The organism is Streptomyces sp. NPDC033174 (assembly GCF_055577795.1).
The window spans coordinates 643842-757061 of the sequence record NZ_JBVIPQ010000002.1 but is presented as its reverse complement, the minus strand read 5'-3'; the positions used below and the strand labels follow the sequence as shown (position 1 = coordinate 757061).

106 protein-coding genes and 5 tRNA genes (2 of these 111 running past the window's edge) are annotated in these 113220 nt (G+C 70.6%); 35 read left to right on the top strand and 76 right to left on the bottom strand.

The window, feature by feature from the left end; translation table 11 throughout:
* A protein-coding gene (locus tag ACZ5VC_RS09735; RefSeq protein ID WP_469119515.1) for a gamma-aminobutyraldehyde dehydrogenase crosses the window boundary here: on the bottom strand, positions 1–1438 show its 5' portion. The gene continues 77 nt to the left of window position 1, outside the view; 1438 of the gene's 1515 nt are visible here — the first part of the coding sequence; it begins with the start codon at positions 1436–1438; its stop codon lies off the left edge, out of view.
* A 175-nt stretch (positions 1439–1613) separates the two neighbouring features.
* Here ACZ5VC_RS09735 and ACZ5VC_RS09730 point away from each other — a divergent pair, with 175 nt between their 5' ends.
* The gene (locus tag ACZ5VC_RS09730) at positions 1614–2156 is read left to right on the top strand and encodes an NADAR family protein (protein WP_469119514.1); all 543 of its coding nucleotides are present in this window, start codon (positions 1614–1616) and stop codon (positions 2154–2156) included.
* Between the two features lie 62 nt (positions 2157–2218).
* Here ACZ5VC_RS09730 and ACZ5VC_RS09725 read toward each other — a convergent pair whose 3' ends face one another.
* Positions 2219–2911 (bottom strand): DUF4190 domain-containing protein, encoded by a 693-nt coding sequence (locus ACZ5VC_RS09725; protein ID WP_469119513.1) that lies wholly within the window; start codon positions 2909–2911, stop codon positions 2219–2221.
* An 84-nt stretch (positions 2912–2995) separates the two neighbouring features.
* Here ACZ5VC_RS09725 and ACZ5VC_RS09720 point away from each other — a divergent pair, with 84 nt between their 5' ends.
* The 3 genes from ACZ5VC_RS09720 to ACZ5VC_RS09710 are packed head-to-tail and all read left to right on the top strand — an operon-like array spanning position 2996 to position 5541.
* The gene (locus ACZ5VC_RS09720; protein ID WP_469119512.1) at positions 2996–4021 is read left to right on the top strand and encodes an adenosine deaminase; all 1026 of its coding nucleotides are present in this window, start codon (positions 2996–2998) and stop codon (positions 4019–4021) included.
* Between the two features lie 39 nt (positions 4022–4060).
* Entirely contained in the window at positions 4061–4753 is a 693-nt protein-coding gene (locus ACZ5VC_RS09715; RefSeq protein ID WP_469119511.1) for a glycerophosphodiester phosphodiesterase, read from the top strand.
* Positions 4750–5541 carry an SAM-dependent methyltransferase gene (locus tag ACZ5VC_RS09710; RefSeq protein ID WP_469119510.1) on the top strand — a complete coding sequence of 264 codons (792 nt, stop codon included), beginning with the start codon at positions 4750–4752 and terminating at the stop codon, positions 5539–5541. The genes ACZ5VC_RS09715 and ACZ5VC_RS09710 overlap by 4 nt, the downstream gene beginning before the upstream one ends.
* 165 nt (positions 5542–5706) lie before the next feature.
* Here ACZ5VC_RS09710 and ACZ5VC_RS09705 read toward each other — a convergent pair whose 3' ends face one another.
* Genes ACZ5VC_RS09705 through ACZ5VC_RS09695 form a run of 3 tightly spaced genes read right to left on the bottom strand, consistent with a single transcriptional unit; the run spans position 5707 to position 7979 of the window.
* On the bottom strand, positions 5707–6252 hold the full coding sequence (locus ACZ5VC_RS09705; protein WP_469119509.1) for a hypothetical protein: 546 nt from the start codon (positions 6250–6252) through the stop codon (positions 5707–5709).
* A gap of 30 nt (positions 6253–6282) precedes the next feature.
* On the bottom strand, positions 6283–6804 hold the full coding sequence (locus ACZ5VC_RS09700; RefSeq protein ID WP_469119508.1) for an HXXEE domain-containing protein: 522 nt from the start codon (positions 6802–6804) through the stop codon (positions 6283–6285).
* A gap of 11 nt (positions 6805–6815) precedes the next feature.
* On the bottom strand, positions 6816–7979 hold the full coding sequence (locus tag ACZ5VC_RS09695) for a polyamine ABC transporter substrate-binding protein (RefSeq protein WP_469119600.1): 1164 nt from the start codon (positions 7977–7979) through the stop codon (positions 6816–6818).
* A 207-nt stretch (positions 7980–8186) separates the two neighbouring features.
* On the opposite strand from ACZ5VC_RS09695, the gene ACZ5VC_RS09690 reads away from it, so the two are divergent.
* Together ACZ5VC_RS09690 and ACZ5VC_RS09685 are read left to right on the top strand one after the other, a co-directional pair.
* Complete coding sequence (locus tag ACZ5VC_RS09690) at positions 8187–8549, top strand: DUF1304 domain-containing protein (RefSeq protein WP_469119507.1); 363 nt, start codon at positions 8187–8189, stop codon at positions 8547–8549.
* The gene (locus ACZ5VC_RS09685; RefSeq protein WP_469119506.1) at positions 8546–9121 is read left to right on the top strand and encodes a TetR/AcrR family transcriptional regulator; all 576 of its coding nucleotides are present in this window, start codon (positions 8546–8548) and stop codon (positions 9119–9121) included. The genes ACZ5VC_RS09690 and ACZ5VC_RS09685 overlap by 4 nt, the downstream gene beginning before the upstream one ends.
* 155 nt (positions 9122–9276) lie before the next feature.
* On the opposite strand, the gene ACZ5VC_RS09680 is transcribed toward ACZ5VC_RS09685, so the two are convergent.
* Entirely contained in the window at positions 9277–10713 is a 1437-nt protein-coding gene (locus tag ACZ5VC_RS09680) for a gamma-aminobutyraldehyde dehydrogenase (RefSeq protein WP_469119505.1), read from the bottom strand.
* 205 nt (positions 10714–10918) lie between these two features.
* Here ACZ5VC_RS09680 and ACZ5VC_RS09675 point away from each other — a divergent pair, with 205 nt between their 5' ends.
* The 6 genes from ACZ5VC_RS09675 (at position 10919) to ACZ5VC_RS09650 (ending at position 17794) form a co-directional block, all read left to right on the top strand.
* On the top strand, positions 10919–11410 hold the full coding sequence (locus ACZ5VC_RS09675) for an Lrp/AsnC family transcriptional regulator (protein WP_468706440.1): 492 nt from the start codon (positions 10919–10921) through the stop codon (positions 11408–11410).
* The gene (locus ACZ5VC_RS09670; protein WP_469119504.1) at positions 11395–12774 is read left to right on the top strand and encodes an aspartate aminotransferase family protein; all 1380 of its coding nucleotides are present in this window, start codon (positions 11395–11397) and stop codon (positions 12772–12774) included. Before ACZ5VC_RS09675 ends, ACZ5VC_RS09670 begins: the two co-directional genes overlap by 16 nt.
* Positions 12775–12970: 196 nt before the next feature.
* Positions 12971–13705, top strand: a complete 735-nt coding sequence (locus tag ACZ5VC_RS09665) for an ABC transporter ATP-binding protein (protein WP_469119503.1) — start codon at positions 12971–12973, stop codon at positions 13703–13705.
* The gene (locus ACZ5VC_RS09660; RefSeq protein WP_469119502.1) at positions 13687–14814 is read left to right on the top strand and encodes a hypothetical protein; all 1128 of its coding nucleotides are present in this window, start codon (positions 13687–13689) and stop codon (positions 14812–14814) included. The genes ACZ5VC_RS09665 and ACZ5VC_RS09660 overlap by 19 nt, the downstream gene beginning before the upstream one ends.
* Positions 14815–15557: 743 nt before the next feature.
* On the top strand, positions 15558–16733 hold the full coding sequence (locus tag ACZ5VC_RS09655; protein ID WP_469119501.1) for an LOG family protein: 1176 nt from the start codon (positions 15558–15560) through the stop codon (positions 16731–16733).
* A 122-nt stretch (positions 16734–16855) separates the two neighbouring features.
* Positions 16856–17794, top strand: coding sequence for a DMT family protein (locus ACZ5VC_RS09650; protein ID WP_469119500.1), 939 nt, complete (start codon positions 16856–16858; stop codon positions 17792–17794).
* 86 nt (positions 17795–17880) lie between these two features.
* Here the strand turns inward: ACZ5VC_RS09650 and ACZ5VC_RS09645 are convergent, their stop codons facing one another.
* From ACZ5VC_RS09645 to rpsB, 10 genes are all read right to left on the bottom strand, one after another.
* The gene (locus tag ACZ5VC_RS09645; protein ID WP_469119499.1) at positions 17881–18906 is read right to left on the bottom strand and encodes an ABC transporter ATP-binding protein; all 1026 of its coding nucleotides are present in this window, start codon (positions 18904–18906) and stop codon (positions 17881–17883) included.
* Positions 18906–20522, bottom strand: coding sequence for an ABC transporter permease (locus tag ACZ5VC_RS09640; protein WP_469119599.1), 1617 nt, complete (start codon positions 20520–20522; stop codon positions 18906–18908). Before ACZ5VC_RS09640 ends, ACZ5VC_RS09645 begins: the two co-directional genes overlap by 1 nt.
* Positions 20523–20578: 56 nt before the next feature.
* Positions 20579–21676 (bottom strand): thiamine ABC transporter substrate-binding protein, encoded by a 1098-nt coding sequence (locus tag ACZ5VC_RS09635; RefSeq protein ID WP_469119498.1) that lies wholly within the window; start codon positions 21674–21676, stop codon positions 20579–20581.
* A 229-nt stretch (positions 21677–21905) separates the two neighbouring features.
* Positions 21906–23012: a dual-specificity RNA methyltransferase RlmN gene (gene rlmN / locus ACZ5VC_RS09630; protein ID WP_469119497.1), complete on the bottom strand. Its 1107-nt coding sequence runs from the start codon at positions 23010–23012 to the stop codon at positions 21906–21908.
* A gap of 204 nt (positions 23013–23216) precedes the next feature.
* Positions 23217–25412: a catalase/peroxidase HPI gene (gene katG / locus ACZ5VC_RS09625; RefSeq protein ID WP_469119496.1), complete on the bottom strand. Its 2196-nt coding sequence runs from the start codon at positions 25410–25412 to the stop codon at positions 23217–23219.
* Positions 25413–25766: 354 nt separating this feature from the next.
* The gene (locus tag ACZ5VC_RS09620; protein WP_469119495.1) at positions 25767–26882 is read right to left on the bottom strand and encodes a phosphatidate cytidylyltransferase; all 1116 of its coding nucleotides are present in this window, start codon (positions 26880–26882) and stop codon (positions 25767–25769) included.
* A complete protein-coding gene (gene frr, locus ACZ5VC_RS09615) occupies positions 26882–27439 on the bottom strand; it encodes a ribosome recycling factor (protein WP_468706511.1) in 558 nt (185 codons plus the stop codon). Before frr ends, ACZ5VC_RS09620 begins: the two co-directional genes overlap by 1 nt.
* Before the next feature lie 157 nt (positions 27440–27596).
* On the bottom strand, positions 27597–28361 hold the full coding sequence (gene pyrH, locus ACZ5VC_RS09610) for a UMP kinase (RefSeq protein WP_469119494.1): 765 nt from the start codon (positions 28359–28361) through the stop codon (positions 27597–27599).
* Between the two features lie 160 nt (positions 28362–28521).
* Entirely contained in the window at positions 28522–29358 is an 837-nt protein-coding gene (tsf, locus tag ACZ5VC_RS09605) for a translation elongation factor Ts (RefSeq protein ID WP_469119493.1), read from the bottom strand.
* A gap of 102 nt (positions 29359–29460) precedes the next feature.
* Positions 29461–30363, bottom strand: a complete 903-nt coding sequence (gene rpsB / locus ACZ5VC_RS09600) for a 30S ribosomal protein S2 (protein WP_469119492.1) — start codon at positions 30361–30363, stop codon at positions 29461–29463.
* Between the two features lie 254 nt (positions 30364–30617).
* Here rpsB and ACZ5VC_RS09595 point away from each other — a divergent pair, with 254 nt between their 5' ends.
* Complete coding sequence (locus ACZ5VC_RS09595; RefSeq protein ID WP_469119491.1) at positions 30618–31190, top strand: murein hydrolase activator EnvC family protein; 573 nt, start codon at positions 30618–30620, stop codon at positions 31188–31190.
* 97 nt (positions 31191–31287) lie between these two features.
* On the opposite strand, the gene ACZ5VC_RS09590 is transcribed toward ACZ5VC_RS09595, so the two are convergent.
* The 17 genes from ACZ5VC_RS09590 to ACZ5VC_RS09510 form a co-directional block, all read right to left on the bottom strand.
* On the bottom strand, positions 31288–31848 hold the full coding sequence (locus tag ACZ5VC_RS09590; protein WP_469119598.1) for a TetR/AcrR family transcriptional regulator: 561 nt from the start codon (positions 31846–31848) through the stop codon (positions 31288–31290).
* A 53-nt stretch (positions 31849–31901) separates the two neighbouring features.
* The gene (gene whiG / locus ACZ5VC_RS09585) at positions 31902–32738 is read right to left on the bottom strand and encodes an RNA polymerase sigma factor WhiG (RefSeq protein ID WP_468706523.1); all 837 of its coding nucleotides are present in this window, start codon (positions 32736–32738) and stop codon (positions 31902–31904) included.
* Between the two features lie 242 nt (positions 32739–32980).
* Positions 32981–34147 carry a DNA-processing protein DprA gene (dprA, locus tag ACZ5VC_RS09580; protein ID WP_469119490.1) on the bottom strand — a complete coding sequence of 389 codons (1167 nt, stop codon included), beginning with the start codon at positions 34145–34147 and terminating at the stop codon, positions 32981–32983.
* Positions 34144–35757: a YifB family Mg chelatase-like AAA ATPase gene (locus tag ACZ5VC_RS09575; RefSeq protein WP_469119489.1), complete on the bottom strand. Its 1614-nt coding sequence runs from the start codon at positions 35755–35757 to the stop codon at positions 34144–34146. Before ACZ5VC_RS09575 ends, dprA begins: the two co-directional genes overlap by 4 nt.
* Positions 35757–36119, bottom strand: a complete 363-nt coding sequence (locus ACZ5VC_RS09570) for a YraN family protein (RefSeq protein ID WP_469119488.1) — start codon at positions 36117–36119, stop codon at positions 35757–35759. Before ACZ5VC_RS09570 ends, ACZ5VC_RS09575 begins: the two co-directional genes overlap by 1 nt.
* 136 nt (positions 36120–36255) lie before the next feature.
* A complete protein-coding gene (locus ACZ5VC_RS09565) occupies positions 36256–36564 on the bottom strand; it encodes a DUF2469 domain-containing protein (RefSeq protein ID WP_005311352.1) in 309 nt (102 codons plus the stop codon).
* Between the two features lie 55 nt (positions 36565–36619).
* Positions 36620–37138: an NUDIX hydrolase gene (locus tag ACZ5VC_RS09560; RefSeq protein ID WP_469119487.1), complete on the bottom strand. Its 519-nt coding sequence runs from the start codon at positions 37136–37138 to the stop codon at positions 36620–36622.
* Positions 37135–37875, bottom strand: a complete 741-nt coding sequence (lepB, locus tag ACZ5VC_RS09555) for a signal peptidase I (protein ID WP_469119486.1) — start codon at positions 37873–37875, stop codon at positions 37135–37137. Before lepB (ACZ5VC_RS09555) ends, ACZ5VC_RS09560 begins: the two co-directional genes overlap by 4 nt.
* Positions 37876–37991: 116 nt before the next feature.
* Positions 37992–38855 carry a signal peptidase I gene (gene lepB, locus ACZ5VC_RS09550; protein ID WP_469119485.1) on the bottom strand — a complete coding sequence of 288 codons (864 nt, stop codon included), beginning with the start codon at positions 38853–38855 and terminating at the stop codon, positions 37992–37994.
* Positions 38836–39909, bottom strand: coding sequence for a signal peptidase I (lepB, locus tag ACZ5VC_RS09545; protein ID WP_469119484.1), 1074 nt, complete (start codon positions 39907–39909; stop codon positions 38836–38838). The genes lepB (ACZ5VC_RS09550) and lepB (ACZ5VC_RS09545) overlap by 20 nt, the downstream gene beginning before the upstream one ends.
* Positions 39902–40708, bottom strand: a complete 807-nt coding sequence (gene lepB, locus ACZ5VC_RS09540) for a signal peptidase I (RefSeq protein ID WP_469119483.1) — start codon at positions 40706–40708, stop codon at positions 39902–39904. The genes lepB (ACZ5VC_RS09545) and lepB (ACZ5VC_RS09540) overlap by 8 nt, the downstream gene beginning before the upstream one ends.
* A 71-nt stretch (positions 40709–40779) precedes the next feature.
* Positions 40780–41130 carry a 50S ribosomal protein L19 gene (gene rplS / locus ACZ5VC_RS09535; RefSeq protein ID WP_468706540.1) on the bottom strand — a complete coding sequence of 117 codons (351 nt, stop codon included), beginning with the start codon at positions 41128–41130 and terminating at the stop codon, positions 40780–40782.
* Positions 41131–41263: 133 nt separating this feature from the next.
* Positions 41264–42085 carry a tRNA (guanosine(37)-N1)-methyltransferase TrmD gene (trmD, locus tag ACZ5VC_RS09530; RefSeq protein WP_469119482.1) on the bottom strand — a complete coding sequence of 274 codons (822 nt, stop codon included), beginning with the start codon at positions 42083–42085 and terminating at the stop codon, positions 41264–41266.
* On the bottom strand, positions 42085–42639 hold the full coding sequence (rimM, locus tag ACZ5VC_RS09525; protein WP_469119481.1) for a ribosome maturation factor RimM: 555 nt from the start codon (positions 42637–42639) through the stop codon (positions 42085–42087). The genes trmD and rimM overlap by 1 nt, the downstream gene beginning before the upstream one ends.
* 79 nt (positions 42640–42718) lie before the next feature.
* Entirely contained in the window at positions 42719–42958 is a 240-nt protein-coding gene (locus ACZ5VC_RS09520; protein ID WP_005311361.1) for an RNA-binding protein, read from the bottom strand.
* 2 nt (positions 42959–42960) lie between these two features.
* On the bottom strand, positions 42961–43401 hold the full coding sequence (rpsP, locus tag ACZ5VC_RS09515; RefSeq protein WP_469119480.1) for a 30S ribosomal protein S16: 441 nt from the start codon (positions 43399–43401) through the stop codon (positions 42961–42963).
* A 154-nt stretch (positions 43402–43555) separates the two neighbouring features.
* Positions 43556–44149: a hypothetical protein gene (locus ACZ5VC_RS09510; RefSeq protein ID WP_468706552.1), complete on the bottom strand. Its 594-nt coding sequence runs from the start codon at positions 44147–44149 to the stop codon at positions 43556–43558.
* A 505-nt stretch (positions 44150–44654) separates the two neighbouring features.
* On the opposite strand from ACZ5VC_RS09510, the gene ACZ5VC_RS09505 reads away from it, so the two are divergent.
* On the top strand, positions 44655–45536 hold the full coding sequence (locus ACZ5VC_RS09505) for a methyltransferase domain-containing protein (RefSeq protein WP_469119479.1): 882 nt from the start codon (positions 44655–44657) through the stop codon (positions 45534–45536).
* A gap of 128 nt (positions 45537–45664) precedes the next feature.
* On the opposite strand, the gene ffh is transcribed toward ACZ5VC_RS09505, so the two are convergent.
* The 5 genes from ffh to nsdA all read right to left on the bottom strand — a co-directional run bounded on the left by ffh (position 45665) and on the right by nsdA (position 53322).
* Positions 45665–47215 (bottom strand): signal recognition particle protein, encoded by a 1551-nt coding sequence (ffh, locus tag ACZ5VC_RS09500; RefSeq protein WP_469119478.1) that lies wholly within the window; start codon positions 47213–47215, stop codon positions 45665–45667.
* 139 nt (positions 47216–47354) lie between these two features.
* A complete protein-coding gene (locus tag ACZ5VC_RS09495) occupies positions 47355–49814 on the bottom strand; it encodes a [protein-PII] uridylyltransferase (protein ID WP_469119477.1) in 2460 nt (819 codons plus the stop codon).
* Between the two features lie 34 nt (positions 49815–49848).
* On the bottom strand, positions 49849–50187 hold the full coding sequence (locus ACZ5VC_RS09490) for a P-II family nitrogen regulator (RefSeq protein WP_397770036.1): 339 nt from the start codon (positions 50185–50187) through the stop codon (positions 49849–49851).
* A complete protein-coding gene (locus ACZ5VC_RS09485; protein WP_469119476.1) occupies positions 50184–51530 on the bottom strand; it encodes an ammonium transporter in 1347 nt (448 codons plus the stop codon). The genes ACZ5VC_RS09490 and ACZ5VC_RS09485 overlap by 4 nt, the downstream gene beginning before the upstream one ends.
* A 316-nt stretch (positions 51531–51846) precedes the next feature.
* The gene (nsdA, locus tag ACZ5VC_RS09480; protein ID WP_469119475.1) at positions 51847–53322 is read right to left on the bottom strand and encodes a transcriptional repressor NsdA; all 1476 of its coding nucleotides are present in this window, start codon (positions 53320–53322) and stop codon (positions 51847–51849) included.
* A 419-nt stretch (positions 53323–53741) separates the two neighbouring features.
* On the opposite strand from nsdA, the gene ACZ5VC_RS09475 reads away from it, so the two are divergent.
* Positions 53742–54404, top strand: a complete 663-nt coding sequence (locus ACZ5VC_RS09475; protein ID WP_469119474.1) for a bifunctional DNA primase/polymerase — start codon at positions 53742–53744, stop codon at positions 54402–54404.
* 64 nt (positions 54405–54468) lie between these two features.
* Here ACZ5VC_RS09475 and ftsY read toward each other — a convergent pair whose 3' ends face one another.
* Positions 54469–55698: a signal recognition particle-docking protein FtsY gene (gene ftsY, locus ACZ5VC_RS09470; RefSeq protein ID WP_469119473.1), complete on the bottom strand. Its 1230-nt coding sequence runs from the start codon at positions 55696–55698 to the stop codon at positions 54469–54471.
* A 170-nt stretch (positions 55699–55868) separates the two neighbouring features.
* On the opposite strand from ftsY, the gene ACZ5VC_RS09465 reads away from it, so the two are divergent.
* Both ACZ5VC_RS09465 and ACZ5VC_RS09460 read left to right on the top strand, forming a co-directional pair.
* Positions 55869–57329 (top strand): cytosine permease, encoded by a 1461-nt coding sequence (locus ACZ5VC_RS09465; RefSeq protein ID WP_469119472.1) that lies wholly within the window; start codon positions 55869–55871, stop codon positions 57327–57329.
* 58 nt (positions 57330–57387) lie between these two features.
* Complete coding sequence (locus ACZ5VC_RS09460; protein ID WP_469119471.1) at positions 57388–58359, top strand: LLM class flavin-dependent oxidoreductase; 972 nt, start codon at positions 57388–57390, stop codon at positions 58357–58359.
* Positions 58360–58399: 40 nt separating this feature from the next.
* Here ACZ5VC_RS09460 and ACZ5VC_RS09455 read toward each other — a convergent pair whose 3' ends face one another.
* From ACZ5VC_RS09455 to ACZ5VC_RS09440, 4 genes are all read right to left on the bottom strand, one after another.
* The gene (locus ACZ5VC_RS09455) at positions 58400–59821 is read right to left on the bottom strand and encodes a sugar porter family MFS transporter (protein WP_469119470.1); all 1422 of its coding nucleotides are present in this window, start codon (positions 59819–59821) and stop codon (positions 58400–58402) included.
* 212 nt (positions 59822–60033) lie between these two features.
* On the bottom strand, positions 60034–64008 hold the full coding sequence (locus ACZ5VC_RS09450; protein ID WP_469119469.1) for an AAA family ATPase: 3975 nt from the start codon (positions 64006–64008) through the stop codon (positions 60034–60036).
* A gap of 216 nt (positions 64009–64224) precedes the next feature.
* Positions 64225–64440, bottom strand: a complete 216-nt coding sequence (locus ACZ5VC_RS09445; RefSeq protein WP_468706580.1) for a hypothetical protein — start codon at positions 64438–64440, stop codon at positions 64225–64227.
* A gap of 438 nt (positions 64441–64878) precedes the next feature.
* Positions 64879–65160 (bottom strand): acylphosphatase, encoded by a 282-nt coding sequence (locus ACZ5VC_RS09440; protein WP_469119468.1) that lies wholly within the window; start codon positions 65158–65160, stop codon positions 64879–64881.
* 145 nt (positions 65161–65305) lie between these two features.
* Between ACZ5VC_RS09440 and ACZ5VC_RS09435 the strand changes: the two genes are divergently transcribed.
* Positions 65306–66205, top strand: coding sequence for a CAP domain-containing protein (locus ACZ5VC_RS09435; protein WP_469119467.1), 900 nt, complete (start codon positions 65306–65308; stop codon positions 66203–66205).
* 109 nt (positions 66206–66314) lie between these two features.
* On the opposite strand, the gene ACZ5VC_RS09430 is transcribed toward ACZ5VC_RS09435, so the two are convergent.
* Both ACZ5VC_RS09430 and ACZ5VC_RS09425 read right to left on the bottom strand, forming a co-directional pair.
* A complete protein-coding gene (locus tag ACZ5VC_RS09430) occupies positions 66315–66629 on the bottom strand; it encodes a hypothetical protein (RefSeq protein WP_469119466.1) in 315 nt (104 codons plus the stop codon).
* A 147-nt stretch (positions 66630–66776) separates the two neighbouring features.
* The gene (locus tag ACZ5VC_RS09425; protein WP_469119465.1) at positions 66777–67367 is read right to left on the bottom strand and encodes a flavodoxin family protein; all 591 of its coding nucleotides are present in this window, start codon (positions 67365–67367) and stop codon (positions 66777–66779) included.
* Positions 67368–67492: 125 nt separating this feature from the next.
* On the opposite strand from ACZ5VC_RS09425, the gene ACZ5VC_RS09420 reads away from it, so the two are divergent.
* Complete coding sequence (locus ACZ5VC_RS09420) at positions 67493–67888, top strand: winged helix-turn-helix transcriptional regulator (RefSeq protein WP_468706591.1); 396 nt, start codon at positions 67493–67495, stop codon at positions 67886–67888.
* Here ACZ5VC_RS09420 and mutM read toward each other — a convergent pair.
* The 9 genes from mutM to ACZ5VC_RS09375 all read right to left on the bottom strand — a co-directional run bounded on the left by mutM (position 67861) and on the right by ACZ5VC_RS09375 (position 77052).
* Positions 67861–68721, bottom strand: a complete 861-nt coding sequence (mutM, locus tag ACZ5VC_RS09415) for a bifunctional DNA-formamidopyrimidine glycosylase/DNA-(apurinic or apyrimidinic site) lyase (RefSeq protein ID WP_469119464.1) — start codon at positions 68719–68721, stop codon at positions 67861–67863. The genes ACZ5VC_RS09420 and mutM overlap by 28 nt on opposite strands.
* A gap of 155 nt (positions 68722–68876) precedes the next feature.
* Complete coding sequence (gene rnc, locus ACZ5VC_RS09410; RefSeq protein WP_469119463.1) at positions 68877–69773, bottom strand: ribonuclease III; 897 nt, start codon at positions 69771–69773, stop codon at positions 68877–68879.
* Positions 69774–69780: 7 nt separating this feature from the next.
* Positions 69781–69954: a 50S ribosomal protein L32 gene (gene rpmF / locus ACZ5VC_RS09405; protein ID WP_003965982.1), complete on the bottom strand. Its 174-nt coding sequence runs from the start codon at positions 69952–69954 to the stop codon at positions 69781–69783.
* A 2-nt stretch (positions 69955–69956) separates the two neighbouring features.
* Entirely contained in the window at positions 69957–70595 is a 639-nt protein-coding gene (locus tag ACZ5VC_RS09400) for a YceD family protein (RefSeq protein WP_469119597.1), read from the bottom strand.
* A gap of 141 nt (positions 70596–70736) precedes the next feature.
* The gene (locus ACZ5VC_RS09395) at positions 70737–71789 is read right to left on the bottom strand and encodes an ATP synthase F0 subunit B (protein WP_469119462.1); all 1053 of its coding nucleotides are present in this window, start codon (positions 71787–71789) and stop codon (positions 70737–70739) included.
* A gap of 98 nt (positions 71790–71887) precedes the next feature.
* Complete coding sequence (gene coaD, locus ACZ5VC_RS09390; RefSeq protein WP_468707377.1) at positions 71888–72367, bottom strand: pantetheine-phosphate adenylyltransferase; 480 nt, start codon at positions 72365–72367, stop codon at positions 71888–71890.
* Between the two features lie 26 nt (positions 72368–72393).
* The gene (gene rsmD, locus ACZ5VC_RS09385) at positions 72394–72978 is read right to left on the bottom strand and encodes a 16S rRNA (guanine(966)-N(2))-methyltransferase RsmD (RefSeq protein WP_469119461.1); all 585 of its coding nucleotides are present in this window, start codon (positions 72976–72978) and stop codon (positions 72394–72396) included.
* Positions 72979–73049: 71 nt separating this feature from the next.
* Complete coding sequence (gene recG, locus ACZ5VC_RS09380; RefSeq protein WP_469119460.1) at positions 73050–75260, bottom strand: ATP-dependent DNA helicase RecG; 2211 nt, start codon at positions 75258–75260, stop codon at positions 73050–73052.
* 73 nt (positions 75261–75333) lie between these two features.
* Complete coding sequence (locus tag ACZ5VC_RS09375; protein ID WP_469119459.1) at positions 75334–77052, bottom strand: DAK2 domain-containing protein; 1719 nt, start codon at positions 77050–77052, stop codon at positions 75334–75336.
* 260 nt (positions 77053–77312) lie between these two features.
* On the opposite strand from ACZ5VC_RS09375, the gene rpmB reads away from it, so the two are divergent.
* Complete coding sequence (gene rpmB, locus ACZ5VC_RS09370) at positions 77313–77498, top strand: 50S ribosomal protein L28 (protein WP_003957616.1); 186 nt, start codon at positions 77313–77315, stop codon at positions 77496–77498.
* A gap of 81 nt (positions 77499–77579) precedes the next feature.
* Here rpmB and thiD read toward each other — a convergent pair whose 3' ends face one another.
* Together thiD and ACZ5VC_RS09360 are read right to left on the bottom strand one after the other, a co-directional pair.
* Positions 77580–78395 carry a bifunctional hydroxymethylpyrimidine kinase/phosphomethylpyrimidine kinase gene (thiD, locus tag ACZ5VC_RS09365; RefSeq protein WP_469119458.1) on the bottom strand — a complete coding sequence of 272 codons (816 nt, stop codon included), beginning with the start codon at positions 78393–78395 and terminating at the stop codon, positions 77580–77582.
* A complete protein-coding gene (locus tag ACZ5VC_RS09360) occupies positions 78392–79354 on the bottom strand; it encodes a thiamine-phosphate kinase (protein ID WP_469119457.1) in 963 nt (320 codons plus the stop codon). The genes thiD and ACZ5VC_RS09360 overlap by 4 nt, the downstream gene beginning before the upstream one ends.
* Before the next feature lie 293 nt (positions 79355–79647).
* Between ACZ5VC_RS09360 and ACZ5VC_RS09355 the strand changes: the two genes are divergently transcribed.
* Positions 79648–79881: an Lrp/AsnC family transcriptional regulator gene (locus ACZ5VC_RS09355; protein ID WP_017947604.1), complete on the top strand. Its 234-nt coding sequence runs from the start codon at positions 79648–79650 to the stop codon at positions 79879–79881.
* Between the two features lie 20 nt (positions 79882–79901).
* Positions 79902–80393 carry a DUF3515 domain-containing protein gene (locus ACZ5VC_RS09350; protein ID WP_469119456.1) on the top strand — a complete coding sequence of 164 codons (492 nt, stop codon included), beginning with the start codon at positions 79902–79904 and terminating at the stop codon, positions 80391–80393.
* Positions 80394–80414: 21 nt separating this feature from the next.
* On the opposite strand, the gene ACZ5VC_RS09345 is transcribed toward ACZ5VC_RS09350, so the two are convergent.
* The 3 genes from ACZ5VC_RS09345 to ACZ5VC_RS09335 all read right to left on the bottom strand — a co-directional run bounded on the left by ACZ5VC_RS09345 (position 80415) and on the right by ACZ5VC_RS09335 (position 83478).
* On the bottom strand, positions 80415–81563 hold the full coding sequence (locus ACZ5VC_RS09345; RefSeq protein WP_469119455.1) for a D-alanine--D-alanine ligase family protein: 1149 nt from the start codon (positions 81561–81563) through the stop codon (positions 80415–80417).
* Positions 81564–81718: 155 nt separating this feature from the next.
* Positions 81719–82729 (bottom strand): NAD(P)H-dependent glycerol-3-phosphate dehydrogenase, encoded by a 1011-nt coding sequence (locus ACZ5VC_RS09340; protein WP_469119454.1) that lies wholly within the window; start codon positions 82727–82729, stop codon positions 81719–81721.
* Positions 82726–83478: a lysophospholipid acyltransferase family protein gene (locus ACZ5VC_RS09335; RefSeq protein ID WP_468706616.1), complete on the bottom strand. Its 753-nt coding sequence runs from the start codon at positions 83476–83478 to the stop codon at positions 82726–82728. Before ACZ5VC_RS09335 ends, ACZ5VC_RS09340 begins: the two co-directional genes overlap by 4 nt.
* 137 nt (positions 83479–83615) lie before the next feature.
* On the opposite strand from ACZ5VC_RS09335, the gene cofC reads away from it, so the two are divergent.
* Both cofC and ACZ5VC_RS09325 read left to right on the top strand, forming a co-directional pair.
* Positions 83616–84263 (top strand): 2-phospho-L-lactate guanylyltransferase, encoded by a 648-nt coding sequence (gene cofC / locus ACZ5VC_RS09330; RefSeq protein ID WP_469119453.1) that lies wholly within the window; start codon positions 83616–83618, stop codon positions 84261–84263.
* A gap of 10 nt (positions 84264–84273) precedes the next feature.
* The gene (locus ACZ5VC_RS09325; RefSeq protein WP_468706621.1) at positions 84274–84477 is read left to right on the top strand and encodes a hypothetical protein; all 204 of its coding nucleotides are present in this window, start codon (positions 84274–84276) and stop codon (positions 84475–84477) included.
* Between the two features lie 78 nt (positions 84478–84555).
* On the opposite strand, the gene ACZ5VC_RS09320 is transcribed toward ACZ5VC_RS09325, so the two are convergent.
* From ACZ5VC_RS09320 to leuC, 4 genes are all read right to left on the bottom strand, one after another.
* Positions 84556–85230 (bottom strand): HU family DNA-binding protein, encoded by a 675-nt coding sequence (locus ACZ5VC_RS09320; RefSeq protein ID WP_469119452.1) that lies wholly within the window; start codon positions 85228–85230, stop codon positions 84556–84558.
* 143 nt (positions 85231–85373) lie between these two features.
* Complete coding sequence (locus tag ACZ5VC_RS09315) at positions 85374–85601, bottom strand: SCO5555 family protein (RefSeq protein ID WP_468706625.1); 228 nt, start codon at positions 85599–85601, stop codon at positions 85374–85376.
* 104 nt (positions 85602–85705) lie between these two features.
* Positions 85706–86299: a 3-isopropylmalate dehydratase small subunit gene (gene leuD / locus ACZ5VC_RS09310; RefSeq protein WP_469119451.1), complete on the bottom strand. Its 594-nt coding sequence runs from the start codon at positions 86297–86299 to the stop codon at positions 85706–85708.
* Between the two features lie 6 nt (positions 86300–86305).
* The gene (leuC, locus tag ACZ5VC_RS09305; RefSeq protein WP_469119450.1) at positions 86306–87730 is read right to left on the bottom strand and encodes a 3-isopropylmalate dehydratase large subunit; all 1425 of its coding nucleotides are present in this window, start codon (positions 87728–87730) and stop codon (positions 86306–86308) included.
* A gap of 140 nt (positions 87731–87870) precedes the next feature.
* Here leuC and ndgR point away from each other — a divergent pair, with 140 nt between their 5' ends.
* Positions 87871–88587 carry an IclR family transcriptional regulator NdgR gene (gene ndgR / locus ACZ5VC_RS09300; RefSeq protein ID WP_005311436.1) on the top strand — a complete coding sequence of 239 codons (717 nt, stop codon included), beginning with the start codon at positions 87871–87873 and terminating at the stop codon, positions 88585–88587.
* Positions 88588–88717: 130 nt separating this feature from the next.
* Here the strand turns inward: ndgR and ACZ5VC_RS09295 are convergent.
* From ACZ5VC_RS09295 to ACZ5VC_RS09270, 6 genes are all read right to left on the bottom strand, one after another.
* A tRNA-Glu gene (locus tag ACZ5VC_RS09295) sits at positions 88718–88790 on the bottom strand.
* Between the two features lie 21 nt (positions 88791–88811).
* A tRNA-Gln gene (locus tag ACZ5VC_RS09290) sits at positions 88812–88883 on the bottom strand.
* Positions 88884–88915: 32 nt separating this feature from the next.
* Positions 88916–88988, bottom strand: a tRNA-Glu gene (locus ACZ5VC_RS09285).
* Between the two features lie 89 nt (positions 88989–89077).
* Positions 89078–89150 (bottom strand) — tRNA-Glu (locus ACZ5VC_RS09280).
* Positions 89151–89171: 21 nt separating this feature from the next.
* Positions 89172–89243: transfer RNA gene (locus ACZ5VC_RS09275), tRNA-Gln, on the bottom strand.
* Positions 89244–89334: 91 nt separating this feature from the next.
* Positions 89335–90054, bottom strand: a complete 720-nt coding sequence (locus ACZ5VC_RS09270; protein WP_469119449.1) for an HAD family hydrolase — start codon at positions 90052–90054, stop codon at positions 89335–89337.
* 152 nt (positions 90055–90206) lie between these two features.
* On the opposite strand from ACZ5VC_RS09270, the gene ACZ5VC_RS09265 reads away from it, so the two are divergent.
* Both ACZ5VC_RS09265 and ACZ5VC_RS09260 read left to right on the top strand, forming a co-directional pair.
* Positions 90207–90647, top strand: a complete 441-nt coding sequence (locus ACZ5VC_RS09265; protein ID WP_469119448.1) for a peptidase inhibitor family I36 protein — start codon at positions 90207–90209, stop codon at positions 90645–90647.
* 92 nt (positions 90648–90739) lie between these two features.
* A complete protein-coding gene (locus ACZ5VC_RS09260; protein WP_469119447.1) occupies positions 90740–91618 on the top strand; it encodes a hypothetical protein in 879 nt (292 codons plus the stop codon).
* 74 nt (positions 91619–91692) lie between these two features.
* Here ACZ5VC_RS09260 and gltX read toward each other — a convergent pair whose 3' ends face one another.
* From gltX to ACZ5VC_RS09245, 3 genes are all read right to left on the bottom strand, one after another.
* Positions 91693–93168 (bottom strand): glutamate--tRNA ligase, encoded by a 1476-nt coding sequence (gltX, locus tag ACZ5VC_RS09255; RefSeq protein WP_469119446.1) that lies wholly within the window; start codon positions 93166–93168, stop codon positions 91693–91695.
* Positions 93161–93937 carry a fumarylacetoacetate hydrolase family protein gene (locus tag ACZ5VC_RS09250; RefSeq protein WP_469119445.1) on the bottom strand — a complete coding sequence of 259 codons (777 nt, stop codon included), beginning with the start codon at positions 93935–93937 and terminating at the stop codon, positions 93161–93163. The genes gltX and ACZ5VC_RS09250 overlap by 8 nt, the downstream gene beginning before the upstream one ends.
* A gap of 81 nt (positions 93938–94018) precedes the next feature.
* On the bottom strand, positions 94019–94195 hold the full coding sequence (locus ACZ5VC_RS09245) for a hypothetical protein (RefSeq protein WP_469119444.1): 177 nt from the start codon (positions 94193–94195) through the stop codon (positions 94019–94021).
* Positions 94196–94744: 549 nt separating this feature from the next.
* On the opposite strand from ACZ5VC_RS09245, the gene ACZ5VC_RS09240 reads away from it, so the two are divergent.
* From ACZ5VC_RS09240 to ACZ5VC_RS09205, 8 genes are all read left to right on the top strand, one after another.
* Complete coding sequence (locus ACZ5VC_RS09240; RefSeq protein ID WP_469119443.1) at positions 94745–98422, top strand: sensor histidine kinase; 3678 nt, start codon at positions 94745–94747, stop codon at positions 98420–98422.
* A gap of 9 nt (positions 98423–98431) precedes the next feature.
* A complete protein-coding gene (locus ACZ5VC_RS09235) occupies positions 98432–98845 on the top strand; it encodes a roadblock/LC7 domain-containing protein (RefSeq protein WP_468707380.1) in 414 nt (137 codons plus the stop codon).
* A 141-nt stretch (positions 98846–98986) separates the two neighbouring features.
* Positions 98987–99394, top strand: a complete 408-nt coding sequence (locus tag ACZ5VC_RS09230; RefSeq protein ID WP_469119442.1) for a DUF742 domain-containing protein — start codon at positions 98987–98989, stop codon at positions 99392–99394.
* A complete protein-coding gene (locus ACZ5VC_RS09225) occupies positions 99375–99956 on the top strand; it encodes a GTP-binding protein (protein ID WP_468706657.1) in 582 nt (193 codons plus the stop codon). Before ACZ5VC_RS09230 ends, ACZ5VC_RS09225 begins: the two co-directional genes overlap by 20 nt.
* Before the next feature lie 348 nt (positions 99957–100304).
* The gene (locus ACZ5VC_RS09220; RefSeq protein WP_469119441.1) at positions 100305–103559 is read left to right on the top strand and encodes a sensor histidine kinase; all 3255 of its coding nucleotides are present in this window, start codon (positions 100305–100307) and stop codon (positions 103557–103559) included.
* A 10-nt stretch (positions 103560–103569) separates the two neighbouring features.
* The gene (locus ACZ5VC_RS09215; RefSeq protein WP_468707382.1) at positions 103570–103983 is read left to right on the top strand and encodes a roadblock/LC7 domain-containing protein; all 414 of its coding nucleotides are present in this window, start codon (positions 103570–103572) and stop codon (positions 103981–103983) included.
* A gap of 111 nt (positions 103984–104094) precedes the next feature.
* Positions 104095–104679 (top strand): DUF742 domain-containing protein, encoded by a 585-nt coding sequence (locus ACZ5VC_RS09210; protein ID WP_469119440.1) that lies wholly within the window; start codon positions 104095–104097, stop codon positions 104677–104679.
* Positions 104660–105241, top strand: coding sequence for a GTP-binding protein (locus ACZ5VC_RS09205; RefSeq protein WP_050791473.1), 582 nt, complete (start codon positions 104660–104662; stop codon positions 105239–105241). Before ACZ5VC_RS09210 ends, ACZ5VC_RS09205 begins: the two co-directional genes overlap by 20 nt.
* A 187-nt stretch (positions 105242–105428) precedes the next feature.
* Here ACZ5VC_RS09205 and ACZ5VC_RS09200 read toward each other — a convergent pair whose 3' ends face one another.
* The 4 genes from ACZ5VC_RS09200 to ACZ5VC_RS09185 all read right to left on the bottom strand — a co-directional run.
* Positions 105429–105638 (bottom strand): acyl-CoA carboxylase subunit epsilon, encoded by a 210-nt coding sequence (locus ACZ5VC_RS09200; protein WP_468706663.1) that lies wholly within the window; start codon positions 105636–105638, stop codon positions 105429–105431.
* A 12-nt stretch (positions 105639–105650) separates the two neighbouring features.
* The gene (locus tag ACZ5VC_RS09195; RefSeq protein ID WP_469119439.1) at positions 105651–107234 is read right to left on the bottom strand and encodes an acyl-CoA carboxylase subunit beta; all 1584 of its coding nucleotides are present in this window, start codon (positions 107232–107234) and stop codon (positions 105651–105653) included.
* Positions 107235–107386: 152 nt separating this feature from the next.
* On the bottom strand, positions 107387–109735 hold the full coding sequence (locus ACZ5VC_RS09190) for a polysaccharide lyase 8 family protein (RefSeq protein ID WP_469119438.1): 2349 nt from the start codon (positions 109733–109735) through the stop codon (positions 107387–107389).
* Positions 109736–109860: 125 nt separating this feature from the next.
* Positions 109861–113220, bottom strand: partial view of an endo-alpha-N-acetylgalactosaminidase family protein gene (locus ACZ5VC_RS09185; RefSeq protein WP_469119437.1) — the 3' portion only. The gene runs 519 nt beyond the window's last position; 3360 of the gene's 3879 nt are visible here — the last part of the coding sequence; the start codon falls outside the window, past its right edge; the stop codon is at positions 109861–109863.

The window sequence follows — 113220 nt, the reverse complement described above, 5'->3', positions numbered from 1 at the left end:
GCGTGTACTCCTCGAAGGAATACGCCGACATGTCCTTTCCGAAGCCGGAGGCCTTGTAGCCGCCGTGAGGCATCTCGCTGATGATCGGAATGTGGTCGTTGATCCACACACAGCCCGCCTTGATCTCTCGGGTGGCGCGGTTGGCGCGGTAGACGTCGCGGCTCCAGGCGGAGGCGGCGAGGCCGTACGGGGTGTCGTTGGCCAGCCGGATCCCCTCCTCGTCGCTGTCGAAGGGCAGCACGACCAGGACCGGCCCGAAGATCTCGGACTGGACGATCTCGCTGTCCTGCGCGGCGCCGGCGACCAGGGTCGGCCGGTAATAGGCGCCGTTCTTGAGCTCCCCGCCGGGGGCTTCGCCGCCGGTGACGACGGTGGCGTAGGAGCGGGCCCGGTCGACGAAGCCGGCGACCCGGTCGCGCTGGGCGTGGCTGATCAGCGGCCCCAGGTCGGTGGCCGGGTCGAACGGGTCGCCCAGCCGGACGGTCTCCATGAGCGCCGCCACCCGCTCGACGAAGGCGTCGTAGAGCGGGCGCTGGACGTAGGCGCGCGTGGCGGCGGTGCAGTCCTGGCCGGTGTTGATGAGCGAGCCGGCGACGGCGCCGTTCACGGCGGCGTCCAGGTCGGCGTCGTCGAAGACGACGAAGGGTGCCTTGCCGCCCAGCTCCAGGTGGAGGCGCTTGACGGTCGAGGTGGCGATCTCGGCGACGCGCTTGCCGACCGGCGTGGAGCCGGTGAAGGAGGTCATCGCCACGTCCGGGTGCCCGACCAGGTGCTCACCGGCGGTGCGTCCGGCGCCCGTGACGATGTTGACGACGCCGTCGGGGATTCCCGCCTCGCTCGCCGCCTGGGCGAACATCAGCGAGGTGAGCGGGGTCAGTTCGGCGGGCTTGAGCACGATGGTGTTGCCCGCGGCGATCGCCGGGAGGACCTTCCAGGCCGCCATCTGGAGGGGGTAGTTCCAGGGCGCGATGGAGCCGACGACGCCGATGGGCTCGCGGCGGACGTACGAGGTGTGGTCGCCGCTGTACTCGGCCGCCGACTGGCCCTGGAGGTGCCGGGCGGCCCCCGCGAAGAAGGCGGTGTTGTCGACGGTGCCCGGCACGTCGAACTCGGTGGTCAGCTTGATGGGCTTGCCGCACTGGAGCGACTCGGCCCCGGCGAATTCGTCCGCCCGCTCGGCGAGGACCCCCGCGAAGCGGTGCATCGCGTCGGAGCGCTCGGCCGGGGTGGCGCCCGCCCAGTCGGGGAAGGCGTCGCGCGCGGCGGCGACGGCGGCGTCCACGTCGGCGGTCCCGGCGAGCTCGTAGGTGTGGACGCTCTCCCCGGTCGCCGGGTCGACGACGCTGTGCTCCTGGCCCGAGGTGCCGGGCCGCAGCCGTCCCGCGATGTACTGCGCGCCGTCCGCGAAGCGGTCCTGCACCTGGAAGCGGTTGCCCATGACGCTCTCCGTTGTTCCGGCTCGAATTGAGTGCCGATCCTGACAGAGCTGCCCGAGTCGAACAAGGGATTCCGTTGTTGCCTTTTGGTTACGCGACGGAATCGGTGGACCATGTGTCGAGACCGTCCGAATATCTCCGTACGGAGTGACCGTGGCAGATGCCAGACTCGCGTGCATGGGGACAAGAGACGAGCTGATCGAGCAGGTCAGCAGGGGTAAGACGGTCAAGTATCTGCACTTCTGGGGGCACACGCCACGCAGGGACGGGACGCTCGGGTCGAGCTGTCTGAGCCAGTGGTGGCCGTCGCCGTTCACCGTGGACGGCGTCGTCTACCCGACGGCGGAGCACTGGATGATGGCGGCCAAGGCGCGGCTCTTCGGGGACGCGGACGCCGAGCGGGAGGCCGTCGGGGCGGCGGGCCCGGCGCAGGCCAAGAAGGCGGGGCGCCTGGTGCGGGGCTTCGACGAGGCGGTGTGGAAGTGGGAGCGGTTCGCCGTCGTCGTCGAGGGCAGCGTGCACAAGTTCGGGTCCCGGCCCGAGCTGCGGGACTTCCTGGTGGGGACGGGCGAGCGGGTCCTGGTGGAGGCGAGCCCGATGGACCGGATCTGGGGCATCGGCCTGGCCGCAGACGACCCGCGCGCACAGGATCCGAGCCGGTGGCGGGGGATGAATCTGCTCGGGTTCGCGCTGATGGAGGCGCGGGAGAGGCTGCGGTAGTCGGACGGGCGGCCCACCCGGACCGGCCGGCCGTGCGGGGGCCGCGCCGCCCCCGCACCTCGTCAGCCGCGGGGGCTGCCGGCCAGTGACGCCGGGTACGCGTCGTTCACGACGCGTGACGTCGAGTACGAGTCGTAGTCGTAGTCGTCGTCGAAGCTGTCGTGCTCCTGATCCTGGACGATCGCCCAGACGATGAACGCGAGGAACGCCGCGCTGAGCACGAAGCCGATCGCGCCCAGGATGATGCCCGCGATGGCCATCCCGCCGTTCGTCGCCTCACCGCGCTGGACCCGCTTGCGGCCGATGATGCCGAAGATCAGCGCGAGGACGCCGAGGATGACGCCGAGGCCGTACATGCAGAAACCGGCCGTGGCGATGATCCCGAGGACCATCGCGGTGACGCCCATGCCGTTGGCGGGGCTCTGCTGCCAGCCGGGCTGGCCGTATCCCGGATACCCCGGATACCCCGGGTATCCGTAACCCGGGCCGGGCTGGGCGGCGGCGGCGGCGGCCGGGGGGTAGCCGTACGGGCCGGGGCCCGGGCCGCCCGGTGCGATCGGCGGCGGCGGGACCGCGCCGGGGTCCGGCGCGCCGAAGCCGCCCGCCATCGTCGGCTGGTCGTGGACCGTCGGCTGCGCCGGCGGCGTCGAGGGCTTGCCCAGGTCGACCCTGTCCTGCTGTGTCCGGCTCTCCGGCGGCGCCCACGGGTCAACGGGCCGATGCCCGCCCGGCGGCTGGTCGCTCTGCTCAGACATGTGCCTCCCCCATCGTGTTCCGCCATGCTACGACGTGGTCCCGGGCCCCGTTCTTCCCGCCCCCGCCCGGCCTACGATGATCGGATGACCGATCTCCACTCCTTCATCGCAGGGCTTCCCAAGGCCGAGCTGCATGTCCACCACGTCGGCTCCGCCTCGCCCCGGATCGTCGCCGAGCTGGCCGCCCGTCACCCCGACTCGAAGGTCCCCACCGACCCCGAGGCGCTTCGTGACTACTTCACGTTCACCGACTTCGCCCACTTCGTCGAGGTCTATCTCTCGGTCGTCGATCTGGTCCGCACCCCGGAGGACGTCCGGCTGCTGACCTTCGAGGTCGCCCGTGACATGGCCCGGCAGAACATCCGGTACGCGGAGCTGACGATCACCCCGTTCAGCTCGACCCGCCGCGGCATCGACGAGCGGGCCTTCATGGAGGCGATCGAGGACGCCCGCAAGGCGGCCGAGGCCGAGCTCGGGGTGGTTCTCCGCTGGTGCTTCGACATCCCCGGCGAGGCGGGCCTGGAGGCCGCCGAGGAGACCGCGCGGCTCGCCGTCGACCTGCGCCCCGAGGGGCTGGTCTCCTTCGGGCTCGGCGGTCCGGAGATCGGCGTCCCGCGTCCCCAGTTCAAGCCGTACTTCGACCGGGCCATCGCCGCGGGGCTGCACAGCGTCCCGCACGCCGGTGAGACGACGGGCCCGCAGACCATCTGGGACGCGCTGACCGACCTGCGGGCCGAGCGCATCGGCCACGGCACCAGCGCCACCCAGGACCCCGAGCTCCTCGCGCATCTGGCCGAGCACCGGATCCCGCTGGAGGTCTGCCCCACCTCCAACATCGCCACCCGAGCCGTCACCGACATCGACCGGCACCCCATCAAGGAGATGGTGCGCGCCGGCGTCCTGGTGACCATCAACAGCGACGACCCGCCGATGTTCGGCACCGACCTCAACAACGAGTACGCGGTGGCGGCCCGGCTGCTCGACCTCGACGAGCGCGGCCTCGCCGCGCTCGCGAAGAACGCCGTCGAGGCGTCGTTCCTGGACCCGGCGGGCAAGGCGCGGATCGCCGCGGAGATCGACAGCTACACCGAGGCCCGGGCGGCGCGGTAAGCACGGCGGCGCGCGCCCCCGGCGGCGACAATGGGGGCCATGCGCACCGTCACCGTCGTAGCCCACCGCGGCGACCCCTACCGGGCCCGCGAGAACACGCTCTTCTCGATCGCCTCCGCGATCGGGAAGGGCGCGGACATCGTCGAGGTCGACGTCCGGCTCACCCGCGACGGCGTGCCCGTGCTGCTGCACGACGACACGCTCAAGCGGCTGTGGGGCCACGACCGTCCGCTCGGCGCCCTGACCCACGCCGAGGTGACGGGGCTGACCGGGGGCGGTGTCCCGACGCTGCGCGAGGCGCTGCTCGCCGCCGGCCCGTCTCCCCTGATGCTCGATCTGCCGGGCGCGACGGAGGCCGCCGTCCGCCGAATCGTCGGCACGGTCCGCGAGTGCGGCGCCGGCGAGCGTACGTCCTACACGGGCGGCCCGACCGCGATGCTCCAGGTGCGGGCCGCCGATCCCGGCGCCGTGCTGGCGCTCACCTGGGACACCCTGGCGCCGGCGCGTCCCGCGCTGCTCGACGCGGTGAAGCCGCGCTGGCTCAACTACCGCTTCGGGCTGGTGAGTCGGGAGCTGGCCGAGCGGGTGCACCGGGACGGGCTGCTGGTCTCGGCGTGGACCGCGGACACCAGACGCACCATGCGCAGGCTGATCGCGCACGGGGTGGACGCGATCACCACCAACCGTGTGGACGCACTGACCGCCGTACTGCGGAAGGGATCGCCGACGTGACGGATCCGACGAACGGCCGCATCCGTACCGACATCGCGCACAACGCCAGGGTCTGGAACTACTGGTTGGGCGGCAAGGACAACTACCCGGTGGACCGGGCGGTCGGCGACCGGGTCACCGGGATGTACCCGAGCATCGGCGAAGTCGCGCGCGCGGACAGGGCCTTCCTGGGCCGTGCGGTGACGCATCTCGCGGGCGAGGCGGGGATCCGGCAGTTCCTGGACATCGGTACGGGGCTTCCCACCGTCGACAACACCCATGAGGTCGCGCAGCGCATCGCCCCGCAGGCGCGCGTCGTCTACGTGGACAACGACCCGATCGTCCTGACGCACGCGCGCGCCCTGCTGACCAGCTCCCCGGAGGGTGTCACCGAGTACCTCGACGCGGACGCCCACCAGCCGCGGAAGATCCTCGAAGGGGCCGCGGCGACGCTGGACCTGGAGCAGCCGGTCGCGGTGATGATGCTGGGCATCCTCAACTTCGTCCTGGACACCGGCGAGGCGCGGGCCATCGTGCGGACGCTGATGGACGCGATGCCCTCGGGCAGCCATCTCGTCCTCACCCATCCGACGCTGGAGCCGGAACTCGGCGGCGAGGGGAACGTGGCGGCGATGGCGTTCTGGAACGAGAACGCGACCCCGCCGATCACGGCCCGTACCCGGGCGGAGTTCACCTCGTTCCTCGACGGCCTGGAGATCCTGGAGCCGGGCGTCGTCTCCTGCGCGCGCTGGCGGTTCGCGTCGACGTCCGAGGTGGCGCAGTTCGGCGCGGTGGGCCGCAAGCCGTAGCGGACGTCCACGGGGGGATACGAGGGCGGTGGCGGTCCGTCCAGGCCCTGCCCGGGGCGCATCCGCGGGTCATGGACAAGGGCCATGGACATGGGCCATGGACATGGGCCATGGAAACGGGTCGCATCCAGGGGTCGTGGACACCGGGTTCGCGCCGCCGGCGGCTCAGCCGGCCGCGGGCGCGGGCTGCCCCCCGGCAGCCCGCGTCCGCGTCTCCAGCCGCTTGATCATGCGACGCACGACGAGCAGCGGGATCACCCCGAAGACCCCGAAGGACATGTCGATGACCGACCACCAGAAGGGGATGCCGCGGATCGGCCCGCAGATCAGGGCGAGCGGGATGATCCCGGCGCAGGCGATCATGCCGAATTCGATCACCCAGATGTTGCGGACAGGGTCGCGGTAGGGGCCGTAGAAGGCCACGGCGATGACGAGGTGCGCGAAGGCCAGCCAGTCGGTGCCGTACAGCAGGAAGGGGTGCTCTGCGTCGGTGACGTCGAGGCCGGCCCGGACTCGCTCGATCCACTGAAGGAGTCCGGGGAAGGCGTCGGCGGCCGGCGCCGCCCAGGACTTCAACGCGTCTTCCACCAGCCGCAGTTCGGTGACGAGGGGGAAGGCCGTCAGCCCGCTCAGCACCAGGCAGACGATGAAGACGGCCAACCACACGCGGATGTGCCGCAGGAGGGCTCTCGGCCCGTCGGTCTCGCTCATGTCCGCAGCGTACGCCTCGTATGAACGCGTTCAAAAACGGGGGTGTCCGCCGACCTTGCGGGCGACCGCGTGCGAGAACACGGTGGCACCCGCGGCCACGGCCAGACCCGTGACGACATCGCGCGCCCGCGCCGGTTTCAGGACGCCCGCGCGCCGCAGGCGGCCCCGCGCCCAGAGGGTGAAGGGAACGACGAGCAGCGGCGAGGTCACCGATCCCGGGGTGTAGCCGCGGACGGCGGCGGCCTGGGCGAGATGCACCAGACCGTGCAGACCGAAGCCGTTGAGGGCGCCCTGGTAGAAGGCGGACCGGCCGCCGGAGCGGTGGCCGGCGACGGCGGCGGAGGCCACGACCGCCCCCATGACGCCGACCGCGACGGCGAACTCCCGCTCGTCCACGGCCTCCATGGTCTTCCACACCTTCTCGGGGACGGCCGGGAAGCGTTCGCGCAGGACGGGGAGGTTCTCCCGGACCCAGCGCGGGGCGAAGACGAGTTCCTCTGCGTCGTGCAGCGCCCAGGCGGCCAACAGGCCATAGCTGACAGTCGAGTTCATGGCGGAAGAACTCACAGGCCGACGATCGAGTTCCATCGCTTCGCGAACGCGGCTCGCTCCTCGGAGGTGATGTCCCTGGCGATCGCGAGACGTTGGCGCATCGCGTCGTCGGGAAAGATCAGCGGATCCTCGGCGAGCGCCGCGAGCTCCTTGTCCTTGGAGCCGGCGAGGACGTCGCGGGCGGCCGGGACGGGACACACGTAATTGACCCACGCGGCCAGTTCGGCGGCGACCTCGGGCTCGTAGTAGTAGTCGACGAGCTGCTCGGCATTGGCCTTGTGGCGCGCGAGGTTGGGGATCATCAGGCTCTCCGCCCAGAGCTCGGCGCCCTCCTCCGGGACCACGAACTCGATCTCCGGGTTGTCGGCCTGGAGCTGGATGACATCGCCCGAGTACGCCTGGCAGGCAAGGACATCGCCGGTCGAGAGGTCCTTGATGTAGTCGTTGCCGGTGAAGCGGCGGATGTGCTTGTCACGCACCAGCCCCTCGATCCGCTCGCACATGTCGTGGAAGTCGTCGGCGGTCCACCGGGTCACGTCGACACCCTGACCCTGCATCAACAGCGCGAAGGACTCGTCGAGCCCGGACAGCAGGGTGACCTTGCCGCGCAGGTCCCGGACCCACAGGTCCTGGGTGGACTTGATCTCCCGGCCGAGCTTCTCGCGGTTGTAGGCGATTCCGGTGATCCCGGACTGCCAGGGCACGCTGTACGTACGCCCCCGGTCGAACGCGGGTGAGGCGAGCTGCGGGTCGAGGTACCGCGTGATGTTCGGCTGCCGGGAGCGGTCCATCTCCTGCACCCAGCCGAGGCGTACGAACCGGGCCGCCATCCAGTCGCTGATGACCACGAGATCGCGGCCGGTCTCCTGATGGTTCATCAGAGCCGGGCTGATCTTCCCGAAGAACTCGTCGTTGTCGTTGATCTCCTCGGTGTAGCGGACGGAGATCCCGGTCCGCCCGGTGAAGGCGGCGAGCGTGGGGCGCGCGGAGGTGTCGTCGTCATCGGTGTCGATGTAGAGCGGCCAGTTGGCGAAGTCGAGCGTTCTGTCGTGCGCGGAAAGGTCCCGCCCGCCCCGGTCGCCCGGCTCGACGTAGGCGGCCGGCACCCCGCATCCGGCGAGAGCCGCTCCGGCCGCCGAGGCGCCGAGGCCGCGCAGGAGGGACCGCCGGGACACGAGTTCATTCGGGAGCGCTCGCACCTGGGAAGGATGCCGGGGGCCGCGGGGGAGCGGCAATGGACGCAGCGTCCCGGCGGGGTGCCGCTCGGACGACACCCTGTCGCCCCCTCGCCTCGCCCCCTCGCTTCGCCTCCACTCCTGGACGTGTGTCTCCTGGACGTGTGTCTATACTTGATGGACACCTGTCCAGAAAGGACGTCCCCGATGAACGTGGCCGCGCATGTGCTGGTCGGTCTGGTCGCCGCCCTGCACCTCTACATCCTGGTGCTGGAGATGTTCCTGTGGGAGCGGGCGCCCGGGCGCGGGCTCTCGGGCTTCGACGCGGAGATGGCCCGCGCCACCGCTCCCCTCGCCGCCAACCAGGGCCTGTACAACGGCTTTCTCGCCGCCGGTCTGGTCTGGGGCCTGATCGCCGCCGACCCGACCGGGTACCGCGTGCAGATCTTCTTCCTCGGCTGCGTGGTGGTCGCCGGGATCTACGGCGGCGCGACCGCCAACCGGCGCATCCTCGTCGCCCAGGCCCTGCCCGGGGCGCTCGCCCTGGCCGCCGTCCTGGCGGCCGGATGAGCGCGGCGGCCGATCCGAGGGCCGCCCGCACCCGCGAGAAGCTGCGGCTCGCCCTGCTGGAGGAGTGCGCCGAACGCCCGCTCGACGAGGTCGGGGTGGCCGCCCTGGTGCGCCGCGCCGGCGTCGGCCGGGCCACCTTCTATCTCCACTACCCGGACCTGCGGGCCCTGGCCGTGGACGCCTGCGCCGAGGTGGTCCGGGACGCGGTGGAGGCGCTGCACGCCTGGCGCGGAACGCCCGGCCCGGACGCGCCACCGCCGGCGCTGCTCGCCTTCTTCGCCGGCGTCGCGCCACGCGCGGCCCTCTACCGGGCGCTGCTGCGGCCGGGCGGCGGGGGCCCGCTCGGCGAGCTGCTCCACCGCGAGTTGCGTGAACGCAGCCTGCTCGAACGGCGGTTGGCGGGCTCCCCGAACGCCGAGCTGATGGCCTCGGCAGTGGCCGCCACCTTCACTGGGCTGCTGGCGGACTGGATCAACGGCCTGCTCGGCGAGCCGGACGGGAGTCCGGACGACCATGCGCGGGACATGGCCGGCCAGGTCTGGCGCGTACTGCTTGCCCTGCACCGCGCCTGAGGCGGCCGCGCGGGGAATCCCCGGCAGGAATCGGCGGGACGTCCTCGGCGGGACTCGGCTCGGCGGCACACCCTCGGCGGGACCCGACGGGCGCGTACGGGAGCGGCCCCGGCGATGGATCGCCGGGGCCGCTTCGTCGTGCGGGTGAGGAACCGTCAGCCGAGCGACGTCATCACGTGCTTGATGCGCGTGTAGTCCTCGAAGCCGTACGCGGACAGGTCCTTGCCGTAGCCGGACTTCTTGTATCCGCCGTGCGGCATCTCGGCGACCAGCGGGATGTGGGTGTTGATCCACACACAGCCGAAGTCCAGCGACTTCGACATCCGCATCGCCCGGGCGTGGTCCTTGGTCCACACCGAGGACGCGAGGGCGAACTCGACGCCGTTCGCGTACTCCAGCGCCTGCTCCTCGTCACGGAAGGGCTGGACGGTGATGACCGGGCCGAAGACCTCGTTCTGGATGATCTCGTCGTCCTGCTTGAGGCCGGAGACGACGGTCGGGGCGTAGAAGTAGCCCTTGTCGCCGACCCGGTGGCCGCCCGCCTCGACCTTGGCGTGCGCGGGGAGCCGCTCGATGAAGCCGGTGACCTGCTTGAGCTGGTTGGCGTTGTTGAGCGGACCGTAGAGCACGTCCTCGTCGTCCGGCTGGCCGGTCTTGGTGTCGGCCGCGGCCTTGGCCAGGGCGGACACGAACTCGTCGTGGATGGACTCGTGGACGAGCACGCGGGTCGCGGCCGTACAGTCCTGGCCCGCGTTGAAGAAGCCCGCCACCGAGATGTCCTCGACGGCCTTGGCGATGTCGGTGTCCTCGAAGACGACGACCGGCGCCTTGCCGCCCAGCTCCAGGTGGACGCGCTTGACGTCCTTGGCCGCCGATTCGGCGACCTGCATGCCCGCCCGTACGGAACCGGTGATGGAGGCCATCGCCGGGGTCGGGTGCTCGACCATTGCGCGGCCCGTCTCGCGGTCGCCGCACAGGACGTTGAAGACGCCCTTGGGGACGATCTGCCCGATGATCTCGGCCATCAGGACGGTCGACGCGGGGGTCGTGTCGGACGGCTTGAGGACGACCGTGTTGCCCGCGGCGAGCGCCGGGGCGAACTTCCACACGGCCATCATCATCGGGTAGTTCCACGGCGCCACCTGGGCGCAGACGCCGATGGGCTCGCGGCGGATGATGGAGGTCATCCCCTCCATGTACTCGCCGGCCGAACGGCCTTCGAGCATCCGGGCGGCGCCGGCGAAGAAGCGGATCTGGTCCACCATCGGCGGCAGTTCCTCGCTGGCGGTGAGGCCGGCCGGCTTGCCGGTGTTCTGGACCTCGGCGGCGACGAGTTCGTCGGCCCGCTCCTCGAAGGCGTCCGCGATCTTCAGCAGTACCTTCTGGCGCTCGGCCGGGGTGCTGTCCCGCCATGCGGGGAACGCGGCCGCGGCGGCGTCCATCGCGGCGTCGACGTCGGCCTGACCGGACAGCGGCGACGTGGCGTACACCTCGCCCGTGGCCGGGTTGACGACGTCGATCGTCCTCCCGTCGGCGGCGTCCCGGAATTCCCCGTTGATGTAGTTACGCAGCCGGCGCAGCTCGGTGGTCACGTGCCAGCCCTCCTGTCGTTCTGTCCTAGCTCGGATGCCCTCGGAGTGTCCGAGGGATGAGACATCCCACCCTAGTCGCTCAGGGGACGCTTTCGACAGTCCCGACGCCCCACAACTTCGGATTCAGTAAGATCACGATCCTTCAACAACGAATTTCATCGGTTTGGGGTTGCGTGACAGACGAGTCTCGGTGCAGAGTGAAGGTGTGGCCAGTCGAAGCGCAGAATCCAGGACCGGAAACGGTTCGTCCCCGACGATCGATGCCGTCTCCCTGGCGATCATCGAACAGCTCCAGGAGGACGGTCGCCGTCCGTACGCCGCCATCGGCAAGGCCGTGGGCCTCTCCGAAGCGGCCGTGCGGCAGCGCGTCCAGAAGCTGCTCGACCAGGGAGTCATGCAGATCGTCGCCGTCACCGACCCGCTCACCGTGGGATTCCGGCGGCAGGCGATGGTCGGCATCAACGTCGAGGGTGATCTGGATCCGGTCGCCGACGCACTGACCGAGATGGCCGAGTGCGAGTACGTGGTGATGACCGCGGGCTCGTTCGACCTGATGGTGGAAATCGTCTGCGAGGACGACGACCACCTGCTGGATGTGATCAACAGGCGCATCCGCACCCTCCCCGGCGTGCGCTCCACCGAGAGCTTCGTCTACCTCAAGCTCAAGAAGCAGACCTATATGTGGGGAACCCGATAGCCGTGAGCAAGGACCTCTCCAAGACCGCCTACGACCACCTGTGGATGCACTTCACCCGCATGTCGTCGTACGAGAACTCGCCTGTACCCACCATCGTGCGTGGTGAGGGCACCTACATCTTCGACGACAAGGGCAAGCGCTACCTCGACGGTCTCGCCGGCCTGTTCGTGGTCAACGCCGGACACGGCCGCCAGGAACTTGCCGAGGTCGCGTACAAGCAGGCCCAGGAGCTCGCGTTCTTCCCCGTGTGGTCGTACGCGCACCCCAAGGCCGTCGAGCTCGCCGAGCGTCTGGCGCAGTACGCCCCCGGTGACCTGAACAAGGTCTTCTTCACCACCGGTGGCGGCGAGGCCGTCGAGACCGCCTGGAAGCTCGCCAAGCAGTACTTCAAGCTGCAGGGCAAGCACACCAAGTACAAGGTCATCTCGCGCGCGGTCGCCTACCACGGCACCCCGCAGGGCGCCCTGTCCATCACCGGCCTGCCGGCCCTGAAGGCCCCCTTCGAGCCGCTGGTCCCCGGCGCGCACAAGGTGCCGAACACCAACATCTACCGCGCCCCGATCCACGGCGACGACCCCGAGGCCTTCGGCCGCTGGGCCGCCGACCAGATCGAGCAGCAGATCCTCTTCGAGGGTGCCGAGACCGTCGCGGCCGTCTTCCTGGAGCCGGTGCAGAACGCCGGTGGCTGCTTCCCGCCGCCGCCCGGGTACTTCCAGCGCGTCCGTGAGATCTGCGATCAGTACGACGTGCTGCTCGTCTCGGACGAGACGATCTGCGCCTTCGGCCGTCTGGGCACGATGTTCGCCTGTGACAAGTTCGGCTACGTGCCGGACATGATCACCTGCGCCAAGGGCATGACCTCGGGCTACTCCCCGATCGGTGCCTGCATCGTCTCGGACCGTCTCGCCGAGCCGTTCTACAAGGGCGACAACACCTTCCTGCACGGCTACACCTTCGGTGGCCACCCGGTCTCGTCCGCCGTGGCGATCGCCAACCTCGACATCTTCGACAAGGAGGGCCTGAACCAGCACGTGCTGGACCAGGAGGGCAACTTCTTCTCGACGCTGCAGAAGCTGCACGACCTGCCGATCGTCGGAGACGTCCGCGGCAACGGCTTCTTCTACGGCATCGAGCTCGTCAAGGACAAGGTCACCAAGGAGTCCTTCACGGACGAGGAGACCGAGCGCGTGCTCTACGGCTTCCTCTCCAAGGCGCTGTACGAGAACGGTCTGTACTGCCGTGCCGACGACCGTGGCGACCCGGTCATCCAGCTGGCTCCGCCGCTGATCGCGGACCAGTCCACCTTCGACGAGATCGAGCAGATCCTCCGGGCCACCCTCACCGAGGCCTGGACCAAGCTCTGATCTTCACGCCGACCCTCGCGGCGTGACGGCCCGGGTATGCCTCCATCCGAGTGGATGGGGCGTACCCGGGCCGCGTGCTGTCCGTACACCCGGATCTGAATCCTTACGGTGCCCAGTGACCGATCGGCCCGCCCTTCGTTCCCCCGGACGGGGGAAGACAGATCAGATCTGATACCGAGATACCGAGGTGTACGCCATGGTGGCCCCGCCTGACAACGACGTACTCTGGGCGCGTTCCCTGCACTGCTCGCTGAGCGGCTCACCCGCGCTGAGCGGTGTCTCCCTCGGCATCCGCGAGGGAGAGATCCTCGCGGTGACCGGCCCGCGCGGCTCGGGCAAGACCACACTCCTGAAGTGCCTGTCCGGCCGGCTCGTGGCCGAACAGGGCGAAGTCTGGTTCAACAGCAGCCCCGTGCACACGATGAGCCCCCTCCAGCGCGAACGGCTGCGCCGCGAGCGCTTCGGCTGGATCGGCCCGGAGCCCGAGCTCGTCCCCGAACTGAACGCCTGGGAGAACGCCGCCCTGCCGCTGCTGCTGCGCGGCTCCTCCCGGCGCGCCGCCAAGGCGACGGCCATGGAGTGGCTGGAGCGGCTGGACATCGGCGGGTGCGCGGCCAAGCGGCCGCACGCCCTGCTCCAGGCCGAGCGCCAGCGGATCTCCCTGGCCCGGGCACTGGTCACCACTCCGTCCGTGCTGTACGCGGACGAGCCGACGGCGACGCTCCACCGGGCGGACGGGGCGCAGATCCTGCGCACCCTCACCACCGCCGCGCGCTCGCACCGCATCACCGTGGTCCTCGCCACGCACGACGCGGAGATCGCCACGCTCGGCGACCGGACGGTGGCGCTGCTCGACGGGCGGCGCGTGAACTCCTCAGGCGGTCGGCCGACCGGGGCGGAGGGCATCGCCGAGTGCTCGCTCTCCGTCTAGCCCGTGGCAGCCACCCCCTCGTCCTGCTGCGGCGGCTCCTGGTCGCCGCCGCCAGCGCGGGGGTCGGATTCCTGCTGCTGTGCACCCTCGGATACGCCATGGGCCACCCCACCGACCCGGCGATGTCCTGGGCGCGGCTGCTGTGGTGCATGGTCCCGCTCGCCACGGCCGTGTACTTCGCCGTCGCCGTGGCCCGGACCGATCCCACCACCCAGCCACGGCCCGGCTATTCGGCCGTCGGGCTCGGCCCCGGCCGGCTGACGGCCGTCGCGGCCGCGTCGACCGCCGTCTCCTGCACCCTCGGCTCCGCGGTCGCGCTGATGTTCTACCTGCATCTGCGGGGGGACATCACCGGCTTCCCCTTCGACGGCGCGGGGGCCGAACTGCTGGCCGCGGACCAGCCCCTGCCGCTGGGCGCGGCGCTGACCCTGCTGGCGCTGGTGCCGGTCCTCTCGTCGGCCGCGGCGGCGGTGGCACTGCGGCCCCGCAGGCCCCTGCCGGACGACCGCCCGCCGGCCGCGCCCGCGGGCCTGCCGTGGGGCGTGGCGCTGCTGGCGGTGGGCCTGGCGGTGGAGACCTACGCGGGCCGCAACGCCGGTAACGCCTCGACGCCGCTGCCCGGCGACTACGACGGCAGCCCGGCCGGCGTCCTCGCGGGGTGGGCCCTCACGGCGCTGGGCCTGGCGGTCGCGGGCCCCGGCGTCACCCATCTGTGCGGCCGTCTCCTCCAGACGATGCGCCCGGGCGCCACCCGCCTCCTCGCGGGCCGCGTCCTGATGACCGAGGCCCGCCGCATCGGCCGCCCGCTGGGCGTGGTGTGCGCGGTCGTCTCCGGCGGCCTCGCCGCGACGACGCTCCACTCCCCCTTCGGCCCGCTGACGGGCCTGGGCGGCACGCTCGTACTGGCGTGCACGACGGCGACCCTCCTGACCGCGGCCCTGGAATCCAAGCAGGCCCGCTCGGAGGCCACCGCCTCCCTCCTCCGCATGGGCGCCCCACCCACGGCCCTGCGCACAGCGGCAACGATGCGCGCCTGCACCCTCCTGCTGGTCTTCGCCCCCTTGACGTGGGCGGTATCGGCCCTGGCGGCGGTCCCGCTGAAGGGGTGAACCGGGCGGTCGGGGCGCCCCGGCGGCGCGGGTCCGGCCCGCGATGACGGGAGGCTTCGCGCGGCCACCCGGACGGCGCCCAGCAGGCCGGGCCGGCGTGCGGGGGGGAGGTCCACGCCGCCGGGCGACCGCGCACAATCGGCCGGGGGCCGGCCGCGCCGCCACCACGACCGCGACCGCGACCGCGCCCAGTCGGCCCGGTCGGCGCCCGAGGGTAGTCCCGCCCTCGCCGGGGCAATCGCGCCCAGCCTGCCGGGGGTAGCCCGCGCCCCCCGGGGGTCCGCGCCGCCACCGCGACCCCGCCCAGTCGGCCGGGCCGGCACCCGCGGGGTGGTCCCGCCCGGCCGGAGCGACCGCACCGAGTCGGCCGGGCCGCCACGCGGGGCAGTACGCGACCCCGGGCCGACGGACGGGCCGCCCGGGGACAGGCCCGCCCCGCGGGCGACCGCGCACAATCGGCCGGGGGTCGGCCCGCGCCGCCACCACGACCGCGCCTAGCCGCCCGGGCCGCCGTGCGGCAACCCCGCCACTGGTCCTGCCCGCGCCCGGCAACCCGGCGCCGCAACGGCGGCCGGGCCGCACGGTCGCCCCCCGCCGACAAGCCCTCGCCAATACCGCGCCTCAGCGGCAGGCAGCCGACCCACGCGGGTCCGGCCGCCGCACGTCCACGGCCAGCACCGGCACCGCACCGTCCCGCGCCGACCCCGCCGAAGGCGGGCCCGGTCAGGGCCTATCGTGGCCGCATGGCGCACCCCTACGAACCCACCGAGCCCGCCTCCCCTCACGGCCACGACCGGGAGGTGGAGACGCTGGAAGAGTTCGACGCCGTCGTCCACCGCGGCTCGCTCGTCGGGTACCGGCTGCAGTCGATCGATCTCACCGACCGCACCTTCGCGCTGCTCTCCCGCGACACCACCGGCGCCGTCTTCCTCGGCTGCCCCATGCAGCCCGAGGCCGCCGCGAAGGTACGCGCCGACGGCGCGCTCGTCTTTCCGCCCGTGCCGCATGTGCCGTTCGATCCGTACCGCGGACTGCTCTACTCCCCCGACGAGCTCTTCGCCGGTCTCGACCCCGAGGGCTACGACGCCACGCCCGACGCCCTCGCCTACGCCTGGTTCCAGCGGACCAAGGCGGACGGCGACATCTTCGCGTCGATGCTCCGCTCGATCCACGACGACGCGATCTCCGACGCCCTCGACGAACTCCTCGTCGGCGCGCGGGTCGTGGGCGTCATGGGCGGCCATGCCATGGCCCGCGGCACCGACGCGTACACCGGGGCCGCCCGGCTCGGCCGGTCGCTCGCCCGGAGCGGGCTGACCGTCGCCACCGGCGGCGGCCCGGGCGCGATGGAGGCCGCGAACCTCGGCGCGTACACCGCCCCGTACCCCGACGACGTCCTGGACGAGGCCCTCGAACTCCTCGCCAAGGCGCCCTCGTTCGCGCCCTCCGTCACCGAGTGGGCCCGCGCCGCCTTCGAGGTGCGCGCCCGCTGGCCCAAGGGCGGTGACTCGGTCGGCATCCCCACCTGGTTCTACGGCCACGAGCCGCCGAACGCCTTCGCCGGCCACATCGCCAAGTACTTCGCCAACGCCACCCGCGAGGACGGCCTGCTCGCCCGCTGCAACGCCGGCGTGATCTTCCTTCCGGGCGCGGCCGGCACGGTCCAGGAGATCTTCGACAACAGCACTCCCAACTACTACGAGTCCCGGGGCGAGCCGACCCCGATGGTCCTGGTGAACCGCGCCCACTGGACCGAGCGGCTCCCCGCCTGGCCCCTGCTGCAAGCACTGGCCGCCGAACGCCCGATGGCCGCCCGGATCGCCCTGGTCGACTCGGTGGACGAGGCACCGCACGCCCTGCGGTCCCTGACGCCCGCCACGCCCGCCACACCGGACACGCCGAGCACGCCGGACCGCTGACCCGGTGCCCCGCTGACCACGTATTTCCGTCACGGAGGCAACGCGCACGCCGAATCCCGCGTCTGCCAGTCGGAACGAACAGGGCGAACCCCTGACCGACCCCGACGTGAACGGAGCTATCGGTGCTCATTGGACTCCTGACGGCTGTCGCGGCCTCGATCTGCTACGGCACGGGATCGGTCCTGCAGGCCGTCGGCTCCCGCAGGTCCGCCCGCCGTGAGGCGGCCTCCTCAGGCGTCACCCAGCACGGCGGGCCGAATCTGTCCTCCACCGCCAAAGCCGCTATGACCTGGGAATTCATCGTCGGTACCATCCTCGACTTCATCGGATTCGGGCTCGGCGCGCTGGCCGCCCGGCTGCTCCCGCTGTTCCTGTCGCAGACGGTGATCAGCGCCAACCTGGTGATCACCGCGATGCTGAGCGTCAAGCTGCTGGGGATCCGGCTGACCCGCCGGGAGTGGGCGTCGATCGCCGTCGTCTGCTCGGCCCTGGTCCTGCTCGCGAGCGCGGCGGGTACCGAGGGAAGCGGCCACACCCCGGTCGCCACCCACTGGTGGCTGCTGGCGATCTCGCTGCTGCTGATGGCCGGCGGCACCCTCGCCGTGCGGCTGCTCGGCGCTCGCGCGGCGATCCTCGCCGGCCTTCTGTCGGGTCTCGGCTTCGGCGCGCTGGGCGTCGGCGTGCGCGTACTGAACGGCGTCGAGCCCTTCGACCCCGGCACCCTGCTGTCGGACCCGGCCCTCTACGCGATCCTCGTCGCCGGCATCGGTGGCATGTATCTGCACACGGTCGCCCTGCAAATCGGCTCGGTGAACGGCGCGACGGCGGCGCTGGTGGTCGGCGAGACCGTCCTTCCGGGCATGATCGGCGTGTGGTGGCTGGGCGACGCGTCCCGTCCCGGCTTCGCCTGGCCGGCCGTCGCCGGCTTCGTCCTGGCGGTGGCGGGAGCGGTCGCGGTGGCCTGGTTCGGAGCGGAGGAGACCGGTCCGGAAGCAGCACCCGTTCCCGAAGCCCCCGGCGCACCCGAGCCCGCGCTCACCGCCCCCGTACGCGACAGGTAGTCCTCGCGCGAGCGCCCCCGTACGCCACCGGTAGCCCCCGCGCGGCCGGCGGCGCCCCCGCGATGAAGCCTCCCGCCCCGCCCTCCTCACGCGTCGAGCGCCACGACCTCCTCGGCCTCGAACGTCACGCCCACCACCACCCCTTCCCGGGGCGCGTCCCACAGCGCGCACTCCGCCTCCAGCGGCGGCCCGTCGAGGGGGCGCAGGAGCACGGCGACGTGGCTGCCCCGGAAGGTGCGGGACTCGACCGTGCAGGCCAGCCCCTCCTCCCGGTCCCCCATCCGCACCCCGGCGGGGCGGACGAGGACCTTCCGCTCGCCCTGGGGGGATCCGGGCGGCACGGGGATCTTCCCCCAGACCGTGTCGGCGACCTCACCGCTCACCGTCGCCTCGACGACATTGTCGAACCCGAGGAAACGGGCCACGAACTCGCAGGCGGGCCGCTGCCAGACCTCCAGCGGCGTCCCGGTCTGCGCGATCCGCCCGTCGCGCATCACCACGACCCGGTCCGCGAGCGCGAACGCCTCGCCCTGGTCGTGGGTGACGGCGAGCACGGTCGTGCCGAGCCGTCCGAAGAGCTGCCGCAGTTCGACGACGAGCCGTTCGCGCAGGGTGCGGTCGAGCTGGCCGAGCGGCTCGTCGAGCATCAGCAGGGTGGGCCGGGGCGCCAGCGCCCGCGCGAGGGCGACGCGCTGCTGCTCGCCCCCGGACAGCTCGGCGACGGCCCGCCGTCCGACGCCGGGCAGCCCGACGAGGTCCAGCAACTCCCGTACGCGCTCAGCCTGTTCGGCCCTACCCAAACCGCGCATCCGCAGCCCGAAGGCGACATTGCCGGCGACGTCCCGCTGCGGGAACAGCTGATGGTCCTGGAACATCAGCCCGAGCCCGCGCCGGTGGACCGGCACGCCTCGCTGGTCGGTGCCGCCCAGCAGCACCTGTCCGCCGTCCAGCGGCTGGAGCCCGGCGACAGCACGCAGCAGCGTCGACTTGCCGCTGCCACTCGGCCCGAGCACGCACACGATCTCGTGCTCGGCGACCTCCAGGTCGACGGCGTCGAGCACGGCCCGGTCCCCGAACCGTACGGTCACGTCCGACACATGAAGCAACGCCATCAGAACTCCCCGGACGTGCGGTCCGTACGCAGGCGCTCCAGAACCAGCAGAGCCACCGCGCACACCAGCATCAGAATCGTCGAAAGGGCCATCGCCTGCCCGTAGTTGAGCTCCCCGGGCCGCCCGATGAGCCGCGCCACGGCCACCGGAAGCGTCGGCCGGTCCGGCCGTGCGATGAAGACCGTGGCGCCGAACTCGCCCAGTGACACGGCGAACGCGAACCCTGCAGCGATCAGCACGGCCCTTCGCACCATGGGCAGGTCCACCTCGCGCCATGCCCGCAGCGGCGACGCGCCGAGCACCGCGGCGGCCTCGCGCAGCCGCCCGTCCACGGCCCGGAGCACCGGCAGCATGGTCCGTACGACGAAGGGGACGCCGACCAGCGCCTGGGCGAGCGGCACCAGGATCCAGGTGGCGCGCAGATCGAGCGGCGGCTCGTCGAGCGTGATCAGGAACCCGAAGCCGACGGTGACGGCCGACACCCCGAGCGGAAGCATCAGCAGCGCGTCGAAGCCCCGCACCAGCCGCCCGGCCCTGCTGGTGAGCGCGGTCGCGGCGAGCCCTCCGACGAACACGGCGATGACGGTGGCGACCAGGGCGTACTGGAGCGAGTTCCAGATCGCCTCCAACGGCGGCACCAGGAAGGTGCCCCCGCTCTCGTCGACGGACTGCAGAGCCCGGTAGTAGGCGAAGCCGTACCCGTCGGGACCGGCCAGGGACCGCTCGACCAGGACGCCCAGCGGCAGCAGGATCAGCAGGCCGACGGAGACGAGGACGCCTCCGAGGAGTGCCCACTGGCCCGCTCCGCGCGGGCGCCGCGCGGTGCGCTCCGGGTCGACGAGCCTCAACGCGGCCTCCCGCCGCCGCACGGTCCAGGCGTGCACGCCGAGGATCGCGCCGACCGCGGCGAACTGGACCAGCGTCAGCACGGCCGCCGTGGGCAGGTCGAGCAGCTGCGCGGTCTGCCGGTAGATCTCCGCCTCCAGCGTGGAGTACGCGGGTCCGCCGAGGATCTGTACGACGCCGAAGGAGGTGAAGGTGAAGAGGAAGACCATCAGCGAGGCGGCGGCGACGGCCGGGCCGAGCGCCGGCAGCGTCACCTGCCGCCAGGCGGCGAACCGGGAGGCGCCGAGGACCCGCGCGGCCTCCTCCTGGCGGGGATCGAGCTGGGACCACAGGCCGCCGACGGTCCGGACGACCACCGCGTAGTTGAAGAACACATGGGCGAGCAGGATCGCCCACACCCCGGAGTCGAGCCGCACGCCCCACAGCTCGTCGAGGAGCCCGCCGCGCCCGGCCAGCGCCAGGAACGCGGTGCCGACCATCACGGTGGGCAGCACGAACGGCACGGTGACCACGGCGCGCAGCAGCCGCTTGCCCGGGAAGTCGAAGCGGGCGAAGACGTACGCGCCGGGCAGCGCGACCAGCAGGGTCAACGCGGTGGAGGCGAAGGCCTGCCAGGTGGTGAACCAGAGCACGTCCACGATGTCCGGGCGGCCGAGCGTCTCGCCGGCCCGCCCGAACTGCCAGACCCCGTCGCTCTTCAGGCCGCGCCCGACGATCGCGGCGACGGGCCAGGCGAAGAACACCGCGAAGAACGCGACGGGCACGGCCATCAGGCCGAGCCGCGTCGCGCTTCCCTTCAGGGACGCGGCCGAGGCCGGTGCCTTGCCTACTTCAGGACGAGAGAGGACCACGACTGGATCCACTGGTCACGGTTCTTGGCGATCTTCTCGGGGGCCATGGTCTGCGGCTTGTCGATCACCACACCGTGCTTGGTGAACAGCTCGGGCAGCTTCGCGTCCTTGACCACGGGGTTCACGAACATCTGCAGCGGCATGTCCTCCTGGAACTTCTTGCTGATCAGGAAGTCGATGAGCGCCTTGCCGCCGGCCTCGTTCTTCGCGCCGTCCAGCAGACCGGCGAACTCGGTCTGCCGGAAGCAGGTGCCGGTGGAGACACCGGTCGGGGCGACCGTGGGCTGCGGCTCGGAGTACAGCACCTCGACGGGCGGGCTCGAGGCGTACGAGACGACCAGCGGCCGGTCGCCCTTCGCCTTCTTTCCGCCCGCGGAACCGGAGAACTCCTGGTTGTAGGCGAGCTCCCAGCTGTCGACGGTCTTGACGCCGTTGTCCTTCAGCTTCTTCCAGTAGTCCTGCCAGCCGGAGTCGCCGTACTGGGCGGCCGTGCCGAGCAGGAACCCGAGACCCGGGGAGGACCGCTCCGGGTTCTCGACGACGAGAAGGTTCTTGTACGCGGGCTTCGCGAGATCGTCGAAGCTCTGCGGCGGGCTGAGCTTCTTGTCGGCGAAGTACTTCTTGTCGTAGTTGACGCAGATGTCGCCGGAGTCGATCGGCGTGACCCGGTGCTTGTCCTTGTCGAGCTGGAGGTCCGCCGGGACCCGCTCCAGGCCCTTGGCCTCGTACGGGACGAAGAGGCCGTTGTCGAGGGCGCGGGACAGCAGGGTGTTGTCGACGCCGAAGAAGACGTCGCCCTGCGGGGAGCCCTTGGTCAGGATCTCCTTGTTGACGGCCTCGCCGGCGTCGCCGCTCTTGAGGACCTTGACCGTGTAGCCGGTCTCCTTGGTGAACTGCGCCAGCACGTCCTTGGACGCGTTGAAGGAGTCGTGGCTGACGAGCGTGACCGTCTTGGACTTCGTACCGCCGGACGCGGCGTCCTCGTCCTTGGACGTGCCGCCGCACGCGGCGAGCGTCGTGACGCCCAGCGCCGTGGCCAGCGCGCCGACCGCGATCTTCTTGGTGGTGCTCACTGATTCCTCCTGGGTTGACCAGGAAGAGACGCGGCCCTGCCCGCCGGGGGCTCCCGGCGGGCAGGGCGCAACAGCTCGAGTTACGACCGAACTTCCTACCCAGAATGACCTGGGCGAGGTTCAGAGGGTCTGCGGCCACGGTGCTGGTTCAAAAGCGTGTGCCGCACTCTCAGCGCTGTGGCGCTCCCCTGTCGGAATATGCAGATGTGTTCGAGCCCAGACTACAAGGTCACCGCTCAGAGGCGGCCAGCTGTCCACATGCTCCGTCGATCTCCTGACCACGGGTGTCACGCACGGTGACCGGCACGCCATGGGCGGCGATGGCCTCGACGAAGGCCTTCTCGTCCTCGGGACGGGACGCCGTCCACTTGGAGCCGGGCGTCGGGTTCAGCGGGATCAGGTTCACATGGACCCGCTTGCCCTTCAGCAGCCGGCCGAGCAGGTCACCCCGCCACGCCTGGTCGTTGATGTCGCGGATCAGCGCGTACTCGATGGAGATCCGGCGCCCGGACTTCTCCGCGTACTCCCAGGCGGCGTCCAGCACCTCCCGGACCTTCCAGCGGGTGTTCACGGGGACCAGGGTGTCGCGAAGCTCGTCGTCGGGGGCGTGCAGCGAGACGGCGAGACGGCACTTGAAGCCCTCGTCGGCGAAGCGCAGCATCGCCGGGACCAGACCGACGGTGGAGACGGTGATCCCGCGCTGGGAGAGCCCCAGCCCGTCCGGCTCCGGGTCGGTCAGACGCCGGATCGCGCCGACCACCCGCTTGTAGTTGGCGAGTGGCTCACCCATGCCCATGAAGACGATGTTCGACAGCCGCGCCGGGCCTCCGGGCACCTCGCCGTCACGCAGCGCGCGCATTCCGTCGACGATCTGGTGCACGATCTCGGCGGTGGACAGATTGCGGTCGAGTCCGGCCTGGCCGGTGGCGCAGAACGGACAGTTCATTCCGCAGCCGGCCTGCGAGGAGATGCACATGGTGACCCGGTCCGGGTAGCGCATGAGCACCGACTCGACGAGCGTGCCGTCGTGCAGCCGCCACAGGGTCTTACGGGTGGTGTCGTCGTCGCACGAGACGTGCCGGACCACGGACATCAGGTCGGGCAGCAGCTCCCCGGCGAGCTTCTCGCGGGCCGCGGCGGGAATGTCGGTCCACTCGGCGGGGTCGTGGGCGTACCGCGCGAAGTAGTGCGTCGACAGCTGCTTGGCGCGGAACGGCTTCTCGCCGATGGCGGCGACGGCTTCCTTGCGCTCGGCGGGCGTGAGGTCGGCGAGATGCCGCGGCGGCTTCTTGGCTCCGCGGGGCGCGACGAAAGTGAGTTCTCCGGGCTTGGGCATGGTCCTACCAGTGTCGCAGATCGATTTCGCCCGGCCCGCGGCTGCTGCGAGCGCCGGGGGCGGGCGGCGTCGGCGCCGGGCGTGAGGGAGCCCTCCCCGGTGTCCCGGGGAGGGCTCCGTCACACGGCCGTCACTTCCGGCCTCTCGGCCTGGGCCTGGGGCTCGGGCTCGGGCTCGGGCTCGGCCACCGGCTCAGGCTCGGGCTCAGGCTCGGGCGAGATCGAACCGGTCGAGGTTCATGACCTTGTCCCACGCCGCCACGAAGTCACGCACGAACTTCTCTCCCGCGTCCTGCGAGGCGTAGACCTCCGAGACCGCCCGGAGCTGGGCGTGCGAACCGAAGACGAGGTCGACGGCGGTGGCCGTCCACTTGATCTCGCCCGTGGTGCGATCCCGGCCTTCGAAGACGTTCTCGGCGGACTCGGACGCCTTCCACTCGATGCCCATGTCGAGCAGATTGACGAAGAAGTCGTTCGTCAGCGTCTCCGGCCGGTGGGTGAAGACGCCGTGCGTGTTCCCGCCGAAGCCGGTGTTCAGGGCCCGCATGCCGCCGATCAGAGCCGTCATCTCGGGCGCGGTCAGGGTGAGCAGGTTGGCCCGGTCCAGCAGCAGGGTCTCCGGCGACAGCTTCTCCCCCGCCCGGAGGTAGTTGCGGAACCCGTCCGCCCTCGGTTCGAGGACGGCGAACGTGTCGGCGTCGGTCTGCTCCTGCGACGCGTCCGTGCGTCCCGGGGCGAACGGGACCGTGATGTCGTACCCGGCGTTCCTCGCGGCCTGCTCGACGGCCGCGCAGCCGCCCAGGACGATCAGGTCGGCCAGCGACACCTTCTTGTCCCCGGACTGCGAGAGGTTGAAGTCCTGGCGGATCTGTTCGAGGGCCTGGAGCACCTTGGCCACCTCGGGCTGGTCGTTGACCTCCCAGTCCCGCTGCGGCGCGAGGCGGATCCGCGCCCCGTTGGCCCCGCCGCGCTTGTCGGTGCCGCGGAAGCTCGCCGCCGACGCCCATGCGGTGGTGACCAGCTCGGAGAGGGAAAGGCCCGCGGCCAGGATCCTGCCCTTGAGAGCGGCGACGTCCTCGTCGGTGACCAGTTCGTGGTCGACCGCGGGGACGGGGTCCTGCCACAGCTGCGGCTCGGGAACCCACGGGCCGAGGTAGCGCGAGAGGGGCCCCATGTCACGGTGCAACAGCTTGTACCAGGCCCTGGCGAAGGCGTCCGCGAGCCTGTCCGGGTTCTCGTGGAAGCTCTTCGAGATCGGCCCGTAGACCGGGTCGAGCTTCAGCGCGAGGTCCGTCGTCAGCATCATCGGAGCGTGCCGCTTCGACGGGTCGTGCGCGTCGGGCACGGTGTCCCTGGCCGAGGGGTCCGTGGGAGTCCACTGCTTCGCGCCGGCGGGGCTCGTCGTCAGCTCCCACTCGTACCGGAACAGGTTCTCCAGGTACCCGTTGTCCCACTTCGTCGGCTCGGTGGTCCACGCGCCCTCGAGCCCGCTGGTGAGCGCGTGGGGGCCCTTACCGGTGCCGTACGTGTTCCTCCAGCCGAGGCCCTGCTGCTCCATGGGGCAGGCCTCGGGCTCCGGTCCGATGTACTGGGGGTCGACCGCGCCATGGCACTTGCCGAACGTATGGCCGCCGACGATGAGCGCGACCGTCTCCTCGTCGTTCATCGCCATGCGCCCGAACGTCTCGCGAATGTCCCGGGCGGCAGCCAAGGGATCCGGGTTGCCGTTGGGGCCCTCCGGATTGACGTAGATGAGTCCCATCTGCACGGCGCCGAAAGGACCGGTGAGTTCCCTGTCGCCGCTGTAGCGCTCATCTCCGAGCCATGTGTCCTCGGGCCCCCAGAAGATCTCCTCGGGTTCCCAGATGTCCTCTCGCCCGAATCCGAACCCGAATGTCTTGAAGCCCATCGATTCCATGGCGCAGTTGCCGGCGAAGACCAGCAGGTCGGCCCAGGAGATTTTCCGGCCGTACTTCTGCTTGACCGGCCAGAGCAGCCGGCGCGCCTTGTCGAGGCTCGCGTTGTCCGGCCAGCTGTTGAGGGGGGCGAAGCGCTGAGCGCCGCTGCCGCCGCCGCCCCGGCCGTCGGCGATGCGGTACGTCCCCGCGGCATGCCAGCTCATCCGGATGAAGAGCGGCCCATAGTGGCCGTAGTCAGCGGGCCACCAGTCCTGGGACGCCGTCATCACCTCGAAGACGTCCCGCTTCAGCGCGTCGAGATCGAGGGACCTGAACTCTTCCGCGTAGTCGAAGTCCTCGCCCATCGGATTTGCCTGCGGCGAGTGCTGGTGGAGGACCTGCAGATCCAGCTGATTCGGCCACCAGTCCCGGTTCGTCCGTGGCCGAGTCGCCGCGGGCTCCGGGGAGGGGATTACTGGGTTCTCGCTTTCGCTGCCGGACACGTCGGCCCCTTCTTCCTGTCTCGGTGTTCCTTCTGCTGGCTGCTTGCTCTGGACGTCGGCTGCTTTGCTGGTGTCGAACACTGCGACCCGCGGCAGTCAAAGCAGAGCTCGAGATATCCATACTCACGCAGGACACGGATAATCTCGCCAGTGTCGGCGTTCTGATGGTCGCGCACCGCCGACCGCGCCGCTACGAGAACACGCAGAGCAACCCGGCGCAACAAGCGATCAAAGCCCCAAGTCGCTTTTGAGACAGATCCTTCGCGGACGGCGGGAACGCCGAAGGGCTCGCCGTCCGGTGGACGACGAGCCCTTCGGCTCACAACGCGCGGGCGGACCGCGCCGACCTCTTGGTCAGCCGGTTCCCACGAAAACCACCAGCAGCAGCCACACCACAGGGGCGGTCGGCAGCAGCGAGTCCAGACGGTCCATGATGCCGCCGTGGCCGGGGAGCAGCGTGCCCATGTCCTTGATCCCCAGGTCCCGCTTGATCATCGACTCGCCGAGGTCACCGAGGGTCGCACTGGCCGCGACCGCCAGGCCCAGCAGCAGACCCTGCCACCACGTCCCGTCGTCGATCATGAATTCCATGCACAGCGCACCCGCCGCCATCGCGAACGTCACCGCTCCGACCAGACCCTCACGGGTCTTCCCGGGGCTGATGCGCGGCGCCAGCTTGTGCTTTCCGAAACGCCAGCCGATCGCGTACGCGCCCGTGTCGCTGACCACCGTCAGCACCAGGAAGGTGAGCACCCGCTGCGGGCCGTCGTCGGCGGTGAGCATCAGCGCCACGAACGTCGCCAGGAACGGCACGTAGAACGCCGCGAACACCCCGGCCGTGACGTCCTTCAGGTAACCCTCGGGCGGCTCGGTCATCCGCCACACCAGCACCGCGAGCGCGGTGAGCGCCATCGCCACCCAGGCGCCCTCGGCACCTCGCACATAACCCGCCACGACCATCGCGGCGCCACCCACCGCGAGCGGTACGAGAGGCGCCTTGATGCCCTTGCGCTCCTGCAGCCGGGAGGTGAGCTCCCACAGACCGACGACCACGGCGACCGCTATGACGCCGACGAACGCCGCCTTCCAGATGAACAGCGACGCGACGATCACCGCACCCAGTCCGGCACCCACCCCTATGGCCGCGCCCAGGTCGCGCCCCGCGCTCTTCTTCTGCGGACGCTCGGGGGGCTGAGGGGACTCCGCAGGCTGCGGGGCCGCCTGCGGCGGGCTTGGCATGGGCTCCTGCGGCTTCTCGTCACGGAACAGGGGACCGCTCAGCCGAGCGGCCCCCCGGTCGTCATCCTGGTCTCCGGCGGCCGGAACGTCGGGCGCGATGGGCATGGGCCGAGTCTGCTGTGCGTCATGCCCATCGTATGCGGGACCCGCCGGGGCGGGCCCCTGGTCGGGCGGTCGCCATTCCCCGACGTAGTCGGCTCTCGGCTGGACCCCCCAGGAAGAGTCGTTCATCAGACCTCGAGCAGCTCGGTTTCCTTGTGCTTGAGCAGCTCGTCGACCTGACCGACGTACTTCGCGGTGGTGTCGTCGAGCTCCTTCTCCGCGCGCCGGCCCTCGTCCTCGCCGACCTCGCCGTCCTTGACCAGCTTGTCGATGGTCTCCTTCGCCTTGCGGCGCACGGAACGGATCGAGATCTTGGCGTCCTCGCCCTTGGTCTTCGCGACCTTGATGTACTCGCGGCGGCGCTCCTCGGTCAGCTCCGGGAACACCACACGGATGATGTTGCCGTCGTTGCTCGGGTTCACACCGAGGTCGGAGTCACGGATCGCCTGCTCGATGTTGCGCAGCGCGCTCTTGTCGAACGGGGTCACCACGGCCATCCGCGGCTCGGGCACCGAGAAGGACGCCAACTGGTTGATCGGCGTAATGGCACCGTAGTAGTCGGCCACGATCTTGTTGAACATCGCCGGGTGCGCACGCCCGGTGCGGATCGCGGCGAAGTCATCCTTGGCGACCAGGACGGCCTTCTCCATCTTCTCCTCGGCCTCGAGGAGGGTCTCTTCGATCACCACTTGCTCCTGCGTGTCTTGAGTAGGCCCGTGCAACAGGGCCGCGGAACCTGCGTCGCGTCTTGTCCTGCACGGTGTCCGACCGGCAGGGCTTTGTCCATCCCCTCGCGGGGCGGTCCCCTCGCGGGGCAGTCCCCTTACGGGGCAAGTCCCCGGGTCAGACCCGGGTGCCCTGGTCGCTCACGAGAGTGCCGATCTTCTCACCCTTCACCGCGCGGGCGATATTGCCCTCGGCGAGCAGTTCGAAGACGAGGATCGGAAGGTTGTTGTCACGGCAGAGGGTGATGGCGGTGGCGTCGGCGACCTTGAGATCGCGGGAGATCACCTCGCCGTACTCCAGCGCGTCGAACTTCACCGCGTCCGGGTTGGCCTTCGGGTCGGAGTCGTAGACCCCGTCCACGCCGTTCTTGCCCATGAGCAGGGCCTCGGCGTCGATCTCGAGGGCACGCTGGGCGGCGGTGGTGTCGGTGGAGAAGTACGGCATGCCCATGCCCGCGCCGAAGATGACGACGCGGCCCTTCTCCAGGTGGCGCACCGCACGGAGCGGGATGTACGGCTCCGCGACCTGACCCATGGTGATGGCGGTCTGGACCCGGGAGTCGATGCCCTCCTTCTCCAGGAAGTCCTGAAGAGCGAGGCAGTTCATGACCGTACCGAGCATGCCCATGTAGTCCGAGCGCGCCCGGTCCATGCCCCGCTGCTGGAGCTCGGCGCCGCGGAAGAAGTTGCCGCCGCCGATCACGACCGCGATCTCCGCCCCGTCGCGTACGACCGCGGCGATCTCGCGAGCGATGGCATGGACGACGTCGGGGTCGACGCCGAGAGCGCCTCCGCCGGCGAACGCCTCGCCCGACAGCTTCAGCATGAAGCGGCCGGCCTTTTTGCCGTGGTTGTCTTCGCCGTGTGCGGCGCCCTGATTCATGGAGATCTCCTCGTGCACATACGAAGAAGGCCATTGCCGATGGGTGCTGGTGTCCCTCGCGGCAATGGCCTCCTCGTCAGATCTGCGGCTGTCCGGCACGTGCGCGCCCGACGTCCGCTGGGGAAACCCTAGCGGGCTCCCGTGTCGATCGCGTACCGGCTCAGATGCCGACCTTGATGCGCGAGAAGCGCTTCAGGGTGACACCGGCCTCGTCCAGGATCTGCTGGACGGACTTCTTGTTGTCGAGCGCGTACGGCTGGCCGAGAAGCGTGGCCTCCTTGAAGAAGCCGTTGACGCGACCCTCGACGATCTTCGGGAGCGCGGCCTCGGGCTTGCCCTCGGCGCGCGTGGTCTCCTCGGCGACACGACGCTCGGCCTCGACGACCTCGGCCGGAACGTCCTCGCGGGAGAGGTACTTCGGCGCGAAGGCGGCGATGTGCTGCGCGACGCCCTTGGCGACCTCGGCGTTCTCCTTGTCGAGCTCGACGAGGACACCGATCTGCGGGGGCAGGTCCGGCATGGTGCGGTGCATGTACGCCGTGACGAAACCGTCGGAGAACTGCGCGAAGCGGTCCAGGACGATCTTCTCGCCCAGGTTGGCGTTGGCCTCGTCGACGAACGCCTGGACGGTCTTGCCGGCCTCGATCTCGGAGGCGAGCAGCGCCTGGATGTCGGCCGGGGAGGTCGCGGCGACGTGCGCGGCGAGCTGGTTGGCGACGGTCTGGAACTTCTCGCCCTTGGCGACGAAGTCCGTCTCGCACTTCAGCTCGACGATGACACCGGAGGTGTTGTCGTCGGCGATCAGGGAAACGACGGCACCGTTCTCGGCAGAGCGGCCCTCGCGCTTGGCGACGCCCTTCTGGCCCTTGATGCGCAGGGCCTCGACGGCCTTGTCGACGTTGCCGTCGGCCTCGTCGAGCGCCTTCTTGCAGTCCATCATGCCGGCGCCGGTGAGCTCACGGAGCTTCTTGACGTCAGCGGCGGTGTAGTTCGCCATGAGTCTGTATTTCTCTCTCGAAGTCTGAAAGATCTACGAAGATCTACGGGTGAACGGCGGGAGCCTTGTGAGCCCCCGCCGTCAACAACCGAAGTGTGAAGGTCAGGCCTGCTCGGCGTCCGCAGCCGGAGCCTCGTCCGCCGGAGCCTCGGCGGCGGGCGCCTCGGCAGCAGCCTCGGCCTCGGCCGGCTTCTCGGCGTCGGCGGCCGGAGCCTCGTCAGCCTTCTTCTCGCCCTCGAGCAGGTCGCGCTCCCACTCGGCGAGCGGCTCGCCCGCGGCCTTCTCGCCCGGCTTCGAGTCACCGGTGGCGACGCCGGAACGGGCGATGAGGCCCTCGGCGACGGCGTCGGCGATCACGCGGGTGAGCAGGGTGACGGAGCGGATCGCGTCGTCGTTGCCCGGGATCTTGTAGTCGACCTCGTCGGGGTCACAGTTGGTGTCGAGGATCGCGACGACCGGGATGTGGAGCTTGCGCGCCTCACCGACGGCGATGTGCTCCTTCTTGGTGTCGACGATCCAGACAGCGCTCGGCACCTTCTGCATCTCGCGGATACCACCGAGGGTCTTCTCCAGCTTGGCCTTCTCGCGGGAGAGGACCAGGAGCTCCTTCTTGGTGAGACCGGAGGCGGCCACATCCTCGAAGTCGATCGCCTCAAGCTCCTTCAGACGCTGAAGGCGCTTGTAGACGGTGGAGAAGTTGGTGAGCATGCCGCCCAGCCAACGCTGGTTGACGTACGGCATACCAACGCGCGTCGCCTGCTCGGCGATGGCCTCCTGGGCCTGCTTCTTGGTGCCGACGAACATGATGGAGCCGCCGTGGGCGACGGTCTCCTTGACGAACTCGTAGGCGCGGTCGATGTACGACAGCGACTGGAGCAGGTCGATGATGTAGATGCCGTTGCGCTCGGTGAAGATGAAGCGCTTCATCTTCGGGTTCCAGCGACGGGTCTGGTGACCGAAGTGGACGCCGCTTTCCAGCAGCTCCCGCATCGTGACGACGGCCATGGCCGTATCTCCTTGGTTTTCTCGGTTATGTCCTGACGCCCCGGCGCGCCGTGCCACAAGGGACCGAAAGGCGCTGCCATGACCGATGAGGGTGCTGGCGGGGCGTGCGAAGTCGACCCGGTGACCCGGATCGCCAGAAGAAGTGTACGGGACCCGGACAGTCCCGGGTGACGGCGCTGTCCACAACCGGTGAGTTGTCCACAGATCCGGACCATGATCAGCGAGGTCGGCCCATGTGCGGCAGCGTGACAGCCATGAACCGCTACGCACTGTTCGCACTGGCCCTGACGCTGTTGCCGTGGACCACACCGGCCCCCGCACCGGCGGCCGGGCCCATCGCGACGCCGGGCCCCGAGGCCCCGGGGCCCACCGGCCCCCGGGACCGGGCCTGGCCCGTGGGACCACCACGGCCCACGGTCGTACGCGGCTGGGAACCACCCTCCACGCCCTACGGCCCCGGCCACCGCGGCATCGACCTCGCCGCCCCGCCGGGCACACCCGTACGGGCCGCCGCCCCTGGCCGGGTCTCCTACGCCGGACAGGTCGCCGGACGCGGAGTCCTCAGCATCACCCTCACGGGCACCGGCGACCCGCCCCTGCGCACCACCTACGAACCGGTGACCCCCACCGCCACCGAAGGCGACACCGTCACCGCCGGGCAAGTAGTCGCCGTCACCGCCACCGCTCCGCCTGCCCACTGCCCCACGAGCTGCCTGCACTGGGGCCTGCGACGAGCCGACACCTACCTCGACCCACTCACCCTGCTGCCCCCGCACCTGCTCCGCCGCCCACCGTCCCGGCTCCTGCCGGTCCTGGGCGTGCCATGAAGGGGGGTGGGGCGGGGCTGAGCGGCTGGGAGGAGGGACCGGGGGCGGGGGGAGGGAGGGGGGCGGGAGGGGGGCGGGGGGGGGAGGCCCCCCAGGGTCAGGAAGGCCGGACGCCGTGGAGCGCCATCGAGACCGCCGCCTCCGCGATCACCGCCGGGTCCTCGGCCGCGCCGAGTTCGATACGGCGGACCGCCGCGTCCACGACGCCCTGCAGGAGCATGGCGCCGAGCCGGGGCTCGGCCTGGCCCAGGTCATGGAGCGCTTCGACGATCATGGCGACGAGGCCGCCGTGCGCGGCGCGGATCTTCTCGCGGGCGCCGTCGTCCAGTTCGCTCGCGGAGATGGCGACGACGGCCCGGTGCCGGCGGTCCCCCACGAGCTCCAGCTGCGCCCGTACATAGGCCTCGACCTTCCCGGCGGGCGAGTCGGCGCGCCCCATGGCGGCCTCGACCTCGGCGGCCCAGACGGGGAAGTCGACGGCACAGAGTTCCTCGACGACCGCGGCGCGGGAGCGGAAGTACTCGTAGACGGAGGACCGGGCGAGGCCGGTTCGCTCGGCGAGGGCGGGGAAGGTCAGTGCTTCCGTTCCGCCTTCGGACAGCAGGGAACGCGCGGCATCCAGGAGGGCGCCGCGCTGCATGGTCCGGTGCTCGGCCACGGAGGCCGCTCGAATCCTGGGCACGGGTCCACTGTACGACCGACGTTCGGGCGTCAGCGTCCTACGTCGGCGAGCTTCGCCCGCAGCTGCAGGACGGATTTGGTGTGGATCTGGCTGACGCGGCTCTCGGTGACGCCGAGGACGTGGCCGATCTCGGCGAGGGTGAGACCTTCGTAGTAGTAGAGGGTGACGACGGTCTTCTCGCGCTCGGGGAGGGTGTTGATCGCGCGGGCCAGGAGTCTTCGCAGTTCACGGTCCTCGGCGACCTCGACGGGGTTGTCGGCGGCGGTGTCCTCGAGGGTGTCCATGAGGCTGAGCCGGTCGCCGTTCTCGCCGCCGACGTGCAGCAGCTCTTCGAGGGCGACCACGTTGGCGAGCGACAACTGGCTGAAGACGCCGTGCAGTTCTTCGAGGGTGATGTCCATCTCGGCGGCGACTTCGCTCTCCGAGGGGGAGCGGCGCAGCTGGGCTTCGAGGGTGGCGTAGGCACGCTCGACGGCGCGTGCCTTCTGGCGTACGGAGCGGGGGATCCAGTCCAGGGCCCGCAGTTCGTCGATCATGGCGCCGCGGATGCGGGTGATGGCGTAGGTCTCGAACTTGATCGACCGCTCGACGTCGAATTTCTCGATGGCGTCGATGAGTCCGAAGACGCCGGAGGAGACGAAGTCGGCCTGTTCCACGTTGGAGGGCAGTCCCACGCTGACGCGCCCCGCGACGTACTTGACCAGCGGTGAGTAGTGCAGGATCAGCTGCTCTCGCAGGCGCTCGTCGCCCGTTGCCTTGTACGACCGCCACAGCTCGTCGAGTGACGTGGGCGCGGACGGCCGCGCGGTGCCCCGGGCTGCGGGGGGCACCGCGGTGCGGTCAGACCCGGAGGTGTGCTGGGGCATGCGTTGCCTTGAGCCGTTCTGCTGTGGGGTGCGGGGAGGCGGGAGCCTGAGTGGGGGTGCTGGCGAGCGTAGCGTGACTGGACGGTCGCGGTGAGCGAACGTGCGGGGATCGCTCCTGGGTGGGGGGCCTGGGTCGGCCACACGCTCGAACCGTGGCCGTCGCGGTGTGCGTCGGTCGTTCGGGCGGGTCCGGGGGAGGTCCGTGAGTCATCGGGATCACTTTTTCACCCGAATGCTCCTGGTCAAGTACCGCCTCGCCGGGTGTTCGAGGCGCGTCTGGCATGGCTTGTCAACTGCCATTGGTCGCCGTGGCGTTGGACGAAGCCGAGAGAGTGGAGTTCGTACAGCTTGGCGAGTGTCTCGTCCGGAGGTGTGGCGGCGTGCTGGGCGATGACGCGGCCGGTGGCGGTGCCGTGGCCGGGGAGTGCTTCGAGTACGCGGGTGGCCAGGGGGCCGAGGAGGTCTCTGGGGAGGATGGGGCCGCGGCGGTCGGGGGCGAGTTCGCCGATGTCTCCGATGAGCTCGATGATGTCGGCGGCGTCGGTGACGAGGGTGCCTTCGCCGCGGAGGAGTTCGTGGACGCCCGCGGAGAGGCCGCTGGTGACGGGGCCGGGGACGCCCATGGTGTGGCGGCCGAGCGCGTGGGCGTTGCGGGCGGTGACGAGGGATCCGCTGCGGTATTGGGCTTCGACGACGACGGTTCCTCGGGTGAGTGCGGCGATGACGCGGTTCCTGAGGATGAACCGGCTGGGTGTGGGATGGCTTCCGGGTGGTAACTCGCCGATGACGAGGCCTTGTTCGGCGATGCGTCCGATGAGTTCGGCGTGGCCGCGGGGATAGGCGGTGTCGACGCCGCAGGCGAGTACGGCGATGGTGGCTCCGCTGACGGCGAGGGTGCCTCGGTGTGCGGCGCCGTCGATGCCGAAGGCGGCTCCGGATACGACGACCCAGCCGCGTTCGGCGAGTCCGGAGGCGAGGTCGGCGGCGGTGTGGGCGCCGTAGGGGGTGCAGGCGCGGGCGCCGACGACGGCGACGGAGCGCAGGGCCCAGGTGCGCAGGTCGCCGGGGCCGCGGATCCAGAGTCCGAAGGGTCGGGCGGTGCCGAGGTCGTCGAGTTGGCGTGGCCATTCGGTGTCGCCGGGGATGACGAGGCGGGCGCCGGCGGCGTGGGCGGTGGCGAGGTCGCGTTCGGGGTCGGCGGTGGCTGCTCGGGTGCGCCAGGCGTGGATGCGGCGTTCGCGGGTGTCGCCGAGTGTTCCTGGGTGGTGGGTGGGGGTGGTGAGGCGGGCGAGGAGTTCTTGTGCGCCGTGTTGGAGGAGGAGTCGTCCGGCGTGTTCGTCGCCGGGTTCCATGATGCGGGTGAGGGCGGCGCGGGCGAGGCGTTCGGGGTCGGGCGGGGTGGGGGTCATGGGTGTGCTCCGGCGCCGGTGGGTACGCCTCGGGCGATGCCGGTGCGCAGTTGGAGGGCGAGGGCGACGTCCTGGGGCCTGGGGCGGTCGTGGCCGGCGAGGTCGGCGATGGTCCAGGCGACGCGCAGGACGCGGTCGAGGCCGCGGGCGGTGAGCAGTCCGCGTTCCATGTCGTGTTCGGCGGCGGCGAGTGCGCCGGGTGCGACGAGGTAGCGGGTGCGCAGTTCGTGGCCGGGGATCTCGCTGTTGACGGTCCAGGGGGTGCCGTGGAGTCGGGTTGCGGCGCGGTGTCTGGCTTCTTGGACGCGGGCGGCGACGGCTGTGGTGGGTTCGCCTCGGCCGCCTTGGGCGAGGAGGTCGGAGCGGGTGACGGGTTCGACTTCGACGCGGAGGTCGACGCGGTCGAGGAGGGGCCCGGAGAGGCGGGCCTGGTAGCGGCGGATGAGGGAGGCGGGGCATTCGCATCCGGCGCCGTGGAGGGTGTGGCGTCCGCAGGGGCAGGGGTTGGCGGCGAGGGTCATGAGGAAGCGGGCGGGGAGGCGTACGACGCCTGCGCTGCGGGCGACGACGACGTGGCCGGATTCGAGGGGCTGGCGGAGGGCGTCGAGGGCTTTTCCGGAGAATTCGGGGGCTTCGTCGAGGAAGAGGACGCCTCGGTGGGCGAGGGAGACGGCGCCGGGGCGTGGGAGGCCGTTGCCGCCGCCGACGAGGGATTGCATGGTGGCGGAGTGGTGGGGTGCGCAGTAGGGCGGCCGGCGGACGAGGGGTTCGCCGGGCGGGAGGATGCCGGCGACGGAGTGGACGGCGGTGACTTCGAGGGATTCTTTTTTGGTGAGGGGTGGGAGGACGCCGGGGAGTCGTTCGGCGAGCATGGTTTTTCCGGCTCCGGGTGGTCCGGAGAGGAGGAGGTGGTGGCTGCCTGCGGCTGCCACTTCGATGGCGGTGCGGGCGGCGTGTTGTCCGGCGACGTCGGCGAGGTCGGGTCCGTCGGTGGGGTCGGGTGCGAGTCCGGTGCCGATGCCGGCGCCGGGGACGAGGAGGCCGGCGAGCATGGGGTCGGGGCGTCCGGGGTCTGTGGGTTGTTCGTCGGGTACGGGTTCGTCGGTGAGGACGGCGATGAGTTGGCGCAGGCTGCGGATGCCGAGGACGGAGATGCCGGGGACGAGTGCGGCTTCGCCGGCGGTTTGTTCGGGGACGACGACGTGTTGGTAGCCGGCTTCGGCGGCGGCGAGGACTGCGGGGAGTACGCCGCGGACGGGCCGGGCGCGGCCGTCGAGGCCGAGTTCTCCGATGAGGACGAGGTCGGCGATGACGCGGGGGTCGATGCGTTCGGCGGCGCCGAGGACGGCCGCGGCGACGGCGAGGTCGAATCCGCTGCCGCTTTTGGGGACGGATGCGGGGCTGAGTCCGACGGTGAGTTTTTTCTGGGGCCAGTCGGCGCCGGAGTTGACGATGGCGGCGCGTACGCGGTCGCGGCTTTCGGTGAGGCTTTTGTCGGGGAGTCCGACGAGGGTGAAGGCGGGTACGCCGGGTTCGAGGTCGGCCTGGACTTCGACGAGGACGCCTTCGACGCCGAGGAGGGCGACGGAGCAGGTGCGGGCGAATCCCATCAGGCCACCCCCAGGGCGTGGTCGACGACGGGGGCGCCTCGTCGTGGGAGGACGATGCCGATGAGGTCGATGCGCAGGCCGCCGGGTGGTGGTCCGCCGTGGCGGTGGAGCCAGCAGGCGGCGAGCCTTCTGAGGCGGTCGGCCTTGGTGGGTGTGATGGCGGCCATGGGGTGCTCGAAGGCGCCCTCGGTGCGGGTTTTGACTTCGCAGATGACCAGGGTGTCGCCGTCCTGGGCGACGATGTCGATTTCTCCGGTGCGTCCGCAGCGCCAGTTGCGTGCGATGACGGTCATGCCGGTTTCGGTGAGCCGGCGTGCGGCCAGCTCTTCTCCGTAGCGTCCGAGTGCCCCCGTGGCGTTCATCGGTACCACCTCCGGTACCGACTGTGACGGGCCGGCCGAAGGCTTGTGGATCTTGGTGGACAACCGGCCGGTTGTGGACAACTCCGTCACCCGATCGGGTTTCCCGGCCGCCCGTTCGAAGGGCGGCCCGGCGGCGTCAGCTGCCGGGAAGCTCCAGGTCGCTCTTGTTGAGCTCCTCGATATTCACGTCCTTGAACGTGAGGACGCGCACCTGCTTGACGAACCTGGCGGGCCGGTACATGTCCCAAACCCAGGCGTCGGCCATCGAGACCTCGAAGAACACCTCGCCCTGGACCGAGTGGACCTGCATCTCGTAGTCATTGGTGAGGTAGAAGCGGCGCTCGGTCTCGATCACGTATTTGAACAGCCCGACGACGTCGCGGTACTCCCGGTAGAGCTTCAGCTCCATCTCGGTCTCGTACTTCTCGAGGTCCTCGGCGCTCATGGCATGTTCCCCTTCACCCGTGCGTCCCCCCATTGTGCGCCGGTCCCCCGCACCCCTAGACGATTTCCGGGGCCAGGACCACCGGTGCGCTCGGGGGTCCCTCGTCGAGCAGTGCGTGGAGCAGCTCGGCGAGTCTGGTCGGGTACACCGTCTCACGGGCCGCCGACAGTTCGGCGGAGGTCCACCACCTCAGACCCGCGATACTGCGCGCTTCCAGCTCGGTGAGCCCGCCGGGCAGGGTCTCGGTCCGGGTCGTCCGGGCCAGGTAGTACCACTCGTCCTGGTCCCAGCGGCGCCCGTCGAAGGGGAAGGAGCAGATCCGCTGCCACAGCACGGGTCCGAGTTCGACGTCGGTGATGCCGGTTTCCTCGGCCAGTTCCCGCAGGGCCGCCTCTTCCCGGGTCTCGTCGCCCTCCACACCGCCGCCGGGGGTGAACCACCAGGTCAGGCTGGGGTCGTCGGGCTCGTAGCCGTGCAGCAGCAGGATGCGGTCGTCCGGGTCCAGCAGCACCACGCGCGCGACCCGCCTGAGCGGCCGGCCGTGGGCGGGGGGTACCGCGGGGACGCCTGTCATCGGGGAGCCGTCTGCCGGGCGGGCTGCGGGCGGCGGGTGAGGAGCCGGGCCAGCGGTCCGTACGCGGCTCCGAGGAGGATCAGTACGGCCCCGGTGACCACCGCGCCGAAAACCAGCTTCACGGGGCCGGGCCGGGACACCCCGCCGGGCAGGGAGGCGAAGCCCTCCGGCCGCTCCAGGACGGTCCCCAGGGGCCAGGCGATGGCGTCCACGCGGGCGCTGACGGCCGTACGCGGCACGGAGCCCTGGCCGGCCTCCTGGAGGTGGACGCGGGAGTCGAGGGAGTTGCGGCGTTCGTCGCCGAGGAGGAACAGGTTGCCTTCGGGCACCTGGGCCGTGAAGCCCTGGCCCGAGGCGGGTCCCTGCGAGTGGAGATACGGTTCTTCGATCACGGTGCCGTTGATGGTGAGACGGCCGTCGGCGTCGCAGCAGGCGACCTTGTCGCCGCCCACGCCGACGACGCGCTTGACCATCGGCATGTCGCCCCAGAGGGGGTCCTTGAAGATCACGACATCGCCGCGGCGCACGTCGCTGCCGTCGATGCGCTGGGCCAGTACCCGGTCCCCCACGTTGACCGTGGGGGTCATCGAGTCGCTGGGCACGGTGTACGGCTGGTACAGCACCGCGCCCCACACGAAGCCGCCGAGGAAGAGCACACAGCCGACGGCCACGGCCAGCCCCGACAGCACACTGCCGAGACGGCCGCGGCCGCCGTCCGTCCGTACAGTCCCGCTCATCCCAGCGCTCCCCACCTCGGAGATCGACGATCTGGGCGGCACCCTACCCGGGCTTCCCTACTCGGCGGTATGCCGAGCGGTCGGCCCTTCGTCACTTCCTTGCCACAGAGCCTTGATCACCGGGCGGCCAGGCGCTTCCTGCGCCACAGCACCAGCGGCACCGCGCCGGCCAGTCCCGCCGCTCCGGGGGCGACCGCGGCGGCCGCGCTCAGCCCGGGCTGGTCGAAGGTGTCCGGTACGGGCAGGGTCGCCCAGCGGGTGAGCGGCCAGGCCACCACGACCGCGCGGCCGACGACGTCTTCCGTGGGGACCGTGCCGTTGCCGGGGCGGTCCTGGTGGTAGCGCGAGTCCAGCGAGTTCTGCCGGTTGTCGCCCATGACCCAGATGCTGCCCTCGGGCACGGTGATCGGCCCGAAGGGGTGGTCGTCGCAGGGCGTTGAGCCGGGGTAGATGTACGCCGTCTCGTCCAGGGCCTTGCCGTTGACCGTGACCTTGCCGCCCTTGCGGCACTGGACGGTGTCGCCGCCGACCGCGATGACCCGCTTGATCAGGTCCTTCTCCTCGGCGGACGGCATCAGGCCGATGAAGCTGAGGAACTCCTGCACCGCGTTGGGCTCGGCCACGGGTTCGCCCTGCAGCCAGCCGTCCGGATCGTGGAAGACGACGACCTCGCCGCGCTCCGGCTCGGAGCCGAACCACGGGGTCAGCTTGTCGACCAGCACCCGGTCGCCGCGCTGCAGGGTGTTCATCATCGAGTCCGAGGGGATCGAGAACGCCTGCACCAGGAAGGTCTTGATCAGCAGGGCCAGGACCAGGGCGATACCGATCAGCAGCGGCAGTTCCTTCCAGAACGACCGTTGCTTCCTGCCCTCGCCGTGCCCCTTGTCGCCGTCGCCGTCGCCGTCTCCGTCACCATCGCCGCCGTCACCGCCGCCGCTCCGGGCGTCGCCGTCGGGCCGGCTACCGGGGTCGTCCGTCATGGCTGCGGGTCGCTTGGCGAGCTGCTCGGGCCTCTCCTCGGGTTCGTCGTGTCCGGATCGTGCGCCGACCGCCACATCCCCCACATCCACTCCTCACTCCGTGCAATTGCCTGCTCCAAGCCAGAGACAGGCCCATCACTCCCATAACGAGCGGGAGTTCCGCAGGGGTCGGGAGCTGGATCAATCCGTTGAGATTCCGCGAGGACACACTATGCGACGGGCGGAGTGCCGTGGTCGACGCCGAGGTCCGCGCGTCCGGGACGGAGGCATACGTCTCCTGTTCCTCCAGCGTGCTCCAGTGGCTGAAGGGCCAGGCGATCACGACCGCGCGTCCGACGACCCGCTCCTCGGAGACCGTTCCGCGGTCCTTCTCGTCGAGATGGAAGCGTGAGTCGGCCGAATTCGACCGATGGTCGCCCATGACGAAGATCCGTCCGGCCGGCACCTTCACCTCGAACCTGATCTTCGATGGTTCGTTTCCGGGGTGCAGATACGGTTCGTTCAGCGGGACGCCGTTGACGGTGACCCGTCCCTGGGGGTCGCAGCACTTCACGGTGTCGCCGCCGACCGCGACGACGCGCTTGATCAGGTCCTGCTCGTCGGCGGAGGGCAGCAGGCCGATGAACGTGAGGCCCTGTTTGATCTGTTTGACGACGACGGGATCGTCGTCCTTCGGTGCCTGTTCCTGCTGAAGCCAGCGGCCGGGGTCCTTGAAGACCACCACATCACCGCGCTGCGGCTTGGAGCCGAACCAGGGGGTCAGCTTGTCCACCAGTACCCGGTCGCTGATCCTGATCGTCTGCTCCATCGAGCCGGACGGGATCACGAAGGCCTGGACCAGGAAGGTCTTCAGTACGAGGGCGATGCACAGCGCCACGACGACGAGGAGGGGTATCTCCTTGACGGCGGAGCGACGCCTGCGGCGTTTGACCTTGCGGGCGAGCTTGCGCCGCTCCGCCCGCCCGGGAAGGGGCCGGGCGCCGTCCGTGGGGCGCGAGCCCGTGGGCAGCCTGGTGTCGCTGCGATGGTGCGCGCGCCTGCCCCGGTTACCCATGGCGCCCACCCGGGTGCGGGGCGGCGGGTGTGCGGTCGAAGGCGTGGGTCTCCTCGACGGCGGACCAGCGCCCGGCGGGCCATCCGATCCAGTCGGCGCGTCCGATCACCCTGCCGACGGGGACCATGCCGCCGCCCGGTTCGCCGAGATGGTCGCGGGAGTCGCGGGAGTTGGCCCGATGGTCGCCCATGACCCACAGGGTGCCCTCGGGCACGACGATGTCGAAGGGCACCTTCGACGGGGCATCGCCCAGGAAGAGATACCACTCTTCCACCGGTATGCCGTTCACCTCGACCCTGCCCCCCTTGTCGCAGCAGACCACCCGGTCGCCGCCCACGCCCACCACGCGCTTCACGAAGTCGGTCTCGGCGGGCTCGGCGAGGCCGAGTGCCGCGCCCGCTCCGCGCACCACCCGGGTGACCGGGTCGGTCTCCGGCGCCTGCTGGACGAAGGACCCGGTGCCGTCGAAGACGACGACGTCGCCCCGTCCCGGCTCGGAACCGAAACGGTACGCCAGTTTGTTGACCAGCACCCGGTCCCCGATCCGGAGGGTGGGCTCCATGGATCCGCTGGGGATCAGGAAGGGCTGCAGGACGAAGTGGCTCAGGAGCAGCAGGAAGACGGTGCAGACGAAGCCGGTCGCACCGGCCCGGCGCCATGTGATCCCGGCGATCCCGGGACGGCCCGGCCTCCCCGTCCGCCAGGGGCGCGTGAAGCCCCCGGAGATGCGCGCGGAGCGCGACCGCTCCTCCGTCTCGGAGGAGCGGTCGCGCTCCGTGTGCTGTGCTTCGGTGTCCATCAGGGGCAGAGCCTATCCGGCCGCCCTGTGACTGCCCGATTCCGAAGTCGAGCGGACCTGTGAGCCGGGGCTCAGCGGTCGCGCTTCTCCTTGATCTTGGCAGCCTTGCCGCGCAGCTCACGCAGGTAGTAGAGCTTGGCGCGACGGACGTCACCGCGGCTGACGAGCTCGATCTTCTCGAAGATCGGGCTGTGCACCGGGAAGGTGCGCTCGACGCCGACGGAGAACGAGACCTTGCGGACCGTGAAGGTCTCGCTGACGCCCGAGCCCTGGCGGCGGATGACGACGCCCTTGAACTGCTGGATACGGGAGCGGTTGCCCTCGATCACTCGGACGTGCACGTTGACGGTGTCACCGGGGCGGAAGGCCGGGAGGTCGCTGCGCAGGGTGGCGGCGTTGACGCCATCGAGCAGGTGAGACATGTTCTTCGTCTGCTTTCTTCGCACGACGCCACAGGTCGCCGGGCGGGAGTTCGGTGGAGAATTCGGGTGCTGTGTCACCTCGTCTGCGACGGTCCCCCTGTGGCAGGGGCGCATGCGGGCGTACAGCAGCGGCCTATTCTTCCATGTTCTGGGGCCTGCGCCAAAATCGGCCGCCGGGCTCGGGAGCCCAGCCCAGGATGGAGAGGGTTTCCCGGTCCTTCTTGTCGAACGCGGACGGGTCGCACCGTTCGATCAGGTCGGGCCGGTTGCGTGCGGTGCGCCGGAAGGCCTCGTCGCGCCGCCAGCGGGCGATCTTGCCGTGATGGCCGCTGAGCAGGACGTCGGGGATGGCGCGCCCCCGCCACTCGGGGGGCTTGGTGTAGACGGGCCCCTCCAGCAGATTCGCCATGTCGCCGGGGGCGAAGGAGTCGTCGCGGTGGGACTCGGCGTTGCCGAGGACGCCGGGGAGCAGTCGGGCGACGGCCTCGGTGATGACGAGGACTGCGGCCTCGCCGCCGGCGAGGACGTAGTCGCCGATGGAGACCTCGTAGACCGGTATGCGGGTGGCGTACTCGTCCATGACCCGGCGGTCGATGCCTTCGTAGCGCGCGGGCGTGAAGACGAGCCAGGGGCGCTCGGACAGCTCGACGGCGAGTTCCTGGGTGAAGGGCCGGCCGCTGGGCGTGGGGACGACGAGTACGGGATGGTGGGCGCCGCTCTCGTAGCCGTCGGCGAGGACGTCGTCGAGGGCGTCGCCCCAGGGCTCGGTCTTCATGACCATGCCGGGCCCGCCGCCGTAGGGGGTGTCGTCGACGGTGTTGTGCCGGTCGTAGGTCCACTGGCGCAGGTCGTGCACGCCCACGTCGAGGACGCCCCGTGCGCGGGCCTTGCCGACGAGGGAGACGTTCAGCGGTTCCAGGTACTCGGGGAAGATCGTGACGACGTCGAGGCGCATCAGTGCTCGTCCTCGGCGGCGTCCCGGGCGGAGGCGATCTCGGCGCGGTCGTCGATCAGGCCGGGCGGCGGGTCGATGACGGCCTTCTGCTCGTCGAGGTCGATGCCGGTGACGATCTCCTCGACGAAGGGGATCATCAGCTCGGTGCCGTCGGGGCGCTCGACGATGAAGAGGTCCTGGGACGGGAGATGGGAGATCTCGGTGATGCGGCCGATCTCGGTGCCGTCGGCGAGGACCACGTCGAGGTCGATGAGCTGGTGGTCGTAGTACTCGTCGGGCTCCTCAGGGGTCTCCTGGGGGTCGACTTCGGCGATGAGGAGCGTGTTGCGCAGGGCTTCGGCGGCGGTGCGGTCGCGTACGCCTTCGAAGCGCAGCAGCAGCCGGCCGCTGTGCACGCGGCCGGTCTCGATGGTCAGCGGCCCGGTGGACGCCGGGTCGGTGAGCAGGACCGCTCCGGGGCCGAGCCGCAGTTCGGGCTCGTCCGTACGCACCTCGACGGTGACCTCGCCCTTGATCCCGTGGGCGCGGCCGATCCGCGCGACTACCAGCTGCACTCTCAACTCTCCTGTCGGACGACGACGGGCCGGGGTGGGCCCGTAAGCCCTCCCCGGCCCGTGCCGGTGTTCATCTTTGTCAGCGAACCTGGTCCACGTCGACGAGGTCGACGCGGATGCCACGGCCGCCGATGGCGCCCACCACGGTGCGCAGTGCACGCGCGGTGCGGCCGTTGCGACCGATCACCTTGCCGAGGTCGTCGGGGTGGACCCGGACCTCCAGCACACGGCCGCGGCGCAGGTTGCGCGAGGCGACCTGCACATCGTCCGGGTTGTCGACGATGCCCTTCACGAGGTGCTCGAGAGCCTCCTCGAGCATGCTCAGGCCTCGGTCGACTCGGTGGACGCGGCCTCGGCCTCGTCCGCCTTCTTGTCGGCCTTCTTCGCCTTCGGGGTGATGGCCTCACCCTTGGGCTCGTCGCCCTCGAGGGACTTCGCGAACTCGTCGAACGCGGCGCGCTTGTCGGCCTTCGGCTCGGCGACGAGCAGCGGCGCCGGGGCCGGCAGGCCCTTGTGCTTCTGCCAGTCACCGGTGAGCTTCAGGATCGCGAGAACCGGCTCGGTCGGCTGGGCGCCGACGGACAGCCAGTACTGCGCGCGCTCCGAGTTGACCTCGATGCGCGACGGGTTCTGCACCGGGTGGTACAGACCGATCTCCTCGATGGCCCGGCCGTCACGGCGGGTACGGGAGTCGGCGACGACGATGCGGTAGTGAGGCGAACGGATCTTGCCCAGACGCTTCAGCTTGATCTTGACTGCCACTGGAGTGGTGTCTCCTGGTCTTGACGTGGTTGGGCACATGAGATGCCACGTGGGGTTGCGGTACTCGGGTGCCCGATGGACGCGTCAGCCGGAGGAGAGAGGGGTCCTGTGCGACTGTCGAGTACAGCTAGCCATTGTGCCACACGCCTGGGCGTCAGCTCGCTGCGGCCACCGCTTCCGGGATGCGGAAGGGCTTGCCGCAGCCGCCGCAGACGATCGGTGCCTGGGCGAGGACCGAGGGGACGACCCGGACGTTGCGTCCGCAGTCGCAGACGGCCTTGACCCGCACTCCGCCGCCCGAGGAGCCGTGCCGGGCGGCCGGTCCGCGGAAGGAGCGCTTGGTGTCGGAGGCCGTCGCGACGGTGTGCGCCTTGAGGGCGCGCTGGAGCCGCTCGATCGTGGGACGGTACCGGCGCTTGGCCTCGGGGTTGAGCGTGACCAGGGAGAAGCCGCTGCTGGCGTGCGGCTCCTCGGGGTGGTCGAGGCCCATTTCCTCGGCGATCGCCAGAAATCTGCGGTTGTGGTAGCGGCCGGCGCGTGAGGTGTCGCGGACTCCTCGGGCGGCGGCGATGCCGTGGACTGCCTCGTGGAGCAGTCGTTCGAAGGAGAGCTCGGCGCCACAGGCGGACGACGACTCTCCGATCAGGGACTCTGGCGCGGCTAGGTCCGGCAGCTCGGGGTGGTGCCGCTGAATGTCGGCCCACGCCTGTGCCAGCTCTGCGGCGAGAACAGGTGGTGTCGTGCTCACGTCGCGTCTAACGAGCCTGGGCGCCCCCGGGTTCCATTCCGGGGCATCCCAAATATTTTGCACGTACCCGTCAGTTGCCCTTGATGCGTCCTGACGAGGGCCAGTGCGCTGATCTGCGGAGAAGGCTCTCAGCTCGCACCAAGGTGGTACGTAGCGGTGCGCCGGTGAAGTGGCGCCGGCGGGCACGCTCCCCCGCGCGTGACTGAACTGCGTGCGCCGGGGAGCCCGTTGCGCGACCAGGGCGCGTGGCGCCGGCGGCGTCCCCGGACGTGGCCGGCGGGAGCGACAGTACCGGGGGCCGGGGCGGCGGTCGGCACCGCCCCCGGGCGCCCCGGGCGGGATGGGTGTGTACGGCAACGAACGCAAGCGTGGCGCACGACCACTGGACGCCGGGACGGATGGGGAGTTCCCTGGCATACGGGGGGAGAGCGAGCGCACGTACACGGGGGCTGTCAATCAGGGCACGGACGCACAGATGGACTCTCGGCGGATTGGGGCGCATTCCATGACACCTACGCTCGTCCGGCACCAACCCCACCCGGACCCGGCGGCCGCGGTCACGGACGCGCGGGCGCGCGCCCGCGACTGGGCGGAGATCCAGGAACGGATGCTGGTGCCGCTCTACGAGGCGGTGTACGAGCGCCTCGACACCGGTGCAGGCACACGGCTGCTGGGCCTCGGCTGCGGCTCTGGACTCGCCCTGCTGATGGCGGCCTCGCGGGGTGCGCACGTCACGGGCGTCGACACGGACCACGCCCGCGTGGAGCTGGCCCGGGAGCGGCTCCGGACGGCTCTCGCGGGCGCGGAGCGGGAGCCGGGGCCGGACGCGCCGTCCGCGCGGCTCCTGGCGGGCCGCCCGGTGGACGCGGTGGACGGGGCCTCTCCCCCGTACACGATGATCACAGCCTTTCACCCGATCGGCTGTACGGCGGGCGACTCGGAGGATCTGGCGCCGACGCTGGCCTCCGTCGCGGCGGGGGCGGAGCGGGGCAGCGCGGTGGTGCTGACCGCCTGGGGGCCGCCGGAGCGGTGCGCCACGTCGGCGGTGCTGCGGGTGGCGACCAGGCTGACCGACCGGATGCGGGCGCGGACGCGCGGCGCCGGCGGCTGGCGGCCGGCGCCGCGGGACGAGCTGGAGGAGATCGCGGGCGAGGCGGGTCTGAAGCCGGACGGTTCGGGGCGGGTGGCGTGCCCGTTCGGGTACGCGGATCTGGACAGCGCGCTGCGCGGGCTGATGTCGACGGGCGTGTTCGACGCCGCGGTGGCGGCGACGGACCAGGCGCAGGTGGAGAAGGAGCTCACGGAGGCGCTGCATCCGCATGTGCGGCGGGACGGCACGGTGTGGATGCCGAATGTGTTCCGGTATCTGATCGCTCGTAAGAGGTGAGCCCTCGGGGGGTGGGCTGGCCTGCCCCCGCTCATGGACGACGGGTGTACGGGAAGGGCCCGGAGGCGGTCTGCCTCCGGGCCCTTCCCGTACACCCGTCGTCCGGGCCGTGGACCGTGTGCCGGCCGTCAGCCCATGAACTTCTTGAACTCGTCGGGCAGCTCGAAGTCCTTGCCCGGCTCGCCGGCCGGCAGCCCGAACGCGCCGCCCTGCTGGGCCTGTTCGCGGCGGGCGGCCGCGGCCTGCTCCTCGGCCTTGCGCTTCATCGGGTTGCCGCTCTTGCGCTTGCCCTTGGCCTGCTTGATCTGCTTCTTCTGGCGGCCCGCGCCACCACCCATGCCCGGCATCCCGGGCATCCCCGGCATACCGCCGCCCTGGGCCATGCGCGACATCATCTTGCGGGCCTCGAAGAACCGCTCGACCAGGCCCTTCACGGCGCTGACCTCGACACCGGAACCCTTGGCGACGCGGGCGCGGCGGGAGCCGTTGATGATCGTCGGATCGTGGCGCTCGGCCGGCGTCATCGACTTGATGATCGCGGCCATGCGGTCGACGTCGCGCTCGTCGATGTTGTTGATCTGCTCCTTGATCTGCCCCATGCCCGGCAGCATGCCGAGCAGCTTGGAGATGGAGCCCATCTTGCGGACCTGTTCCATCTGGGCGAGGAAGTCGTCGAGCGTGAAGTCCTTGCCCTTGCTGCTCGCCAGCTTGGAGGCCATTTTGGCGGCCTCTTCCTGGCTGAAGGTCTGCTCGGCCTTCTCGATGAGCGAGAGCATGTCGCCCATGCCGAGGATGCGGGACGCCATGCGGTCCGGGTGGAACGCGTCGAAGTCGTCCAGCTTCTCGCCGTTGGAGGCGAACATGATCTGGCGGCCGGTGACGTGCGCGATGGAGAGCGCGGCGCCGCCTCGGGCGTCACCGTCGAGCTTGGAGAGGACGACGCCGTCGAAGCCGACGCCGTCGCGGAAGGCCTCGGCGGTGTTGACCGCGTCCTGACCGATCATGGCGTCGACGACGAAGAGGACCTCGTCGGGGCTGACGGCGTCGCGGATGTCCGCGGCCTGCTGCATCAGCTCCTGGTCGATGCCGAGGCGGCCGGCGGTGTCGACGATGACGACGTCGTACTGCTTGGTCCGCGCGTACTCGATGGAGTCCTTGGCGACCTGGACCGGGTCGCCGACGCCGTTGCCGGGCTGGGGCGCGTAGACGGAGACGCCCGCGCGGTCGGCGACGACGGAGAGCTGGTTGACGGCGTTGGGGCGCTGGAGGTCGCAGGCGACGAGCAGCGGCGAGTGGCCCTGGCCCTTGAGCCAGAGGCCGAGCTTTCCGGCGAGGGTGGTCTTACCGGCACCCTGGAGACCGGCGAGCATGATCACGGTCGGGGCGGTCTTGGCGAAGCGCAGGCGCCGGGTCTCGCCGCCGAGGATGCCGATGAGCTCCTCGTTGACGATCTTGATGACCTGCTGGGCCGGGTTCAGCGCCTGGGAGACCTCGGAGCCGGCGGCCCGCTCCTTGACCTGCTTGATGAAGGCGCGGACGACGGGCAGAGCGACGTCGGCCTCGAGCAGCGCGATCCGGATCTCGCGGGCGGTGGCGTCGATGTCCGCCTCGGACAGGCGGCCCTTGCCCCGGAGGTTCTTGAAGGTCGCTGCAAGGCGGTCGGAGAGGGTATCGAACACGGCGGTCGCGGATCCTCAGCTGTCGGGGGCGGCGGATGGTCGTCCCCCAGGGTATCCGGCCGCGCGTGATGGGGTCTGCCCCCTCCGGGTACGGGGTGGGCGGGGGCGGCCCGCGAGACCCCGGGCCGCCCGTGGGGCGTCAGCCGCGCAGGGCGGTCTCCAGAGCCCCCGCGACCGACGCCGCCTCCTCGGGGCCGAGGGGGGCACCCGCGGGGTCCGTCACGTAGAAGGCGTCCACGGCGTTCGCGCCGAGCGTCGAGACATGGGCGCTGCGCACCCGTACCGACGCCGATTCGAGCGCGTGGCCGATCCGGTGCAGCAGCCCGGGGGCGTCCTGGGCACGGACCTCGATGACCGTGGCGAGGCGGGAGTCCGCGGACGCCACGGTGACCCGGGGCGGCGGGGCCTGGACACCGCGCCTGCGGGGGTAGGCCGCTTCGCGTTCGGCGAGGCGGGAGGTGATGTCGAGGGAGCCGTCGAGCGCGCGGACGAGGTCGACGCGCAGGCGGTTGGCCTGGGGCAGGGAGCCGTAGGCGGCCGCGACGCGCCAGTTGAGGACGAGGACCGTGCCGGTGCCGAGCTCTCCCGGCAGCTCGATGGCGCGCAGGTCGGCCGCGCGGACGGTGAGCCGGTGCAGGGCGAGGACGCCGGCGACGGCCGGGAGGACTCCCGGCCGGTCGGGCAGGGCGATGAGGAGCTCGACTCCGACGGGTTCCGGTTCCGGTTCGGGGTCGGGTCCGGAGGTCGGCTGCGGGGGCTCGGTCTGGGCGTGCAGGGCGAGGGCGGGTTCGCCGGTGCGCAGGGCCTCGATGGCGAGGCGTTCCTGTTCGGCGCTGGGGGCGGCGGGTTCGGGCTCGGGGGGCGCCTCCCCGGCGAGGACGCCCGCGACTCGTTTCACCAGGTCGGCGACGAGGGAGCCGCGCCAGGAGGACCAGGCCGCGGGGCCGGTGGCGAGGGCGTCGGCCTCGGTGAGGGCGTGCAGCAGCTCCAGGGTGCCGACGCTACCGACGGCGTCAGCGACGGCGGCGACGGTCGCCGGGTCGTCCAGGTCGCGCCTGGTCGCCGTCTCGACGAGCAGAAGGTGGTGGCGCACCAGGGTGGCGACGACGGTGACGTCGGCGCGGTCGAAGCCGATCCTGGTGGCGACGTCGCGGGCGATGGTCTCGCCGGCCACCGAGTGGTCGCCGGGCCAGCCCTTGCCGATGTCGTGGAGGAGCGCGGCGACGAGCAGCAGGTCGGGGCGGCCGACGCGGCGGGTGAGCGAGGAGGCGCGGACCGCGGTCTCGACGAGGTGGCGGTCGACGGTCCAGGTGTGGACGGGGTTGCGTTGGGGGCGGCAGCGGACCCGCTCCCAGTCGGGCAGGAGCCGGGTGATCAGCCCCTCTGCCTCCAGGGCTTCCCAGACGGGGACGGTGGATTCTCCGGCGCCGAGGAGAGTGACGAGCTCTTCGCGGGCCTCGGCCGGCCAGGGCACGGGCAGCGGTTTGACCGAGGCGGCGAGGCGCCGTACGGCGTGCAGGGAGAGCGGCAGCGCCGACTGGGCGGCCGCGGCGGCGGCCCGCAGCGGCAGCACCGGGTCGCGCTCGGGCCTGGCGGTGCGGGCGAGGACGACCTCGCCGTCCATCTCGACGACGCCCTCGGCGAGCGGGGTGCGCTCGACGGGCGGCTTGCCGCCGCCCAGGAGGGCGCGCAGCCGGGGCCGTACCGAGCGGGCCTTGAGGACCCTGTTGACCTCGCGCCAGGTCACGTCACCGGCGTACGAGACGGTCCGTGCGGCCTCGTACACCTCGCGCAGCAGGGTGTCGGCGTCCAGGAGCCCCAGCTCCTCGGCGACGGCGTCCTGCTCCTGGAGGGCGAGCCGGTCGGTGGCGCGTCCGGTGGTGAGGTGGAGTGCGTCGCGGGCGTCGAGGAGCCGCCGGCGGGCTTCGGCGAGGCCCGCGCGGGGGGCGTCGGCGAGCCAGGAGGCGGCGACGGCGCGCAGAGCGGTCGCGTCGCGCAGTCCGCCGCGGGCCTCCTTGAGGTCGGGTTCGAGGAGGAACTGAAGTTCGCCCTGGCGTTCGGCGCGCTCGCGGCACAGTTCGTCGAGTTCGGGCAGCCGCTTGGGGGCCTGGTTGCGCCAGTCGGCCAGTACGGCCGTGCGGACTCCCGCGGCGAGGGCGTGGTCGCCGGCGACATGGCGGGCGTCCAGCAGCCCGAGCTGCGCCTTGAGGTCCTCGGCCGCCGTCCTGCGGGCTTCGGCGGGGGTGCGTACGGAGTGGTCGAGGGCGAGCCCGAGGTCCCACACCGGATACCAGATCCGGTCGGCGAGGGAGGCGATCTCGCCGGCGGGTGCGCTGCCGTCGTGCAGGAGCAGCAGGTCGAGGTCGCTGCGGGGGGAGAGCTCCCCGCGGCCGTATCCGCCCACGGCGACGAGCGCCGTTCCCCGGGGCGGGCGGGCGGCGGTGAACAGCGCGTTCAGCCAGGTGTCGGTGAGCCGGGCCAGCGCGGCACGGCGCGGCGGCCCGGACTGCCCCTTCTCGGTGAGAAGGCGCAGTCGGGCCGCCGCGTAACCGCTGGGTCCCGAGTCTTCCGCTTCGGTACTGACTTCAAGGCTCGTCACCCAGCAGCTCCTGTCCTGTTCGGCCGGCGTGCGGCTAGAGGGCGTCCGGTCCGCGCTCGCCGGTGCGTACCCGTACGGCCGTGTCGACCGGGACGCTCCACACCTTCCCGTCACCGATCTTGCCCGTCCGGGCGGCCTTGACCACCACGTCGATGAGCTGTTCGGCGTCCTCGTCCTCGACCAGTACCTCGATACGGATCTTGGGTACGAGGTCGACGGTGTACTCGGCGCCCCGGTAGACCTCGGTGTGGCCTCGCTGCCGTCCGTATCCGCTGGCCTCGGTGACGGTGAGTCCATGGACTCCGAAGGCCTGCAGGGCCTCCTTGATCTCGTCGAGCCGGTGCGGCTTCACGACTGCGGTGATGAGCTTCATGCGTCCACCTTCTTGGCGTCCTGGGCGACGGGGGCGGGGGCGGCGGTGCTGCGCGAGGACGTGCCGCCGCCGGCTCCGCTGAAGTCGTACGCGGTCTCGGCGTGCTCGACCTGGTCGATGCCGGAGACCTCGTCGTCCTCGGGGACCCGCATGCCCATCGTCTTGTCGATGAGGAACGCGAGGACCGCCGAGACCACCAGAGAGTAGGCGAGGACCGCGAAGACGCCGATGGCCTGCTTGCCGAGCTGCTCGAGGCCGCCGCCGTAGAAGAGGCCCTTGGCGTCGGACTGGACGCCGCCGGTGGCGAAGAAGCCGACGAGGAGCGACCCGGCGACACCGCCGACGAGGTGGACGCCGACGACGTCGAGGGAGTCGTCGTAGCCGAACTTGTACTTCAGGCCGACGGCCATGGCGCACAGGAGGCCGGCGATGGCGCCGATGGCGATCGCGCCGAGCGGGGAGCAGGAGCCGCCGGAGGGGGTGATGGCGACGAGGCCCGCGACCGCGCCGGAGGCGGCGCCGAGGGTGGTGAAGGAGCCGTGGCGGAGCTTCTCGTACGCGAGCCAGGCGAGCATGGCGGCGGCGGTGGCGACCTGGGTGTTGACGAACATCACCGCGCCGACGCCGTCGTCGTTGCCGAGCCACGAGCCGGCGTTGAAGCCGAACCAGCCGAACCAGAGCAGACCGGCGCCGAGCATGACCAGCGGCAGGCTGTGCGGCCGCATCGGGTCCTTCTTGAAGCCGACGCGCTTGCCGATGACCAGGATCACGCCGAGCGCGGCGGCGCCGGCGTTGATGTGGACGGCGGTTCCGCCGGCGAAGTCGATCACGCCCATCTCGAAGAGCCAGCCGCCCGCTCCCCAGACCCAGTGGGCGACCGGGAAGTAGACGACGGTGACCCACAGGGTGATGAACAGCGCCCAGGCGGTGAACTTGACCCGGTCGGCGAGGGCGCCGCTGATCAGGGCGGGCGTGATGATCGCGAACATCAGCTGGAAGACCGCGAAGACGTACACCGGGATGGTGTAGCCGTCCCACAGCTCGGTGATGCCGATGCCGCTGAGTCCCACGTAGTCGGAGGACCAGCCGATGATCGACCCCGAGTCGGTGCCGAAGGCCAGGCTGAAGCCGAACAGGACCCACAGGATCGTGACGATCCCGAGGCTGATGAAGCTCATCATCAGCATGTTCAGGGTGGATTTGACGCGGACCATGCCTCCGTAGAAGAAGGCCAGCGCCGGGGTCATCAGCATGACCAGGGCGGAGCAGATGAGCATGAACCCGGTGTTGGCTGCAGACAGCTCGGGGGCGTCTGCGGCAAGGGTCGTGATGCCTGGGGGCATCGGCGTCTCCTCGTCGTCGGTAGGGCCTGTGCGGGGCGGGGCCGGGAATCTGCCGGACCATGAGGGGTGGCCGGTTATCGCCAGAGGTTGTCCCAGCGCCGTTTCCGCCGATGCCGCACGATGTTTCGGCGCAGTGACGAAGAGGTCGGCCGTGTTACGTGGCCATGAACTGCCGGATCACGGAATGGTCACGTGCGTACCCTCTGCTCGCGACGAGGACCGGCCGCGGCAGTCACCCGTTGACCTGGCGGGGGGAGCCGAGTCGGGCTGTACGGGATGACTGTCGCGGCCGGAGTCTGGGCGGGCGGGGTGTGTCTCAGACCGCTTCGGCGGTCTCGGGCAGCTGAGCGGTGAGGATGTCGGTGAGACGGACGACCTCGGGCACGTCGCCGAAGTCCCTGGCGGCCGTGTCGACGGTCTTGCGGAGCCGGTTGTTGACCCGCTCGGAGCGGACGCTCCTGGCGACGGTGAGGGCCTTCTCCGCGAGGACCGTGGACTGCTCGGGCTCCCGCTTGAGGAGGTGCACGGTGGCCATGCCGATCAGGTTGAGTGCGTACGACCGCTGGTGCTCCTCGTCCTTGGCGAAGAGGTCCACGGCGCGCTCCATCACCGGCTCGGCGAGCGAGGCGTAGGTGGGGCTGCGGCCGGCGACATAGGCCAGGTCCCGGTAGGAGTGGCCGTTCTCGCCGTTCAGCTCGGCCTCGGAGAAGAAGCGGATCCAGTCGGGCTCGGGCTCGCCGTCGAGTCCGGCGTCGGAGAAGGTGTCCTCGGCCATCCGGACGGCCCGCTTGCACTTGCTGGGCTGCCCCATGTTGGCGTAGGCGCGGGCCTCCATCGCATACAGCATGGCCTGAGTGCGCGGGGTGGCGCAGTCGCGGCTTCCGTACTGCGCGAGGTGGATGAGCTCGAGGGCGTCGTCGGGCCGCCCGAGGTGGATCATCTGGCGGCTCATGGAGGAGAGGATGTACGACCCGAGGGGCTTGTCGCCGGCCTCCTTGGCGGCGTGCAGGGCGAGCACGAAGTACTTCTGCGCGGTGGGTTGGAGGCCCACGTCATAGCTCATCCACCCGGCGAGTTCGGCCAGTTCGGCCGCGCACTTGAAGAGCCGCTGGGCGGTGTCGGCGGGCTGGGGCTCCTGGAGGAGGTCGGTGACCTCGTGGAGCTGCCCGACGACGGCCTTGCGGCGCAGTCCGCCGCCGCACTGCGCGTCCCACTGGCGGAACATCGCGGTGGTGGACTCCAGCAGGTCCAGTTCCGGCTTGGAGAGCCGGGTGGGGCGGCGGATCGGGACGGGGGGCTCGGCCCTTCCGGCTTCGGCGGCGGGGGTGGGCACCAGCCAGCGCTGCATCGGTTCGACGAGGGCGGGGCCTGCGGCGAGCGCCAGGGAGGTGCCGAGGAAACCGCGGCGGGCGAGCATCAGGTCGCTGCGGGAGAACTCACTGAGAAGCTCCACGGTCTGCGGGCCGGCCCAGGGCAGGTCGACGCCGGACACCGACGGTGACTGGTGAGCGGTGCGCAGGCCGAGGTCCTCGATGGCGACGACGCTGCCGAAACGCTCCGAGAACAGCTCGGACAGGATGCGCGGGATGGGCTCGCGCGGCTGTTCGCCGTCGAGCCAGCGGCGGACCCGTGAGGTGTCCGTGCTGATGTGGTGCGCGCCCATCTGCCGTGCCCGCCGGTTCACTTGCCGCGCGAGCTCGCCCTTCGACCAGCCGCTGCGCACGAACCACGAACTCAGCTGCTCGTTCGGGCGCTTGCCGGCATTCGTACCGTCTGCGCCACTGCCGCCCACTGGAACGCCCCCATCCGCTGATCCCGCTGTTGCGCGAACCCCTACCAGAATGCCGTGAGTTACGGCCGCCGTCCGGCGGTTGCCACCCTTCAAACAGGAAACCGGCTTGCCCCCGGCATACCCGCGCGTGCATTGCACTCCCGGCGTTCGTGTACCGAAAGTAACCCCACGATCACCGCTCCAGCGAGGGCGTTTCAAGAATCGCCACCATTCGCCACCCCTTCGAATGAACTCGCCGACCGCTGAACACGATTCACTTGACATGTGACGGATGGAGTAGGCGCAGAGGTGCGCGGGGCGGCGCGCGGTGGCCGGTGCGCACCACCTTTCGCGCCTCGCCGTGCCGCCGCGGCGTGACGCCGTGTCACGACCGGGCTCCGATTCGTAACCACCGGCGCGCTCGACCCGTTGGAGGGGGCATGGGCTTCACGATCGGCAGCACTCGCGGGATCAGGGATATCCGGTCCGGCTCTCGGCGCCGGACCCGCTCGGCGGAGTGCACAGTGGTCGCCGAGTACACCGGACTGTGGGGCTGGGACGTGGTCCCCGGGGCACGGGCCTCCGCCGGCCGCTGCTCGTGCGGTGACCCCGCGTGTCCGGCCCCGGGCGCCCACCCGCTCTCCTTCGCCGCCGAGGTCCCGGCGGGCGCCGGCCTCGACGACGCGGCCAAGGCCTGGTCGGAGTTCCCCGGCGCGGCGCTGATGCTTCCGGTGGGCCGCGCCTTCGACATCCTCGAGGTCGCCGAACCGGCGGGGCGGCGGGCGCTGGTCCGGCTGGAGCGGATGGGGCTTCCGCTCGGCCCGGTCTGCGCGACCCCCTCGGGGCGGGCGCAGTTCTTCGTCGCTCCCGGGGCGGCGGCGGAGCTGCCGCAGCTGCTCTACCGGATGGGCTGGGACGACGCGGCCCTGGACCTGCACTGCCTGGGCCCGGGCAGCCACATCACGGCGCCGCCGTCGGACTGCGGCGGCCTCGGGCCGTCCCGCTGGCTGCGCCCCCCGACCCTGGACACGGCGGGCGCGCCGCCGCAGGCGCGCCTGCTGCTGGGCACGCTGGCGTACATCACGCACCGCTCGGCGGCGTAGGCCTCCGGGTGGGGCGTGGGGTCGAGGCTCCCGCCGCCACCCCCGCCCACACCCGGCCGGCGGCCTAGGCCTCGCCGACGAGCGCGTCCACGAACGCCTCCGGGTCGAACGGCGCCAGATCGTCCGGCCCCTCGCCCAGGCCCACCAGCTTGACCGGAACGCCGAGCTCGCGCTGGACCGCGATGACGATGCCGCCCTTGGCCGTGCCGTCGAGCTTGGTGAGGACGATGCCGGTGATGTCCACGACCTCCGCGAACACCCGGGCCTGGACCAGCCCGTTCTGCCCGGTGGTGGCGTCCAGGACCAGCAGGATCTCGTCCAGCGGCCCATGCTTCTCGACGACCCGCTTGACCTTGCCGAGCTCGTCCATGAGGCCCGTCTTGGTGTGCAGCCGGCCGGCGGTGTCGATGAGGACGACGTCGGCGCCCTCCGCGATGCCCTCCTTGACCGCGTCGAAGGCGATCGACGCCGGGTCGCCGCCCTCGGGCCCGCGTACGGTACGGGCGCCCACCCGCTCGCCCCAGGTCTGGAGCTGGTCGGCCGCGGCGGCACGGAAGGTGTCGGCCGCGCCGAGGACCACCGAGCGGCCGTCCGCGACCAGGACCCGGGCCAGCTTGCCGGTGGTGGTGGTCTTGCCGGTGCCGTTGACACCGACGACCATGATCACGCCGGGGGTGTCCAGGCCGCTCTCGGTCTTCACCTCGCGGTCGAAGTCCGTACCGAGCAGGGTGAGGAGCTCCTCCCGGAGCAGGGTCCGCAGCTCGTCGGGGGTGCGGGTGCCGAGGACCTTCACGCGTTCGCGCAGCCGCTCCACGAGTTCCTGGGTGGGCGCGACACCGACGTCCGCGGTGAGGAGGGTGTCCTCGATCTCCTCCCAGGTGTCCTCGTCGAGGTGCTCGCGGGACAGGAGGGTGAGCAGCCCCTTGCCGAGGGAGTTCTGCGAGCGGGCGAGCCGGGCGCGCAGCCGGACCAGCCGGCCGGCGGTCGGCTCGGGGGTTTCGATCTCGGGCGCGGGCGGCGCCGCGACGACGGGGTCCTCGACGGCGGCCGGTGCCTCGACCGCCTCCTCGGCGGTCGGGAGGCCGACCTCCTCGATCGTGCGGCGTGGTTCTTCCCGCGGTGTCTCCGCCTCGTCGCCGACATGCGGCTCGGCGGGCGGAGCGGTGATGGTCGGCGTGGTGGACGGCGCCTCGGCCGGCGGCAGCTTCTTCTTCTTGCGACCGCTGATCACGAGCCCGCTGGTCACGGCGACCGCGACGATCAGAGCGATGACTACAGCAAGGATGATTTCCATAACCCGTCCAGTATCGGCCACGAGCCCGCCGAGGGGTCGTCCCCCGGCGAACCGGCGGGCCGGAGTCGTCTATTTGGACCTTTCGGGGATTACATACGATGCTGGTGCACTTGGCGCGCCTTCGTGCCGCCTCTCCCCCGGAGCCCCCCACCTCTGTACGGAGCCGTCCCATGCCCCACGCCTCGGAACCCGAAGGCGCGATATCCGAGGGCGCGGTGGAGACCCGCGGTCTCGAACCCGTCCCCGACGCCGAGCGCACCGGCCAGGTCCGTGAGCTCTTCCCCACCTGGGTCGCCGCGAACATCAGTGTGCTGTTGCTCACGATGGGCGCGGGCCTGATCGTCTTCAACGGGCTGAACTTCTGGCAGGTCCTGGTGGTGGCCGTCGCCGCGCCGGTCCTGTCGTACGGCATCGTCGGGCTGATCTCGATCGCCGGTAAGCGCGGGGGCTCCCCCGGCATGGCGCTGTCGCGGGCGGTTTTCGGCCAGCGCGGCAATCTCTTTCCCGGTTCGCTGATCTGGGTGGCGCGCTGGGGCTGGGAGACGATCAATGCGGTCACGGGCGCGTACGCGGTGCTGACCGTCCTGGATCTGCTGTTCGGTGTCGAGGCCGGCACCCCGCTGATCGTGGTCACGCTCCTCGCCTTCGTCGCGTGCACCTTCGTGGTCTCGGGCCTCGGCATCAACGCGCTGCGGGTGTGCAGTACCTGGTCGACGTATCTCTTCGGCGCGTTCTCCGTGCTGGTGCTGGTGTATCTGGTCGCGGACACCGACTGGTCGGCGGTCTTCGCCAAGCCGGCCGGTTCGACGGCGATGCTGATCGCGGGGATCGGGACGATCGCGGCGGGCGGCATCAGCTGGGTCCCCTCGGGCCCGGACTTCACCCGCTATCTGCCGCGCACCGCCTCGTCGCGGGCGATGGTCGGCTCCACCGTCGGCGGCGCCGGGATCGTGGTGCTGCCGATGGTGCTGATGGGTGCGGTGATGGCGGTCGGCACACCGGATCTGGCGTCGGCGCAGGACCCGGTGTCCTTCATCGGCGAGCTGCTGCCCGCCTGGATCTCGGTGCCGTATCTGCTCATCGCCCTGATCGGCATGCTGCTGATCAACTCGATGTCGATGTACTCGGCGGGCTTCACCGCGCAGACGCTGGGCATCCGGGTCCCGCGCGCCTGGGCGGTGAGTGTGAACGCGGTGATCAGCCTGGTCTTCGGTTTCCTGCTGATGGTGGTGGCGACCAGCTTCATCGGGTCGTTCATCTCGTTCCTGACGCTGCTCGCGGTCGCGTTCTCGGCGTGGATCGGGGTGTTCGGCGTCGACATGCTGCGCCGCACGTCGTACGACGGGAGGGCGCTGATGGACACCACCCGTACCAGCGCGTACTGGTACCGGGGCGGGTTCGCCTGGCAGGCGATGGTGGCATGGGGTGTGGCGCTGGCCGGCGGTCTGCTGTTCACCGGGGTCGACTGGTTCACCGGCCCGCTGGCCTCGTCGTGGATCGGGCGGAACGGGCTGGGCTGGGCGGCGACGATCGTGGTCGCGGCGGCGCTGTACGCCGTGCTCCCGCGGACGCGGGCCCCCCGGACGGTGGCCGTCGCCGATGAGCGGGAGACCGCACCCCTGTCCATCTGACGCCACGTCAGCTACCGTCCCCCTTCGCCGGCTTCCCACCGCGGAGGGGGACGTTCCCATGCCCTTCACAGTCGTACGGTTCAATCTCGTCGATCCCCACGGCACGCCCGAGAGCCTTTCGGACCGCTATCGCGCGGCGCTGGAGATGGCCGCGTACGCCGACGACCGCGGGGTCGACACCGTGCAGACCGAGGAACACCACGGGGCCGCCAACAACTGGCTGCCCTCGCCGTTCGCCTTCGCCGCCGCCGTGTTCGGGGCGACCCGCAGGATCGCGGTCACCGTCTCGGCGATCATCGGGCCGCTGCACGATCCGCTGCGGCTGGCGGAGGAGATCGCCGTACTGGACCTGCTGAGCAGGGGCCGGCTGGTGACGGTCGCGGGGATCGGATACCGGCCGGAGGAGTACGAGGCGTTCGGCGTCGACTGGGGCCGGCGCGGCAAGCTGCAGGACCTGCTCCTGGAGACCCTGCTGAAGGCGTGGACCGGCGAGCCGTTCACGTACGAGGGCCGAACGGTGCGCGTCACCCCCCGCCCGTACACGCGGCCGCATCCGCCGCTGCTGGTCGGCGGTTCGTCACGGGCGGCCGCCCGCCGCGCGGCCCGGCTCGGGCTGCCCTTCTTCCCGAGCGCCCACCTGCCGGAGCTGGAGGCGTACTACACGGGGCTCTGCGCGGAGTACGGCACCGAGGGCTGGACGATGATGCCGGCCGAGAAGACGCCGCTGCTGCATCTGTCCGAGGACCCGGACCGGACATGGGAGCGGTACGGCGAGCATTTCCTGCACGAGGCGCGGATGTACGCCTCCTGGCAGTCGAAGGACATCCGCTCGGCCGTGAGGTCGACGGCGACGACGGTCGAGGAGCTGCGGGCCGAGGGGGTGTACCGGATCGTCACGCCGGACGAGTGCGTGGCGCTGGGCGCCGAGAGTCTTGTCCTGCATCCGCTGTGCGGCGGGATGCCGGTCGACGAGGCGTGGCGGAGTCTGCACCTGCTGGGGGAAGGCGTACTGCCCCGGCTCAAGGGATGAGCCGGGGCAGTTCCGTGGTCGAGGAGAGGGGCAGCGGGGATTAGCCCATCTCCTCCAACGCCTTGCCCTTCGTCTCCTTCACGTACCGCAGTACGAAGGGGATCGAGAGCACGGCGAAGACTGTGTAGATGATGTAGGTGCCGGAGAGGTTCCAGTCGGCGAGGGACGGGAAGCTCGCGGTGATGGCCCAGTTGGCGATCCACTGGGCGGAGGCGGCGACGCCGAGCGCCGCGGCGCGGATCCGGTTGGGGAACATCTCGCCGAGGAAGACCCAGACCACCACGCCCCACGAGAGGGCGAAGAAGAGCACGAAGACATGCGCGGCGATCAGGGCCACGATGCCCTCGGTGTGGGGCAGCTTGCCGCCCACGAGGTCGGCGGAGAAGGCCCAGGCCTCGAAGGCGAGGGCGATCGCCATACCGGCGGAACCGACGAGGGCGAGGGGCCTGCGGCCGACCCGGTCCACCAGGACCATCGCGATCACGGTGCCGATGATGTTGATGATCGACGTGGTGAACGAGTAGAAGAACGAGCCCGCCGGGTCGATGCCGACCGACTGCCACAGCGTCGCGGAGTAGTAGAACGCCACGTTGATGCCGACGAGCTGCTGGAAGACGGAGAGGCCGATGCCGACCCAGACGATCGGCAGGAAACCGAAGCGGCTGCCGAGCAGGTCCTTGAACCTGGACTTGTGCTCGCGGCGCATGGCCAGCTCGATCTCGGCGACCCGGTGGTCGAGGTCGACCGAGTGGCCCTCGACCTCGGCCAGTACTTCCTTGGCCCGGTCGATTTTGCCGACGGAGATCAGGAAGCGCGGCGACTCGGGGATGGCGAAGGAGAGCAGGCCGTACAGGAGCGCGGGGACGACCATGACGCCGAGCATCCACTGCCAGGCCTCGAGCCCACCGATCTCACCGCGCTGGTCGCCGTCGGCAAGCTGCAGGATGCCGTAGTTGACCAGCTGGGAGATGGCGATGCCGATGACGATGGCGGCCTGCTGGAACGAGCCGAGGCGGCCGCGGTAGGCGGCGGGGGCGACTTCGGCGATGTACGCGGGACCGATCACCGAGGCCATGCCGATGGCGAAGCCGCCGATGACCCGCCAGAAGGCGAGGTCCCACAGGGCGAACGGGAGCGCGGAGCCGACGGCGCTGACGGTGAACAGCACCGCGGCGATCTGCATGCAGCGGATGCGGCCGATGCGGTCGGCGATCCGGCCGGCGGTCGCGGCGCCGATGGCGCAGCCGATCAGGGCGATGGCGATGACCTGGGCGAGCGTTCCGGAGCCGATGTCGTAGCGGTCCCGGATCGCCTCGACGGCGCCGTTGATCACGGAGCTGTCGTAGCCGAACAGGAAGCCGCCCATCGCGGCGGATGCCGTGATGAAGATGACATGGCCGAGATGGTCCGGGTGAGCCGCCCGCCCTTCGGAGGGCGGCGGCGCCTGCGCGGTGCTGGTCACATGTACTCCTGTGAGCATCCGGCAGCGTCGCCGGAGCATGGGGGGCGAGCCCTTCCAGTGGCGCACAACTTCACGACGCCCACCACTTGAAGGTAAAAGCAACGCTGCAGAGACTATGCGTTCAAGTTTCGAAGTCAATAGCTGAGCAGCGATCGATTCGAAGACACGGCACGTCGCCTGGTGTTCAAGTGTTGAAGTGAGTTGTCACTCGCTCAGCGGAGGCGCTGGCTGATGACCTTGGACACTCCGTCGCCCTGCATGGAGACGCCGTAGAGCGCGTCGGCGACCTCCATCGTCCGCTTCTGGTGGGTGATCACGATCAGCTGCGAGGACTCCTGGAGTTCCTGCATGATCCTGATCAGCCGCTGCAGATTGGTGACGTCCAGCGCGGCCTCGACCTCGTCCATCACGTAGAACGGGCTGGGCCTGGCCTTGAAGATGGACACCAGCATCGCCACGGCCGTCAAAGACCGCTCGCCGCCGGAGAGCAGCGAGAGCCGCTTGACCTTCTTGCCGGGAGGCCTGGCCTCGACGTCGACTCCGGTGGTGAGCATGTTGTCCGGGTCGGTCAGGACGAGCCTGCCCTCGCCGCCCGGGAAGAGCCGGGAGAAGACACCCTCGAACTCGCGGGCGGTGTCCCGGTACGCCTCGGTGAAGACCTGCTCGACACGCTCGTCCACCTCCTTCACGACCTGGAGAAGGTCGGCCCTGGTCTTCTTCAGGTCCTCCAGCTGCTCGGACAGGAACTGGTGACGCTCCTCCAGCGCCGAGAACTCCTCCAGCGCCAGCGGGTTCACCTTCCCGAGCTGCTGATACGCCCGTTCGGCCGACCTCAGTCGCTTTTCCTGTTCCGCGCGAACGAAACGCCGCGGCTGGTTGCGCGGGTGCTCGGGGTCCTCGGGCAGCTCCTCCCCCTCCGCGGGCAGGGAGGGCGGCACGAGCTGATGCGGCCCGTACTCGGCGACCAGCGCGGCCGGCTCGACCCCCAGCTCCTCCAGCGCCTTCGTCTCCAGCTGCTCGATCCGCAATCGCTTCTCGGCGCCGAGGACCTCGCCCCGGTGGACCGAGTCGGTCAGCTTGTCGAGCTCCGCCTTCAGGTCGCGGCCCTCGGCGCGGGCGGCGGTCAGCTCGCGTTCCCGGGCGGCCTTGGCGGCCTCGGCGAGGGCCCGCTCCTGTTCGGCGCGTACGAGCGACACCTCGGCGTGGGCGAGCAACTGGCGGGCGCCGGCGGCGACGGCCGAGGCCACCGCGGCCTCGTGGCGCAGCCGGGCGCGGCGCTGCTCGGCGCGCGCCCGTGCCTCGCGTTCGGCGCGGGCCCCCCGGTCGAGGGAGTCGGCCCGGCCCGCGAGGCCCTTGACCCGCTCCTCGTGGGTACGGACCTGGAGACGCGCCTCCATCTCGGTCTGGCGGGCGTTGGCGCCGTCGGCGGCGAGCCGGTCCCGTACGGACGTGTCGGGCTCCTCCTCGAGAGGGGTCTCCTCCGCGACCAGCAGGCGCTCCGCCAGCTCCTCGGCGTCCATGGTCGCCTTCTCCAGGGCGTCCTGGGCGCGGGCGGCGGCCGCGGCGGCCCGCTCGGCCTCCCCGGCGGCGCCACGGGCCTGGCCGGCGAGCCGCCCGAGCTGCTGGGCCACCGCCGACTTCTCGCGGTCGGCGGCCCGGCGCCGCTGCCCCAGCTCCTCGACGAGCGCCGCGGCGTCGGCGCGCCGTCCGGTCGCCTCATGCTGCCGGGCGGCGAGCTCCTCGCAGCGGACGGCCAGCTCCGCGAGCTCGGCGGCGGCCTCGTCGACGGACGCCTGCACTTCGAGGAGACTGGGCGCGCCCGCGGACCCGCCGTGCGCGAAGTGGGTGCCGAGAAGGTCCCCTTCGGCGGTGACGGCGGTCAGCCCGGGGTGCGCGTGGACGAGATCCTCGGCGTCCTCCAGCGTGGAGACGACCACGATGTCCCGTACGAGCCGCCGCACGGCCTCCATCAGCTCCCCCGGCCCCCGCACGAGCTCCGCGACGAAGCGGAGCGCGGAGGCGGTCCGGGCCGTGGACACGCCGGCACCGACCCGCACGGCGCCGCTCTCCCCGCCGGAACCCGGCACATGACCGCCCGCCGGGGCAACAGGCCCCTCGGGGACAACCGGCCCGGCCGCGTCCCCGATAGCGCCCTGCGGTGCGGGGCCGGTCGCGCCCGCCGGGGCAGGGACGCGGCTGTCGCCGGCGAGGGCGGGCAGCAGGCTCTCCGAAGCGGCAGGTCCGTCCGTCCGGTCGTGCGAAGCACCGTCCCGCGGGGCGGCTTCGCCTTCGTCGCCCGGGGAAGACGGGCCGTCCTCCCCGGCATGCTCCACGGCGGCGGCGCCCGCCGGTGCCGGGAGCAATCCCCATCCCTCCGCCGCCGCCGGGACCGGGCCCCCGGGTGCCGGCCGATCCGGGGCGGGCTCGGCGGCCGGCGCGGGGACGCGGGGGGTGTCCGTGGGGGTGGGGGCGCCGCCCAGGAGGAGGGACGCGCGGCCGGCGTCCTGCTTGCGGAGGAGGCGGATCGCGTCGGCGGCCGTGGCCGGGTCGGTCACCGCGACCGCGTTCGCCGCCGCGCCGAGGGCAGCCGCGACCGGGACCTCGAAGCCGGGGGTGACGGTCAGCAGTTCGGCGGCCGGGCCGAGCAGACCGCCGAGACGTTCCTGCGCGGCGAGCAGCGCGCCGGTGCCGTCCTTGCGGCGCAGGCCCAGGGCGAGGGCCTCGTGGCGGGCCTGGGTCGCGGCGCGGCGGCGCTCGGCCGCGGTGGTCTCCTCACGGGCGGCCGACAGCGCCGCCTCGGCGGCGGCCAGTTCCCGCCCGGCCGCTTCGTGCTGCTCGCCGAGCGCCGAGTCGTCCGCGTCGAGCCCGTCGACCTCGGCCTTCAGCTGCTCGTACTCCTCCTGCGCGGCGACCGCCCGCCCCTGCGCCTCGTCCCGCGCGGCGGCGAGCCGCCCGATCTCGGCCTGGGCCGAGGCCGCTCGCGAGCGGGCCGCGTTGACCTGGCCGCTCAGCCGGGCGAGTCCCTCGCGCCGGTCGGCGATGGCGCGGGCGACGTCCTTGAGCCTGCGCTCCTCGACGGCCAGCTCGCGCTCCAGGTCGGCGCGGTGGGCGACGGTGTCCTCCAGGGCGCGCTCGGCCGCCTCCAGCGCGGCCTCCAGCTCCGCCTCCTGCTCGCGGATCCGGGCGGCCTCCCGCTCCATGTCCTCCGGGTCGCGGCCGCGCCGCTCCTCGGCCGGCTGGGTGGTGGCGCTCTTCACCCGGGCGTCGGCGAGCGAGATGGTCCCGCGCACCCGCTCGGCCAGCTGGGAAAGCTCGTACCAGGTCTGCTGCGCGCGCTGGAGGCGGGGCGCGAGGCGCCGTACCTCGTCCTCCAGCTCGGCCTCGCGGGCCAGCGCGGCCCGCAGGTCCGCCTCTGCGCTCTCCTTGCGCTGCTTGAGGGCCGCCTCGTCGGCGATCTCGCTCCGCAGCGCCTCGCGGAGCCGTACGAGGTCGTCGGAGAGGAGCCGGAGGCGGGCGTCGCGCAGATCGGCCTGGATGACGGCGGCGCGGCGGGCCACGGCCGCCTGGCGGCCGAGCGGCTTGAGCTGGCGGCGTAGTTCGTCGGTCAGATCCTGCACGCGCGCGAGATTGGCCTGCATCGCGTCCAGCTTCCGCAGCGCCTTCTCCTTGCGCTTGCGGTGCTTGAGAACGCCCGCGGCTTCCTCGATGAAAGCCCGCCGGCCCATCGGGTCGGCGTGCAGAACCGAGTCGAGCTGCCCCTGCCCGACGATCACATGCATTTCCCGGCCGATACCGGAGTCGGAAAGAAGATCTTGAATGTCGAGCAGCCGGCACGTGTCGCCGTTGATCTGGTATTCGCTGCCGCCGTTGCGGAACATGATCCGCGTAATGGTGACCTCGGCGTAGTCGATCGGCAGTGCGCCGTCGGAATTGTCGATCGTCAGCGAGACCTCGGCACGGCCGAGCGGAGGCCGCCCGGTGGTACCGGCGAAGATCACGTCTTCCATCTTGCCGCCGCGCAGCGACTTGGCGCCCTGTTCGCCCATGACCCAGGACAATGCGTCCACGACATTGGATTTGCCGGAACCGTTGGGCCCCACGACACAGGTGATACCGGGTTCGAACCGCAGCGTCGTGGCTGAGGCGAACGATTTGAACCCGCGGAGGGTCATGGCCTTGAGATGCACGCCCCCGGACTCTACCGGCACCTCCGGTTTCACTCGTGTAGGCGCAGGGCAGATCAGTCGTTAAGGATCGCCGGACGGCGACGGCGACGGTAACCGCGACGGGGGCGAGGCAGGCGGCGGGGGCGAAAAGAAAGAAGGGACGCCTAAGCGTCCCTTGCATATCTCTTATCTCATTGAGCGAGAGTGTTTCTCACCTGTCCCCTGCCGGGGCTGACATCAGGTGAGCGCAGGCTCTGCATGCGGTACGTCGAGGTCGATGCCTTCGAGCAGCGAGTCTGCCGGGTGCTGAGCGGCGGCGTTGAGCGCGTCGTTCTCGGACTGGATCCGTACCAGCTCGGACTCGAGGTCCTGGACGCGCTGCTGAAGCCGTCGCATCTCGGCGAGGAGTCGCGGGTCGGAACCGCCGACGTAACCGAGAAGCGCCTTTGCCATGATGGATGGTCCTCCACACTGAGTGACCGACCGAAGCGGTGTGGGTCGTGAGGGATTCGCACCCGCGGTGCTCGGCAGTTGCTTGGTGCCACTGCGTTCCTACTGCCAAACAGCTAGGGTGCGCGGGGCTTCCAGAGTCTCACCAAAAAGTTTGACGGTCAACACGATCACACCCCGTATCGACGGGCAGCCATGGGGGTCCGCGGCCGTAGGTGCGTACGGCCGCGCCTCGCGCAGGGTGCCACGGGGGCGTCTGGATCATCCTTACTCGCGCAGCCTGGCACGGCAAGACCTTCTTGGCAACCATGCGGTCACTCAGCGCTAACCCACAGGTCACTCCGGTCATACGTACATCCCGGCGGCTGTCCGACAGGTCCCCTGCGAGCACTCCGGAAGGCCTTCGGACGGGGTGGGGACAGAGCATTGCTGACAAGATCGTCAGCGGATCGCGAAGGTCTCGTAACCGCCGCGGGGCGTATCCCAGATTTCGGTGACTCCATCGACCCGGCCGGGAGTGTCGTCGGAGCGGAGCCAGTCCAGCAGACGGTGGCAATTCTCACTCGGCCCTTCGGCGACGACCTGCACCCTGCCGTCGTCGAGATTGAGGGCGAATCCGGTGAGGCCCCCGATCTCCAAAGCGTTTGCCCTGGTGAACCAGCGGAAGCCCACTCCCTGTACTCGACCGCGTACCCATGCGGTGAGCCGTGCATCGTCATTCATGCGTGAACGCTAACTGGCCAATTGCTCACACGACACTTCACCCCCTCGCGCCATGGCGTACAGTCCCGACGCAAACCAACCTCACCCTTTCGGGCGTGTCAGGTTGACAGCCGCAGAATGCCGAAAGATCAGGAAGGCAGAGCAGATGGGACGCCATCGACGCTCCGGCGCCGTTCCCGCCGCTGACGCACACGCGGCCGGAACGGAAGCGCGCCGGCACCGGGGGGCGCGCCGGAAGAAGCGGGGCGTCGTGCCCCTGCGCACCGGGCTGCTCGGCGCCTCCGCGGCCATGGCGGTGGGCGCCGTAGCGGTCGCCTCCGGCTGGCTGCCGGGCGGGGACACCTACAACACGGTGAGCGGGAGCCGCACCGAGGCCGGCGAGCAGATCCGCACCGAGGGCGCGCCCCAGCTGCGGACGCAGGGCGGCGCCTCCAGCACGCCCTCGCAGCAGCCGTCGGGCTCCGCGAGCGCCGCCGGCCGGACGCCGACCGCTTCGAAATCGCCCTCGGCGACGCCCACCAAGCCCTCTTCTACCCCGTCGAAGAGGACCGAGGCTCCGCAGGCTCCCAAGAAGACCAAGTCCGCGACGCCGACGGCCAAGCCGACGCCCACGGCGGAGAAGCCGTCCGAGCGGGTCTCCCGTTCGGTGAGGTCGGCGGGCGACAAGGCGAGCGCGGCCGAGGCCGCGGTGCTGAGTCTGGTGAACGCCGAGCGGGCGAAGGTGGGCTGCAGCCCGGTGAGCGCGAGCGCGCCGCTGGGCGCACTGGCCACCGACTTCAGCCGGGACATGGCCCAGCGCGACTTCTTCGACCACACGGACCCGGACGGGGACACCCCGTGGGACCGCGCGGACCAGGCCGGCGTACAGGGTCTGGGCGGCGAGAACATAGCCCGGGGCCAGGCGGACGCCGCCGCGGTGATGAGCGCGTGGATGAACAGCGACGGCCACCGCGCGAACATCCTCAACTGCGACTACAAGACGCTCGGCGTCGGCGTGCACTTCGCCGACGGCGGCCCGTGGTGGACGCAGGACTTCGGCTTCTGAGATTTCCGCAGGTCAGCGAGCTATGAGCTTTCGTGGGGCGCCTCGGGGCCGTCATCGGCGACCGAGGCGGCCCACACTGCGCCTCCAGCGGGTCCAAAACGCGTCTGGGTCAGAAGATCGGCGTTTGCGCTTCGATCTCGGCGAGACCTTCTTCCATCGTGAGCGACGGCAGCACGCGCACGCGGTTCCACTGGGGAAGACGAGCCTCCATCAGGAAGCGGTCGACATTCTCGACCTTGTCGGACCGTACGACCGCGACGATCGTGTGCTCACGGTTGACGAAGGGACCAGCCACGATGTCGACGCCTGCCTTCTGGGCGAGGTTCGCCATGTCAGGAGCGGTCTTCAGCATCAGGTCACGCGTCGTCGCGTTGGCGGTCGGACAGACTTCAGGACCATGGGTCGCGAGCAGGACGAAATGCATCTCCAGGCTCCCTTCCGCGCAGTACCCCTGATTTCAGGCTAAGCCGCACGGAGGTGCTCCGCGACAGTGATTCCGGTCCCGGCCGTCGGAGTCAGCACGAAGGCCCCCGTCACGGAAGTGACGGGGGCCTTCCTCGGTCACGCGTCCTTACGCGGCCGACGCGGCACGGCCGGCGGCGAAGGTGCGGGCGGTTTCGGCGACCCGGCGGCCGAGGTGCTCGGCGGTGGCCATGTCGGCCTTGTGCACGCCCTCGGGGCCCTGGTCGTTGTGGGTCTGGGCGCCTGCGCCGGAGAAGAAGCCGAGGCGGTTGAGGTCGTTCTCGGAGGCCTCGGTGGTGTTCCAGCCGGGCTTGAGGCCGAGGTTGACCCAGTGCATGCCGTGCTGGCCGGCCAGCGTCTGGAAGAACTGCAGGGTGTGCAGCTTGTCGCCGCTCTTGGACCCGGAATTGGTGAATCCGGCGGCCAGCTTGTTCAGCCACGCGTCGCCGAACCAGCGCTTGGAGGTGTCCTGGGCGAACTGGTGGAAGGCGCCGGACGCGGTGCCCATGTAGGTCGGCGAGCCGAACACGATCGCGTCGGAGGCGTCGAGCAGCTCCCACTCCGCCTCGGTGATCGTGTCCACCTTGATCAGGTGGACGGTGGCGCCGGCGTCCGCGGCGCCGTTGCGGACGGCCTCGGCGAGTACGGCGGTGTGCCCGTAGCCGGAGTGGTAGGCGATGGAGACGACGGGGGTGGTCACGGCGCGGGGCTCCTCTTGATGCGGCCGGAGCGGGTGGTCCGCTCCCTGGCGATGCCCCGAGTGAAGCACTAACTTTTAGAAAGCGCAACCCGAAGTGCAGCGCTGCGCAGGAGTATGGTGAAGAGATGACTCAGGACATCGGGAACGACCAAGACCTGGCGTTCAACGTGTTCGCCCGGACCTGCCCCTCCCGCGCGACGCTGGAGCATGTCACCGGCCGCTGGGGCAGCCTGACGCTGGGTGCTCTCCACGAGGAGACCCTGCGCTTCAACGAACTCCGGCGGCGCGTGGACGGCGTGAGCGAGAAAATGCTGTCGCAGACCCTGCACGCGCTGGAGCGGGACGGCCTGGTGCACCGCGAGGCCCAGCCGACGAACCCACCGCGCGTCGACTACCGGCTGACGCCGCTGGGCGAGGACGTCGCGGAGCGACTGCTCGGGCTCATCCAGCTGGTCGAAGGGCGGATGCCGGACGTGCTCTCGGCACGCGCGAGCTACGACGAGGCGCGCGGCGGCCTCTGACAGCGGGGGCAGAAGTAGCTGGACCGGTTCATCCAGGGCCTGCGGCGCATCGGGGTGCCGCAGCGCCGGCACGGCTCGCCCTCGCGCCCGTACGCGTCCAGCGACCGGTCGAAGTAGCCGGACTCGCCGTTCACATTGACGTAGAGGCTGTCGAAGCTGGTGCCGCCGGCTGCGAGGGCCGCGTTCATCACGTCCCGTACGTGGTCGAGGAGCTCGGCCGAGCGCGGACGGGTCATCGTGCCGGTGGGGCGCTCGTAGTGCAGCCTCGCGCGCCACAGCGCCTCGTCGGCGTAGATGTTGCCGACCCCGCTGATGAGGGACTGGTCGAGCAGCGCCCGCTTGACCGTCGTACGGCGCAGGCGCAGCGCGCGGTGGAAGGCGTCGTCGTCGAAGACCGGGTCGAGCGGGTCGCGGGCGATGTGCGCGATCACATCGGGCAGCCCGTCGGGGGAGTTGTCGTGCAGCGAGAGCCCACCGAAGGTCCGCTGGTCGACGAAGCGCAGCTCGGTGCCCAGGTCGTCCTGGAAGCGCACGCGGATCCGCAGGTGCTTCTCGTCGGGGGCGCCCTCGGGCTGGACGAGCAGCTGACCGCTCATCCCCAGATGCCCGAGCACCGAGGCGTCGGTGTCGGCCAGCGGGATCCAGAGGTACTTGCCGCGCCGCTGGGCCGCCCCGAACCGGTGCCCCTTGAGCCGCGCCCCGAAGTCCTCCCCGCCCGCGAGGTGACGGCGTACCGCTCGCGGGTGCCGCACCTCGACGTCGGCCACGGTCCGCCCCGCCACCCAGCGCTCGAGTCCACGCCGGACGACTTCGACCTCGGGCAGCTCGGGCACGGACTCCTCCGGAGAACAGGGGCGGACAGCGGGTGCTGTGAGCCTACCGGGGACCGCCGCGCCCCGGAGCGGGAGCCGGCAGCCCCCGGAAAACAGGGACCGCCCGCCTCCTGCCGGGGCAGGAGACGGGCGGGTGAGCCCGAAGGAAGGGTCGGTCAGACGCCGGGGGCGGCGTCGGCGGGGGTCGGCGTCCCGCCGTCCGGGGCGTCGGCCGCGGCCTCGGCGCCGGCCTTGGCCTCAGCCGTGGCCTTGACCGCGGCATCGGCCTCGGCGTCAGCCGTCGCCTTGGCCTCCGCCGCCAGGCGCTCGTCCGCCGCCGCGCGGATGGCCCGCCAGGCGGACTCCGCGGCCTGCTGTTCCGCTTCCTTCTTGCTGCGGCCGGTGCCGGTGCCGTACGAGACACCACCGACGCGGGCGGCAGCAGTGAAGGTCTTCTCGTGATCCGGACCGGTCTCGCTGACGAGGTATTCCGGAACGCCGAGACCCTCGGCCGCGGTGAGCTCCTGGAGGCTGGTCTTCCAGTCCAGTCCGGCACCGAGGTTCGAGGACTTCTCGATGAGCGGGTCGAAGAGCCGGTGCACCAGCTCGGACGCCACGTCGAGGCCCTGATCGAGGTAGACCGCGCCGATCACCGCTTCGAGGGTGTCGGCGAGGATGGACGCCTTGTCCCGGCCGCCCGTGCCCTCTTCACCCCGGCCGAGCCGGATGAAGGAGCCGAGGTCGAGCCCGCGGCCCACCTCCGCAAGCGCACGCGAATTGACCACCGCGGCCCGCAGCTTGGCCAGTTGGCCTTCGGGCAGGTCGGGGTGGGTGCGGTACAGCGTGTCCGTGACCACCAGGCCGAGCACGGAGTCCCCGAGGAACTCCAGTCGCTCATTGGTGGGCAGACCGCCGTTCTCGTACGCGTACGAACGGTGGGTCAGCGCACGCACCAGAAGGGCGGACTCGAGCTGATACCCGAGCCGCCCTTCCAGAAGCGTGTGGGACGAGGCTGTGCTGAGGGTGTCTGCCTGCTTCTTGGCAGGGGACGGTTCAGACATCGTGCCTCTCACCGGCCGCTCAGACCTCGAGGACCTGGCGCTTGTTGTAGGTGCCGCAGCTCGGGCACGCGATGTGCTGCAGCTTCGGCTCCTGGCAACGCTCACACGAAACCAGGGTGGGGACCGCAGCCTTCCACTGCGACCGGCGGTGGCGCGTGTTGCTGCGCGACATCTTCCGCTTCGGAACAGCCACGGCTACTTCTCCTGCTTCTCGTCGACGCCAGCTTCGGCGCCGCTCATGTTGTCCTTCTCGTCGGTCCCGAGTGAACCGGCGAGTCCCTGCAGTGCCGCCCAACGCATGTCGACGGCGTCATGGTGGTGGTCCGGGTTGTCGTTCAGACTGGTCCCACACTGGGGACACAGGCCGGCGCAGTCCTCCCGGCACACCGGCTGCATCGGCAGTGCGAGCACCACCGCATCACGCAGCACGGGTTCGAGGTCGAACATGCCGTCCTCGAGGGGGATGACGTCCTCGTCTTCCTCGACTTCATCGGTCGAGGCCGCTTTGCCGCGGCCCCGGTCGTCGGAGTCGGGGTACGAGAACATCTCCTGGAAGTCCGCCACAACGTCTTGGTGCAGCGGCTCCAGACACCTTACGCACTCCCCCTCGGCCGACGCACGGGCGGTGCCTGTGACAAGCACCCCTTCCATGACCGACTCAAGACGGAGATCGAGCTCCACGGGAGCGCCTTCCGGCACTCCGATGACCCCGTCGATGCCCAGGCTGGCCGGGGCGTCGACCGAGCGGGCCAGCCGCTGGAGGGCACCAGGACGCCGACCCAGCTCGTGCGTGTCGAACACGAGGGGGTTGCGGTGGTCGAGGCGCGTACTCAGGGCTTTTCCTGCTTTCGAATCGTGTGTGGGGGCGGCCCGGCATCAGAACGAAGGCCGATGCGGGCACGCTGGATCGCGGACGTACTCGCGACCGAAGAGCCAGGATACTGGACGCTTCGCTCACAGCCCAATCCGGACCGGTCAGTGCCCCTGCCCGTGACCCTGCTCGTACCGGCGCAGCTGCTCCAGGTCGATCATGCTCGTGTCGAAGAAGCTGGTCTCGTCGAGCGCCTGGGCCTGCTGGTGCTGGTACTGCTGCTGTTCCTGGGGCTGCTGATAGGCGTACGGGTCGGGCTGCTGCTGATGGCCGTAGCCCTGGTCGTAGCCCTGCTGCTGATAGGCGTACGGGTCCTGCTGGTAGGCGTACGCCTCCTGGGGCTGTGCCTGAGGCTGGTAGGCGTACGGGTCCGGCTGCTGGGCCGGGATCTGCGGCTGCTGGGCCACGGCGGGCGCGGGGTCGGCCAGCTCGGCGAGGCCGGCGAGATAGTCCGCGTCGCTGGTGTGCCCCTGCGCTCCGGCGGCGTCCTGGGCGGCCATGTGCTCGCCGAGGGCGTCACTGGTGGTGCGGCCGTGGAGCTTCTGCCGGCCGCGGCCGACCGCCTCGAGGGTCTTGGACAGGACGTTCTCGAAGGCGCCCAGCTTGGCGTCGACGTACTCGTCGGCGCGCTGGATGAGGGTCTGGGGGTCCGCGCTGTACTCGGGGGCGTCGTCGTCGGCGGGGTCCATGTACCCCTGGTCGCCGAGGCCGGGGCTGCGGCCGAGCAGCTTCTCGCGGCCGCGGTCCACGGAGCCGATGGTCTTGTTGAGGACGACCTCGAAGTTGGCGAGCTTGGAGTCGACGTAGTCGTCGGCCTCGGCGCGGATCTCCTCGGCCTCCCGGCGGGCCTCGGCGAGGATCCGGTCCGCCTCCTCCTGGGACTGGCGGGCGACCTGGGTGTCGGAGATCAGCGAGCCGCGTTCGGCGTGGGCGGCCTCGATGATCCGCTCGGCCTCCTGGCGGGCCTGCTCGACCATCTGGGCCCGGCCGCCGATCAGCTCCTGGGCCTGGGCGAGCGATCCCGGCAGCGCCTGGCGCACTTCCTCCAGCATGGCGAGCAGCTCGGCGCGGTTGACCACGCAGGAGGCCGACATGGGCATGGAGCGGGCGTTCCCGACCGCTTCGACGATCTCGTCGAGCTTCTTCTGCACGTCCACCGTGTGCTCGCCACTCTCTACAGCTGGATGGAGACGGACGGGACGACTGTAAGGGCAGTCGGCGCCCGTCCGACACCGGGTGACGGGCTGTCAGCCCGTCACTGCCCGGCGAGACGGCGGGTCAGCTTCTCCAGGACCTGCGCGGGCACCAGGTGCGAGACGTCCCCGCCCCAGGCGGCGACCTCCTTGACCAGGGAGGACGACAGGAAGCTGTAGGTGGGGTTGGTCGGGACGAACAGCGTCTCGACGCCCGACAGCCCGATGTTCATCTGGGCCATCTGGAGTTCGTAGTCGAAGTCGCTGACCGCCCGCAGGCCCTTCACGATGGCGGGGATGTCGCGCTGCTTGCAGAAGTCGACCAGGAGGCCGTGGAAGGACTCCACCTCGACGTTGCCGAAGTCGGAGGTGACTTCGCGGATCAGCTCGATCCGCTCGTCGACGCTGAACAGTCCCTTCTTCGACTGATTGATCATCACCGCGACGTGCACGACGTCGTACAGCTTGGAGGCGCGGGCAATGATGTCGAGGTGTCCATTGGTGATGGGGTCGAATGACCCCGGACAGACGGCGCGGCGCAACTGAAGTCCCTCGCTCTCCGGTCCGGTCATCGTGCGTCTTCGCACGTAGAGGCGGCGCGACCGTACCAAAACGTTCCCTCGCCGTAGCGACGGGCCCGCAGTGGTTCGAATCCCTCCGGCCAGCCGAATTCGCCGCCTCTGGTGCTGCGCTCCACGGTGACGAGCGCATCGTCCGTGAGCCAGCCCTGAGAGCGGAGTGTGAGGAGGATCTCGCGAAGATCGTCGTCGGACACGGCGTAGGGCGGATCGAGAAAGACGAGGTCGTACGGGGTGGTGGGGGGCGGGCCCGTGACGATCTGTTCCGCTTTGCCCGCACGCACCTCGGCGCCGGGCAGGGCCAGGATCCGGACGTTCTCACGGACCGTACGGGCGGCCCGGGCGTCGGCCTCGACCAGCAGGGCGTGCGCGGCGCCGCGCGAGAGTGCTTCCAGGCCGACGGCTCCCGAGCCCGCGTAGAGGTCGGCGATCCGTATGCCGTCCAGGGTGCCGAGGAGCGACTCCCAGGTGGAGAACAGCCCCTCGCGCGCCCGGTCGGACGTGGGGCGGGTGCCGTTGCCCGGCGGCACGGCCAGGCGGCGTCCGCCGGCCACGCCGGCGATCACGCGGGTCATTCGTGCGTCCTTGTCCTCAGGGGGAGACCTGTCGTCACTCCCACGATATGGGCTTGTGGGCGGGGGGCGCGTCAGCCCTTCTCCAGGTACTCCTCGCGGTCCTTGTCGAGCAGCGCGTCGAGGGCGGTGCGCAGCTCCGGGAGGCGCTCCAGGTCCGGGTCGGCCCTGACGACGGCGGCCGCCTCCTCCCGGGCGGCGGCGATGACCTCCTCGTCCTCGATGACGGAGAGGACGCGCAGCGAGGAGCGGACGCCCGACTGGGCGTGGCCGAGGACGTCGCCCTCGCGGCGCTGTTCGAGGTCGATACGGGAGAGTTCGAAGCCGTCGAGGGTGGAGGCGACCGCGGCGAGCCGCTGCCGGGCCGGGGCGGCCTCGGGCATCTCGGTGACGAGCAGGCACAGCCCGGGGGCGGAGCCGCGGCCGACGCGGCCGCGCAGCTGGTGGAGCTGCGAGACGCCGAAGCGGTCCGCGTCCATGATCACCATCGCGGTGGCGTTGGGGACGTTCACGCCGACCTCGATGACGGTGGTGGCGACGAGCACGTCGACGTCGCCCGCGGCGAACCGGCGCATGACGTCGTCCTTGTCGTCCGGCTGCATCCTGCCGTGCAGGACTTCGACCCGGAGCCCCGCGAGGGGGCCCTTGGAGAGCCCCTCGGCGATCTCCAGCACGGCGAGCGGCGGGCGCTTCTCCGCCAGGTCCTCGGCGGTGGGCGCCTTGTCGGCCGGCTTCGTCTTGCCGCTCCTGGGCTCCTCGTCGCCGTCGCCGATGCGCGGGCACACCACGTACGCCTGGTGTCCCTTCTCCACTTCCTCGCGCACGCGCTCCCAGGCGCGCGTGAGGAAGTGCGGCTTGTCGGCCGCCGGGACGACATGGCTGGCGATGGGTGAGCGGCCGGCCGGCAGCTGGTCCAGGACGGAGGTCTCCAGGTCGCCGAAGACCGTCATGGCGACGGTGCGCGGGATGGGGGTGGCGGTCATGACCAGCAGGTGCGGCGGCTGTTTCCCCTTGCCGCGCAGGGCGTCCCGCTGCTCCACGCCGAAGCGGTGCTGCTCGTCCACGACGACCAGCCCGAGGTCGTGGAACTGCACCTTGTCCTCGATCAGCGCGTGGGTGCCGATGACGAGTCCGGCCTCGCCGGTGACGAGGTCGAGCAGTGCCTGCCGGCGGGCGGCCGTGCCCATGGAGCCGGTGAGCAGGACGACCTTGGTGGCGTTCTCGGCGCCGCCGAGCATTCCGCCCTCGGCGAGTTCGCCCATCATCTCGGTGATCGAGCGGTGGTGCTGCTGGGCGAGGACCTCGGTGGGCGCGAGCATCGCGGCCTGTCCGCCGGCGTCGACGACGGCGAGCATCGCGCGGAGCGCGACCATGGTCTTTCCGGAGCCGACCTCGCCCTGGAGCAGCCGGTGCATCGGGTGTTCGGTCGCCAGGTCGTCGAAGATCTCCTTCGTGACCGTCCGCTGGCCTTCGGTGAGGGTGAAGGGCAGCTTGGCGTCGAAGGCGTCGAGGAGTCCGCCGGGTACGGGTTTCCTTGCCACGGCGGGCAGTTGGGTGTCCGCGTACCGCCGACGGGCGAGGGCGACCTGGAGGACGAACGCCTCGTCCCACTTCAACCGGTCCCTGGCGTCGGCGATGTCCGACTTGGTGCCCGGGCGGTGGATCCTGAGCAGCGCGTCGGGCAGGTCCGTGAGCCCCCGGCCCTCCCGCAGTGAGGGCGGCAGCGGGTCGACTGCCTCCTTGGCGGCGGGCAGTACGGCGTCGACCGCCTTGGCGATCTTCCAGGACTCCAGGCCCTTGCAGGCCGGGTAGATGGGGATCAGCGCGCCGGCCCAGGAGTCGACCTCGGTCTCCCCACTGTCGGTGCCCAGCTTGGCGTACGTGGGGTGGGCGAGCTGGAGCTGCCGGTTGAACACCGACACCTTGCCGGCGAACATCGCGCGGCTGCCCGGCAGGAGTTCCTTGTGCGGCTTGTGGATGCCCCGGCCGAAGAAGACCAGTCTCAGCCGGCCGCTGCCGTCGGTGACGGTGATCTCCAGCCGCTGGCCGCGGCCGCCGTTGAAGGTGTGCACCCGGGCGTCGGCGACCTGGGCGACGACGGTGACGTCCTCGTCCAGCGGCAGCTCGGACAGCTTGGTGAGCTGCCCGCGCTCCTCGTAGCGCCGTGGGTAGTGGTGCAGAAGGTCACCGACGGTCTGCAGGTCGAGGTGCTCGGCCATCACCTTCGCGGTGGCGGCTCCGAGCAGCTTCTTCAGGGGTTCGTCGAGCGCTGACACACGACCCATTGCACACCACGCCACCGACAGCCGTCGCGCACCCGCGCGTCGGGGGCCCGTCGTCGAGCGTCCCGGCCCGGTGTCACTCCACGCCGATCAGCAGGGTCGGCGCCCCCCTTCCCGCCCGGTAGGTCATGGTGTCGACCGCGAGGTGGCCCTCGCGCACATGCGCCTCAAGGGCGTCCGACAGCTCCTGCGGCACCTCGTCCGCCAGGATCAGCGTGACGAGTTCACCGCCCGCCGCCAGCATGCGGTCCAGGACGGTCGTCGCCGTCAGGGCCAGGTCGTGGCCGATGACCGCGACGTCGCCGTCGATCAGGCCCAGGACGTCGCCGGCCTGGCACACGCCGGCCGAGGTGAAGGACTGCCGTTCGGCCACGGCGAGTTCGCCGTAGCGGGTGGCGCCCGCCGCCGCGGTCATGGCGACGACGTCCTCGTCGAAGCGGCGGTCCGGTTCGTGGACGGCGAGGGCGGCGATGCCCTGGACGGCGGCCCGGGTCGGGACGAGGGCCACGCGGATGCCCTCCGCCCTGGCCTGTTCGGCCGCCGCGGCGGCGGTGTGCCGCAGTTCGGGGTCGTTGGGCAGCAGCACGACCTCGCGGGCGCGTGCCCGCCGGATCGCGTCGAGGAGTGCGGAGCTCTCCGGAGTCTCTCCCGGCCTCGCGAGCACGGTCGTGGCGCCCGCGTCCTCGCACAGGCCCGCCAGGCCCTCCCCGGGGAGCACGGCGACGACGGCGCGCCGGCCCCGCTCCCCCGCCTCCCCCGCGTCCGCTTCGTCGGCTTCGTCCGTGGCAGAGGGTGTGGCCGCGGCCCCCGGGGCGCTCCCGGGGTCCTGGGCGCCGGTGCCGAAGTGGGTGATCCGGACGCGGTACGGCCGTCCGGCCTCGATGCCCGCCTCCACCGCCGCCCCCGCGTCGTCGACATGGACGTGGACGTTCCACAGGCCGTCGCCGCCCACGACGACGAGCGAGTCCCCGAGACCGTCGAGCCGCCTCTTCAGCCCCTCGACGGCCTCGTCGTCCGCCTCCAGCAGGTAGATGACCTCGAAGGCCGGTCCGCCTTCCCCGCACGACGGGGGTGCCGAAGGGAGAGGGACGCTCCTGGTGGCCAGTACGGAACGGGCCGGCGCCTCCCCCGAGAGCGCCTCGACCAGCGCGCCGAGCACGGTCACCAGCCCCCGTCCGCCCGCGTCCACCACACCCGCCCGCTCCAGGACGGCGAGCTGCCCGGGGGTGGCGTCGAGGGCGGCGCGGGCGCCTTCGTAGGCGCTGCGGGCCACGGCCGCGAGATCGTCCCCGGCCGCCTCGGCCGCCGCAGCCGTGGCCACGCTGAGGATGGTCCCCTCGACGGGGTGGGCGACCGCGTTGCGCGCCGAGTGCGCTGCCGTGGACAGGGCACGTACGAGGTGATGTGCGTCACGGCCGGTCGCCAGGACCTCCGCCATGCCGCGCAGCAGCTGCGAGAGGATCGTCCCGGAGTTGCCGCGGGCTCCGATCAGGGCGCCGTGGGCCATGGCCCGCACGGCGTCGGCGGCGTCGGGCTGCGCGGGGCCCGTACCGGAGGCGGCGAAGAGCGCCTCGACGGCCTGGGCGGCCGATTCCACGGTCAGGTAGAGATTGGTCCCGGTGTCCCCGTCCGCGACCGGATAGACGTTGATCGCGTCGATCTCCTCGCGCTCCCGGCCGAGCGCCTCCACCGCCAGTGAGCTCCAGGTACGGACCGCTGCGGCGTCGAGGGCCCGCCCGTCTCCCGCCACCACCCTCGGCCGAGACCCTGCGGGCCGCCCCTCCTCGTCTGTCACCTGGCGGGCCTCCTTGATCGGCTTTCGGGGGCGGGCTGCACCGCAGCGTAGACCTCAGGGGCCCCGGTCAGGACATGGGGCCGGGGCGGGAGCCGGGCAAGCCATGGTAGTTTCGTTCCATCGAAGCGGCCGTTGTATGCTGCTTCGGTTGCCCGATGAAAGTCGGGCCATTCCCCCGGCACTGCCACTTCAGTCACTTCGATCTGATTCCGGCACGCCGGATTTCACTGTAAGTGCACCTGAAGTCTTTGGAGTGACCCGTGGCTGCCAACTGCGACGTCTGCGGCAAGGGGCCGGGCTTCGGCAACAACATTTCGCACTCGCACCGCCGTACGTCTCGTCGCTGGAACCCGAACATCCAGCGTGTGCGTGCCGTGGTCGGTCGGACGCCGAAGCGGCTCAACGTCTGCACCTCGTGCATCAAGGCCGGCAAGGTCTCGCGCTAACCGCGACGTTCCGTCGTAGCGCAGCCTCTGCGGTTGCCTTGAAAAGCCGGTCCACCTCGGTGGACCGGCTTTTTGCCGTACCTACGACCGCCATCTCCACGCGTGGTCGACCGGGCCGATGCCGCCGCCCAGGGCGAACCCCGCCGCGATCGCGCCCGTCACGTACTCCTTGGCCGCCGTCACCGCTTCCGGGACCGTGAGCCCCTTCGCCAGCCCCGCCGCGATCGCCGAGGCGAGCGTGCAGCCGGTGCCGTGCGTGTGCCGGTTGTCGAGCCGCGGGGCCCGCAGCCAGTGCTCCTCGGTGCCGTCCGTGAGCAGGTCCACGGCCTCGGCTCCGGTGGGCAGATGGCCGCCCTTGATCAGCGCCCAGCGCGGCCCGTACGAAAGGACCGCCTCGGCGGCCACCCTGAGGTCGCCCTCGTCCACCACCCGGACACCGGTGAGCTGAGCCACCTCGTCCAGGTTGGGTGTGGCCACGGTCGCGGCCGGCAGCAGCTTCGTCCGCACGGAATCGAGCGCGGACGCCGCGAGGAGGGCGTCCCCGTGCTTGGAGACGCCCACCGGGTCCACGACCGCCGGGGCGTCGGTGGCGGCGAGCAGTTCGGCCACCGCCTCGACGAGGGCGGCCGACGCCAGCATGCCGGTCTTCACCGCCTGGACGCCGATGTCGTCGACGACGCTGCGGTACTGGGCCCGTACGGCCTCCACCGGGAGTTCCCACGCGCCCTGGACACCCAGGGAGTTCTGCGCGGTGACGGCGGTGATCACGCTCATGCCGTGGGTGCCGAGCGCGAGCATGGTCTTCAGGTCGGCCTGGACGCCCGCCCCGCCGCCGGAGTCGGATCCGGCGACGGTCAGGACCCGGGGAGGCACCCGGGACGGCGTACGGGAGGTCATTCGTCTTCCCCGAAGTGGTCCCATCCGCCCGTGCTGGTCCAGGGCGCACCGTCCACGGTCACCTGGGGCAGCGCCGACGGGTTGAGCACCTCGCCGATGACCTTCCAGCGGGCGGGAAGCTTCACGTCCGGCGGGAAGGTCGCGACGATCGCGTGGTCCTCTCCCCCGGTCAGGACCCACTGCAACGGGTCGACGCCCACGGCCTGCCCGATGTCGTTCATCTGGGTGGGGATGTCGATCGCGCCGGATCGCAGGTCGATGCGGACCTTGCTGGCCTCCGCGATGTGGCCGAGGTCGGCGATCAGGCCGTCGCTCACGTCGCACATGGCGGTGGCGCCGAGCCCGGCGGCCGCGGGGCCCGCGTGGTACGGCGGCTCGGGCCGCCGGTGCGCCTCGACGAAGGCGCGGGGCGAGCGGAAGCCGCGGGACAGCACCGCGTAGCCGGCCGCGGACCAGCCGAGCCAGCCGGTGTAGGCGACGACGTCGCCTGGCTGTGCGCCGCCGCGGGTGACCGGGTCGTTGTTGCGCAGGTCCCCGAGGGCGGTGATGGCGACGGTGATGGTGTCGCCGCGTACGACATCGCCGCCGACCACGGCCGCGCCGGCGACCTGGCATTCGTCGCGCAGGCCGTCCATGAGCTCGGTGGGCCAGGTGACGGGGAGTTCGGCCGGGACGACGAGGCCGAGCAGCAGCGCGGTCGGTACGGCTCCCATCGCGGCGATGTCGGCGAGGTTCTGCGCCGCTGCCTTGCGGCCGACGTCGTACGCCGTGGACCAGTCGCGGCGGAAGTGACGTCCTTCCAGGAGGATGTCCGTGCTGGCCACCACGCGCCGGTCGGGCGCGGACACGACCGCGGCGTCGTCGCCGGGCCCGATCCGTACCGCCGGGGTGGTGGTGAGCCGCGAGGTGAGCTCCCTGATGAGCCCGAACTCCCCCAACTCGCCGACTGTGCCCTTCACCGAGTCTCACCTCTTGTCGTCGTGCCGGCCGGTCCGAGTGGTCGGCCGGTCCTGATCCGCCCGGTGGAACCGGGCTCCCCCTCGTATCCCCGTGTCCCGTGCGCCCCAAGGGTCGCGCGGTCGCGGGCCGTCGCCGCCGTGGGTACGGTCGAAGCGACCGTCAACTTCTGTCGTACGTACGCCACGCTGCGGGCGCCTCCTGGCGCGCGGGTCTCCCCGTGGCCCGCGGCGACGCGGTACCGTGGCGTCCCTTTCTCTCCCCACAAGATCCTCGTGGCCGCCCTGGAGGTTCCGTGGTACAGGCGTACATCCTCATCCAGACCGAGGTGGGCAAGGCGTCGACCGTCGCCGACACCATCTCCAAGATCCCGGGGGTGATCCAGGCAGAGGACGTGACGGGCCCCTACGACGTGATCGTGCGCGCGCAGGCGGACACGGTCGACGAGCTGGGCCGCATGGTGGTCGCCAAGGTCCAGCAGGTGGACGGCATCACGCGAACGCTGACCTGCCCGGTCGTGCATCTGTAGCCCCCGTCTACCCTTGGCCGGTGTTCTCTTCCCACCGGCTCGTCCGCGTGCCCCTCGCCGTCGCCGCTCTGCTGCTGGCCGCTTCGGGATGCTCCTCCACGGACGCGAAGGCGTCGGTCCCGGTTCCCAGCCCGCCGGCGGAGGAGGCCGCCTTCTGCAGCGCGCTGCACAAGGAGCTTCCCAGGACCGTGGCGGGGCTGGACCGGAGCGATCCGGAGCCGGAGTCCGAGTTCACCGCCGGATGGGGGGACGCGGCGATCGTACTGCGCTGCGGCGTCCCGCGACCCGCGAAGATGAGCGATCCCCAGTCCCAGGCGGTCGAGGCGGACGGCGTCAACTGGCTGCTGGAGCAGCGGGAGGGCGACGGGCCCCGTTTCACGACGACCTATCGCAAGGCGTATGTCGAGGTGACGCTGGGCGAGCGATACGCGCACGACGTCGGCCCGTTGGTGGATCTCGCCGCCGCGGTGAAGAAGACGGTTCCCGACAGCCTCGGGGCCCCGGCCTCCTGACCGGGGCCCCTCAGGCGTCCTTCAGCGCAGGCCCGTGGGGCGGCGCAGTGCGGCCTGGATCAGCCGGTCGACCAGCTCGGGGTAGCTGACGCCGCTCTCCTGCCACATCCGCGGGTACATGGAGATCGGCGTGAAGCCGGGCATCGTGTTGATCTCGTTGATCACGAACTCGCCCTCCTCGGTGAGGAAGAAGTCCGCGCGGACCAGGCCCTCGCAGGACGCCGCCTCGAACGCGGCGACGGCGAGCCGCTGCACCTCGGCCGTCGCCTCGTCACCGAGGGGCGCGGGGACGATCCCGGACGCCGAGTCGATGTACTTGGCCTCGAAGTCGTAGAAGTCGTGGTCCGTGACGGGCGGGATCTCGGCGGGCACGCTGGCGCGCGGTCCGTCCTCGAACTCCAGCACACCGCACTCGATCTCGCGGCCGCGCAGCAGCGACTCGACCAGGATCTTGGGGTCGTGGCGCCGCGCCTCCTCGATCGCCTCGTCGAGCCCGGCGAGGTCGTCGACCTTGGTGATGCCCATGGAGGACCCGCCGCGGGCGGGCTTCACGAAGAGCGGCCAGCCGTGGTCGGCGGCGAACTCCACGATCTTCTTGCGTGCGGTGGCCGGGTTCTGCTCCCACTCACGGGGGCGGATGACCACGTAGGGGCCGACGGGCAGGCCGAAGGAGACGAAGACGCGCTTCATGTACTCCTTGTCCTGGCCGACCGCCGAGGCGAGCACGCCCGCGCCGACGTAGGGGACTCCGGAGAGCTCCAGCAGGCCCTGGAGGGTGCCGTCCTCGCCATAGGGGCCGTGCAGCATCGGGAAGACGACGTCGACGTCGCCGAGCGCTCGGGGGACGGCTCCTGGCTCGCTGTAGACGACGTCGCGGCGGGCGGGGTCGACGGGCAGGACGACGCCGCCCTCCGCGGACTCGGCGAGGTCGTCGACGCTCGGCAGGGTGCGGCCGGTGATGGCCATCCGCTCCGGGTCGTCTGCGGTCAGCGCCCAGCGGCCGTCGGTGGTGATGCCGATGGGCAGCACGTCGTACTTGGTGCGGTCGATGGCGCGCAGGACGGCACCGGCCGTGACGACGGAGATGGCGTGCTCGGAGCTGCGTCCGCCGAAGACGACGGCCACGCGCGGCTTACGCCCGGGGCTGGTGGGGATGTTCTCGCTGCTCATATCGGCTTGAGACTACCCGCTCGGGGGGCGGACGGGGATTCCCGCGCCGCCCCCGGTACGGCTTGTTCCGCTTCTTCCCCTTGTTCCGCTTCCGGCCGGGCGGCCCGGCGGAGGGAGACCCGGGACCCAGCCCGACACGAGCCGAAGGACAGGCCCTAGTGGCGCTCGGCCTTGGCGCTGCGCCCCATCAGCTCCTTGAGGGCCACCACCGGGGGCTTGCCCTCGTGGACGATGTCGACGACGGTCTCCGTGATGGGCATGTCGACGCCGTGGCGGCGGGCCAGATCGCTCACGGATTCACAGGACTTGACGCCCTCGGCGGTCTGCTTGGTGACCGCGATGGTCTCCTGCAGGGTCATGCCCCTGCCCAGGTTGGTGCCGAAGGTGTGGTTGCGGGAGAGCGGCGAGGAGCAGGTCGCGACGAGGTCGCCGAGACCGGCGAGGCCGGAGAAGGTCAGGGGGTCGGCGCCCATCGCGAGGCCGAGCCGGGTGGTTTCGGCGAGGCCGCGGGTGATGAGGGAGCCCTTGGCGTTGTCGCCGAGGCCCATGCCGTCCGCGATGCCGACGGCGAGACCGATGACGTTCTTGACCGCGCCGCCGAGTTCGCAGCCGACGACATCGGTGTTGGTGTACGGCCGGAAGTACGGGGTGTGGCACGCGGCCTGGAGACGCTGGGCGACCGCTTCGTCGCTGCAGGCGACGACGGCGGCGGCGGGCATGCGGCTGGCGATCTCCTTGGCGAGATTGGGTCCGGTGACGACGGCGACACGGTCCGGCGTGACGTCGGCGACCTCCTGGATCACCTCGCTCATCCGCTTGGCGGTGCCGAGTTCGACGCCCTTCATCAGGGAGACGAGGACGGTGCCGGGGGCCAGCGCGGGCACCCAGGCGCCGAGGTTGGCGCGCAGCGTCTGGGACGGCACGGCGAGCACGGTGAAGTCGGCGTCGCGCGCGGCCTCGGAGGGATCCGTGGTGGCGCGCAGGTTCGGCGGGAGTTCGATGCCCGGCAGATAGTCGGGGTTGGTGCGGGTGGTGTTGATGGCCTCGGCGAGTTCGGGGCGGCGGCCCCAGAGGGTGACCTCGCAGCCCGCGTCGGCGAGGACCATGCCGAAGGCGGTGCCCCACGAGCCCGATCCGAAGACGGCTGCCTTGACGGGTCGTGTCACTTCATTCCCTCTTCCGCGGCCTTGCGCCGCTGCTGCGCCCGCGCCTTGCGGTGGTCGTACGGCTCGTGGGGGGCCTTCTCGCCCCGTACGCCCTCCAGCTGCGCGGTGATCGCGGCCATGATGACCTCGGTGGCCTCGCGCAGTACGTCGGGCGTGGGTTCCCGGTCGTAGAACCGGGAGAGGTCGACGGGCGGCCCGGCCTGCACGATCAGCGTCTTGCGCGGGAACAGGCTGAGCTTGTTCTCCCTCGCGTACGGCGGCATGGCCAGGTTGGCGCCCCACTGGGCGACCGGGATGACGGGGGCCTTGGTGAGCAGGGCGACGCGGGCGGCGCCGGTCTTGCCGGCCATCGGCCACATCGCGGGATCCCGGGTGAGCGTGCCCTCGGGGTAGAAGGCGACGCATTCACCCTTCTCGATGGCGGCGACGGCGGCGCGGAAGGCGTCCAGCGCGTTGGTGGTCTCGCGGTAGACGGGAATCTGTCCGGTGCCGCGGAGCATCATGCCGACGAACGCACCCTTGAAGAGGGCGGCCTTTGCCAGAAAGCGCGGTACGCGTCCGGTGTTGTACTGCCAGTGCGCGTAGGACAGCGGGTCCAGGTACGAGTTGTGGTTGACCGCGGTGATGAATCCGCCGTCGGCCGGAATGTGCTCCATTCCCCGCCAGTCCCGCTTGAACAGAACCACCAGCGGCGGTTTTGCGATGACCGCCGCAAGGCGGTACCAGAAGCCGATTCTGCGGCGGGACACTCGGACACCTTCCTCTGGAACTGGCCTGCCGGGGGTCAAGTGTCGCCCCAGGCTCCTGGTCTGTCGAGAACACCGTACGCCCCGCCTCCGGGCCCGGCCGTCCGGGTTGTGGCGCCTCCGGGCCACAATGGGCCGCGATGAACACGGATCCGGACGACGGCTGGTCCCTGGTCGTGCCGCTGAAGCCCCTCGCGCTGGCGAAGAGCAGGCTCGCCGAGGCCGCGGGCGCGCTGCTTCGGCCGCGTCTCGCGCTGGCTTTCGCGCAGGACACGGTGGCGGCGGCGCTCTCCTGTCCGCGCGTGCGGGATGTGGCGGTCGTCACGGACGATCCTGCGGCGTCGGCGGCGCTGGTCGCGCTGGGGGCGCGGATCGTGCCCGACTCCCCGGCCGCCGGTCTCAACGCGGCGCTCGCGCACGGGGCGCGCGCTGTACGGGAGAGGAGGCCGGGCTCCCGGGTGGCGGCGCTCAATGCCGATCTTCCCGCGCTGCGGCCCGCGGAACTGACCCGTGTCCTCGACGCCGCCGGGCAATTTCCTAGGTCTTTTCTGGCGGATGCCGCCGAAATCGGCACAACATTCCTCTCGGCGGCTCCGGACATGGAATTGCGGCCCGCATTCGGCGGCGCTTCCCGGCATCGGCATTTGTCCTCGGGCGCGGTGGAAATCCGGCTTGCCCGGGTGGATTCCGTCCGCCGGGACGTGGACACCGGGGAGGATCTGGCCAGGGCGCTGGAGCTCGGTGTCGGTCCCTGGACGGCGGCCCGCTGGCAGCGCGCGGCCGGATAGGCTGCCGTTCATGCAGGCGACCGCGTACACGTACGACTCCGAATCCCGCAGCGGAAGTGTGCTGCTCGACGACGGCACTCCCGTGGACTTCGGTGCCGAGGCCTTCGACGCAGGCGGCCTGCGGCTGCTGCGGCCGGGGCAGCGGGTCCGTATCGAGACCGAGGGCGAGGGCGCGGCGCTGCGCATCACGCTGGTGACGCTGCAGACCTTCTGAGACCGGAAACGCCGCGGGCCGGGCTCCCCCGAGGGGAGCCCGGCCCGGCGTGTGAGTGGCCCTATGACCTTGTGCCGCTTACTTCTTGCGTGCGGTGGTCTTCTTGGCGGTGGTCGTGCGCGAGGTGGTCTTCTTCGCGGGTGCCTTCTTCGCCGTGGCCTTCTTCGCCGGGGCGGTCTTCTTGGCGGTGGTCTTCTTGGCAGCGCCGGCGGCGGTCTTCTTCGCCGGGGTCGCCTTGGCGGTCGTCGTCTTCTTCGCCGCCGTCGTGGTCTTCTTGGCGGTGGTCTTCTTCGCCGTGGCCGTGGTCTTCTTCGCGGCCGGCGTGGTCTTCTTCGCCGCCGTCTTCTTCGCGGCCGCAGCGGAGGTCTTCTTGGCGGCGGCCTTCTTGCCGGCGGCCTTGGAGATGGTGGGGGGCGGGCCCGAAAGGCTGCCCTTGGGGGCCTTCTTGACGGAGACCTCGCCGCCCTTGGGCAGCTTCTTCGTGCCGCTCACCAGGTCCTTGAAGCCCTGTCCCGCGCGGAAGCGGGGGACGGAGGTCTTCTTGACCCGGACGCGCTCACCGGTCTGCGGGTTGCGGGCGTACCGCGCCGGACGGTCGACCTTCTCGAACGAGCCGAACCCGGTGACCGAGACCCGGTCGCCGGAGACGGTGGCACGGACGATCGCGTCGAGTACCGCGTCGACAGCATCCGCGGCCTGCTGACGGCCGCCGAGCTTGTCGGCAATCGCTTCTACGAGCTGCGCCTTGTTCACGTCTTCCCCTTCGGAGACATTGCCAGAACGAAAGTGTTCAAGCTTTTTCGCACGTTAGGCAGATATATACCGCAAATCAAACACGAAACGGTCTAATCACCCTAGTGCCGCAACGATGAGAGCGCGTTGCGGAGTTCCGGGTGTCAGTCGCCTTCAGGGAATCGGCCCTCGTCGAGGTCCTTCATCAACCGGTCCAGACGCGTGGCCGCGTCCTCGAGATCGTGCTTCGCCGCTGCCGTCACGACCAGCAGCTTCCGGGACAGCGCCATCCTTACGCCCTCCGGGACTTGCAGTGAGCGCACTCTTGTGTGCGCTTCCTTCAATCGGGCGGCGACTGCCTCGTAGAGCTCGAGTTGGCTGTCGCGTTCCATGCACCGATTGTGCCATCTAGGGCGAGTTGTCGCCCGACGGGGTCTCAACAAGCGACTGCGCCCCCCACCGGGCGGTGGGGGGCGCAGTCGTGGAAAAGCGCTGCTCAGGCCGTAATTGTACGAGGCTTGAAGGCCGGTCGGGAGGCCTCGTAAGCCGCGATGTCGGCTTCGTTCTGAAGGGTGAGACTGATGTCGTCCAGCCCGTTCAGCAGTCGCCAGCGGGCGTTCTCGTCCAGCTCGAAGTCCGCGTCGATTCCGGCGGCCAGCACCTTGCGGCGCTCCAAGTCGACGGTGATCTCGGCCGTCGGGTCGGCGTCGGTCAGCTCCCAGAGCGCGTCGACGACTTCCTGCTCCAGCACGACGGTGAGCAGCCCGTTCTTCAGCGAGTTGCCACGGAAGATGTCGGCGAAGCGGGAGGAGATGACGGTCTTGAAGCCGTAGTTCTGCAGCGCCCAGACGGCGTGCTCGCGGGACGAGCCGGTGCCGAAGTCGGGGCCGGCGACCAGCACCGTGGCGCCCTGCCGCTCGGGGCGGTTGAGCACGAAGTCGGCGTCCTTGCGCCAGGCCTCGAAGAGGCCGTCCTCGAACCCGTCGCGGGTGACCTTCTTGAGCCAGTGGGCGGGGATGATCTGGTCGGTGTCGACGTTGCTGCGGCGCAGCGGAACGGCCCGGCCGGTGTGCGTGGTGAAAGCTTCCATGGTTCCTCAGACCCCCGCGGGCGTAGAGACGTCGGACAGATCGGCCGGGGAGGCCAGATGGCCCAGTACCGCGGTGGCGGCGGCGACCTGGGGCGAGACCAGGTGGGTGCGGCCACCCTTGCCCTGGCGGCCCTCGAAGTTGCGGTTGGAGGTGGACGCGGAACGCTCACCGGGCGCCAGTTGGTCGGGGTTCATTCCCAGGCACATCGAGCAGCCCGCGTGCCGCCATTCGGCGCCGGCCTCCTTGAAGACCTTGTCCAGACCCTCCTCGACGGCCTGCAGGGCCACGCGGACCGAGCCGGGGACCACCAGCATCCGTACGCCGTCGGCGACTTTGCGGCCTTCGATGATGCCGGCCACCGCACGCAGGTCCTCGATCCGGCCGTTGGTGCAGGAGCCTACGAAGACGGTGTCGACCTTGATGTCGCGCAGCGGCTGGCCGGCGGCCAACCCCATGTATTCCAGGGCCTTTTCGGCGGCGTTGCGCTCCGAAGCGTCTTCGTACGAAGCCGGGTCGGGGACCGAGGCGGACAGCGGCGCGCCCTGGCCGGGGTTGGTGCCCCAGGTGACGAACGGCGCCAGCGAGGCGGCGTCGATGACGACCTCGGCGTCGAAGACCGCGTCGTCGTCGGAGCGCAGCGTCTTCCAGTACGCGACGGCGGCGTCCCAGTCCTCGCCCTCGGGGGCGTGGGCGCGGCCCTTCAGATAGGCGAAGGTCGTCTCGTCGGGGGCGATCATGCCCGCGCGGGCGCCGGCCTCGATCGACATGTTGCAGATGGTCATCCGGGCCTCCATCGAGAGCTTCTCGATGGCGGATCCGCGGTACTCCAGGATGTAGCCCTGGCCGCCGCCGGTGCCGATCTTGGCGATGATCGCCAGGATCAGGTCCTTGGCGGTCACGTCCTCGGGCAGCTCGCCGTCGACGGTGATGGCCATGGTCTTGGGGCGGGCCAGCGGCAGGGTCTGGGTGGCCAGGACGTGCTCGACCTGGCTGGTGCCGATACCGAAGGCCAGGGCGCCGAAAGCGCCGTGGGTGGAGGTGTGCGAGTCACCGCAGACGACGGTGGTGCCGGGCTGGGTCAGACCCAGCTGCGGTCCCACGACGTGGACGACACCCTGCTCGACGTCGCCCAGCGGGTGCAGCCGCACGCCGAAGTCGGCGCAGTTCTTGCGCAGCGTCTCCAACTGCGCCCGGGAAACCGGGTCCGCGATCGGCTTGTCGATGTCGATCGTGGGGGTGTTGTGGTCCTCGGTCGCGATGGTGAGGTCGAGGCGCCGCACGTGGCGGCCGTTCTGGCGGAGGCCGTCGAAGGCCTGCGGGCTGGTCACCTCGTGCAGCAGGTGCAGATCGATGAAGAGGAGATCGGGCTCGCCCTCGGCGCGCCGGACGACATGGTCGTCCCAGACCTTCTCCGCGAGTGTCCTACCCATCGCTTTCCCTCCGGCCGACGTCTACGCCGGCACAACTAGAGACCCGTTTCGCGGGCCGTTGTGCGGCCGCTCCTCCAGGGTCGCAAGTTACCGGCGAAATTGAACTTGCGTTTCACAGAGTGAGACGCGAGTATCGTTGCATGGACAACTCTAGCGGCGTCGGCGTTCTCGACAAGGCAGCTCTGGTATTGAGCGCACTGGAGTCCGGTCCGGCCACCCTCGCCGGGCTGGTCGCGGCGACAGGGCTCGCACGACCCACGGCACATCGCCTTGCCGTGGCACTGGAACACCACCGGATGGTGGCGAGGGACATGCAGGGCCGGTTCATCCTCGGACCGCGGCTGGCGGAGCTCGCCGCCGCGGCCGGTGAGGACCGCCTGCTGGCCACGGCGGGACCGGTACTGACCCACCTCCGTGATGTGACCGGCGAGAGCGCGCAGCTCTACCGGCGCCAGGGCGACATGCGCATCTGCGTCGCCGCGGCGGAGCGACTGTCCGGACTGCGGGACACCGTGCCGGTCGGCTCCACCCTCACGATGAAGGCCGGCTCCTCGGCGCAGATCCTGATGGCCTGGGAGGAGCCCGAGCGGCTCCACCGCGGTCTTCAGGGTGCCCGCTTCACGGCGACGGCCCTGTCGGGCGTACGGCGCCGCGGCTGGGCCCAGTCGATCGGCGAGCGGGAGCCGGGCGTCGCGTCCGTCTCGGCGCCCGTACGCGGCCCGTCCAACCGCGTGGTGGCCGCCGTGTCGGTGTCGGGCCCGATCGAGCGCCTGACCCGCCACCCGGGCCGTATGCACGCCCAAGCGGTGATCGACGCGGCCGCCCGCCTCTCCGAGGCGCTGCGCCGCAACGGCTGACCGTCCGCCGTCACTCCTTCCCCCTCCGGGTCACCGCTTCAACGCCGCAGCGGTGGGCCGGAGTTGGGCTCACGACGAACAACGAAAACGAGGAAGCCCTCCCCTGCTGGGGAGGGCTTCCTCGTACGTGTACCCCCGACCGGATTCGAACCGGCGCTACCGCCTTGAGAGGGCGGCGTGCTAGGCCGCTACACAACGGGGGCCTTGCAGATGAGCTCTGCGAGCTGGCCTACCAGGACTCGAACCTAGAATGACGGTACCAGAAACCGTAGTGTTGCCAATTACACCATAGGCCATGGTGGTTTAGACCAATATTGGTTTGAACCAGTACCCCCGACCGGATTCGAACCGGCGCTACCGCCTTGAGAGGGCGGCGTGCTAGGCCGCTACACAACGGGGGCCCTAGCGATCCCACCCGGCACATGAAGTGCCGGGTGATGTCACCGCATGATCACCGGGTGCGACCCTGGTGTTCCGCAGGATGGATCTGTACCCCCGACCGGATTCGAACCGGCGCTACTGCCTTGAGAGGGCAGCGTGCTAGGCCGCTACACAACGGGGGCGTTGCAGATGAGCTCTGCGAGCTGGCCTACCAGGACTCGAACCTAGACTAACTGAACCAGAATCAGTCGTGCTGCCAATTACACCATAGGCCACCAAAACGCAACCCCCGGTGGGGGTTTTTGTTCGGGTTGTGCGCTTCGGATTCTGGGATGGTCTCCCGCTTCCCTCGGCGCAGGAAGAACATTACCCGAAGGTGTCCGGCGCTCCAAAACGGGTTCCCGGCCAGAGCAGGCCGGGAAGCTGCTCCAGGCCCGTGATGCTGGTCAGCTCGGGACGGCCGCCGAGGCCGGCCCGGTCCAGCCAGATTCCGGTGAGGCCCGCCTCGACCGCTCCGCGCGCGTCGATGTCGGGCTGGTCGCCGACGTAGGCGACCTCGTGCGGCTCCAGGGACAGCGCCGCGCAGGCGGCGCGGAAGGCCTCCGCGGCCGGCTTGGCGACGCCCAGCTCGGCGGCGCACAGGACGACCTCGAACCGGTCCCAGACCCCCAGGGTGCGGAGCTTGCGCTCCTGGTTGAGCAGGGACGAATTGGAGAGCACCGCATGGCGGTAGCCGTCGAGGAGGTCCAGCGCGGGCACCGCGTCCGGGAAGAGCTCCCAGGCGGACTCGTAGTGCGCGAGGTACCGGGTGAACCAGTCGTCGGCCTCGCCGTCGCTCAGCCCGGGCGCGGCCAGGAAGTCGCGCACGCGATCGCGCCGCTGCTCCTCGAAGAGGACGCCGCCGGCCTCGAAGCGCCGCCAGTGGACGACGGTGAGCTCCTTCCAGCGGACGAGCGCCTCCTCGGCGGTGCCGTACCGCGCCAGCAGGCCCTCGGCGGCGAGATGGGCGCGCATCCCCGTGGTGTCGGCGCGGGCGTAGTCGAAGAGGGTGTCGTCGATGTCCCACAGGACCGCTCTGATGGCCATGCCTACGACCGTACGCGAAACCGCGGCGCTTATCCGGAATAAGGCATTCCTATTGGAATCCGGAGCTCCACTTCATTCGTGTTGACTTACTGACTCGTCATCCGCCTACACTCCGTCCGCCACTCTGGCGATCAAGGTTCCTGGAGGAATTCGTGACCAACATTCGGCGCGCCATGGCCGTCGCACTTCCCGCTGCGGCCGCCCTGGCCTTCAGCGTCAGCCCGGCCCAGGCCTCGGTCGGCATTTACTGCACCGGGGACGCCAGCTGCGGAACCTTCTGGTACAACACCGGCCAGAACGGCTCGCGTACGACTTTCACCGGTACCGGCGGTATCAACGGCAGCGTCAAGGACCTCGCGGGCTACACGTTCCTGGGCGACGGAGCCGGTAAGGGTTCGCCGGTCAAGAATGGCGCTGCCTCTTTCTACAACGGCAGTGGCGCCCCCACCACGATCTTCTACAACAGCGGCTGGAACGGCCCGTGTGACACCATCGCGGCGTACACCGTCGCCAACCAGCTGGTGAACACGTACAACGAGAACGCCTCGTTCGCCTTCGGCGCGTCCGGTTCGAACTGCTACAAGTTCAACTGACGGGTAGCCGTTCCCTCTTTGCACGTCAGCCCCGCGTGAAGGCCACGGCCCACGCGGGGCTCCGCAGTGGAAGCAGCCTGATGAGACGTTTGGTGACACCCGCGCTGGCCCTGTTCGCCCTGGTCGGATGCACGGCGCAGGGACCGCAGGGGGACGGCGGGCAGCCGCCCGGGGCGGGCCGCGCCAAGGAATCCGCCGCATCCGAGCGGGACTACACTTCGCGGCTGCCCATCGCCGCGTACAGCTACACCAACGCCGAGTACGCGTCCATCGAAGCGGCCGAGAACCTGCTGGCGAGTACGTGCATGGAGCGATATTCGCTGGCCTACAAGCCGCCGAAGCCGTCCGCCGCGCCGCCGGTCGCAGATCGCAGGTACGGCTTGTCGGAGGAAAGCAGCGCCCTTCGTTTTGGCTACCATCTGGATTCCTCCGGCGCCCCGCCCCGGCGTATGCAGCTCGGCAAGGACGAGCGCACTGTGCTGTTCGGGAGGCAAGGGGCCGAAGGGAAGTCCGGACCCCTTGAATACCGGGGAATGAAGATTCCGGAAGACGGATGCATCGGACAGGCCAAGAATAAGCTTGGCAAGGACTACGCCTATCCGGAAGGCGCCGGGACGGCGAGCAGGATATCGGCGCTGAGCTATCAGAAATCGATGCTTGTGCCCGAAGTGCAGACCGTCTTCAAGAAGTGGTCGGCCTGCATGAAGAAAAGCGGGTTCGCCTACGGCTCCCCGCGGGACCCGTTCAACGTGAAGAACTTCAGCGAAGGTCCGCTGACGGCGCAGGAAAAGGCGACCGCCAAGGCCGACGTCGCCTGCAAGCGAAGCACCGGTCTGCTGGACGTGTGGTTCACCGCGGAGTCGGGAGTCCAGAAGGCGATGATCGCCAAGGACGCCGCGGCGCTGCGGAAGCTCCGGGATCTGCACCATAAGAAGGTCGCGGCGGCCCGGAGGATCCTCGCCGGGGGATGAGTCCCCCGCCCCCGCGCGGAACGCGAAGGCCCGGCCCCTCTCGGGGACCGGGCCTCGTCGGCGTACCGGACCGACTAGCCGGCCAGCTTCGCCAGCGCCGCGTCGATGCGGGCCAGGGTCTTCTCCTTGCCCAGGATCTCCAGGGACTCGAAGAGCGGCAGGCCGACCGTGCGGCCGGTGACCGCGACGCGGACCGGGGCCTGGGCCTTGCCGAGCTTCAGGCCGTGCTCCTCGCCGGCGGCCAGGACCGCGTTCTTGAGGGACTCGGGGTCGTTCCAGTCCGCGGACTCCAGCTTGGCGCGGGCGGTGGTGAGCAGCGCGGCCGGCTCGCCCTTCATCGCCTTGTCCCACGAGGGCTGGTCGAAGACCGGCTCGGGCAGGAAGAGGAAGTCGACGTTGGCGGTGATGTCCGAGAGGACGGTGACCCGGGTCTGGGCGTGCGGGGCGATCGCCTCCCAGGCCGTCCGGTCGAAGTCCTCCGGGGCCCAGTTGGCTTGCGGGGCGCGGAGCCAGGGCTCGCACGCCTCGGTGAAGGCCTTCACGTCGAGGCGGCGGATGTGGTCCGCGTTGATCGACTCGGCCTTCTTGAGGTCGAAGCGGGCCGGGTTGGCGTTGACGTCGGCGATGTCGAACTTCGACACCATCTCCTCGATGGTGAAGAGGTCCTGGTCGGCCGAGAAGGACCAGCCGAGGAGCGAGAGGTAGTTCAGCAGGCCCTCGGGGAGGAAGCCGCGCTCGCGGTAGATGTTGAGGGAGGCCTGCGGGTCGCGCTTGGAGAGCTTCTTGTTGCCCTCGCCCATCACGTACGGCAGATGACCGAAGGACGGGATCTCCTTGGCGATGCCCAGCTCGATCAGCGCCTTGTAGAGCGCGATCTGGCGCGGGGTGGAGGAGAGGAGGTCCTCGCCGCGCAGGACGTGCGTGATCTCCATCAGCGCGTCGTCGACCGGGTTGACGAGGGTGTACAGCGGGGCGCCGTTGGCGCGGACGATGCCGTAGTCCGGGACGTTGTCCGGGGTGAAGGTGAGCTCGCCGCGGACCAGGTCGGTGAAGGTGATCGGCTCGTCGGGCATACGGAAGCGGACGATGGCCTCGCGGCCCTCGGACTTGTACCGCTCGATGCGCTCGGCGCTGAGGTTGCGGCAGGTGCCGTCGTAACCCGAGGGCTTGCCGGCCAGGCGGGCGGCGTCGCGCCGGGCCTCCAGCTCGACGGCGGTGCAGAAGCACTCGTAGGCGTAGCCGCCGACCATCAGCTTCTCGGCGACGTCCTTGTACAGGTCCATCCGCTGGGACTGGCGGTACGGGGCGTGGGGGCCGCCGACCTCGGGGCCCTCGTCCCAGTCGAGGCCGAGCCAGCGCAGCGAGTCGAGGAGCTGGTTGTACGACTCCTCGGAGTCGCGGGCCGCGTCGGTGTCCTCGATCCGGAAGACCATGGTGCCCTGGTTGTGCCGGGCGAAGGCCCAGTTGAAGAGGGCGGTGCGGACCAGGCCCACGTGGGGGTTGCCGGTCGGGGAGGGACAGAAACGGACGCGGATGTTCGCGTTAGCCACGCTTGATCACCTTGTTGGTGAGAGTGCCGATGCCTTCGATGGTGACGGCGACCTCGTCGCCGACGTTGAGGGGGCCGACCCCGGCGGGGGTGCCGGTGAGGATGACGTCTCCGGGGAGCAGCGTCATGGCCTCGGTGATGTGGACGACCAGGTCCTCGATGGAGCGGATCATGTCGCTCGTACGACCCAGCTGGCGCTGTTCCCCGTTGACCGTGGCCTGGATGGTGAGGTCGGCCGGGTCGAGGTCGGTCTCCACCCAGGGGCCCAGCGGGCAGGAGGTGTCGAAGCCCTTGGCCCGCGCCCACTGCTTCTCGCGCTGCTGGGCGTCGCGGGCGGTGACGTCATTGGCGCAGGTGTAGCCGAAGATGACGTCCTTGACGCGCTCGCGCGGGACCTCGCGGCACATGCGGCCGATGACGACGGCCAGTTCCGCCTCGTGGTGCAGTTCGCTGGAGAAGGACGGGTACTCGATCGCGTCGCCGGAGCCGATCACCGAGGTGGTGGGCTTGAAGAAGGCGACGGGGACCTCGGGCACCTCGTTCCCGAGCTCTGCCGCGTGCTCCGCGTAGTTGCGGCCGATGGCCACGACCTTGTTGGGGAGCACGGGCGGCAGGAGGCGGACCTTGCTCAGCGGGACCTTGGTGCCGGAGAGTTCGAAGTCGCCGTACGGGATGCCCTTGATGATGTCGAGGACGAGGCTGTCGGGGCTTTCGCCCTCGACCGCGCCGAAGGCGACATTGCCGTCGATGGAGAACCTGGCGATGCGCACGAGTGCTGTCGCCCCTCACTTACTGGCTGGCTGGAGTCTGACGCTCCAGGCTAACGCCCGAGGGGCGGCCCGCCTCGCGCTTTACGGTGCGACGGGGGCGTCGATCAGTATGGTGCGGCGCGGGTTGGCGGTCTGGGCGGGAAGCTCGTCGGCGTGCTCGGGGCGCGCGCCCCGCTCCAGCTGCTCGGCGTCCTCCAGGTGCGCCAGCGTGGTGCGGCGCGGGTTGGCTATGTTGCGGAGCAGCATCGTCGTCTTCATCGCTGGTGTCAGACCTTGTCGTGAGAGGCGCGTTTGTAAAGCGCCAGGCTAAACATTCAATTCCCTTCGAATGCATGGAAGACGCAACGATCTACGTGTGAGTTTGCTCACCAACTGGTGGGCAAACCGGGCAATACGGATAGTCGCCCACGGGCCCGGAATCGGACATTGCATAGCCGAAGCCATCATTCCGCTCCTGATCATGGCGACTGGGACACCACCGTCCCCTCGATGACTCGTAGGGATACGTCCGATTCCTCCGAAAACGCGCTCCACATGGCGTGACGCGATGTTCACGGGGTGTTATGCCGGTGGTGGTCCGGGACACGGCCCTTGTTGGAGATCCGGCACTGTGCTGGAATTCCACGCACCGCCGCGGGTTTCAGGCCGGCGCGCAGGTGGCGCAACGCAGCGCCGAGTGAGCGGCGGGGAAGGGGGATCTGCGCCGGTCACTGACGACCACCATGGGGCGCGCGCCCGCGCTCCACGACGCCGACACCGTCCATTCCGTTTACGCGGAGGACGCCTGGTCCAGAGGTTGCGACGCTAGTGCAGGGACGTTTCAAGAGGGATGGCAGCGCTGCGGCGGAACAGGAGCCGCGCGGCGGGACCGACCGCGGCTCCTCGGCCCAGCACACCCAGAACCAGGGTCAGGGACCGGCGGCCGGCGAGAATTCGGACCGCCCCTCGGGCGCGACGAAGGCCGGCGCGGCCGAGCCCACCGCGCCCCCGAAGCCCCGTGGTCCGTCCGAGACCGGTTCGCGAATAGCGCTGCGCAACTGGCGCATCAGCACGCGTCTGGTCTCCCTGCTGACGCTCCCCGTGGTCGCCGCGACCACCCTGGGCGGCATCCGCATCAACGACTCCTTGAACGACATGCAGCAGCTGGAGCACATGCAGCTGCTGACGAAGATGACCAAGGAGGCGACGCAGCTCGCGCAGGCGCTCCAGACGGAGCGCGACCTCTCCGCGGGTCCGCTGTCGCACGGCGCCACGCCGTCGGACTACAGCGTCTCCACGCCGCGCGACAAGACGGACAAGGCTCAGCGGGCGTTCCTCGACGCCACCGAGGAGATCGGTGACGCCCAGGGCGACGAGGCCCTGCAGTCCATCCGCGCCAACGCCAGCCAGATCGCCACGCAGGTCGTCACCCTGGGCGAGATCCGTCAGAACGCGTACAAGAAGAACATCTCGAACTCGCAGACCGTCGAGGCGTACAGCCGGCTGATCGACTCGCTGCTGAGCCTCTCGCAGGACATGGCGCAGGCGACCAGCAACCCGGAGATGATCAAGCGGACCCGTGCGCTGGCCGCGTTCTCGGCCGCCAAGGAGTACGCCTCCATCCAGCAGGCGATCATCGCCGCCGCGCTGCCGAAGAGCCCCACCGACGGGCAGGGCAACCTCCAGCTCCAGGACCGCCTCTACGCGGCCGCCGCGCGCTCCAGCGAGAAGGCGCAGCTGGGTGCCTTCAACGCCACGTACGAGAGCATGGGCGGCAACCCCACCGAGCTCCTGGCCTCGCTGAACAGCAGCAACCCGACGATCGACTCGGCGGACAAGTACGCCGACCGGGTGCTGAGCAGCCCCAAGGGTCTGGCCGACCGGGAGCCCCGCGGTTACCTGGACTGGACCGACGAGTACAGCACCAAGATCCAGGCCATGAACCGGATCGAGACCCACCTGCTGGGCCAGATGGACAGCAAGGCCCGTGAGCTGCGGGCCGAGTCGCAGCGCGACGCGATCATCAACGGTGCGCTGATCCTCTTCGTCCTCGGCGTCTCGCTCGTCGGCGCCTTCGTCGTGGCCCGGTCCATGATCCGCTCGCTGCGCCGCCTCCAGGACACCGCCACCAAGGTCGCCCAGGACCGGCTGCCCGAGCTCGTCAAGCAGCTCTCCGAGGCCGACCCGCAGGACGTCGACACCTCGGTGGAGTCCGTCGGTGTGCACTCCCGGGACGAGATCGGCCAGGTGGCCGCGGCCTTCGACGACGTGCACCGCGAGGCGGTCCGCCTCGCCGCCGAGCAGGCCCTGCTCCGGGGCAACGTCAACGCGATGTTCACCAACCTCTCGCGTCGCTCCCAGGGCCTCATCCAGCGTCAGCTCTCGCTCATCTCCGAGCTGGAGTCCCGCGAGGCGGACCCGGACCAGCTGTCCTCCCTCTTCAAGCTGGACCACCTCGCGACCCGTATGCGCCGGAACGGCGAGAACCTCCTCGTCCTCGCGGGCGAGGAGCCCGGCCGCCGCTGGACCCGCCCCGTGCCCCTGGTCGACGTGCTGCGTGCCGCCGCCTCCGAGGTGGAGCAGTACGAGCGCATCGAGCTGGCCTCCGTCCCGGCGACCGAGGTCGCCGGCCGTGTGGTCAACGACCTCGTGCACCTGCTCGCCGAGCTGCTGGAGAACGCGACGTCGTTCTCCTCGCCGCAGACCAAGGTCCGGGTGACCGGTCACGCGCTGCCCGACGGACGTGTCCTCGTCGAGATCCACGACACCGGCATCGGCCTCTCCCCCGAGGACCTCGCCGCGATCAACGAGCGGCTCGCGTCGCCGCCCACCGTGGACGTCTCGGTCTCCCGCCGCATGGGTCTGTTCGTGGTCGGCCGCCTGTCCCTGCGACACGGCATCAGGATCCAGCTGCGCCCGTCGGACTCCGGCGGCACCACCGCGCTCGTCATGCTGCCCGTCGACGTCGCCCACGGCGGCAAGAAGCCCCCGGCCATGCCGGGTGCGGGCGGTGCCCAGGCCGGTGGACCGCAGGGCGGCCCGTCGGCTCCCGGCGGACGTCTGCCGGGCGGTCCCGGTGCGGCCGGTGGCGGCCGTCCCGGTCTGCCGGGCGGCCCCGGTGGCGCCGGCGGTCCCGGCGGAGCTCCCTCCGGCGGTCTGCTCGGTGCCGGCGCCGGTGCGCCGCGCGGTCAGGTCGGCTCGGGCAACGGGCCGCGTGCCGCGCTGCCCGGCCGTGACGGCGGCGGACGCCCCGGCGGCGGACCGCAGGGCAGCCCCCAGTCCGGTCCCGCGCAGGACCCCCAGCGTCAGGGCGCCGGTGTGGCCGGTGGCTTCGGCGGCGGCGCGCAGGGCGGTGGGCAGGGCGGCATCCCGACGCGCAACGACGTCTGGCAGAACCAGAACCAGAACCAGCCCACCAACCAGTCGGGCAACCAGGCCGGTAACCAGGGTGGTCAGCCCGGCCCCGCCGGGCAGGGCCGTCCCTCCCGCGACCAGGGCTCCCGCCCGGGCCAGAACGGCTTCCAGCAGTCCGCTCCCGGCCAGGGCGACCGCGGCCGCCAGCAGCCGCTTCCGCCGGCCGGTCCGCGCGCCGAACTGCCCGGCGGACCGTCGGGACAGCAGCGCCCGCAGACCACCAGCTGGGGTTCCGACCAGCCGGTGGCACCCCGTCGGCAGCAGGCGCAGCCCCGCCCGGTCCAGCCGCAGAACATGACGCCGCTGGACGCGCCGCGCGGTCACGAGGACCCCGACCTCGGCGCCACCGGCCAGTTCCCCCGGCCGGACCTGCACACCCCCCGCCCGGCTCCCCCGTACCCGAACCAGCCGCAGCAGCAGGGTCAGCAGGACCCCGCGGCCACGGCCCAGTTCCCGCGTCCGGACTTCAACAGCCCGCAGCTGCCCGGCCCGGGTCAGGCCCCGGCGCCGCGTCAGCGCGGCCGCGACAGCGCCGACTTCGGTGCGCCGCGTCCGCCGGCCGGCAACCCGGGCCCGCAGTCCCAGCCCGAGGCCCTGCCTCCGGCGTCCGGCGCCGGTGACGGGCGTACGCCGCTGTACGACACGCTGGAGACCAACTGGTTCCACGGTCAGGGCGGCGGCGAGTCGGCGGCCGAACAGACCATGCGTACGCCGGTCGTTCCGCAGCCCAAGGCGGAGCGTCCCTCGGCTCCCGCGCAGCGGCGGCCCGCCCCCGAGGCGGCCAACCCCAGCACCGCCGCATGGCGCAGTTCACCCAATGACGAGCTGGTGCGCCAGGCCGAGCGGGTCCGCAAGCCCGCGGCCGGCGGCATCACCACCTCCGGACTGCCCAAGCGTGTGCCCCGCGCCAACCTCGTGCCGGGCACCGCACAGGAGCAGCCCAACACGGCCGGGCCGCAGGTCTCACGTGCACCCGATGACGTACGCGGCCGTCTGACCAATCTCCGCCGGGGCATCCAACAGGGTCGCCAGGCGGGGAACTCGACCACGGGCAGCTTCAATCCGGGCCCCAGTCACCAGCAGGAGCGATAGTTGAGCCCGATGAGCCAGGCCGCGCAGAACCTGAACTGGTTGATCACCAACTTCGTGGACAACACCCCAGGGGTGTCCCACACAGTGGTGGTCTCCGCCGATGGTCTGCTGCTCGCCATGTCCGAGGGTTTCCCCCGGGACCGCGCCGACCAGTTGGCCGCCGTCGCCTCCGGGCTGACCTCGCTGACCGCGGGTGCCTCCCGGATCTTCGAGGGCGGTCCGGTCACCCAGACCGTCGTGGAGATGGAGCGCGGCTTCCTCTTCCTCATGTCCGTCTCCGACGGATCCTCGCTCGCCGTACTGGCGCACCCCGAGTGCGACATCGGCCTCGTCGGGTACGAGATGGCGCTCCTGGTCGACCGCGCCGGCAGCGTCCTCACCCCGGATCTCCGAGCGGAGCTCCAGGGAACCCTGCTCCACTAGTACGCCGCAGGAACCTGCTTCATTCGGCGGTGCGCCCCTCCGCACCGCCTCCGCCCCACTGACCGTACGGCCGCCCCACGGCCCCCCACCGGCCCTCTCAGACGGCACGAAGAAGATCTTGCTGTCACGCCCGGAGGATTCATGACCCCGCCACCCGCCTCTCACGATCCGTACGGCGTCTCGCTCGACGCGTCGTACGGAAATGAGGGCGACCAGCCGCTGGTCCGCCCGTACGCGATGACCGGCGGCCGGACCCGGCCGCGTTACCAGCTCGCCATCGAGGCGCTGGTCAGCACCACGGCCGACCCGGCCCACCTCGGGACGCTGCTTCCCGAGCACCAGCGGATCTGCCACCTCTGCCGTGAGGTGAAGTCCGTGGCCGAGGTGTCGGCGCTGTTGTCGATGCCCCTCGGTGTGGCCCGGATCCTCGTCGCCGACCTGGCGGAGGCGGGCATGGTGGCGATCCACCAGCCGGGGAACGGAGAGGCCGGCGGCACGCCGGATGTGACGCTGCTCGAAAGGGTGCTCAGTGGACTTCGGAAGATCTAGCGGCGGCGCTGCCCGGTCGACCACCAGCGCGAAGATCGTGGTGGCCGGCGGCTTCGGCGTGGGCAAGACGACGTTCGTCGGCGCCGTCTCGGAGATCAACCCGCTGCGTACCGAGGCCGTGATGACCTCGGCGTCGGCGGGAATCGACGATCTGACGCACACCGGGGACAAGACCACCACCACGGTGGCGATGGACTTCGGCCGTATCACGCTGGACCAGGACCTGATCCTCTACCTGTTCGGTACGCCGGGTCAGGACCGCTTCTGGTTCATGTGGGACGACCTGGTCCGCGGCGCCATCGGCGCCGTCGTCCTCGTCGACACGCGCCGGCTGGCCGACTGCTTCCCGGCGGTGGACTACTTCGAGAACTCCGGTCTGCCGTTCGTCATCGCCCTCAACGGCTTCGACGGGCATCAGCCGTACGGTCCCGACGAGGTGCGCGAGGCGCTGCAGATCGGTCCCGACGCGCCGATCATCACCACCGATGCCCGGCATCGCGGGGACGCGAAGAGCGCGCTGATCACGCTGGTCGAGCACGCTCTGATGGCCCGTCTGAAATAGTGGCCGATTTACGTCAGTTGTCGTAGTTCCAGAGTGACGCCAGGGGAGCGGGCTGTGTCGTTTGACACGGTCCGCCCCTGCGTTCATAACGTTTCGACAGAGAATTGAGTGCGGTCGGACACCCGACGCATCCGAGTCGTACCGCTGCGCTCACATGAGCCCCGCCTTTTGGCGGGGCTCGCTCTTTATGCCCGTTTTATCTGCGGTCTGGACCACTTGAAATGGCCATTTCCTGCTGTTTGGAACGGGGCCGCTTCACGTGCTGCAATTCGATGAACTCCCGAGTAGTACGGCCCTGAACGAAAAACGGCACAACGTAGGTGCCGACGCCGAGAGGTTGTTGGTCGAGTGAGGCGAAGCAAGGAAAGCTCCGCGGAGCAGCAGGCGCGGGGCAACTTCACCCCGCCGCCGCGCACAGCGGTGCAGCCTGCGGACGCGCCCGGAGCATCCGAGGCCGGCGGCACCGGCAGCTCCAGCAAGCTGTCGCCGCGCAACTGGCGGGTGCCCACCCGTCTGAACGCGATCCTCCTCATACCCGTGCTGGTCGGCCTCGTGATGGGCGGCTTCCAGGTCAAGGGTGCGATCGACACCTGGCGCGAGGCGCAGAACGCCGAGAAGACGGCGCTGATCGTGCGCGCCGCCTCGGAGTACGGCCAGGCCCTGCTCAACGAGCGCGACCTCACCGCCGCGCCGCTGCTCGCCGCCAAGACCGACGAGGACCGCAAGAGCGCCGACGTCCTCAAGGCCTACGCGGCCACCGAGGCCGCCAAGAAGAAGTTCGACCTGGCCGTGCAGGACATGCCCGACGGGCAGGGTCTCGAGCGCCGTCTTGAGCTCTTCAGGGACGCCGAGCCCCTGCTCGGCAGCCCGGAGGACGAAAAGACCCTTCGGGGTCAGGCCTTTACCAGGGCGACCGACCCGGTGAAGACCGAAGAGGGCTACGTCAAGGTCCAGCACTCGCTGATGGAGTTCGCCAACGAGCTGGGTCTCGGCACCGGCAACATCACCAGCTACGGCCGTACCGTCTACGCCATCCAGCTCGCCAAGGCCGCCGCGTCGCTCCAGCGCTCCATCGGTATGCACCTGCTGGTCCGGCCGAGCAAGGACGATGCCGTCTTCGCCCAGCAGTCCGTCGCCTTCAATTCGTACAACTACCTGGAGCAGATCGCCCTCGGCGAGTACCAGTCCGGTGGTACGGAGGCCGACACCGCGCGGCTCAAGGAAGTCATGAAGGGCAAGGCCGTCGAGGGCGGCAAGAGGCTCCAGGCCGCCGGTCTGAACCCGCCGCAGGACGCCCAGGGCTCCGTCTTCGGGGGCATGGCCGCCGCGATCGGTCAGACCAAGGACGCCGAGGGCATCAAGGACCTGCGCAAGCAGGACGTCACGCCCCAGACGTGGATGGGCGCGGCGACCGCCAAGTTCGACGGTTACTCCGAGGTCGAGGCCGAGCTCGTCACCAAGGCGGTGAACGAGGCCGCCGAGATCTCCGACGACGCCAAGACCGACGCCATCGTCAACGGCCTCATCGTCGTCATCGCGCTGCTCGCCGCCTTCATCCTCGCCGGAATGATGGCCCGCCAGATGAGCCGCTCGATGCGCCAGCTGCGCACCGCCGCCTTCAGCATCGCCGAGCAGCGCCTGCCGATGCTGGTCGACCAGCTGTCCCGGACCGAGCCCGGCCGCGTCGACACCCGTGTGCAGCCCATCCCGATCGACTCCCAGGACGAGATCGGCGAGGTCGCCCGCGCCTTCGACCAGGTTCACCGCGAGGCCGTGCGGCTCGCCGCCGAGCAGGCCATGCTGCGGGGCAACGTCAACGCGATCTTCACCAACCTCTCGCGCCGCAACCAGTCGCTGATCGAGGGCCAGCTCACGCTGATCACCGACCTCGAGAACAACGAGGCCGACCCCGACCAGCTGGAGAACCTCTTCAAGCTGGACCACCTGGCGACCCGTATGCGCCGCAACGGCGAGAACCTCCTGGTCCTCGCCGGCGAGGAGCCCGGCCGCCGCTGGAACCAGCCGGTGCCGCTGGTGGACGTGCTCCGCGCCGCCTCCTCCGAGGTGGAGTCCTACGAGCGCATCGAGCTCACCGGCGTCCCGGAGAGCGAGATCCACGGCCAGGCCGTGACCGACCTCGTGCACCTGCTGGCCGAGCTCCTCGAGAACGCCACCACCTTCTCCTCCCCGCAGACGAAGGTCCGGGTCACCGCGACCCGTCTGCCGGACGGCCGGGTCATGGTCGAGATCCACGACAAGGGCATCGGCCTCACCGCCGAGGACTTCGCGGACATCAACCACAAGCTGGCCAACCCGCCGACCGTGGACGCCGCCGTCTCGCAGCGCATGGGCCTGTTCGTGGTCGGCCGGCTGGCCGACCGGCACGGCATCCGCGTGCAGCTGCGCCCCTCCGGCGAGCAGGCCGGTACGACGTCGCTCGTCATGCTCCCGGACGCCATCACCCACGGTGGCGGTGGCGAGCCGCTGCCCGAGGACGACTTCACGGTCTCGCAGATCATCCCGGAGCAGCAGGTCTTCGAGCCCGCGCCGCAGCAGAACGCCCCGATGCGGACCGCCGCCGAGCTCGGCTTCGACGACTCGCGCTACGAGGAGCAGGGCGGCGAGCGCCAGCTCGACCCGGTCGGCCGTTCGCTGCAGCGCGAGGAGCGGCGTGCGGCCCTGGAGGAGCGTGCGCAGGGCGGTGACCGTCCGCTGTACCACGACGAGCTCGACCAGGATCAGCAGTCGTACGTCCAGCAGCAGCACGAGCAGGACTACGGCCAGGAGTACGCGCAGCACGACCAGTCCCAGGGCGCGTACGACCAGGGTGGCTACCAGCAGACCGGCTACGACCAGTACCCCGCCGAGGAGTACCGGAACGACGAGTACCGGAATGGCGAGTACCAGACCGGCGAGTACCCCGCTGGCGGCTACGCGGAGACCCCGTATGCGGAAGCTCCGTACCAGGGCCAGGAGGCCCAACAGCCGCAGTACGACTCCTCGTTCGACGCACACTCCCACCAGGGCGAGTGGGATGGACAGGGTTCGTACCAGGGTGGCTACGAGCCGGAGTACCGGACGGAATCGGAATCTGTTCCGGGCGCTCCCGCTCACGCTCCGGAGCGCGTAGGCTTCGACCGTCCGGGTCCCACCCCGAGCAACAGCCACGCGCTGACCGACGCCGGTCTTCCGCGTCGCGGCAGCTCCGCGCAGACCCCGCAGGCCCCGCAGCAGCAGGCGCCGCAGGCGAAGCCGGCGCAGCAGCCCGAGGCGGTCCGGTCGGACCGGCAGAACGAGGCGGACGGCTCCGAGGCATGGCGCTCGACGAACGACGAGCGCTGGCAGCGGGCCGAGAAGCTCAAGGAGCCGAAGGCGGGCGGGGTCACCCCCTCCGGTCTTCCGCGACGGGTTCCCAAGGCCAATCTGGTCGAGGGCACGGCGGAGCAGACCCCGCAGGGCGGCCCCCAGGTCTCCCGCGCCCCGGAGGACGTACGGGGCAGGCTGAGCAACCTGCGCCGCGGCGTCCAGCAGGGACGCAACGCGGGAACGGACACGAACGGATCGGGCCTCGGCCCGGGTAGTACCTACAACCAGGAGCGTTAGTGTGAGCCCGATGAGCCAGGCGGCGCAGAATCTGAACTGGTTGATCACCAACTTCGTGGACAACACCCCTGGGGTGTCCCACACGGTGGTGGTCTCCGCCGACGGACTCCTGCTGGCGATGTCCGAGGGTTTCCCCCGGGACCGCGCCGATCAGCTTGCCGCCGTCGCCTCCGGACTGACCTCGCTGACCGCGGGGGCGTCCCGGATCTTCGAAGGGGGTGCGGTGAACCAGTCGGTCGTGGAGATGGAGCGCGGCTTCCTCTTCCTCATGTCCATCTCGGACGGTTCGTCGCTGGCCGTCCTCGCGCACCCCGACGCCGACATCGGCCTCGTCGGGTACGAGATGGCGCTGCTGGTCGACCGGGCCGGCAGCGTCCTCACTCCGGACCTTCGCGCGGAGCTCCAGGGAAGCCTGCTCAACTGAGCGCGTGTTCTCAACCAGCAGACGGACAGTGCGTTTCGCGCCATCGCACCATAGGGTGCGGTGGCGCGGCTTCAAGGGACATGGACCGCGACGGCAGTCGGAGGAGGAAACGTGGGAACACCCCCGGGCGGACGCCCTTTCAACGGTTACGACGGTGGTCACCAGCCCAACGGTGAGAACGGCCAGAACCGTTTCAACTTTCCCTCCACGCCGAGCAGACAGGGCGCGCAGCAGCCCTATCAACAGCCCCAGTCTCCGCAGCCCTACGGCCAGCCGGCGGCACCCCGCATCCAGTCGGGGGCTCCCCGGCGGGCTCCTGAGCGCGCCGGCGCCTCCGGGACGGGCGTGAACAACCACAATCCGCTGGTCCGTCCGTATGCCATGACCGGCGGCCGTACGCGGCCCCGTTACCAGCTCGCCATCGAGGCGCTGGTCAGCACGACGGCCGATCCGGCCCGGCTGCAAGGGCAGTTGCCCGAGCACCAGCGGATCTGCCGGCTGTGCTTCGAGATCAAGTCGGTCGCCGAGATCTCGGCCCTTCTCACCATTCCCCTCGGCGTTGCCCGGATCCTCGTCGCCGACCTGGCGGAGGCCGGACTTGTCGCCATCCACCAGCCCGGCGGCGACGAGGCCGCCGGCGGCCAGCCAGACGTGACACTGCTCGAAAGGGTGCTCAGTGGACTTCGCAAGCTCTAGCGGCGGTGCTGCCCGCTCAACCACCAGCGCGAAGATCGTGGTGGCGGGCGGCTTCGGCGTGGGCAAGACCACGTTCGTCGGCGCCGTCTCGGAGATCAACCCGCTGCGTACCGAGGCCGTGATGACGTCTGCGTCGGCGGGCATCGACGACCTGACGCACACCGGTGACAAGACGACGACGACTGTCGCCATGGACTTCGGCCGTATCACCCTTGACCAGGACCTGATCCTGTACCTCTTCGGTACGCCCGGTCAGGACCGCTTCTGGTTCATGTGGGACGACCTGGTCCGCGGCGCCATCGGCGCCGTGGTGCTCGTGGACACCCGGAGGCTCGCCGACTGCTTCCCGGCTGTCGACTACTTCGAGAACTCCGGTCTGCCGTTCGTCATCGCCCTCAACGGCTTCGACGGTCACCAGCCGTACAACCCGGAGGAGGTCCGTGAGGCTCTGCAGATCGGCCCGGACACTCCGATCATCACCACCGACGCCCGCCACCGCGCGGACGCGAAGAGCGCGCTGATCACGCTGGTCGAGCACGCTCTGATGGCCCGCCTGCGGTAGTTCCGTCCCTTGGCATGAACGAGGCCCCGCACACCGAGTCGGTGTGCGGGGCCTTCGTGCCGCTCCGGTCTCGTCGACCCCGGTCCCCCGCACGCCGAGGCCCCCGTCTCGACGGAGACGGGGGCCTCGGGTGGTGCCGTGCGGCCCCGGACGGGGCCAGAGGCGTCCTGGGGACGTCCTGTGGGTGTCAGCCCTGCCAGGAGTGGGAGGGGCGGAAGCCGGACTGGCGCTCCAGCCGGCGCCAGCCGGCCGTGGAGCGGCCCCGGTGGGCCGGGGCGGAGGCGTCCGGCTGGGCAGCCGCGCGGGCGAGCAGGACCGCGGTGATGGCGGCCAGCTCCTCGGGGTCGGCGTGGCCCTTCTCGACGCGGAGCAGGTTGGCGGTGGCAGGTGTGGTCACAGAGGGCTCCTCTTACTGAGGGGGGTTGCCGTGCTTGCGCGACGGCAGGTCGGCGTGCTTGGTGCGGAGCATCGCGAGGGACTTGATCAGGACCTCGCGGGTCTCGGCGGGGTCGATGACGTCATCGACCAGTCCGCGCTCCGCCGCGTAGTAGGGGTGCATCAGCTCGGCCTTGTACTCCTTGACCATGCGGGCCCGCATGGCCTCCGAGTCCTCGGCCTCGGCGATCTGCCTCCGGAAGATCACGTTCGCGGCGCCCTCGGCGCCCATCACCGCGATCTCGTTGGTGGGCCACGCGTACGTCAGGTCCGCGCCGATGGACTGGGAGTCCATGACGATGTACGCGCCGCCGTACGCCTTGCGGAGAATCAGGGAGATCCGGGGGACGGTGGCGTTGCAGTAGGCGTACAGCAGCTTGGCGCCGTGCCGGATGATTCCACCGTGCTCCTGGTCGACCCCGGGGAGGAAGCCGGGCACGTCCAAAAGGGTGATGATCGGGATATTGAAAGCATCGCACATCTGAACGAAACGGGCGGCCTTCTCCGAGGCCTCGATGTCCAGAACGCCTGCGAGGGACTGGGGCTGGTTGGCGACGATGCCGACGACCTGCCCGTCCAGCCGGGCCAGGGCGCAGATGATGTTGCGGGCCCAGCGCTCGTGGATCTCGAGGTAGTCGCCGTCGTCGACGAGCTCCTCGATGACCTTGTGCATGTCGTAGGGGCGGTTGCCGTCGGCCGGGACCAGGTCCAGCAGCACGTCGGAGCGGCGGTCGGCCGGGTCCTCGGAGTGCACGGTCGGCGGGTTCTCGCGGTTGTTCTGCGGCAGCATCGAGATGAGGTAGCGGACCTCCGCGATGCAGGTCTCCTCGTCGTCGTAGGCGAAGTGCGCCACGCCCGAGGTCTCGGCGTGCACATCCGCACCGCCCAGGCCGTTCTGCGTGATCTCCTCGCCGGTGACCGCCTTGACCACATCGGGGCCCGTGATGAACATCTGCGAGGTCTCGCGGACCATGAACACGAAGTCCGTCAGCGCCGGGCTGTAGGCCGCGCCACCCGCGCACGGGCCCAGCATCACGCTGATCTGCGGAATCACACCCGACGCACGGGTGTTGCGCTGGAAGATGCCGCCGTAGCCGGCGAGCGCGGAGACGCCCTCCTGGATACGGGCGCCCGCGCCGTCGTTGAGCGACACGAGCGGAGCGCCCGCCGCGATCGCCATGTCCATGATCTTGTGGATCTTCGTGGCGTGGGCCTCGCCCAGCGCACCGCCGAAGATCCGGAAGTCGTGCGCGTACACGAAGACCGTACGGCCCTCCACCGTGCCCCAACCGGTGATCACACCGTCGGTGTACGGCTTCTTCGCCTCCAGCCCGAAACCGGTCGCCCGGTGCCGGCGCAACTGCTCGACCTCACGGAAGGACTCCGGGTCCAGCAGCAGGTCGATCCGCTCACGGGCAGTGAGCTTCCCCTTGGCGTGCTGGGCCTCGGTCGCACGGTCACTCGGGCCACGCCGGGCCTCGTCGCGCAGGGCGTGCAGCTCGGCCACACGCCCTCGGGCGTCACTCGGCTCGCTCGGGATGGTTTCGACATCGGTCATGTACCGACCCTACGAAGCCGACCAAGGGAAAACCGCAGTCGACTCTTCACAGTCTCCTGCGCCGAATCCTGGTGGGGCTGGACAGAACGAGCGGGCGTACGGCACTTCTCAACAGCTTGGAACCCCTCGTACTTGTGAGGTTCCTATAGATGTCAGCTGAGAGCCACCTCACAGCGGTGGGTGGCGCCCGCCGTCCCGGGGGTGATCCTCAGCCGCAGCGTACGGCCCGTGGCAAGCACCTCGACCGCCGGATCGCGTGAGAGGACGGCGCGGACGGGCTGGTCCCAGACGACCTCCAGCGGCTGTCCGGCGCGGACAGGCTCGCTCACGCAGAGTGTCGCCGTCAGGGGCCGCCGGCGCACCATCACGCTCGCCGGGGCGGTGGTGGTGAGGCGCCCCACCGTACCGGCTCGCCAGAAGTTCGCGGCAGTCAGCCCCAGGGAGCGGACGACGACGGCCTGCCGGTCGGCGCTGTTGTCGAGAACGTCCAGCCAGGTGAGGTCATGGGCGCGGGCGGCGACGGTGCGGCGGGAAGCGCCCGGCATCAGCAGATAGGCGTACGACGCCCCCACCGGGTCCGTGCCGTGGTCCAGCCAGAGGGTCTGGTAGCGGCGGGTGCGCTGCTCGGTCGACGAGATGCTGTTGATGTCGGACCAGGCGCCCGTGCGGTCCTCGCGCAGGGTGCGCAACTGCCCCGTGCCGCCCGGGAGTACCCATCCGCCGTGGCCGTCGAGGTGGACCCAGCGGGAGCCGGTGGTGAAGGCGTTCGTGCCGCTCTCGCCGAGGCAGCGATTGTCGACGACCGTCTCGACCGGCACGCCGTCCGTGGCGGTGATGCCGGCACCGAGACAGATGACCGTGTCGGCTGTGCAGAACCAGGACTTGCGGGCTTCGAGGGTGGATCCGAGGCCCTTGAGGTGCTGCCCGACCGCGGCGAACTCGCCGTCGCTCGCCCCGCCGACCCAGCGCACGGCGGGCTTGGGCGCGCCCCACTCGCCACCGGTCCGGTCGGCCAGCCGCTTGGTGGAGACGGTCGTGCCGGGGAGCCGGTAGGGATCGACCGTGGGCCAGAACCAGTCGGTGTACTGCGCGTCCGCCCCCGGTCCCGGGCCCCACCAGTAGAGCATTCCCGCGCCGGTGTGCCAGCCGCGCGGATTCTCGCCGTTGCCGCACTCGTAGTGCGAGATCCGGTCCGAGGCCATGGAGATGTTCGCGGCCCAGCCCGGACGGCGATGGACGGCGCGGTCCATGGAGGCGAAGAGGCGGTGGCCGATGGGCTCGGGAGCGGCGGGCACGGGTGCCGCGGCCACGGCGTGCAGCCGGGCGAGGTCGGCGACGCCGAACTGGCGGGCGGTGAGAAGGGGGGTGACGGCGTCGCGTTCGATCCAGCCCTTCACGCGCGCGTGCCAGCGGTCGCGCTCGGCGGGGCTCGCGCCACCCGCGAGAAGGGCGATGGCGGCGATCAGGCCCTGGCCGTGGAAGTGGTCGCTGCGCATGATCCGGCGTTCGTCGCTCTTGAGGTAACCGCGGCTGATGGCACGGCCGTTCACGCTGTCCATCATCAGGCCGTTGTAGATCAGCGGGGCGTAGGCGTGCTCGACGCTGTCGAGGATGATCTGCCGGTCGGGGTCGGTGACGGCCCAACTGGAGCCGGCGAGGAGGGTGAAGAGCCGGCCGAGGCCGTCGAGCATGACCTGTCCGTACGTCCCCGAGTACGCGACCCAGGTGTGCTGGACGAACGAGCCGTCGCGGTAGAGCCCGTCTCCCTTGGTCACGTACGGGAAGACCGGCGAGAGCGCGTCGCGGGCCAGCGCTATTTTGGCGGGGTTCTCGCCGACGATGCCGCGCAGGGCGACGGAGCGGCACAGGTCGACGCGGTTGGCGCCGGTGGAGGTCCCGGTGTAGTCGCGGAGTGCGGAGTCGGGGACGAAGTGGTCGACGGCGGCGCAGGCGGCCTGGATCCGCGTGTCCGTCAGCCTGTCGCGCAGCGTGGCGACGATGTCCATGAGGAGGCGGGGGCTGCCGATCTGCCATTCCCACCAGTTGCCGTAGCGGGTGGTGGTGGGGTTGTAGACGCGGGCGGAGAGGTGGTCGAGGCCGCGGACGATGTCGGCGAGCAGCGTCTCGTCTCCGGTGAGGCCGGTGCCCTGCTGGGCGTACGCCTGGGTCATCACCCAGAGCCTGCTGTAGCTCTGGGTGATTCCGGCGGGCGGATCGAAGGAGTGGCCGGGCCACAGGGAGGTGTCCGTGGGGGCCATGGAGGCGCGGAAGGTACGGGCGAGCGTGCCGGTCTCCGCGAGGCGGGAGGCGTACGGCTCGGCGGTCGGGTCGTAGCCGGCGCCGAGCTGGATCGTCAGCCACCGCTGCCGCAGCGTCTCGAACTCGCTCTCGGCCGCGGCCCGCTGGGCGAACGCGGGCGGGGCGAGGGCGAGTCCGAGAGCGGCGGAGGTGGTGGTGGCGAGGAAGGTGCGGCGGGACCAGGCGGGGACGATCGGTGGCACGGGAGCCTCCCGAGGGAAGTGGTGTAGACCGGTTGAGGGAGGGTCTAGCACGCGCTTTCCCCGGCGTTCAATGGGTGGGACACAGCCGATTGAAAGCGCTTTCCGTCTTGTCCCGTCTCGTGGGGCTAACCGGCGCAGTGGAAGCGCGCGTTGCCCCAGTCGGCGTGGTCGTTCCCGTTGCCGTCACCCCCGTCCCCGGCCACCAGGTCGACGTAGTTCGCGCCGGTGACGTCCGCGGTGAGCGCCCACGCCGCGTCCGTGGCCTTCAGGACCGGCGACTGAACCTTCTCCGTGCCGTCGGCGACGACCGTGAACTGCACGGTTCCGCGCGTCGTCTGGACGTCGTCCACGCCCACCTCGGCGGTGAAGGAGGTGCACCGCCCGCCGAGGTAGTAACGGACCTTCGCCGGGGCGTGGGTGCCCAGGCCCTTGGCGTACGACACGCCGCCGATCCTCAGCGGACCGCCGTCGCCGGTACCGGTCTCCCCGTTGGAGAGGTCGCGCTCGACGGGACCCCAGCCGTTCTCCGCGGACGTCCAGTCCAGGTCTCCGGCCCAGCTGTCGGTGGTGGGCGGCGGGGGCAGGGTACGGACCGCGGCGGCGGCGGCGAGCCGGCGCGACGAGCCGCCGATGTCGTACCTCACCGCCGAACCGATCGTGTACGTCCGGTAGGGGGCGTCGACCGGCGGTGTCACCCGCCAGGTCGCGGTGGCCCTCGCACCGGCCGCGACCGAGGCGAAGGAGACGGGGCCGGCCGGCTCGGCGCTCCAGCCCTCGGGGACGGTGAGGGCCAGTGTGACGTCCTTCGCGGCCGTGGCCTCGTCGTTGGCGAAGGCGACCTCGACCTCGTTGGCCCGTCCGGGCTCCAGGGTCTCCCCCGCGGTGACGGCGAGGGTGCCGCACGCGGCCCGCTCGGCCGCCGGGCCCAGGTCGGTGACGGTGAAGCCGTCCAGTACGAAGTCCGCCCCGTCGGGGGCGTCGGCCCGCTTGCGCAGGCCGGTCCAGGTGTCACCGCAGCCGGCCGTGACGGTCTCGGAGAAGTGGCCGGTGGACCGCTGCTGCCCGAGCGGGGTGCGGCGGGTCTCGACGGCGGCGCCGTTGCCGGACGCACGGTCGTAGCCGGTCACCCATTCATAGGCGCCCGCGTGGCTGGACTGGTAGTCGTAGGCCACCCGGTAGCTGTGGCCGTCCTTCATCGGTACGGTCCAGGGCGCCGTGCGGTAGACGAGTCCGCTGTTCTCGTCGTGGGACTTGAGGGACTCGGCGCCGCCGAGCACGTCGTCGACGAGCTTTCCGTTCCAGCCGGCCTGGGTGAACGGGGCGTGGAGCCGGCTGATGTGGGTGCGGGGGTCGGTGGCGCCGCCCGCGTCGCCCTTGAGGAAGGGGCCCCAGCCCTGGTCGACCGCCTCGAAGTCCTCGTACGCGGCGGTCCCGGGGCGGGTGGCGGGGGCGTTGGCCACGAGCCGTACGTCGTCGATCCGTACGGTCGCTCCACCGCTCACGGCGTCGACGCGCAGGGTCGCCGTGCCGTCCGCCGCCGCGGTGAAGTTCACCTTGGCCCGCTGGAAGTGCGTCCCGTGCCACTCGGAGGCGGCGACCTGGTCCGTGAGGGCCGAGCGGTCGACGGCGACGGACCGTCCGCCGATGGAGAGGGTGGTCCGGCGGGTCCTGCCCGGCTCGACCTCGATGAGCGCGGAGGCGGTGTACCGCTTGCCGGGCTCCAGGCCGGTGACGCGCTGGGAGAGTGATGCCGCCGTGTCACCGGTGAGCGCGGCGCTGGTGCGGCCCTGACCGTCGGTGTGGCGTGTCACCGTGCCCGTCGTGGCCCATGTGGCCAGCCGGTTGTCGTTGAACCCCGGATCGGCGACCTTGCCGCCCTCGCCCCAGTGCGGGTCGCGCGGCTCGGGGGCCCGGTCCGGGTAGAGGACGTAGGGCTGCCCGGCGGTGGCGTCGAGGGTGATCCTGCCGTCGACGGGCCGTACGGTCGCGGTCTTCACGCGGCCGTTGTCGGTGAGCCTGTAGACGGTGTACGAGCCGGATCCCGGCACCGCCCAACTGCTGCTGCCACCCGACTTGTTGTAGTGGTAGAGCTTCTTCCCGCCGTCCCACGGCAGGAGGTAGCGGTCACCGTCGAGGACCTTGCGGCCCCGGTCGTAGAAGGTGCGGTGCCCGTCCTCGACCGTCCCCCGCACTCCCCCGGTGAAGGTGAGGTCGTTGCCCTCCCAGCGGGTGATCTTCTCCTGCTGGAGGTACTTGGCCGGCAGGTTCTTCTGCCAGATGTTGGCGTAGAAGGCGTTCCAGTCACTCTCGCCGGTCCACCCCTCGAACTCTTCGAGGGCGCTCTGACCGAGGACCGGGTGGTTGTTCCAGACGTCCTTCTCGTCGTTGCGGATGAAGCGGATGATCCGGGAGTTGAGCCCCTTGTTGGTGGCCCCGCCGTAGTCCAGGTCATTGGCCCAGTGCGACCAGAGCGAGGCCCGCTCGAACTTCTCGGACCATTCGGTGCCGACGCGCCAGCCCTGCGCCTGGACGGCTCGCATCGTCCGGTCCGCGATCCAGCCGTGCGTGTAGTAGACGTCGATGTAGAGGAAGGAGAGATTGCGGTCGGTCTCGTTCCTCAACTGCTGGAACCGGCGCGCGAGATCACCGCTGTTGATGTCGCGGCGCTGGTCGATGTAGTAGCTCTGGTTGAGCCAGTTCCAGCCCGGTCTGGTCTTGTCGACCAGGGTCTCGCTGAAGTTCCTGGCCTCGGGGTACGACTCGGTGGCGTTGACGTGGACGCCGAAGGTGGCGCCCCACTTCTTCCCGTCGACGAGCAGCTTGTTGAGGTCTTCGAGGCCGCCGGCGCGCTTGTTGTAGTTGCCGCCGTAGTCGGGGTGGGCCGAGTCGTGCCCCTCGGAGCCGTATCCCTTGAGGACGGCGAGCTGGCCGAGTCCGTCGGTGGCGAGCGAGACGCGCTTGACGTCGTCGAGGGTGCGCAGGAAGGGGTGGGTGGCCTGGCTGGCGAAGTTGAACGGGATGTGGGTGACCACGCGGTCGGGCGTCGTCCCGCTGCCGGGCGGGTGGAATCCGATCGTGCGGAAGGCGATGGCGCCGTCCTGCCAGTCGGTCCTGCGGTCGCCGTTGGCGTCGGGGGTGACGACGACCTTGGCCCAGGGGAGGTCGTCGCCGGTCTCGGGCCGTGGTGCGCCGGCGCCTCGGTAGGTCCACTGTCCGGACCAGACGCCCACGCGGGTACCGCCGTCGGCGGCGGCTCGGGCCTGGTGCCAGAAGCGGGCGTCGTCACCGTTGGTCGCGCCGGAGGGCTTGTCGTAGCTGGAGTTCGACTCGACGGCCGCGGCCAGGGCGCCGGTGTTCACCAGTGCGTAGCTCGCCCCGGCGGGGGCCGCGTCCACCGGGGTGGCGGCGGTGACCTCGGCGAAGACGTCGGCCGTCCTCGTCGAGTCGGCGTCGAGGCGGGTGAACGCGGTCTCGGCCCCGGCGTC

Bases quoted from the DNA above. Each gene is read 5' to 3' on its own strand.
- ACZ5VC_RS09575 (WP_469119489.1), bottom strand. From the start codon at position 35,757: ATGGGATTCGCCCGCACCTGCTCCGTCGCCCTCCTCGGCGTCGAAGGC.
- ACZ5VC_RS09640 (WP_469119599.1), bottom strand. From the start codon at position 20,522: ATGGCCGTGCCCGTCGCGTTCTTCGCGGTGTTCTTCGCCTGGCCCGTC.
- ACZ5VC_RS09465 (WP_469119472.1), top strand. From the start codon at position 55,869: ATGCCCCACGCCTCGGAACCCGAAGGCGCGATATCCGAGGGCGCGGTG.
- ACZ5VC_RS09705 (WP_469119509.1), bottom strand. From the start codon at position 6,252: ATGAGCGAGACCGACGGGCCGAGAGCCCTCCTGCGGCACATCCGCGTG.
- ACZ5VC_RS09655 (WP_469119501.1), top strand. From the start codon at position 15,558: ATGGCGCACCCCTACGAACCCACCGAGCCCGCCTCCCCTCACGGCCAC.
- ndgR (WP_005311436.1), top strand. From the start codon at position 87,871: ATGGACAACTCTAGCGGCGTCGGCGTTCTCGACAAGGCAGCTCTGGTA.
- ACZ5VC_RS09565 (WP_005311352.1), bottom strand. From the start codon at position 36,564: ATGAGCGCCGAGGACCTCGAGAAGTACGAGACCGAGATGGAGCTGAAG.
- tsf (WP_469119493.1), bottom strand. From the start codon at position 29,358: ATGGCGAACTACACCGCCGCTGACGTCAAGAAGCTCCGTGAGCTCACC.
- lepB (WP_469119483.1), bottom strand. From the start codon at position 40,708: ATGGACACCGAAGCACAGCACACGGAGCGCGACCGCTCCTCCGAGACG.
- ACZ5VC_RS09445 (WP_468706580.1), bottom strand. From the start codon at position 64,440: ATGGCAAAGGCGCTTCTCGGTTACGTCGGCGGTTCCGACCCGCGACTC.
- lepB (WP_469119485.1), bottom strand. From the start codon at position 38,855: ATGACGGACGACCCCGGTAGCCGGCCCGACGGCGACGCCCGGAGCGGC.
- ACZ5VC_RS09485 (WP_469119476.1), bottom strand. From the start codon at position 51,530: ATGCCCCCAGGCATCACGACCCTTGCCGCAGACGCCCCCGAGCTGTCT.
- ACZ5VC_RS09505 (WP_469119479.1), top strand. From the start codon at position 44,655: ATGACACCTACGCTCGTCCGGCACCAACCCCACCCGGACCCGGCGGCC.
- ACZ5VC_RS09460 (WP_469119471.1), top strand. From the start codon at position 57,388: ATGCCCTTCACAGTCGTACGGTTCAATCTCGTCGATCCCCACGGCACG.
- ACZ5VC_RS09315 (WP_468706625.1), bottom strand. From the start codon at position 85,601: ATGGAACGCGACAGCCAACTCGAGCTCTACGAGGCAGTCGCCGCCCGA.
- pyrH (WP_469119494.1), bottom strand. From the start codon at position 28,361: ATGAATCAGGGCGCCGCACACGGCGAAGACAACCACGGCAAAAAGGCC.
- ACZ5VC_RS09730 (WP_469119514.1), top strand. From the start codon at position 1,614: ATGGGGACAAGAGACGAGCTGATCGAGCAGGTCAGCAGGGGTAAGACG.
- trmD (WP_469119482.1), bottom strand. From the start codon at position 42,085: ATGCGCCTCGACGTCGTCACGATCTTCCCCGAGTACCTGGAACCGCTG.
- ACZ5VC_RS09435 (WP_469119467.1), top strand. From the start codon at position 65,306: ATGGGACGCCATCGACGCTCCGGCGCCGTTCCCGCCGCTGACGCACAC.
- ACZ5VC_RS09685 (WP_469119506.1), top strand. From the start codon at position 8,546: ATGAGCGCGGCGGCCGATCCGAGGGCCGCCCGCACCCGCGAGAAGCTG.
- ACZ5VC_RS09560 (WP_469119487.1), bottom strand. From the start codon at position 37,138: ATGACAGGCGTCCCCGCGGTACCCCCCGCCCACGGCCGGCCGCTCAGG.
- thiD (WP_469119458.1), bottom strand. From the start codon at position 78,395: ATGACCTCCCGTACGCCGTCCCGGGTGCCTCCCCGGGTCCTGACCGTC.
- ACZ5VC_RS09720 (WP_469119512.1), top strand. From the start codon at position 2,996: ATGACCGATCTCCACTCCTTCATCGCAGGGCTTCCCAAGGCCGAGCTG.
- rsmD (WP_469119461.1), bottom strand. From the start codon at position 72,978: ATGACCCGCGTGATCGCCGGCGTGGCCGGCGGACGCCGCCTGGCCGTG.
- ACZ5VC_RS09520 (WP_005311361.1), bottom strand. From the start codon at position 42,958: ATGCTCGAGGAGGCTCTCGAGCACCTCGTGAAGGGCATCGTCGACAAC.
- ACZ5VC_RS09420 (WP_468706591.1), top strand. From the start codon at position 67,493: ATGACTCAGGACATCGGGAACGACCAAGACCTGGCGTTCAACGTGTTC.
- ACZ5VC_RS09645 (WP_469119499.1), bottom strand. From the start codon at position 18,906: ATGGCGTTGCTTCATGTGTCGGACGTGACCGTACGGTTCGGGGACCGG.
- ACZ5VC_RS09620 (WP_469119495.1), bottom strand. From the start codon at position 26,882: ATGAACGACTCTTCCTGGGGGGTCCAGCCGAGAGCCGACTACGTCGGG.
- ACZ5VC_RS09245 (WP_469119444.1), bottom strand. From the start codon at position 94,195: ATGAAGACGACGATGCTGCTCCGCAACATAGCCAACCCGCGCCGCACC.
- lepB (WP_469119484.1), bottom strand. From the start codon at position 39,909: ATGGGTAACCGGGGCAGGCGCGCGCACCATCGCAGCGACACCAGGCTG.
- ACZ5VC_RS09570 (WP_469119488.1), bottom strand. From the start codon at position 36,119: ATGAACGCCACGGGGGCACTCGGACGCTACGGAGAAGAGCTGGCCGCA.
- leuD (WP_469119451.1), bottom strand. From the start codon at position 86,299: ATGGAAGCTTTCACCACGCACACCGGCCGGGCCGTTCCGCTGCGCCGC.
- dprA (WP_469119490.1), bottom strand. From the start codon at position 34,147: ATGACCCCCACCCCGCCCGACCCCGAACGCCTCGCCCGCGCCGCCCTC.
- lepB (WP_469119486.1), bottom strand. From the start codon at position 37,875: ATGAGCGGGACTGTACGGACGGACGGCGGCCGCGGCCGTCTCGGCAGT.
- ACZ5VC_RS09345 (WP_469119455.1), bottom strand. From the start codon at position 81,563: ATGAGCAGCGAGAACATCCCCACCAGCCCCGGGCGTAAGCCGCGCGTG.
- cofC (WP_469119453.1), top strand. From the start codon at position 83,616: ATGAACACGGATCCGGACGACGGCTGGTCCCTGGTCGTGCCGCTGAAG.
- ACZ5VC_RS09440 (WP_469119468.1), bottom strand. From the start codon at position 65,160: ATGAATGACGATGCACGGCTCACCGCATGGGTACGCGGTCGAGTACAG.
- ACZ5VC_RS09325 (WP_468706621.1), top strand. From the start codon at position 84,274: ATGCAGGCGACCGCGTACACGTACGACTCCGAATCCCGCAGCGGAAGT.
- ACZ5VC_RS09490 (WP_397770036.1), bottom strand. From the start codon at position 50,187: ATGAAGCTCATCACCGCAGTCGTGAAGCCGCACCGGCTCGACGAGATC.
- ACZ5VC_RS09475 (WP_469119474.1), top strand. From the start codon at position 53,742: ATGGGCTTCACGATCGGCAGCACTCGCGGGATCAGGGATATCCGGTCC.
- rpsB (WP_469119492.1), bottom strand. From the start codon at position 30,363: ATGGCCGTCGTCACGATGCGGGAGCTGCTGGAAAGCGGCGTCCACTTC.
- ACZ5VC_RS09230 (WP_469119442.1), top strand. From the start codon at position 98,987: ATGACCCCGCCACCCGCCTCTCACGATCCGTACGGCGTCTCGCTCGAC.
- ACZ5VC_RS09595 (WP_469119491.1), top strand. From the start codon at position 30,618: ATGAACCGCTACGCACTGTTCGCACTGGCCCTGACGCTGTTGCCGTGG.
- ACZ5VC_RS09690 (WP_469119507.1), top strand. From the start codon at position 8,187: ATGAACGTGGCCGCGCATGTGCTGGTCGGTCTGGTCGCCGCCCTGCAC.
- ACZ5VC_RS09430 (WP_469119466.1), bottom strand. From the start codon at position 66,629: ATGCATTTCGTCCTGCTCGCGACCCATGGTCCTGAAGTCTGTCCGACC.
- ACZ5VC_RS09270 (WP_469119449.1), bottom strand. From the start codon at position 90,054: ATGGCCATCAGAGCGGTCCTGTGGGACATCGACGACACCCTCTTCGAC.
- leuC (WP_469119450.1), bottom strand. From the start codon at position 87,730: ATGGGTAGGACACTCGCGGAGAAGGTCTGGGACGACCATGTCGTCCGG.
- recG (WP_469119460.1), bottom strand. From the start codon at position 75,260: ATGGGTCGTGTGTCAGCGCTCGACGAACCCCTGAAGAAGCTGCTCGGA.
- ACZ5VC_RS09700 (WP_469119508.1), bottom strand. From the start codon at position 6,804: ATGAACTCGACTGTCAGCTATGGCCTGTTGGCCGCCTGGGCGCTGCAC.
- rlmN (WP_469119497.1), bottom strand. From the start codon at position 23,012: ATGCCCAAGCCCGGAGAACTCACTTTCGTCGCGCCCCGCGGAGCCAAG.
- ACZ5VC_RS09215 (WP_468707382.1), top strand. From the start codon at position 103,570: ATGAGCCAGGCGGCGCAGAATCTGAACTGGTTGATCACCAACTTCGTG.
- ACZ5VC_RS09195 (WP_469119439.1), bottom strand. From the start codon at position 107,234: ATGACCGATGTCGAAACCATCCCGAGCGAGCCGAGTGACGCCCGAGGG.
- ACZ5VC_RS09725 (WP_469119513.1), bottom strand. From the start codon at position 2,911: ATGTCTGAGCAGAGCGACCAGCCGCCGGGCGGGCATCGGCCCGTTGAC.
- ACZ5VC_RS09665 (WP_469119503.1), top strand. From the start codon at position 12,971: ATGGTGGCCCCGCCTGACAACGACGTACTCTGGGCGCGTTCCCTGCAC.
- ACZ5VC_RS09715 (WP_469119511.1), top strand. From the start codon at position 4,061: ATGCGCACCGTCACCGTCGTAGCCCACCGCGGCGACCCCTACCGGGCC.
- ACZ5VC_RS09235 (WP_468707380.1), top strand. From the start codon at position 98,432: ATGAGCCAGGCCGCGCAGAACCTGAACTGGTTGATCACCAACTTCGTG.
- whiG (WP_468706523.1), bottom strand. From the start codon at position 32,738: ATGCCCCAGCACACCTCCGGGTCTGACCGCACCGCGGTGCCCCCCGCA.
- rplS (WP_468706540.1), bottom strand. From the start codon at position 41,130: ATGTCTCACCTGCTCGATGGCGTCAACGCCGCCACCCTGCGCAGCGAC.
- ftsY (WP_469119473.1), bottom strand. From the start codon at position 55,698: ATGGAAATCATCCTTGCTGTAGTCATCGCTCTGATCGTCGCGGTCGCC.